The sequence below is a fragment of the Hanstruepera ponticola genome, assembly GCF_012931685.1.
Lineage (GTDB): Bacteria > Bacteroidota > Bacteroidia > Flavobacteriales > Flavobacteriaceae > Hanstruepera > Hanstruepera ponticola.
In genome coordinates, this window is the sequence record NZ_JABANC010000001.1 from 115344 (window position 1) to 230686 (window position 115343).

101 protein-coding genes, 2 tRNA genes and 1 riboswitch (2 of these 104 cut by a window edge) are annotated in these 115343 nt (G+C 33.9%); of the genes, 60 read left to right on the forward strand and 43 right to left on the reverse strand.

Translation table 11 applies throughout. The annotated features are described in order from the left end of the window. From HGK31_RS00540 to aqpZ, 8 genes are all read left to right on the forward strand, one after another. Positions 1-479: the 3' portion of a DUF2092 domain-containing protein gene (locus HGK31_RS00540; RefSeq protein WP_191858055.1), read on the forward strand. 250 nt of this gene lie to the left of the window's left edge; only the last 479 of its 729 coding nucleotides appear in the window; its start codon lies off the left edge, out of view; its stop codon occupies positions 477-479. Between the two features lie 31 nt (positions 480-510). Beyond that, on the forward strand, positions 511-1635 hold the full coding sequence (locus tag HGK31_RS00545) for a DUF6515 family protein (protein WP_191858056.1): 1125 nt from the start codon (positions 511-513) through the stop codon (positions 1633-1635). A gap of 47 nt (positions 1636-1682) precedes the next feature. Continuing rightward, positions 1683-3242, forward strand: a complete 1560-nt coding sequence (locus HGK31_RS00550; protein ID WP_191858057.1) for an arylsulfatase — start codon at positions 1683-1685, stop codon at positions 3240-3242. Positions 3243-3363: 121 nt separating this feature from the next. Continuing rightward, positions 3364-4344, forward strand: coding sequence for a helix-turn-helix domain-containing protein (locus HGK31_RS00555; RefSeq protein ID WP_191858058.1), 981 nt, complete (start codon positions 3364-3366; stop codon positions 4342-4344). A 92-nt stretch (positions 4345-4436) separates the two neighbouring features. Further along, complete coding sequence (locus HGK31_RS00560; RefSeq protein ID WP_191858059.1) at positions 4437-5960, forward strand: arylsulfatase; 1524 nt, start codon at positions 4437-4439, stop codon at positions 5958-5960. A gap of 71 nt (positions 5961-6031) precedes the next feature. Beyond that, on the forward strand, positions 6032-7066 hold the full coding sequence (locus tag HGK31_RS00565) for an HAD family hydrolase (protein ID WP_191858060.1): 1035 nt from the start codon (positions 6032-6034) through the stop codon (positions 7064-7066). A gap of 42 nt (positions 7067-7108) precedes the next feature. Beyond that, positions 7109-9559, forward strand: coding sequence for an arylsulfatase (locus HGK31_RS00570; RefSeq protein WP_191858061.1), 2451 nt, complete (start codon positions 7109-7111; stop codon positions 9557-9559). Positions 9560-9701: 142 nt separating this feature from the next. Beyond that, positions 9702-10391 carry an aquaporin Z gene (gene aqpZ, locus HGK31_RS00575; RefSeq protein WP_104734663.1) on the forward strand — a complete coding sequence of 230 codons (690 nt, stop codon included), beginning with the start codon at positions 9702-9704 and terminating at the stop codon, positions 10389-10391. 44 nt (positions 10392-10435) lie between these two features. On the opposite strand, the gene gldC is transcribed toward aqpZ, so the two are convergent. Both gldC and gldB read right to left on the reverse strand, forming a co-directional pair. Further along, positions 10436-10768, reverse strand: a complete 333-nt coding sequence (gene gldC / locus HGK31_RS00580) for a gliding motility protein GldC (protein WP_104734664.1) — start codon at positions 10766-10768, stop codon at positions 10436-10438. Then, positions 10768-11730 (reverse strand): gliding motility lipoprotein GldB, encoded by a 963-nt coding sequence (gene gldB / locus HGK31_RS00585; protein WP_191858062.1) that lies wholly within the window; start codon positions 11728-11730, stop codon positions 10768-10770. The genes gldC and gldB overlap by 1 nt, the downstream gene beginning before the upstream one ends. A gap of 86 nt (positions 11731-11816) precedes the next feature. Here gldB and nadE point away from each other — a divergent pair, with 86 nt between their 5' ends. After that, positions 11817-12605, forward strand: coding sequence for an NAD(+) synthase (gene nadE, locus HGK31_RS00590; RefSeq protein ID WP_191858063.1), 789 nt, complete (start codon positions 11817-11819; stop codon positions 12603-12605). 98 nt (positions 12606-12703) lie between these two features. Further along, positions 12704-13330 (forward strand): response regulator, encoded by a 627-nt coding sequence (locus tag HGK31_RS00595; RefSeq protein ID WP_104734667.1) that lies wholly within the window; start codon positions 12704-12706, stop codon positions 13328-13330. Here HGK31_RS00595 and dnaG read toward each other — a convergent pair. The 5 genes from dnaG to HGK31_RS00620 form a co-directional block, all read right to left on the reverse strand. Then, positions 13325-15283, reverse strand: a complete 1959-nt coding sequence (gene dnaG, locus HGK31_RS00600) for a DNA primase (RefSeq protein ID WP_191858064.1) — start codon at positions 15281-15283, stop codon at positions 13325-13327. The two genes, HGK31_RS00595 and dnaG, sit on opposite strands and share 6 nt — an antisense overlap. A 123-nt stretch (positions 15284-15406) precedes the next feature. Beyond that, positions 15407-16486 carry a coiled-coil domain-containing protein gene (locus tag HGK31_RS00605; RefSeq protein ID WP_191858065.1) on the reverse strand — a complete coding sequence of 360 codons (1080 nt, stop codon included), beginning with the start codon at positions 16484-16486 and terminating at the stop codon, positions 15407-15409. A 28-nt stretch (positions 16487-16514) separates the two neighbouring features. Further along, the gene (locus HGK31_RS00610; protein WP_191858066.1) at positions 16515-17294 is read right to left on the reverse strand and encodes a hypothetical protein; all 780 of its coding nucleotides are present in this window, start codon (positions 17292-17294) and stop codon (positions 16515-16517) included. Next, positions 17281-17856: an RNA polymerase sigma factor gene (locus HGK31_RS00615; RefSeq protein ID WP_233450934.1), complete on the reverse strand. Its 576-nt coding sequence runs from the start codon at positions 17854-17856 to the stop codon at positions 17281-17283. Before HGK31_RS00615 ends, HGK31_RS00610 begins: the two co-directional genes overlap by 14 nt. 62 nt (positions 17857-17918) lie before the next feature. Then, positions 17919-18896: a polyprenyl synthetase family protein gene (locus HGK31_RS00620; protein ID WP_104735799.1), complete on the reverse strand. Its 978-nt coding sequence runs from the start codon at positions 18894-18896 to the stop codon at positions 17919-17921. A 154-nt stretch (positions 18897-19050) separates the two neighbouring features. Here HGK31_RS00620 and HGK31_RS00625 point away from each other — a divergent pair, with 154 nt between their 5' ends. Next, a complete protein-coding gene (locus tag HGK31_RS00625) occupies positions 19051-19980 on the forward strand; it encodes a T9SS type A sorting domain-containing protein (RefSeq protein WP_191858067.1) in 930 nt (309 codons plus the stop codon). 55 nt (positions 19981-20035) lie between these two features. Here HGK31_RS00625 and rlmN read toward each other — a convergent pair whose 3' ends face one another. From rlmN to HGK31_RS00675, 10 genes are all read right to left on the reverse strand, one after another. After that, positions 20036-21076, reverse strand: a complete 1041-nt coding sequence (gene rlmN, locus HGK31_RS00630) for a 23S rRNA (adenine(2503)-C(2))-methyltransferase RlmN (protein ID WP_191858068.1) — start codon at positions 21074-21076, stop codon at positions 20036-20038. Between the two features lie 64 nt (positions 21077-21140). Beyond that, positions 21141-22190: a tRNA preQ1(34) S-adenosylmethionine ribosyltransferase-isomerase QueA gene (queA, locus tag HGK31_RS00635; RefSeq protein ID WP_104734673.1), complete on the reverse strand. Its 1050-nt coding sequence runs from the start codon at positions 22188-22190 to the stop codon at positions 21141-21143. Between the two features lie 95 nt (positions 22191-22285). Further along, positions 22286-23509, reverse strand: a complete 1224-nt coding sequence (locus tag HGK31_RS00640; RefSeq protein ID WP_191858069.1) for a 3-phosphoshikimate 1-carboxyvinyltransferase — start codon at positions 23507-23509, stop codon at positions 22286-22288. Further along, entirely contained in the window at positions 23509-23838 is a 330-nt protein-coding gene (locus HGK31_RS00645) for a nucleotide pyrophosphohydrolase (protein ID WP_191858875.1), read from the reverse strand. The genes HGK31_RS00640 and HGK31_RS00645 overlap by 1 nt, the downstream gene beginning before the upstream one ends. Beyond that, the gene (dtd, locus tag HGK31_RS00650) at positions 23838-24290 is read right to left on the reverse strand and encodes a D-aminoacyl-tRNA deacylase (RefSeq protein ID WP_191858070.1); all 453 of its coding nucleotides are present in this window, start codon (positions 24288-24290) and stop codon (positions 23838-23840) included. Before dtd ends, HGK31_RS00645 begins: the two co-directional genes overlap by 1 nt. A 2-nt stretch (positions 24291-24292) precedes the next feature. Continuing rightward, positions 24293-25243 (reverse strand): ribosome small subunit-dependent GTPase A, encoded by a 951-nt coding sequence (gene rsgA, locus HGK31_RS00655; protein WP_191858071.1) that lies wholly within the window; start codon positions 25241-25243, stop codon positions 24293-24295. A gap of 21 nt (positions 25244-25264) precedes the next feature. Next, positions 25265-26350 carry a chorismate mutase gene (locus HGK31_RS00660; RefSeq protein WP_191858072.1) on the reverse strand — a complete coding sequence of 362 codons (1086 nt, stop codon included), beginning with the start codon at positions 26348-26350 and terminating at the stop codon, positions 25265-25267. 9 nt (positions 26351-26359) lie between these two features. Next, positions 26360-27211, reverse strand: coding sequence for a prephenate dehydrogenase (locus tag HGK31_RS00665; protein ID WP_191858073.1), 852 nt, complete (start codon positions 27209-27211; stop codon positions 26360-26362). Positions 27212-27218: 7 nt separating this feature from the next. Beyond that, positions 27219-28361: a pyridoxal phosphate-dependent aminotransferase gene (locus HGK31_RS00670; protein WP_191858074.1), complete on the reverse strand. Its 1143-nt coding sequence runs from the start codon at positions 28359-28361 to the stop codon at positions 27219-27221. Next, the gene (locus HGK31_RS00675) at positions 28358-29185 is read right to left on the reverse strand and encodes a prephenate dehydratase (RefSeq protein ID WP_191858075.1); all 828 of its coding nucleotides are present in this window, start codon (positions 29183-29185) and stop codon (positions 28358-28360) included. Before HGK31_RS00675 ends, HGK31_RS00670 begins: the two co-directional genes overlap by 4 nt. Positions 29186-29450: 265 nt before the next feature. Between HGK31_RS00675 and gldA the strand changes: the two genes are divergently transcribed. Next, a complete protein-coding gene (gene gldA, locus HGK31_RS00680; RefSeq protein WP_191858076.1) occupies positions 29451-30347 on the forward strand; it encodes a gliding motility-associated ABC transporter ATP-binding subunit GldA in 897 nt (298 codons plus the stop codon). Positions 30348-30349: 2 nt separating this feature from the next. Beyond that, positions 30350-31342 carry a hypothetical protein gene (locus HGK31_RS00685; RefSeq protein WP_191858077.1) on the forward strand — a complete coding sequence of 331 codons (993 nt, stop codon included), beginning with the start codon at positions 30350-30352 and terminating at the stop codon, positions 31340-31342. Here HGK31_RS00685 and HGK31_RS00690 read toward each other — a convergent pair. The 6 genes from HGK31_RS00690 to HGK31_RS00715 all read right to left on the reverse strand — a co-directional run bounded on the left by HGK31_RS00690 (position 31329) and on the right by HGK31_RS00715 (position 39347). Then, the gene (locus HGK31_RS00690) at positions 31329-32075 is read right to left on the reverse strand and encodes a head GIN domain-containing protein (protein WP_191858078.1); all 747 of its coding nucleotides are present in this window, start codon (positions 32073-32075) and stop codon (positions 31329-31331) included. The two genes, HGK31_RS00685 and HGK31_RS00690, sit on opposite strands and share 14 nt — an antisense overlap. A 33-nt stretch (positions 32076-32108) precedes the next feature. Then, on the reverse strand, positions 32109-33200 hold the full coding sequence (locus HGK31_RS00695) for an acyloxyacyl hydrolase (RefSeq protein WP_191858079.1): 1092 nt from the start codon (positions 33198-33200) through the stop codon (positions 32109-32111). Positions 33201-33241: 41 nt separating this feature from the next. Beyond that, on the reverse strand, positions 33242-34504 hold the full coding sequence (locus tag HGK31_RS00700; protein ID WP_191858080.1) for a pyridoxal phosphate-dependent aminotransferase: 1263 nt from the start codon (positions 34502-34504) through the stop codon (positions 33242-33244). A gap of 65 nt (positions 34505-34569) precedes the next feature. Beyond that, on the reverse strand, positions 34570-35526 hold the full coding sequence (gene metF / locus HGK31_RS00705; RefSeq protein WP_104734688.1) for a methylenetetrahydrofolate reductase [NAD(P)H]: 957 nt from the start codon (positions 35524-35526) through the stop codon (positions 34570-34572). 80 nt (positions 35527-35606) lie between these two features. Further along, entirely contained in the window at positions 35607-38318 is a 2712-nt protein-coding gene (gene metH / locus HGK31_RS00710; RefSeq protein WP_191858081.1) for a methionine synthase, read from the reverse strand. Between the two features lie 27 nt (positions 38319-38345). Next, complete coding sequence (locus tag HGK31_RS00715) at positions 38346-39347, reverse strand: homocysteine S-methyltransferase family protein (protein WP_191858082.1); 1002 nt, start codon at positions 39345-39347, stop codon at positions 38346-38348. A 49-nt stretch (positions 39348-39396) separates the two neighbouring features. Beyond that, positions 39397-39502: riboswitch (SAM riboswitch) on the reverse strand. Between the two features lie 256 nt (positions 39503-39758). On the opposite strand from HGK31_RS00715, the gene metK reads away from it, so the two are divergent. Beyond that, on the forward strand, positions 39759-41012 hold the full coding sequence (metK, locus tag HGK31_RS00720; RefSeq protein ID WP_191858083.1) for a methionine adenosyltransferase: 1254 nt from the start codon (positions 39759-39761) through the stop codon (positions 41010-41012). A 131-nt stretch (positions 41013-41143) separates the two neighbouring features. After that, positions 41144-42919 (forward strand): hypothetical protein, encoded by a 1776-nt coding sequence (locus HGK31_RS00725; protein WP_191858084.1) that lies wholly within the window; start codon positions 41144-41146, stop codon positions 42917-42919. Positions 42920-42953: 34 nt separating this feature from the next. Here HGK31_RS00725 and HGK31_RS00730 read toward each other — a convergent pair whose 3' ends face one another. The 4 genes from HGK31_RS00730 to HGK31_RS00745 form a co-directional block, all read right to left on the reverse strand. Beyond that, positions 42954-45707 carry a TonB-dependent receptor gene (locus tag HGK31_RS00730; protein ID WP_191858085.1) on the reverse strand — a complete coding sequence of 918 codons (2754 nt, stop codon included), beginning with the start codon at positions 45705-45707 and terminating at the stop codon, positions 42954-42956. 36 nt (positions 45708-45743) lie between these two features. Beyond that, on the reverse strand, positions 45744-46571 hold the full coding sequence (locus HGK31_RS00735; protein ID WP_191858086.1) for a GLPGLI family protein: 828 nt from the start codon (positions 46569-46571) through the stop codon (positions 45744-45746). Positions 46572-46659: 88 nt separating this feature from the next. Then, positions 46660-47553: a GLPGLI family protein gene (locus HGK31_RS00740; RefSeq protein WP_233450936.1), complete on the reverse strand. Its 894-nt coding sequence runs from the start codon at positions 47551-47553 to the stop codon at positions 46660-46662. A gap of 103 nt (positions 47554-47656) precedes the next feature. Next, the gene (locus tag HGK31_RS00745) at positions 47657-48505 is read right to left on the reverse strand and encodes a GLPGLI family protein (protein WP_191858087.1); all 849 of its coding nucleotides are present in this window, start codon (positions 48503-48505) and stop codon (positions 47657-47659) included. 123 nt (positions 48506-48628) lie between these two features. On the opposite strand from HGK31_RS00745, the gene HGK31_RS00750 reads away from it, so the two are divergent. Genes HGK31_RS00750 through HGK31_RS00765 form a run of 4 tightly spaced genes read left to right on the forward strand, consistent with a single transcriptional unit; the run spans position 48629 to position 52218 of the window. After that, the gene (locus HGK31_RS00750; RefSeq protein ID WP_191858088.1) at positions 48629-50110 is read left to right on the forward strand and encodes a sensor histidine kinase; all 1482 of its coding nucleotides are present in this window, start codon (positions 48629-48631) and stop codon (positions 50108-50110) included. Then, positions 50103-50786, forward strand: a complete 684-nt coding sequence (locus HGK31_RS00755; RefSeq protein WP_191858089.1) for a response regulator transcription factor — start codon at positions 50103-50105, stop codon at positions 50784-50786. Before HGK31_RS00750 ends, HGK31_RS00755 begins: the two co-directional genes overlap by 8 nt. Positions 50787-50819: 33 nt before the next feature. Next, complete coding sequence (locus HGK31_RS00760) at positions 50820-51596, forward strand: hypothetical protein (RefSeq protein ID WP_191858090.1); 777 nt, start codon at positions 50820-50822, stop codon at positions 51594-51596. A 7-nt stretch (positions 51597-51603) separates the two neighbouring features. Beyond that, positions 51604-52218 carry a deoxynucleoside kinase gene (locus tag HGK31_RS00765; protein WP_104734700.1) on the forward strand — a complete coding sequence of 205 codons (615 nt, stop codon included), beginning with the start codon at positions 51604-51606 and terminating at the stop codon, positions 52216-52218. A 3-nt stretch (positions 52219-52221) separates the two neighbouring features. On the opposite strand, the gene HGK31_RS00770 is transcribed toward HGK31_RS00765, so the two are convergent. The 3 genes from HGK31_RS00770 to HGK31_RS00780 all read right to left on the reverse strand — a co-directional run bounded on the left by HGK31_RS00770 (position 52222) and on the right by HGK31_RS00780 (position 56390). After that, positions 52222-53220: an App1 family protein gene (locus tag HGK31_RS00770; RefSeq protein WP_191858091.1), complete on the reverse strand. Its 999-nt coding sequence runs from the start codon at positions 53218-53220 to the stop codon at positions 52222-52224. Positions 53221-53298: 78 nt separating this feature from the next. Beyond that, positions 53299-55743 carry a sodium-translocating pyrophosphatase gene (locus HGK31_RS00775; protein ID WP_191858092.1) on the reverse strand — a complete coding sequence of 815 codons (2445 nt, stop codon included), beginning with the start codon at positions 55741-55743 and terminating at the stop codon, positions 53299-53301. Positions 55744-55862: 119 nt separating this feature from the next. Continuing rightward, the gene (locus HGK31_RS00780) at positions 55863-56390 is read right to left on the reverse strand and encodes an inorganic diphosphatase (RefSeq protein ID WP_191858093.1); all 528 of its coding nucleotides are present in this window, start codon (positions 56388-56390) and stop codon (positions 55863-55865) included. 112 nt (positions 56391-56502) lie between these two features. On the opposite strand from HGK31_RS00780, the gene HGK31_RS00785 reads away from it, so the two are divergent. The 6 genes from HGK31_RS00785 (at position 56503) to HGK31_RS00810 (ending at position 63987) form a co-directional block, all read left to right on the forward strand. Next, positions 56503-57225: a hypothetical protein gene (locus HGK31_RS00785; RefSeq protein ID WP_191858094.1), complete on the forward strand. Its 723-nt coding sequence runs from the start codon at positions 56503-56505 to the stop codon at positions 57223-57225. Positions 57226-57300: 75 nt separating this feature from the next. After that, entirely contained in the window at positions 57301-57789 is a 489-nt protein-coding gene (locus HGK31_RS00790) for a hypothetical protein (RefSeq protein ID WP_191858095.1), read from the forward strand. Positions 57790-57920: 131 nt separating this feature from the next. After that, a complete protein-coding gene (locus tag HGK31_RS00795) occupies positions 57921-60149 on the forward strand; it encodes a M1 family metallopeptidase (RefSeq protein ID WP_191858096.1) in 2229 nt (742 codons plus the stop codon). Between the two features lie 72 nt (positions 60150-60221). After that, entirely contained in the window at positions 60222-60821 is a 600-nt protein-coding gene (locus HGK31_RS00800; protein WP_191858097.1) for a (2Fe-2S)-binding protein, read from the forward strand. Continuing rightward, on the forward strand, positions 60818-61807 hold the full coding sequence (locus tag HGK31_RS00805) for an FAD binding domain-containing protein (RefSeq protein ID WP_191858098.1): 990 nt from the start codon (positions 60818-60820) through the stop codon (positions 61805-61807). Before HGK31_RS00800 ends, HGK31_RS00805 begins: the two co-directional genes overlap by 4 nt. 2 nt (positions 61808-61809) lie before the next feature. Continuing rightward, the gene (locus HGK31_RS00810; RefSeq protein WP_191858099.1) at positions 61810-63987 is read left to right on the forward strand and encodes a xanthine dehydrogenase family protein molybdopterin-binding subunit; all 2178 of its coding nucleotides are present in this window, start codon (positions 61810-61812) and stop codon (positions 63985-63987) included. Between the two features lie 12 nt (positions 63988-63999). Here the strand turns inward: HGK31_RS00810 and HGK31_RS00815 are convergent, their stop codons facing one another. Together HGK31_RS00815 and HGK31_RS00820 are read right to left on the reverse strand one after the other, a co-directional pair. Beyond that, the gene (locus tag HGK31_RS00815; RefSeq protein WP_191858100.1) at positions 64000-66501 is read right to left on the reverse strand and encodes a DUF5686 and carboxypeptidase-like regulatory domain-containing protein; all 2502 of its coding nucleotides are present in this window, start codon (positions 66499-66501) and stop codon (positions 64000-64002) included. A 64-nt stretch (positions 66502-66565) separates the two neighbouring features. Further along, the gene (locus tag HGK31_RS00820) at positions 66566-67543 is read right to left on the reverse strand and encodes a pyruvate dehydrogenase complex E1 component subunit beta (RefSeq protein ID WP_191858101.1); all 978 of its coding nucleotides are present in this window, start codon (positions 67541-67543) and stop codon (positions 66566-66568) included. Between the two features lie 158 nt (positions 67544-67701). Between HGK31_RS00820 and HGK31_RS00825 the strand changes: the two genes are divergently transcribed. The 16 genes from HGK31_RS00825 (at position 67702) to lspA (ending at position 86607) form a co-directional block, all read left to right on the forward strand. Further along, positions 67702-68448 carry an electron transfer flavoprotein subunit beta/FixA family protein gene (locus HGK31_RS00825; RefSeq protein WP_191858102.1) on the forward strand — a complete coding sequence of 249 codons (747 nt, stop codon included), beginning with the start codon at positions 67702-67704 and terminating at the stop codon, positions 68446-68448. A 22-nt stretch (positions 68449-68470) separates the two neighbouring features. Continuing rightward, positions 68471-69430, forward strand: a complete 960-nt coding sequence (locus HGK31_RS00830; RefSeq protein ID WP_191858103.1) for an electron transfer flavoprotein subunit alpha/FixB family protein — start codon at positions 68471-68473, stop codon at positions 69428-69430. A gap of 120 nt (positions 69431-69550) precedes the next feature. Continuing rightward, positions 69551-70165: a bifunctional nuclease family protein gene (locus HGK31_RS00835; protein ID WP_104734709.1), complete on the forward strand. Its 615-nt coding sequence runs from the start codon at positions 69551-69553 to the stop codon at positions 70163-70165. A 12-nt stretch (positions 70166-70177) separates the two neighbouring features. Continuing rightward, positions 70178-71896: a NupC/NupG family nucleoside CNT transporter gene (locus tag HGK31_RS00840; protein WP_191858104.1), complete on the forward strand. Its 1719-nt coding sequence runs from the start codon at positions 70178-70180 to the stop codon at positions 71894-71896. 92 nt (positions 71897-71988) lie between these two features. Continuing rightward, positions 71989-72813, forward strand: a complete 825-nt coding sequence (locus HGK31_RS00845) for a thymidylate synthase (protein WP_191858105.1) — start codon at positions 71989-71991, stop codon at positions 72811-72813. 157 nt (positions 72814-72970) lie between these two features. Next, positions 72971-73231, forward strand: coding sequence for an energy transducer TonB (locus HGK31_RS00850; protein ID WP_191858106.1), 261 nt, complete (start codon positions 72971-72973; stop codon positions 73229-73231). A 45-nt stretch (positions 73232-73276) separates the two neighbouring features. Next, entirely contained in the window at positions 73277-74410 is a 1134-nt protein-coding gene (locus HGK31_RS00855) for an energy transducer TonB (RefSeq protein ID WP_191858107.1), read from the forward strand. 193 nt (positions 74411-74603) lie between these two features. Further along, a complete protein-coding gene (locus HGK31_RS00860) occupies positions 74604-76745 on the forward strand; it encodes a helix-turn-helix domain-containing protein (RefSeq protein WP_191858108.1) in 2142 nt (713 codons plus the stop codon). Between the two features lie 260 nt (positions 76746-77005). Beyond that, positions 77006-79720 carry a T9SS type A sorting domain-containing protein gene (locus HGK31_RS00865; protein ID WP_191858109.1) on the forward strand — a complete coding sequence of 905 codons (2715 nt, stop codon included), beginning with the start codon at positions 77006-77008 and terminating at the stop codon, positions 79718-79720. A gap of 100 nt (positions 79721-79820) precedes the next feature. Then, positions 79821-80729, forward strand: a complete 909-nt coding sequence (locus HGK31_RS00870) for a dihydrofolate reductase (RefSeq protein ID WP_191858110.1) — start codon at positions 79821-79823, stop codon at positions 80727-80729. Between the two features lie 61 nt (positions 80730-80790). Continuing rightward, positions 80791-81843 (forward strand): DUF6340 family protein, encoded by a 1053-nt coding sequence (locus HGK31_RS00875; RefSeq protein WP_191858111.1) that lies wholly within the window; start codon positions 80791-80793, stop codon positions 81841-81843. Between the two features lie 3 nt (positions 81844-81846). After that, positions 81847-82746 carry an alpha/beta fold hydrolase gene (locus HGK31_RS00880; protein ID WP_191858112.1) on the forward strand — a complete coding sequence of 300 codons (900 nt, stop codon included), beginning with the start codon at positions 81847-81849 and terminating at the stop codon, positions 82744-82746. A 138-nt stretch (positions 82747-82884) separates the two neighbouring features. Next, on the forward strand, positions 82885-83406 hold the full coding sequence (locus tag HGK31_RS00885) for a hypothetical protein (RefSeq protein ID WP_191858113.1): 522 nt from the start codon (positions 82885-82887) through the stop codon (positions 83404-83406). Positions 83407-83611: 205 nt separating this feature from the next. Continuing rightward, positions 83612-85168, forward strand: a complete 1557-nt coding sequence (locus tag HGK31_RS00890; protein WP_191858114.1) for an NAD(P)/FAD-dependent oxidoreductase — start codon at positions 83612-83614, stop codon at positions 85166-85168. Between the two features lie 45 nt (positions 85169-85213). After that, positions 85214-86107 (forward strand): ACP S-malonyltransferase, encoded by an 894-nt coding sequence (gene fabD / locus HGK31_RS00895; protein WP_104734718.1) that lies wholly within the window; start codon positions 85214-85216, stop codon positions 86105-86107. Further along, positions 86107-86607, forward strand: coding sequence for a signal peptidase II (lspA, locus tag HGK31_RS00900; RefSeq protein WP_191858115.1), 501 nt, complete (start codon positions 86107-86109; stop codon positions 86605-86607). Before fabD ends, lspA begins: the two co-directional genes overlap by 1 nt. 19 nt (positions 86608-86626) lie before the next feature. On the opposite strand, the gene HGK31_RS00905 is transcribed toward lspA, so the two are convergent. The 4 genes from HGK31_RS00905 to HGK31_RS00920 form a co-directional block, all read right to left on the reverse strand. Continuing rightward, on the reverse strand, positions 86627-86818 hold the full coding sequence (locus tag HGK31_RS00905; protein ID WP_104735800.1) for a hypothetical protein: 192 nt from the start codon (positions 86816-86818) through the stop codon (positions 86627-86629). 167 nt (positions 86819-86985) lie between these two features. Further along, on the reverse strand, positions 86986-88263 hold the full coding sequence (locus HGK31_RS00910) for a metal-dependent hydrolase family protein (protein ID WP_191858116.1): 1278 nt from the start codon (positions 88261-88263) through the stop codon (positions 86986-86988). Positions 88264-88273: 10 nt separating this feature from the next. Further along, positions 88274-89296 (reverse strand): UDP-glucose 4-epimerase GalE, encoded by a 1023-nt coding sequence (gene galE / locus HGK31_RS00915; RefSeq protein WP_191858117.1) that lies wholly within the window; start codon positions 89294-89296, stop codon positions 88274-88276. Next, complete coding sequence (locus HGK31_RS00920; RefSeq protein WP_191858118.1) at positions 89289-90446, reverse strand: DegT/DnrJ/EryC1/StrS family aminotransferase; 1158 nt, start codon at positions 90444-90446, stop codon at positions 89289-89291. The genes galE and HGK31_RS00920 overlap by 8 nt, the downstream gene beginning before the upstream one ends. An 87-nt stretch (positions 90447-90533) precedes the next feature. On the opposite strand from HGK31_RS00920, the gene HGK31_RS00925 reads away from it, so the two are divergent. The 3 genes from HGK31_RS00925 (at position 90534) to HGK31_RS00935 (ending at position 93578) form a co-directional block, all read left to right on the forward strand. Then, positions 90534-91793, forward strand: a complete 1260-nt coding sequence (locus HGK31_RS00925) for a 3-deoxy-D-manno-octulosonic acid transferase (protein ID WP_191858119.1) — start codon at positions 90534-90536, stop codon at positions 91791-91793. Between the two features lie 109 nt (positions 91794-91902). Continuing rightward, positions 91903-92235 carry a hypothetical protein gene (locus tag HGK31_RS00930; RefSeq protein ID WP_104734724.1) on the forward strand — a complete coding sequence of 111 codons (333 nt, stop codon included), beginning with the start codon at positions 91903-91905 and terminating at the stop codon, positions 92233-92235. Between the two features lie 119 nt (positions 92236-92354). Beyond that, entirely contained in the window at positions 92355-93578 is a 1224-nt protein-coding gene (locus HGK31_RS00935) for a metallophosphoesterase (RefSeq protein WP_191858120.1), read from the forward strand. A gap of 39 nt (positions 93579-93617) precedes the next feature. Here HGK31_RS00935 and HGK31_RS00940 read toward each other — a convergent pair. From HGK31_RS00940 to mutS, 3 genes are all read right to left on the reverse strand, one after another. Continuing rightward, positions 93618-93702 (reverse strand) — tRNA-Leu (locus HGK31_RS00940). A 53-nt stretch (positions 93703-93755) separates the two neighbouring features. Then, positions 93756-93827 (reverse strand) — tRNA-Gly (locus HGK31_RS00945). Positions 93828-93924: 97 nt separating this feature from the next. Then, complete coding sequence (gene mutS, locus HGK31_RS00950) at positions 93925-96540, reverse strand: DNA mismatch repair protein MutS (protein WP_191858121.1); 2616 nt, start codon at positions 96538-96540, stop codon at positions 93925-93927. 122 nt (positions 96541-96662) lie between these two features. On the opposite strand from mutS, the gene HGK31_RS00955 reads away from it, so the two are divergent. From HGK31_RS00955 to HGK31_RS00985, 7 genes are all read left to right on the forward strand, one after another. Beyond that, entirely contained in the window at positions 96663-97199 is a 537-nt protein-coding gene (locus tag HGK31_RS00955) for a TrmH family RNA methyltransferase (protein ID WP_191858122.1), read from the forward strand. Positions 97200-97296: 97 nt separating this feature from the next. Then, a complete protein-coding gene (locus tag HGK31_RS00960) occupies positions 97297-97830 on the forward strand; it encodes a DUF2975 domain-containing protein (protein WP_223115293.1) in 534 nt (177 codons plus the stop codon). A 3-nt stretch (positions 97831-97833) separates the two neighbouring features. Beyond that, positions 97834-98040: a helix-turn-helix domain-containing protein gene (locus HGK31_RS00965; RefSeq protein WP_104734729.1), complete on the forward strand. Its 207-nt coding sequence runs from the start codon at positions 97834-97836 to the stop codon at positions 98038-98040. Between the two features lie 37 nt (positions 98041-98077). Further along, positions 98078-98737: a class I SAM-dependent methyltransferase gene (locus HGK31_RS00970; protein ID WP_191858123.1), complete on the forward strand. Its 660-nt coding sequence runs from the start codon at positions 98078-98080 to the stop codon at positions 98735-98737. Between the two features lie 63 nt (positions 98738-98800). Then, positions 98801-99973 (forward strand): DmpA family aminopeptidase, encoded by a 1173-nt coding sequence (locus HGK31_RS00975; RefSeq protein ID WP_191858124.1) that lies wholly within the window; start codon positions 98801-98803, stop codon positions 99971-99973. A gap of 107 nt (positions 99974-100080) precedes the next feature. Continuing rightward, the gene (locus HGK31_RS00980; protein ID WP_191858125.1) at positions 100081-100584 is read left to right on the forward strand and encodes a hypothetical protein; all 504 of its coding nucleotides are present in this window, start codon (positions 100081-100083) and stop codon (positions 100582-100584) included. Between the two features lie 288 nt (positions 100585-100872). Then, positions 100873-101655 (forward strand): energy transducer TonB, encoded by a 783-nt coding sequence (locus HGK31_RS00985; RefSeq protein WP_191858126.1) that lies wholly within the window; start codon positions 100873-100875, stop codon positions 101653-101655. Position 101656: 1 nt separating this feature from the next. Here the strand turns inward: HGK31_RS00985 and HGK31_RS00990 are convergent, their stop codons facing one another. Both HGK31_RS00990 and folK read right to left on the reverse strand, forming a co-directional pair. After that, entirely contained in the window at positions 101657-102136 is a 480-nt protein-coding gene (locus HGK31_RS00990) for a GyrI-like domain-containing protein (RefSeq protein ID WP_191858127.1), read from the reverse strand. A gap of 105 nt (positions 102137-102241) precedes the next feature. Then, complete coding sequence (gene folK, locus HGK31_RS00995) at positions 102242-103375, reverse strand: 2-amino-4-hydroxy-6-hydroxymethyldihydropteridine diphosphokinase (protein WP_191858128.1); 1134 nt, start codon at positions 103373-103375, stop codon at positions 102242-102244. Between the two features lie 72 nt (positions 103376-103447). On the opposite strand from folK, the gene HGK31_RS01000 reads away from it, so the two are divergent. The 3 genes from HGK31_RS01000 (at position 103448) to rpsU (ending at position 107117) form a co-directional block, all read left to right on the forward strand. Then, entirely contained in the window at positions 103448-104152 is a 705-nt protein-coding gene (locus tag HGK31_RS01000; protein ID WP_191858129.1) for a queuosine precursor transporter, read from the forward strand. 85 nt (positions 104153-104237) lie between these two features. Beyond that, positions 104238-106883 (forward strand): AsmA-like C-terminal region-containing protein, encoded by a 2646-nt coding sequence (locus HGK31_RS01005; RefSeq protein ID WP_191858130.1) that lies wholly within the window; start codon positions 104238-104240, stop codon positions 106881-106883. A 39-nt stretch (positions 106884-106922) separates the two neighbouring features. Further along, positions 106923-107117: a 30S ribosomal protein S21 gene (gene rpsU / locus HGK31_RS01010; protein ID WP_104734739.1), complete on the forward strand. Its 195-nt coding sequence runs from the start codon at positions 106923-106925 to the stop codon at positions 107115-107117. Positions 107118-107174: 57 nt separating this feature from the next. On the opposite strand, the gene HGK31_RS01015 is transcribed toward rpsU, so the two are convergent. Next, a complete protein-coding gene (locus HGK31_RS01015) occupies positions 107175-107969 on the reverse strand; it encodes a DUF2797 domain-containing protein (RefSeq protein ID WP_191858131.1) in 795 nt (264 codons plus the stop codon). 43 nt (positions 107970-108012) lie between these two features. Here HGK31_RS01015 and HGK31_RS01020 point away from each other — a divergent pair, with 43 nt between their 5' ends. Next, complete coding sequence (locus HGK31_RS01020; protein WP_191858132.1) at positions 108013-109527, forward strand: GH3 auxin-responsive promoter family protein; 1515 nt, start codon at positions 108013-108015, stop codon at positions 109525-109527. Between the two features lie 226 nt (positions 109528-109753). Here HGK31_RS01020 and HGK31_RS01025 read toward each other — a convergent pair whose 3' ends face one another. Next, positions 109754-110626, reverse strand: a complete 873-nt coding sequence (locus HGK31_RS01025) for a MerR family transcriptional regulator (protein ID WP_191858133.1) — start codon at positions 110624-110626, stop codon at positions 109754-109756. Between the two features lie 151 nt (positions 110627-110777). On the opposite strand from HGK31_RS01025, the gene HGK31_RS01030 reads away from it, so the two are divergent. From HGK31_RS01030 to HGK31_RS01050, 5 genes are all read left to right on the forward strand, one after another. Further along, positions 110778-112208: a fasciclin domain-containing protein gene (locus HGK31_RS01030; protein ID WP_191858134.1), complete on the forward strand. Its 1431-nt coding sequence runs from the start codon at positions 110778-110780 to the stop codon at positions 112206-112208. Positions 112209-112340: 132 nt separating this feature from the next. Then, a complete protein-coding gene (locus HGK31_RS01035; RefSeq protein WP_191858135.1) occupies positions 112341-113810 on the forward strand; it encodes a phytoene desaturase family protein in 1470 nt (489 codons plus the stop codon). After that, positions 113807-114643: a phytoene/squalene synthase family protein gene (locus HGK31_RS01040; RefSeq protein WP_104734745.1), complete on the forward strand. Its 837-nt coding sequence runs from the start codon at positions 113807-113809 to the stop codon at positions 114641-114643. Before HGK31_RS01035 ends, HGK31_RS01040 begins: the two co-directional genes overlap by 4 nt. 27 nt (positions 114644-114670) lie before the next feature. Next, positions 114671-115126 carry a sterol desaturase family protein gene (locus HGK31_RS01045; RefSeq protein WP_191858136.1) on the forward strand — a complete coding sequence of 152 codons (456 nt, stop codon included), beginning with the start codon at positions 114671-114673 and terminating at the stop codon, positions 115124-115126. Then, on the forward strand, positions 115127-115343 hold the 5' end (the start) of the coding sequence (locus tag HGK31_RS01050; RefSeq protein ID WP_104734746.1) for a lycopene cyclase domain-containing protein. The gene runs 464 nt beyond the window's last position; the window shows 217 of its 681 coding nt (coding positions 1-217); it begins with the start codon at positions 115127-115129; the stop codon falls past the right edge of the window.

The window sequence follows — 115343 nt, forward strand, 5'->3', positions numbered from 1 at the left end:
TTGAAGGTACTAATGGGACAAAAGGTTTTTGGTATGATGGTAGTTATTTATCATTTTACAACTTTGATGAAAACAATTATGTTACACTCGAAGCTCCTGAAACTACTCTAGAAATGATTGATGAAATGCATGTTAATTATGATTTTCAATTTCCAGCAGCAGATTTTTTCTATCCCAATTTTACAGATGATATGATGGAACAATTTGATTCCATTAAGTTTTTAGGAAAAAAAACTATTGACAATGAAGAATGTTATCACATCATGGCAACGAATAGCGAATTAAATGTTCAGTTATGGATATCTAATAAGACCTATCTTCTACCAAAACACTTTGTCATGATTTATAAAAACAAATCGAATTTACAATACGAATCAACTTTTAAAAGTTGGAATCTAAATCCCGATATTCCAGATGCAGCATTTGATTTTTTACCGCCTCCAAGAGCAAGATTAATTAGTATTCTTAAAAAATCGTAACGTAGTTGTTTACCATTCAAAATTTTACATCATGACTAAAGAAAACATAAATTTCAAATACATATTAGCCACTGTTTTATTATTTATAGCACTTATATTACCATCTGAAATAATGGCTCAACGCATGGGACATGGCGCATCAAGAGGTGGTGGACGAACCATGTCAAGAGGCGGCGGACATTCTATGTCTAGACCTTCCAGCAGACCCTCTAATAATAGAGCAACAACCAATAGAAGTTCGAGCAGAAATAAAGCAACAACAAGACCATCGACCTCAAACAGAACGCCTTCAAGATCAATTAATGGAGGGCATACCAAAAACAAAAGTCGAGATTTTTCCAAAAATAAAATGCCTAACCGAAGTACCAATAGAGCCACAAATAATAAATCTACTCGAGACAGGTCTGCAACTGGTGATAGGTCTTCACGTGACAAGTCTGCACCTAAATTAGACACTCGAAATCGCAAAACCTCTAATGTTAAAGATAGAAGTGGGAATAGAGGAAATGGAAACCGAGGAAACAATATTAACAGTGGTAATAGAAGAAACATCAATATAGATAATAGTAGAACCGTAAATGTTAACAGAAGAAACACTTATGTTAGACCTAGTCCTAGACGCTATTCTAGACCGCCTTATGCTTATGGTGGCTATCGCTACTATTGTCATAGACCATATTTTTACCACCCTTTCGTACCTTTTTATTGGGGTCCTTATTATCATCCTTGGGGATATTTTGTAACCTCTTTGGCAACAACGGCAATTATTGTTAGTATAGTTAATGACAATGATGACGACGATGATGAAGAATATCACTACGAAAACGGTAATTATTATCTTAAAACTGAAGATGGTTTCGTGGCTGTTCAAGCTCCTGTTGGTGCCGAAGTACCTGATATACCTGATGAAGCGGAAAAAGTTGAAGTCAATAACACCACAAATTATTACTATGGCGGAGCTTTCTACGAACAAAACAAAGATGGTTACATTGTAGTACCTGCAACTGCTGGAACCATAGTGCCTGGCTTACCTGAAGGTGGAGAAGAAGTAAAAATAGGCGATGTAACTTATGTGCAATTTGGAGATACCTATTACCAACCCATTCAAGTTGACGGTAAGGATATGTATGAAATTGTGGAAGTAAAAAAAGAATAACTAAACCTAAAATTTAATTAAGCTATTAATTGTTAAACAAAAACTATATGAAAAAATTAAACATTATTTTATTGCTTGTATTAATTCCAATACTTGCTATTTCTCAAAACAATAAAAAACCCAATATTCTGGTAATTTGGGGAGACGATATCGGTACATGGAACATTAGTCACAATAATCGTGGGATGATGGGATACATGACCCCTAATATCGACCGAATTGCCAAAGAAGGTGTTGGATTTACTGACTATTATGCACAGCAATCTTGTACAGCAGGACGAGCAGCATTTATTAGTGGTAGTGTTCCGGTGCGTTCAGGAATGACTAAAGTTGGTATGCCTGGTGCCAAAGAAGGTTGGCAAAAAACAGATGTTACCATGGCTACTGTTTTAAAAAGTCAAGGGTATAAAACTGGACAGTTTGGAAAAAACCACCAAGGGGATTTAGATGAGCATTTACCAACCATGCATGGGTTTGATGAATTCTTTGGGAATCTGTATCATCTTAATGCAGAAGAAGAACCTGAAAATTTTGACTATCCAGGAGACATGGTTTTAAAAAATGGTCAAACATTTAAAGAAAAATTTGGTCCTCGTGGAGTTATTCATAGTTGGTCTGATGGTAAAGGCGGTCAGCGTATAGAGGATACAGGCCCATTGACTAAAAAACGTATGGAAACTATAGATGATGAAAGTGTTGCTGCTACAAAAGAATTTATTAAAAAAACTGTCGCATCTGGAGAGCCATTTTTTGTTTGGTGGAATGGAACACGTATGCATTTTAGAACACACGTTAAAAAAGATAGACGTCATCCTGGAAACGATGAGTATACAGATGGTATGATTGAACATGACATGCATGTTGGTCAACTTCTTGACTTTTTAGATGAGTTAGGAATAACTGACAACACTCTTGTGATGTATTCAACAGATAATGGCCCACATTATAACACATGGCCTGATGCAGGAACAACACCATTCCACGGTGAAAAAAATTCTAATTGGGAAGGTGCTTATCGCGTACCTGCTTTTGTAAGATGGCCAGGTCAATTCCCAGCTAATGTTACATTAAACGGTATTGTAGCCCATGAAGATTGGTTACCAACGTTTGCTGCCATTGCTGGAAATCCAAACGTAAAGGATCAATTAAAAAAAGGAACTACATTAAATGGTCGATCATATAAAAATCATATTGATGGTTACAATCAGTTAGATTATTTAACTGGAAAAGTGAAAGAATCTCCAAGAGAAGGATTTATATATGTTAATGATGGTGGTTCTATTGCTGCCTTAAGATATGGCGATTGGAAGGCTACGTTTTTAGAAAATAGAGCACGACAATTACAAATTTGGCTAGAGCCATTTGTAGAACTAAGAGCTCCTTTATTAACTAATTTGCGTCGCGACCCATTTGAAAAAGCTTATCAAGGATCTAATACGTATTACGATTGGTATATTGATCGCGCCTATATCTTAATAGCTATTCAAAGTTATGCTTTTAATTTCCTTTCTACATTTAAAGAATACCCACCTAGTCAAACCGCAGGTGACTGGAGTTTAGGCAAAGTTGAAAAACAAATTGAAGCCATGGTTACAAAAAGTCATTAAGTTATATATTTAATTATAATAAAAGGCAGACGATATCGTCTGCCTTTTTCTTTAAATTGGACTTTTAATGATAGTTTATTTTTTATTGGTTATATTTAAATACATCGATATTTAGATAACATTGAAAAAAATTGATATCACACTAAACGGATATTTACCTTCATTAATTGAAGGTCTTGAATATGATGGCATCAACACTTCTCAATATTTAAAACATCCTTTTTTAAAAAAATTAAACTTATTCGACCCCAATAGCTATATTCCGAACAAACTTTTAGAAGACATTTTAGTTAATATAAAAAAAGACTTAGGTGTTAAAAGTTTAGCCAACGATTTAAATCATCATTTTAAATCTACGAAAATGGGAAAATACAGTCAGCATATTTTCCAAAGCCCAAGCTTTCTAACGTTTCTCACAGAAGTAGTTAAATATCAAAAACACATCCGATCTAATTATGAAGCTAGACTTGATATAATGGGTCCATTTTCTAGATTTTCAGTAAAAATAATTGAAAGACCAAGTCAAGGAAAACTAATCTGTGAAGAAATTGATATTATGCGTATTCTTGACGCCTTTACTATTGTAGGCGGGTCGAGTTTTATTCCAATTGAAATTGGCGTTACAGGAAAATCTGCGTATACAATAGAGCCTATCTTACCACGAGGTAATTATAAATTAAAACTAAACCAAGATGAAAGCTGGGTATTATTTCAGACCAATTTGTTAAACAAAAGAATACCCAATGTTCTTGACAATGCGCCACTAGAAACCATTATAAAATCGCAAAATCCAGAATCTTTTAAAGTTGAAATGCTTTTGAGAAGTTTTAAATCAGGTAATATTCCTAATTTGGATGAGATAGCTTTAATGTTCGATGTTTCTAGGCGTACATTAGAACGAAATCTTTACAAGGAAATGTCGAGTTTTTCTATAATTAAGCAAAAATTCATGCAACAACGTAGCATAGAATTATTACAATCTCATTCCTTATCAATCAAAGAAATATCAGAAAGTTTAAATTATTCTAATAGTCAAAATTTCATAAGAAGCTTTAAAAAATGGACTGGTAAAACTCCCGATTCTTACAGAAACATGGTATAAAAATGGCAGTATTTGTCGTAAAATGATTATTACTAAAAGGTCATATTTTTAGTAAGTTTACAACTTTAACATTCACTAATTCAATTTTTTATATGAAAAAGTTTACAATAATTATGGCAATGCTTGCATTGCCCTTAATTTCGTTAGCCCAATCTGAAAAACCTAATATCCTCGTAATATGGGGAGATGACATTGGTTGGTCTAATACCAGTATTTACAACAGAGGTATTATGGGTTACAAAACACCTAATATAGACCAAATTGGTAAAGATGGTATTATGTTTACCGATTACTACTCACAACAATCGTGTACAGCAGGTAGAGCTGCTTTTATAACAGGTCAATCACCTTATCGTACTGGTCTAACAAAGGTTGGACTTCCAGGAGCTAAAGAAGGTTTAAGTGAAAAAGATCCAACTATAGCTGAACTACTTAAAAATCATGGTTATTCTACTGGGCAATTTGGTAAAAACCATTTAGGAGATCGTGATGAGCACTTACCAACCAATCATGGTTTTGACGAATTTTTCGGCAATTTATATCATTTAAATGCTGAAGAAGAACCTGAACATCCAGATTACCCAAAAGATCCAGAATTTAAGAAAAAATATGGCCCAAGAGGCGTAATTCATTCCTATGCTGATGGTAGAATTGAAGATACAGGACCGTTGACCAGAAAGCGTATGGAAACAGTCGATTATGAGACGAAAGATGCTGCAATAGCATTCATGAAAAAATCAGTTGATGATGGTAAACCATTTTTTACATGGTATAATTCTACTTTAACTCACGTATGGACACATTTAAATGAAGAAGATGAAGGCCAAACTGGGTTAGGAATATATGCAGATGGTATGGTAAAACTCGATAAAATTGTTGGGGAACTTACTAAAGCAGTTAAAGATTTAGGCATTGAAGAAAACACGATTATAATTTTTGGAACAGACAACGGAGCTGAAATCGTATTTTGGCCAGATGGTGGTATGACACCTTTTAGAGGTGAAAAAGCCACAACATGGGAAGGTGGATTTAGAGCGCCTTGTTTGGTAAAATGGCCTAACAAAATTAAACCTGGACAAGTAAGTAATGCTATTTTTTCTGGTGAAGATTGGTTACCTACCTTTCTAGCTGCAGCTGGAGAGCCAAATGTTAAGGAAAAATTACTTAATGGTCATTCAGCAAACGGAAGAACATTTAAAGTTCATTTAGATGGTTACAATCAATTACCATTGTTAACCGGGCAATCTGAAGATGGAGCAAGAGAAGAAATCTTTTATTTCGATGATGATGGATCTTTAAATGCTTTTAGATACAAACGATGGAAAATCCATTTCAAAATACAAGAAAATCATGGATGGAATGTTTGGCAAAAAGAATATACAACCTTAAGATTTCCAATGCTCATTGATTTATATGGTGATCCATATGAAAGAGCACCTCATGATTCAGAAGATTATAGACATTGGTCTGCAGATCGTATGTTCGCCTTGGTTCCTGCTCAAGCCTATGTTGCCCAATTTTTAGCAACATTTAAAGACTACCCTCAAAGACAGCCTGTAGGTAGTTTTAGTTTAGATCAAGTAATGGACGCTATGAATCGAGCACAAAGAAATTAACATAGAATAAGTTTTATAAAAAACCGAATGATGTCATTCGGTTTTTTTATTTTTATACAAAATATCTTTTTATGAATTCAAAAATTTTAATTGTACTGATAATTGTACTGCAGTTTACATTTGGATGCAAAAATGAAAATTCTGAAGCAACGGAAGTAGAAATTGAAGAAGCCATAACCGAATCAGACCCTCTTCCATCTTGGAATGCTGTTGATTCTAAAAAAGCCATTATCGATTATGTTGAAGATGTCACTAATCCAGAAAGTGCAAATTTTATTCCTATTGAAGACCGTATAGCTACTTTTGATAATGATGGTAACCTATGGAGTGAGCAACCAGCTTATTTCCAATTATTCTTTGCCATAGACAGAATTAAAGCTATGGCTTCAGATAATCCCGAATGGAAAGACAAACAACCTTACAAAGCTGTTTTAGAAGATGATATGAAATCATTAATGGATACAGGAATGAAAGGTATTGTTGAAATTATAATGGCTACACATGCAGGCGTTACTGTTGAGGAATTTGATTCCACTGTGAAAGATTGGGTTAAAACAGCAAAACATCCCAGCAAAAATGTTGGGTATAATGAATTAGTTTATCAACCCATGCTCGAATTGCTGGAGTATTTAAGAACTAACAACTTTAAAACATATATTGTTTCTGGTGGTGGTGTGGATTTTATGCGTGCTTTTGTTACAGAGATTTATGGAATACCTACCGAGCAAATTATTGGAAGTCGCGTAAAAACCGAATATGATTACAATAATGGAAACCCAATAATTAAACGTTTACCAGAACTGGATTTTATAGATGACAAAGAAGGAAAACCCCTAAACATTCAAAAAATTATTGGTAAAAAACCAGTATTTTCGTCTGGAAATTCTGATGGTGACCTTCAAATGCTACAATGGACTGATTCAAATAAATATAAATCATTTCAACTCTATTTACATCACACCGACGCCGATCGTGAATGGGCGTATGATCGGGAATCTCATGTTGGAAAGCTAGACAAAGGATTAGATGAAGCCATTGAAAAAGGTTGGACAGTAATTGATATGAAAAATGATTGGAAAGTAATTTATCCTTTTCAACTACAATAATTATCTTTATAACATATAATATTAATCAATTAACAACCAAAAATGGAAAAACAAAAATTTAAAAAACTAAATGCCTTCTATGTGTTAATGGCTGCATTTTGTTTGACAATAGTTGCTTCTTGTAACTCTAAACAAGAAACGACTAAAACAGAAGCCTCTAGCACGGATGATGGTTTTAAAGGAAAAATAGCTCTAGACATTAGAGATTCAGAGTCTGATTGGTCTGCATTTACACCAAAATCTGCTCCTGAAGGTGCACCAAATATTCTATTTGTTTTATACGACGATACAGGCCTAGGTGCTTGGTCTCCTTATGGAGGACGTATTAATATGCCTACTATGGACAGATTAGCAGCAAATGGTTTAACCTATACACAATGGCATACTACAGCATTATGCTCACCTACACGTTCAACTATTTTAACTGGAAGAAACCACCATTTAAATGGTATGGCATCAATCACAGAAACTGCAGATGGATTTCCAGGTTCTAATGGTCGAGTGCCAGATGATTGTGCGCCTTTTGCACAAATTTTAAGAGATAATGGTTGGAGCACCTTCTGGATTGGTAAAAACCATAATGTTCCAGAACAGGATGTTGCTCCTGGAGGTAGCAGAAGTGAGTGGCCAACTCAAATTGGTTTTGATAGATTCTACGGATTTTTAGGAGGTGAAACTAACAACTGGTATCCAGATTTAGTTATGGATAATCATTTTATTGAAGCGCCTGCAACACCTGAAGAAGGTTATCACCTTTCTAAAGATTTAGCAGATCAAGCTATTACAATGTTACGTGATAAAAATGCAACTAATCCTTCAAAACCATTCTACATGTGGTTTAATCCAGGTGCCAACCATGCACCTCATCATTCACCAGCGGAATATACAGCAAAATACAAAGGCATGTTTGATGATGGTTACGATGCTTATCGTGATTGGGTTGTTAAGCGCATGAAAGACAAGGGTATTTTACCTGAAGATACTGGAATGGCAGATTTTAACCCTATGCCTGATGATATGGCTAATCCAGCTGATTATGTTCGCCCATGGGATGAATTAAATGCAGATGAGAAGAAATTATTCTCAAGAATGGCAGAAGTTTATGCAGGATTTTCTGAATATACAGATGCTCAAGTAGGTCGTATAATTGATTATTTAGAAGAAACAGGTCAGTTAGAAAACACTATAGTTTTATATGCTGCAGATAATGGAGCTTCTGGAGAAGGAAGCCCTAATGGTTCTGTAAACGAAAATAAATTCTTTAACGGTTATCCAGATAGTCTTGAAGAAAACTTAAAATATATGGATGTTTTAGGTGGACCAGATACATACAACCACTTCCCTACTGGTTGGGCAGCAGCTTTTTCTGCACCATTTAAAATGTTTAAACGCTATTCACAATATGCAGGTGGAACCAATGATCCACTAGTCATTTCGTGGCCAAAAGGTATTAAAGCTAAAGGTGAAATTCGTCATCAATATCATCATTCAACTGATATTGTTCCAACTCTTTTAGAAGCCTGTGGTATAGAAATGCCTGAAGTTTATAATGGTGTAAAACAAACTCCTCTTTCTGGTGTGTCTATGGTTTATTCATTTGATGCAGAACCAGATGCTCAAACTGAAAAAGAAGTACAATATTACTGTATGTTAGGAACTAGAGGGATCTGGAAAGATGGTTGGAAAGCTGCTGCAGTGCATTCACCATTATCTGGAAAAAGTAATTTTGACCAAGATGTTTGGGAACTCTATCATGTTGCAGAAGACCGTTCTGAAACTAATAATTTAGCTGAAGAGTATCCAGAAAAATTACAGGAATTAATAGATGAATGGTTCAGACAAGCAGAAATTAACAAAGTATTGCCTTTAGATGACAGGAGTGCTGCTGAAATTTTAGGTACCGAAAGACCATCGCAAGAAGCAAAAAAAGACCGTTATGTTTATTACCCAAATACAGCTCCAGTACCTGAAGGTGTGGCTGTTAATATTAGAGGTAGAAACTACAAAATCCTGGCTAATGTAGAGATTACAGAAGCTAATGCCGAAGGTGTAATTTTTGCTCATGGTTCTCGATTTGGTGGGCATTCATTGTTTATAAAAGACAAAAAATTATACTATGTATATAATTTCCTTGGAATAAAACCAGAACAAGTGTTTATATCAAATACAACTTTAAAACCAGGTAAATACACTTTAGGAATGGAATTTGTTCGCGAAAAAGCAGGAGAATATGGCGAATCACTTGGAAACACAAAATTATATATTAATGAAACTGTTGTTGCCGAAGGGCCAATGCGAACACAACCAGCCAAATTTACTTTATCAGGTGATGGTTTATGTGTAGGTTATGACAGTGGAGATAATGTTAGTAATTTATATAAATCTCCTGGTGAATTTGAAGGAGGGACAATTCAAGGGGTTGGTGTAACAGTAGAAGGCACACCTTATATAGATTTAGAAGCAGAAGCTAAACGTATTATGATGAGTCAATAAACATGAAATTAAAATAATAGAAAAAGGAGCTCCTTTTAAATGAGCTCCTTTTTTTTTTGGAATTATCCTTTGATTCTGAATTTTTTGTATCTTCATTATAACTTACTAATTATCTTTGAATTACTAACTAAAATGAAAAAACATGAAAAAACTTATTGCTGAATTTATTGGCACACTTTGGCTTGTGCTTGGTGGATGTGGCAGCGCTGTATTAGCTGCTGGAATTCCTGAATTAGGAATTGGATTTGCAGGTGTTGCCGCTGCATTTGGTTTAACGGTTTTAACGGGAGCCTACGCCGTTGGACATATTTCAGGCGCTCATTTTAATCCTGCTGTTTCAATAGGGTTATGGGTTGGAGGTCGCTTTGAGGGGAAAGAGCTACCAGGCTATATTATTTCCCAAGTTCTCGGCGGACTTGCCGGAGCAGCTATTTTGTATGCTATAGCAAGTGGTATTGATACATTTAGCCTATCTGATGGTTTTGCCGCTAATGGTTACGGTGAGCATTCTCCTATGGGCTATAGCATGACTTCGGCTTTAGTTACAGAAATTGTTATGACATTTATGTTTTTAATAATAATTTTAGGTGCTACTCATAAAAATGCATCGCCTGGAATTGGTGGTATTGCAATTGGCTTAGCACTTACTTTAATTCACCTAATCAGTATTCCTGTAACAAACACATCGGTTAATCCTGCAAGAAGTACTAGTCAGGCCTTGTTTGTTGGCGATTGGGCTACAGGTCAACTATGGTTGTTTTGGGTAGCTCCTATTATTGGCGCTATTTTAGCAGGTATTGTTTATAAATATTTGGCTCCTGATAAGGATTAAAGCTTACATATCTCAAAATAAAAGGACCTGTAGAACAGGTCTTTTTATTTTTTTAATTCTAATTTTTCAGCAAAATAATCACAGAAATCCTTCATTGTAGCTGTCATTTTTTCATCTTGTGTCGCTTTATGAAATGTATCACTCATAGCCACCAATGTTTGATGAAAAAAAACTTTCATTTCATCAACTGGCATATCCTTTGTCCACAAATCTATACGCAACGTCTCTTGTGTTTTATGATCCCAAACTGATAACAACATGGCTTTTGCCTCCTCATTATTAATCCCGCCATCTTGAGCTGTCCAATTCAGTTTTTCCGGAACACGATTTTCATCTAACTCCACAGTCAATTCTATCGTCGATTTTATATTTGCCATTACTTTCTGGGTTTAAACTTAGCATTATTAAAAATTTCGGTCGCTTCTTTACTTAACATATCTTTCAATGTCACATCATTATTTTTCATATATGATTTTACAATTTGCCAACCAATGTACTGACCTATTCTTCCTGGTGATTCCTTATCAATCAATTCTAAATAAAACTTTGAAAAAGGTGCAGGATTTATAAATCGTGATGGGAGTTTGGGATCTGTACTATATAAAAGTTCTTTATCCATAAAATGATTCCATATAAAAAACTCATTTGCTTCTGCCCAATCCAGCTGCTCTTGAGTGTAGCCAATTTTTTCTGCATCAGTTTTAAAAGGAATCATGATATCTTTAAAATATAGTAGTTTTCCAAAATAAATCATTTCATCAAGCAACGTTTTTCTATTAGCTTGAAAACTATATTTTTCAGCATAAGCCTTGGCCATGTCAACAACGATTTGATCACTTTCAAAATTTTGTCGTAAATAATTCTGAATGCCTTGGTAAAACTTATGATCTTTCCCTAAATATGTGTCAATAGATATTAAAACAATAGTATCCGTAACAATTACTTTATTTCTATAATCAACAGATGATGTAGTTGTGATAACTCTCGGCGTTTCAAACTCTGGAAAATAGTATTTTAAGTGTTGGAAAAGTTGCGTGATATCATCTTTCTCTTCCGAAAAATCTTCAAAAGCCTCAATACTTTCGTTCACCAATTCTTGCTGTAATGAATCATTCATTCTATCAATCCAAAAGTTGTCATCATAATGTTTAGGAAACATAAATGGGTAAGCACCTTTTAATTGTAGTAAATCACTGGCACTGGCTTCACCAAAAGCTTTATCAAAACGTTCAACGACAAAATCAATATCAATAGCATTTATGGCTTCTTCATTTTTATTTCCTTCATTACAGGACACTAACAGTATTACCAAAATAACTATGTTTAAATACCTAATCATTTATTGAATGTTTTTTATTTTATTTACTTTAGGGATTTATTTTTGTAAAGCAAAGGTACATTACTTTGATTAAAAAATTCATTAAAATGCAAACGGAAAAAATTATTGATTATATAGTAAATTGGCTTAAAGATTATGCAACTAACGCAAAAGTCAATGGATTTGTTGTGGGAATATCTGGTGGAATTGACTCTGCCGTAACCTCAACGTTATGCGCTAAAACTGGTTTGGACGTTTTATGTATTGAAATGCCAATACATCAAGCAGCGAGCCATGTAAGTCGCGCTCAAGAACATATACAACAATTGAAAACACGTTTTGATAACGTACGTGATATAAGAGCCGATTTGACACCTGTTTTTGAAGAATTTAAAACTGAAATTTCTCTAGAAGGCATTCAAGCGACCGTAGATATGGCTTTGGCCAATGCGCGTGCACGTTTGCGAATGACAACTTTGTATTATTATGCTGGCCTACAGAAATTATTGGTGGCTGGAACAGGAAACAAAGTCGAAGATTTTGGAGTAGGCTTTTACACCAAATATGGTGATGGTGGTGTGGATTTAAGCCCAATAGCCGATTTGTTAAAATCTGAAGTTTACAAACTCGGTGATGTTTTAAAAGTACCTGATTCCATTATGAAGGCTGCACCAAGTGATGGGTTGTTTGGTGATGCAAGAAGTGATGAAGATCAAATTGGTGCTTCTTACCCTGAATTAGAATGGGCTATGAAAATGGCTGATTTAGGGCATACATCATCTGATTTTGAAGGGAGAAAAAAAGAAGTATTTGAAATTTATAAACGTTTTAATTCATCCAACAAACATAAGATGATACCCATTCCTATTTGTGAAATCCCAAAGAATTTAAAATAATTACACAAATTCATCTTGAATTTCTTATCTTTACTAAAGTGTATTTGCTAAATACTCGTTTTGCCTCAACAGTGAAAAACGTCTAAAACTCTCAAGTTATGATTAAACTGTTGGTTGCCGATAGCCACCCAATTGTAAGAAAAGGTCTAGAATTACTTTTTGTTACTTCACCACATATTCAAGTTATTGGTGGTGTAGATAATGGCGAAGCTATTTTTGACTTTTTGAAAGAACATAGAATCGATATTATTCTTTGTGAAATTGACTTACCTAAATTGAATGGTATTACAGCGTTAAGACGCTTAAAACGAGAACACCCTGAAGTAAAAACCATTATGTTTACTTCGCAACCAGAAGAAATTTATGCTATTAATACCATCAAAGCTGGTGCTGATGGATACCTCAACAAAGCCGCGAATATTATCACACTTAAAGAAGCTATTTTAAAGGTACACGAAGGAGGCACTTATTTAAGTAATGATATCGCACAACAAATGACACTTGGCAGGCGTGTGACCCGTTCAGGTTCTGTTTACAAAAAACTTTCTACCAGAGAAATTGAAGTCTTAAAGTTATTATCATCTGGGAGAAAAAATAAGGAAGTTGCCCACGAATTAAATATCAACGAAAAAACTGTGAGTACCTACAAAGCGCGATTAATGAAAAAGCTGAATGTCAATAATATTGTTGATTTAATAAGCCGTGCGAAATTATTGGAATTATAACACCCTATTCAGTTTTCTTGAAAGTAACATTTTTAAACTAGAATAATCTTTTACTTCTTCAAGAATATTCTTATTTACTACATTTTTAGACTCTAATGTTTCTTGCTTAAACTCGACTACTTTTTGTTCAATCAAGTAACAACGTAAACTTAAAATTGTTTCGCTTACCAGTTGTGATATAGAGTGATGCTTTTCCTTTGGATATATATTTTTTCGCTCCCAGTTTGCAAGTGTGTAACGCTCATCCTCCATCAAAATAGTCGTAATTTCACTTGCTATTTCAGGCTCTACTGTGTTTATGAAGTTTTCAATGGCAAAATCTGGCTTTTGATTTAATGTATCAATAATTGTATAATACAATTCTCTAAAGCGTTCATTTGAAAATTGCATTTCATCATCTTGTAAATCCAAATAGATTTTCTCAAATACTTTGGCTTCATGTTTTACTGGTTCTAAAACCAATTCATTTTTATCATTTTCCTTTAAAATCAAATCTTCAAATTCCTCCATTTCACTGCCATATAATAATAGGATTTGAATGATTTTTCGCTCCAATTCATACTGAATATCAACTTTTTTAACAGGCTGTTTGTGTTTTATAACCTCAAACGCTTTTTGATCTTGTTTATATTGTCTGTTACTTTCTTGAAACTCTTTTTTATCAATTTGAGCAAGGGTACTAAAAAGTACGTCTTCACTTATGTCCATTATTCGTGCACATTCCTGAATGTAAATTTCCTTTTTTATTCGATCAGGTATTTTGGCAATACTGTTTACAATGTCCCTTACCGTTTCAGCCTTTTTGATAGGGTCATTTTTTGAAAATTCAAACAATAATGAAGCCTTAAATTGAATAAAATCTTGAGCATGCTCATCTAAATAGACTGTAATTTCTTCTAGGCTATTGTTTTTTGCAAAACTATCAGGATCTTCACCATCTGGAAAGGTACAAACCTTTACATTCATACCTTGTTCTAATATCAAATCAATACCTCGCAATGACGCTCGCAGGCCAGCTGCATCACCATCAAACAAAACGGTTATGTTTTTGGTAAGCCTGTTTATAAGCCGAATTTGTTCTGGAGTTAATGCTGTTCCTGAAGAGGAAACAACGTTCTTAATACCTGATTGATACAGCTGAATCACGTCAGTATAACCTTCAACCAAATAGCAATTATCCTCTTTGGCTATACTTTGTTTAGCATGGTAAATACCGTATAACACTTTACTTTTGTGATAAATATCACTTTCGGGTGAATTAAGGTATTTGGCTGCTTTTTTGTCATTCGTTAAGATACGTCCTCCAAATCCTAGCACGCGCCCACTCATACTCTGAATAGGGAACATCACACGACCTTTAAATCGATCAAAACGTTTCTCTTCTTTTACAATGGTCAATCCTGTTTTTTCAAGATATTCCAACTGGTATCCTTTTTTAAGAGCATCGTCAGTAAATGCTTGCCATTCATCGAGAGAGTAACCTAAATTAAATTTTTTAATAGTTTCTTCTGTAAAACCTCGTTCTTTAAAATAACTTAATCCAATGGCTTTTCCCTGATCGGTTTTATGCAAGATGTTTTGAAAATATTTACTCGCGTATTCACTAACTAGATATAAGCTCTCACGCTCATTGGCTTGTTCTTTTTCCTCGTTGGATTGTTCAGTTTCCACTACTTCTATATTATATTTTTTTGCTAAATATTTTATAGCTTCAGGATAGGTAAAATGCTCATGTTCCATTAAAAAAGCAACCACGTTGCCACCTTTACCACTTGAAAAATCTTTCCAGATTTGCTTTACGGGCGAAACCATAAAACTTGGCGAACGTTCATCGCTAAAAGGACTTAACCCTTTGAAATTACTACCCGATTTTTTAAGCTGTACAAAATCACCAATGACTTCCTCTACTCGGGAAGTTTCAAAAACTTGGTCTATGGTGGATTTTGATATCAAGATTGGCGATAATTATGTAACCGTAAAAGTAATACAATCTTCTTGTATTTAAAATTAATAGTTCCATGAAAAAAGGCCCCAAAAATACTTGAAGCCTTTTTAACCAATTCAATATAATTAACACTAGTCCATATCAAAACGTAAACCTAATGATATGTTGTTTTGATCAATAGCTTGGTCCTTAAATATGGTTGATAAATCATATTTCGCATAAATACCTACATTTCCCCAAGAAATATAACTACTTATTCCATATACAAAGTTATTGGTGTTATAATCCTTAAACTTATCTTTCTGTTTTTGACCATCTTCATCATACTTAAGCTTTTGTAACGATTGAAGAACAAAGCCACCATACCCACCAACACCTATTTTGAATTTCTTATAGGTTGAATATCTAAAATAGTCCTCTCGTTCAATTTTTTTGGAGGGTCCAAATTCAAAATGTATGGGAATCACTAAGTTAGTCGTTCTAAATTTTGATTTTTTTAGATTTAATGGATACTCTTCCAATGTAACCACATCATCAGTTTCAGTAAAATACAAGTTATCTTTTATATCAAGCTTATTCCATTGGAATGACAAACCATACTTAATACGCATGGCGTTAGAATTTTTGAATACTCGCGTTTTCCATGCCCATCCTAACTCAACAAAACCTGAACCTCCAATTTTATATGGTGAATCGTTAAGTGATTGCCCCTCAATAATAGCATTATTAAAACCAATTGCAAATACTAAATCACTTGTTGTACGCCTGTCATACACACGTGGTTTACGCTTATGGTTAGGACCAATATAAATGCTGCCTATATCATATTCATCAGAGTCTTCATTCTTACCAATCTCAAGGACAAAACTTTCCAAATTGGCTCCCGTATCATAATTCACCTGCTCATTTCGCTCCAACAATGCTATCCGGTTATCAATAATAGCCAATCTGTTTTCAATATTAAGCGCATGCTTTTCAGCCAATTCTTTTTTAAGTTCAGTGGCTTCTTCCAAAGTAATTTCGTTATTATCCAAGCGCTCATTAATTGCCTCTACGCCTTTTTTAAGAGCCTCTTTTTCATTGCTCTCTACAAATTCTTTTTGAGATTTTAACTCTTCAATTTTGTCTTTGTTTAAATCTTCTTGCGCAGTAATTTTTTGTACTGCAAATACTAGTACGATGACTACTAGAAATCTGGTAAAATTTTGCATAACTGTTTGTTTTTTTTAATTGATGATTTTAATTATTACGGTCTGCAACCGCTGTTTTTACTTTTTTGAAATTGGTTTTTAAAGCTTCAAAAACTTTATTTTTAAATGATTGATCCAAATCGTTCTCAACATCTTGTAAAAGCGTATTGGCATCTATAGTTTTTGTATTACTTGTTGCTGTAAGTGTCGTTTGAGCTTCATTTAGAAGTTTTTCAATTTCAGAATCCAAATCTGATTGGTTTACAACTACTTTTTCAGTGCTATTTGCAACGGATTCTTGAACTAATTCAAATGTATTTCCTGTCTTTTCAATACCTATTTGTTCGTCATCAAAAGCAGTATTCAAAACATCTTGACTGTTTTGATTTTGAGCCAAATTATTGGTTTTAGCATCCGCTTTAATGCGGTTTTGTCTTTGAGCGGTGTTCTGTGAAACCTTTTTCGAATCTGATGATAATTCATTAGCAGATTCATGATTATTAGAATGATCTGGATGATCTTCTAAAACAGGAGTTTCAACCAGTTTAGTATCTAACTTTTCATTATCAAAAGGAATCTTTTCGCCATCAACTACTTGTGGTATATTTTCATCAATTATGGCTGGTGTATTGAACAACAAGCTATTCGCGACAAATAAAATACCGATAATACTGGCTGCAATGCCAACATACCAAAATAATTTATTTGATTTTTTACTTTCATGCTCATCCAGTTTCTTTGAAAGTGCATCCCATGATTTGGGATTAGGCTTTAAAGTTCGCTTTTCTAACCTATCCTTTATATGTTCTTCAAACTTAATTGGTGCCATAATTCTGACTGTTTAATTCATTAATTTGTTTTTGCAAAACTTGTCTTGCCTTAAACAATTGTGATTTTGAAGTCCCTTCTGAAATGTTTAGTATTTCTGCTATTTCAAAATGTTTATAACCTTCAATAGCATACAGAACAAAAACCATTTTATATCCTTCAGGCAAAGCATCAATTAGACTTTGAATTTCTGCAACTTCCATATTACTCTCAATATCATTAGAAAAATCTTTTGAGGTAATTATGTTCTCTTCGAGGAATTCAACTCGTTTTTGAACTCTTAAAAAAGATATGGACTCTCTAACCATTATTTTTCGTAACCAACCTTCAAAACTACCTTTGTCCTCAAATTTTTTAAGATTGGTAAATGCTTTAAAAAAGCCATTAAGCATAGCTTCTTCGGCTTGTTGCAAATCTTTTATGTAATAACGACAAACACTTAGCATTTTTGGCGCATGAACTTCATAAAGTCTATTTTGCGCATCACGATTTCCCTTTACAGCTTTACTGATAAGTTCGTTGTTATTTTTATAAAGTTGAATAACCTTCAAAATAGCTTTCATTAGACTTTCTATTTATAAAGACGCAATTATGATGCAAATGGTTGCCTGGATATGAAAAAAAATTATTTTTTACGTTCAATCACGTAATTAACCATCAACTTTAAAGATGATTTGTAAGTAGATTCTGGGTAAGTTTCAAGAATATTTAGCGCTTCAGCTTGAAAAGCCTTCATCTTATTAACGGCGTATTCCAATCCATTATTCGCTTTAACAAAAGCAATCACTTCTTTTACTCGTGTTTTATCCTTATTATGATTTTTTATGGAATTAATAAGCCAATTTTTTTCTTTTTTAGAAGCTTGATTGAGAACATGTATTAAAGGTAACGTCATTTTTTGCTCTTTAATGTCTATACCTGTTGGCTTACCAATTTTTTCTTCACCATAATCAAACAAATCATCCTTAATTTGAAATGCCATCCCAATTAACTCTCCAAACTTTCTCATCTTTTCAATATCTGAAGAATCAGGTTTTACAGAAGCAGCACCTAAACTGCAGCACGCTGCAATTAATGTCGCTGTTTTTTGACGAATAATCTCGTAGTATACGGCTTCAGTAATATCTAGTTTTCTAGCTTTCTCAATTTGCAGTAATTCACCTTCGCTCATTTCCCTAACAGCTATTGAAATAATTTTCAATAAATCGAAATCATTATTATCAATAGAAAGTAATAACCCCTTGGACAATAAATAATCACCTACCAAAACAGCTATTTTATTTTTCCACAAAGCATTGATTGAAAAAAATCCACGACGTCTGTTGCTATCGTCGACTACATCATCGTGAACCAATGTCGCTGTATGAATAAGCTCAATAACTGATGCGCCTCGATAAGTTCGTTCGCTTACTTCTCCGTTGGCAACCATTTTGGCTACTAAAAAAACGAACATAGGGCGCATTTGCTTACCCTTTCTATTTACAATGTAGTGTGTAATGCGATTTAACAGAGCCACTTTAGAAGACATTGACAATTGGAACTTTTGCTCGAAAAGTTCCATTTCATAGGCAACAGGCTGCTTTATTTGTTCTACAATTTTCAAAAATGAGATTCTAAAAAACGGATAAACAAACCTACTAAAAAAGCTAGTGATTACATAACTCTTATAAAAATAGTCCTGATTGATATGTTAAAAATTAAAATGAGCAAAAAAAAATTTGTAACTTGATACATATTTAACTCTAAACTAAACATTTATGAAAAAAATTACTTTACTGCTTATATGCTTATCTTTTAGTTTATGCATGTATTCCCAACAAACTATTTCTTTCGAAGCATCAGAAGGTTTTGCACTTGGTGATATTCACAATCAAGTTGGTTGGACTTCCACTGGTTGTGGTGATGGTTGCAATGTTGAAAACCAGGTTATCTCAAATGAGCAGGCATCAGATGGTACTTTAAGTCTAAAAATAGTTCAAGAAACTGCTTTTGCGGGACAGGCCAATCCGGTTGTTGGAGGTTTCTATGATTATGCAGCTCCAATTCCAAACACCATGGCTACTTTTTCGGCTGATTTCTACATTGACACTTTTGATTCAGCCAATACTTCTGATTATTTATTTGGGTTAACAAATTTAACTGAAGGTGCTTTTAGAACTTATATTAGATTTACTTTTGAAGGTGATATTTTTGTGCTAGTTGACGATGGCACTGGTACTGTAGATTTAATCGACACAACAGCTGATTGGACACCTCTAACTTGGTTTAACATGCGAATTGAAATTGATGGAGCCAATGTGGAATTTTATATTAATGATGTTTCAATTTACTCTGGTTTAACTGCAACAGTTGGAGATATTGAAAATGTGAGATTTGTACATGACAACTTTTTAGGATTTGCTTATATGGATAATTTTAGAACTAATGACGAGAACTTATCTGTAGATAATTTTAATAAGAATCAAATTTCTCATTTTTACAATAAGCAAAATGAAAGTTTCAATATTACAGCTTCATCAGCAATAACATCAGTTAAAATTTATGATATATTAGGAAAAAACGTTGTAAATAAAACGACTAACTCCACCTTGGATGTTACTGATTTATCAAATTTCGGAAAAGGTGTTTATCTTGCCCAAATTCAAACTGAACAAGGTATCAAAACTGTAAAATTTGTAAAAAATTAAACTTTTAACAACTTCTATATAATCAAAAAAGAGCTACAATAATGTAGCTCTTTTTTTAACTTTTATTTGCTAATTGCCCGCATGCAGCATCAATATCTTTCCCTCTAGATCGCCTGACAGTAACTGTGATATTATTGCGCTCTAATACTGAAACATAACGATCTATAGCTTCTGAATTAGCTTGCTGAAAAACACCATCGTCAATTGGGTTATACTCAATTAAATTAACCTTACTAGGCGCAAATTTGCAAAACTCCACCAAGGCTTTAATATCTTTATCCTGATCATTAATCCCTTTCCAAACCACATACTCATAGGTAATTCTGTTTTTGGTTTTGGCATACCAATATTCTAGTGCTTCCCTTAAATCTTTAAGCGGGAATGTAGCATTAAATGGCATAATTGAGGTTCTAACCTCATCAATAGCTGAATGTAAGGATACTGCTAATTTAAATTTCACCTCATCATCGGCCATTTTTTTTATCATTTTAGGCACACCCGAAGTTGAGACAACAATCCGTTTCGGAGACATTCCCAAACCTTCTGGAGATGTAATTTTATCAATAGCTTTTAAAACATTATTATAATTCATAAGCGGTTCACCCATTCCCATAAATACAATATTGCTTAAAGGCTTGTTATGATACAACCTACTTTCTTTATCAATGGCAACAACTTGATCAACAATTTCATCAGGATTCAAATTACGCATACGTTTGAGCCTAGCAGTGGCACAAAATTTACAATCTAGGCTACAACCAACTTGACTAGACACACAGGCTGTTGTTCTTTTTTTGGTAGGAATTAATACTGACTCCACAATTAAACCATCATGTAATTTAACCGCATTCTTGATAGTCCCATCACTACTCTTTTGCATGGAATCAACCTTGATATGATTGATAACAAAATTAGCTTCCAACATGGATCTAGTTTCTTTTGAGATGTTAGTCATATCCTCAAAAGAATGTGCAGACTTTTGCCAAAGCCATTCATATACCTGATTACCACGAAAAGCTTTATCACCTTCACTGACGAAGAAATCGCGAAGTTGTTCTTTTGTTAATGCACGTATGTCTTTTTTTTTGTTTTCCATTGAAGCTATAAAATAATATTAGCAACAAAAAAGCCTTGATAAACAAGGCTTTTTAATAACTGTTTTATAAAATCAGCATGGCATCACCATAACTGTAAAACTTATATTTTTCTTTTATGGCTTCATCATAAGCCTTTTTAATAAAATCGTGTCCTGCAAAAGCAGAAGCCATCATTAAAAGAGTTGATTTTGGTGTATGAAAATTAGTAATCATACAATTTGCAATACTGAACTCATAGGGTGGAAATATAAATTTGTTAGACCACCCATCAAATTCATTTAGTGTACCACTTGAGGACACTGAACTTTCAATAGCTCGCATGGCGGTTGTTCCCACTGCGCAAACACGCTTTTTATTTTTTATTGCCGTATTAATGGTATCAACGGCAGGTGTTTTAATAATAATTTCCTCACTGTCCATTTTATGTTTAGACAAATCTTCAACCTCAACTGGATTAAACGTTCCTAAACCTACATGAAGCGTAATTTCCGCAAAATTCACTCCTTTTATTTCCAAACGCTTCAATAAGTGTTTTGAGAAATGTAATCCAGCAGTTGGAGCAGCTACAGCACCTTCATTTTTAGCAAAAATAGTTTGGTATCTATCTTCATCTTCTGGCTCAACTTCCCTTTTAATATACTTTGGTAATGGTGTCTGACCAAGCTCATTTAATTTCACTCTAAAGTCCCTGTAGGAACCATCATATAAAAAACGTAAGGTACGACCTCTAGAGGTTGTATTATCAATGACTTCAGCTACTAACGACTCTTCTTCTCCAAAATACAGTTTGTTACCAATTCTAATTTTACGAGCTGGATCGACCAACACATCCCAAAGACGTTGCTCTTCATTTAACTCTCGTAGTAAAAACACCTCAATCCTTGCACCAGTTTTTTCCTTATTTCCATAAAGTCTTGCTGGGAATACTTTCGTGTTATTTAAAATCATCACATCATCTTCATCAAAATAATCAATTAAATCTTTGAAGTATTTATGTTCTATGGTTTGATCCTTTCTGTTAAGAACCATTAATCGTGCTTCATCTCTATTTTCAGATGGGTATTCGGCTAATAATTCTTCGGGAAGATCAAAATTAAAATGTGATAATTTCATTTGTTGTTATTTATTTAAAATTTATGTGTGTTTTTGTAAAGGCTGCAAATATACAATCTCAAAGTAGGGGTTGTCAAGTATTTAACCAATTATTATTAAGATACTTTTATACCAAGTGCTTTTAAATCATTCCAAAAATCTGGATATGATTTTGAAACGACCTCTGCATCCTTTATAATAATATCAGTTTTAAGACAAAGTGGCGCAAAAGCCATAGCCATTCTGTGGTCATTATAAGTATCTATTTCTACTTGATTGTTTATCTTTTTACTCGACTCTAAACGGAGTGTATTATCTGTTATCTGAACTTGCGCTCCCAATTTCTCTAATTCTATTTTTAGCGCTAGCAATCTATCAGTCTCCTTTATTTTAAGCGTATGAAGACCTTTTAAGGCGCATGCTACTCCTAAAGCGAAGCAAGTTACCACAATTGTCTGTGCGATATCAGGAGCATTCACTAAATTATATTCATATAATTCCTTTGAGGGCTCTTTAGCTTTTTTTAAAACCAGAGAATCATTATCTAAATTTGAGTTCACACCAAAATCATTATAAATAGCTTTTAAAACAGCGTCACCTTGAATACTGTTTTCTTTAAAAGATTTTATTCTAATTTCTGCACCAATAGGACTTAAAGCAATCAAACTATAAAAATAAGAAACTGAAGACCAATCGCTTTCAACCACAACGGTCTTATCCTTAATTATCTCATGATGCCGCACATGAATAATATTGTCTTTAAAAGTAGAATTGACACCCATTTCAGATAATAAACTTAAGGTCATGTTTATGTAAGGTCTAGAAGTAATATGACCCTCTAAAGTCAATTTCAATCCATTTTGAAGTTTTGGTGCTATCAGTAATAAGGCAGAAATATATTGGCTACTAACATCTGCTTTCAAAACAACTTCATTTTTTGAAAGCAGCTTTCCATTTATTTTTAACGGTGGAAATCCTTTGTGTCCTAAATAATCAATATCTGCACCCAATTTTTTTAAGGCGTCCACCAAAATGGCAATAGGTCGTTCTTTCATTCTAGCGGAACCCGTCAAGGTAACATTTCTATCGGGCTGTACAGCAAAATAAGTTGTAAGGAAACGCATAGCTGTACCTGCATGATGCACATCAACAACTTTTAAATCATTTTGGAGTGCCTTTTGCATCACTCTTGAATCATCTGAATTAGAGAGATTCTTTATTTTTAAATTTGGATAAAGCGCCTGTAGCAACAATAATCTATTGGATTCGCTTTTTGAGCCCGTGATTACAACTTGATTTGATTGCTTCGATATAGCCGATTTATGGAGTACGATATCCATTATTTTTTTAGCTTATCATTGTTGTGGTGCCTATCGTGATCACGTTTAGTTTTCTTTGCCATCTTTTTGTCAAAAGCTTCTTGCAAATCAATTCCGGTTTGGTTAGCCAAACATAACACCACAAAAACAACGTCCGCCAATTCTTCTCCTAGGTCTTTATCCCTGTCACTTTCCTTTTCACTCTGTTCACCATAACGCCTTGCAATAATACGTGCCACCTCACCTACTTCTTCAGTTAGTTGTGCCATGTTGGTAAGTTCATTAAAATAACGAACACCATGTTCTTGTATCCACTTATCAACTATTTTTTGCGCGTTTTCTATGTTCATCATTCTCTATTTTTACTGTCAATTATTATAGTCACTGGCCCATCATTCAATAATTCTACTTTCATATCAGCTCCAAACTCACCAGATTGAACCTGTTTACCTAAATCATTTTCTAATTGTTTAATAAATGTCTTATACAACGGAATGGCCACCTCTGGTTTGGCTGCTTTGATATAGCTTGGTCTATTCCCTTTTTTGGTACTAGCATGCAATGTAAACTGACTGACCACAATAATGTCACCATCAGCATCTAAAATAGATGTGTTCATAACACCTTGATTGTCAGGAAAAATACGCATATTAACGATTTTATTGGTCAACCACTTAATGTCATCAATAGTATCTTCATCAACAATACCAAGGAAGATTAAAAGCCCATTTTGAATATTGGCAATTTTCTCATTTTCAACCGTAACGCTTGCTTTTGAAACTCTTTGAATGACTACTTTCATATTTACTCGGTATCCCAATTATCAGTTCGGTAATGCTCATCATCTCCTTCAATGATTTGCACGTAGCTCTTATACCTTGAATAGGCGATTTCATCATTATCAAGTGCTTCCTTTACCGCACATTTTGGTTCATCAATATGAATACAATTATTAAACTTGCAGTCTTGTTTCAAAGCAAAAAATTCTGGAAAATAATCACCCACTTCTTCCTTATCCATATCAACTACACCAAATCCTTTTATGCCTGGTGTATCAATAATTTTAGCACCAAAACTTAAATCAAACATTTCAGCAAAAGTTGTTGTGTGCTGACCTTGCATATGCTGATTGGATATTTCTTTGGTTTTTAAATCTAATGACGGTTCAATGGCATTAACTAGCGTAGACTTCCCAACACCTGAATGACCAGCAAACATGCTTACTTTATCCTTCATTAATGCTTTTACCTTATCAATATTTTTACTCGTTTTAGCAGAAATACCTATACATTCATACCCTATTTTACGATAAACATGTGCTAGGTATTTAACCTCATCTAAAGTATCGCCAAAATACGCATCAATTTTATTAAACAATAAAATTGTTTTAACATCATAGGCTTGTGCCGTAACCAGAAATCGATCAATAAAACTGGTAAACGTTGGTGGGTTATCTATGGTTATCAATAAAAACAACTGATCAATATTAGCTGCTATTATATGGGTTTGCTTTGATAAGTTTACTGATTTTCTAACAATATAGTTCTCACGGTCATGAATAGATTCAATTACTCCAGTTACCTCATCATTCTTGGTTTCCAGTTCAAAATCTACGACATCGCCAACTGCAATAGGATTAGTGCTTTTAATATCTTTTAATCGAAATTTTCCCTTTATTCTACACTGGTATGTTGCACCTAATGCAGTTTTCACGGTGTACCAACTTCCTGTAGATTTATAAACGGTTCCAGTCATTTCTACAAAGATGCTAAATTTCTAATTATCATTAATAATCTTCTCCTGATGATTTATAGATTCTTGATGAACGGCTTTAAAGACTCGCAGAATAAATTCCTCACTCAAGTTTTTTTCTTCACCTTGTAAAATCATTTTTCCTAAAATTTCATTCCAACGTTTTGTTTGTAATACTGCCACATTATGGGCTTTTTTAAGTGTCCCAATCTCATCGGCTACATTCATACGTTTACCAAGAATTTCTATAAGTTGATGATCAATGACATCAATTTGCGTTCTTAACGTATTGATTTTATTCTTGAATTCGGTTGCCTCCCCTGTTTCTTTTCTAATTTTTAAATCGTCCATAAACTGAATAAGGGTATTTGGTGTGATTTGCTGTGCAGCATCACTCCAAGCATTATCAGGATCAAAATGTGTTTCGACCATTAAACCATCATAGTTTAAGTCTAATGCTGTTTGGCACAAATCAAAAATAATATCGCGACGACCAGCAATGTGTGAAGGATCCAATATAAGTGGTAAATCCGGAAAACGATTTTGTAAATCTATTGGTAATTGCCATTCAGGGTTATTTCTGTAACGCGTTTTTTCATAGGTAGAAAACCCTCTGTGGATAACCCCTAAGTTTTTCACATTAGCCGTATAAAATCGTTCAACAGCTCCTAACCATAGTGCTAAATCTGGATTAACTGGGTTTTTAACTAAAACGGTTTTATCTGTGCCTTTTAAGGCTTCAGCTATTTCCTGTACAATAAATGGACTTACCGTCGTTCTAGCGCCAATCCACAAAATATCAACATCATGTTGCAAGGCTAAATCGACATGGTTGGCATTAGCTACCTCGGTAGTGATAAGCATACCTGTTTCTTCTTTTGCTTTTTGCAACCATTTTAGACCTAAAGCACCAACACCTTCAAAATTTCCTGGTCGTGTTCTGGGTTTCCAAATACCAGCTCGCAGTACAGTTGCATCACTATCTTTTAATTGATGAGCAATTTTTAAAACTTGCCCTTCGGTTTCTGCACTACAAGGCCCTGCAATTACCAATGGATGTTCTAATCCAAATTTATCTAACCACGTTCGTAATTCTCTTTTATTTTCCATAGTCTTTTTTTATTCTATTCCGTTTAAAATATCCTTAATATGATTGGTATTCTTCATTTCATTGCGAATCTCTTCAAAATTATCAGCTTTAATAAAATCCTTAAAAGCAGTTAGATTTTGAATATACTCTTCCAAGGTTTCAATGACATTTGCTTTGTTTTGTTTAAATATAGGTGTCCACATTTCTGGTGAGCTTTTTGCCAATCGTACTGTTGAAGCAAAACCACTTCCAGCTAAATCGAAAATATCGCGTTCATTCTTTTCTTTTTCAATTACAGTTTTCCCTAACATAAACGAACTGATATGAGATAAATGGGATACATAAGCAATATGTTTATCATGTGCTTCGGGATTCATATATCGAATACGCATGCCCATAATTTTAAAAATAGACAATGCCCGCTCTTGTAATTTAAATGCCGTTTTTTCCACTTCACATATTATGTTGGTCTTTCCCTTAAATAGGCCTTCCAATGCCGCTTTTGGACCAGAAAATTCGGTTCCGGCAATTGGATGCGTAGCCAAAAAATTTCGACGTTTAGGATGCTGCGCTACACTGTTACATATAGCTACTTTAGTAGAACCTGATTCCATTACTAGCGTGTCATCTGAAACCCTATCCAAAACTTTTGGGAGCAATTCTACTGTGGCATCTACTGGAATGGACACAATGACAATATCGGCTTTGTCCAAGTCGTTAAAATCTGCTTTTTCGTCAATAACTCCAAGTGATATAGCTTCATCTAAATGTTTTACATTACTATCTATGCCGTAAATTATTAAATCGGGGTTAAGCTTTTTGACATCTTTCGCTATACTGCCTCCAATTAATCCAACGCCTATTATGTAAATATTCTTCATACTTCTATTAAATTCTGGCTAATGCTTCTTCTAAATCATCAGTGGTTGCACAAAGTGAAAAACGAATATAGCCTTCACCATTTGACCCAAAAATAGTTCCGGGTGCTACAAAAATGCTCTTGTCTTTTAATAATACATCTATAAATTCCTCAGCTTTAACAAATGCAGGCAATTTGGCCCAAACAAACATCCCTGAACTGTTTTTATCATATGTACAATTAAGTGCATTGGCAATTTTCCACACTATTTCTCGGCGTTGTTCATAGACATTATTTAGACTAACATACCATAATTTAGTGCATTTAAGAGCTTCTACCGCACCTTTTTGAACACCATAAAACATACCAGAATCCATGTTGCTTTTTACTTTTAAAATGGCATTAATGAATTCTGATTTCCCCAATACCATTCCTACACGCCATCCGGCCATATTAAACGTTTTGCTTAATGAATTTAACTCTAAACAAACATCTTTTGCACCTGAAACACCTAATAAACTTTTCGGTTCATTATTGAGAATAAAACTGTAAGGATTATCATTAACAATTAAAATGTTATGCCGTTTTGCAAAAGCCACCAATCTGATAAAAAAGGCTTCATTTGCTTTGGCTCCTGTTGGCATGTGCGGGTAATTAACCCACATGAGTTTAACTTTTGACAAATCTTGATTCTCCAAAGCCTCTATGTCTGGCAACCAATTATTATATTCTATCAAATCGTAATAAACTGGTTTTGCTCCAATAAGCTTAGTAACCGAAGTGTAGGTTGGGTATCCTGGATTTGGGATAAGCACTTCATCTCCTTCATTTAAAAAAGCCATAGAAATGTGCATAATACCTTCTTTACTTCCCATTAATGGTAATACTTCGGTCGATGGACTTAAATACACATCAAACACATCACGATAAAAAGCGACTATTGCTTCACGTAATTCAGGTAAACCTTGATAGCTTTGATATTTATGAGCTTGCTCACCACTTAATCCCTCAACTAAAGCTGAAATTACTTTTTGGGGTGGCATTAAATCTGGGCTACCTATACCTAAATTAATTATGGGCTTACCACTAGCTTTCAAAAAATTAACTTCTCGTAATTTTTTTGAAAAATAGTATTCCTCAACATGTTCTAGTCGTTTTGCAAATTCAATCATGGTTTTGCATTTTTATATTCTCCCAATATCTTAAATTCTTCAGTCATAATTTCCATAATGGTTTTGGCTTTTTCAAAGTTCTTATAATTATCAAAAGTGACATCTATGAAAAAAGCATACTTCCACGGTGTTTCAATTTTAGGAAGTGATTGTATTTTGGTTAAATTTAATTGACAATCACTCATTACATTCAACATAGCCGCTAAACTCCCACGTTTGTGTTCCAATTCAAACTTCAATGACGCCTTATTGATTGCTGATTGCGTAATTTCATGGTTTTCTTTTTTTACAACTACAAATCGGGTTTCATTATGTTTAATGGTTTGAATACTTTCAGAGATAATATTTAAACCATACAATTCAGAAGCTAATTGACTACCCAACGCAGCTATTTTAAAGGTTTTAGTACGTGCAATACGTTTAGCAACTTCAGCCGTATCGGCATCTTCCACTATTTTAATATGTGGATACTGTTTAAAAAATTCTTTGCATTGCAGCAACGCCATTGGGTGCGAATGCACCTCTTCTATATCTTCTATTAATTGATTAGGTAATGCCATTAAATGATGTTGAATATCCAAATAATACTCACCTACAACGTGCAAATTATTAGTATCTAATAATGCATAATTTGGTATAATTGAACCTGCAATTGAATTCTCTAATGCCATGACAACAGCATCTACATCATCACACAAGAGACTTTGGACTGTTTTATCAAAAGTCAGATACTCACGTATATTAATGTGATCACCAAAATAGTTATTGGCAACAATATGGTGAAATGAGCCTTTTACGCCTTGTATAGCAACCGATTTAATCATATAAAAAAAAAGTCCCGATTTTCATCGAGACTTATAGTTATAGTTTATATTAAAATTACACATACAACGTCTCGTTTCCTTTGCTAAAAAAGAAATAGTACCAGTTATAATATGTAAAATTTGTATTTGCGTTCATAATTGAATAGCTAAAGTAATTAATAAAATGAAAAAACAAAATCATTTTCAAAATCTTTTGAAAAGATAACGTTTTCGTTATTGGTTCGCCTAAAAAATAAATCCTATTTTTGAAAAGCAAATAGGAATTATGTCTATATCAGTAGAAAATATCAGTAAGCTTTATGGCGAGCAAAAAGCGCTTAATAATATATCGTTTAAGGTAAATAAGCCAGAAATTGTTGGCTTTTTGGGACCTAATGGAGCTGGGAAGTCAACTATGATGAAAATATTGACGACTTATATTGAACCAACTGAAGGAGAAGCCAAGGTTAATGATTTTGATATTGCTTTACAAAAACAACAGGTCCAACTGAGTGTAGGTTATCTACCAGAGCACAACCCCTTGTATTTAGAACAATATGTAAGAGAATATTTAGCATTTAATGCACAAGTTTATGGCGTAAACAAAACACGAATTGAAGAGGTTATTGAATTAACAGGATTGACTCCTGAAGCCCATAAAAAAATTGGGCAACTTTCTAAAGGTTATAGGCAACGTGTTGGGCTGGCCAATGCCCTATTGCATAATCCGGATGTTCTTATTTTAGATGAACCAACAACTGGATTGGATCCAAACCAATTGGTTGATATTAGGAATTTAATTAAGTCTATTGGTAAAGAAAAAACCGTGTTTTTATCAACCCACATTATGCAAGAAGTTGAGGCCATGTGCGACCGCGTCATCATTATTAATAAAGGTGAAATTGTTGCCAACAAAACACTTAAAGAATTACGAGACGATAAGGAACAAGTCGTTGTGGTTGAATTTGATTATCGCGTGGAAGATGCCTTTTTATTAAAACTTCCAAAAGTTAAGCAAGTGGTAAATACGCATGACTTTGTTTACGAAATCACCTTTACAACAACTGATGATATGCGTTCTCATGTTTTTGATTTTGCACATGATAATCAGTTAAAAATTCTTCAACTGAATCAAAAAAATGCTAGTTTGGAAAGTATGTTTAGGGAGTTGACAAACCAATAGCCATGAAAAACACAATTTTAATTATTGTTATTTTATTGTTTTTTGTCAATTGCAATCGTACTAATAAAACTTCTCAAAACCTTAATAGAACATATCCGAAGTATTATTTAAATGTTGATAGTGTTGAAATCATCGAAGTAAATAAGACTAATGCCTTAAGATACATTTTAAAAGATTCGCTTGAAATTGAACTGAAGCCAAAATCAATCTCCTACTTTCCAAACACTCTTGATAGCCTACAATTAATTAGTGATTCAAAAGTTTATAAAAGAATTGAGCTCAATACCGAAGAGGATATAAATTTTGAGAAGAATAGTTTTTGGACAGGCCATTTAAAAGATAACTCTCAATATTGGATTCATTATTCTGAAATTCAAAATATTGACGACCATGAAAATAAAATGCCTTATAAAGCTTGTTTTGGTTACATTAACTTTTTAGAAAGCGCTGATACATTATTATATGGAGGACACAGAGATTACTATAATTTTAAACTATTTAATAAGTTTAGATTTGCTGAAATTGGCCCATCTGTCCCTACATTATGCTTAATAAGTAAATGGAGTGAAGACTCTATCAGTATTATTCCTGTCGAATCTTATTCAGGCAATAAAAGTATAAAGCTCTATTTTTTAGAAAAATATAATACACACTATAAAACGTTTCATATTGGTAATTGGGAGCTTAAAGAAGGTGAAGTTTGTATTGAAAAAGATGGTTTTATTGGAACAAATTTAGAAATTAGTAAAGAATATTTAATTTTCTCAAATAAATCAGAAAGTTTGTCAAAAATCAAATATAATTTAGGTTTAGATTCTAAATTTTTAGAAATAACTAAATCAAGTTATTACAACCAAAATGATTTCGCAAGAATTTCTTCTATTAAAATTTTAAAGAATAACTCTGAAATATTAAAACTAAAGCTAGATTATAACGGTGGAGCTTGCTCAAAATCAGACACATTAACCTATATAAAAAAAATCAGTCAAAAATAAGCCCTCCAGTATACAACTGTTCAACCTCAACCGTTGGTGGTCTATTAACCGAAATCAAATCACCAGTGCCAACCAGTTCACCACTCAAAGATTGTTGCGGATTAACTATCATATCATTACTTCCCCTATGGTAAACATCGACCGTTTGTGCCATTAAGTTAGCACCTTCAAATCGTCCAGCACCAGAATAAAATTGAACTGTTAGATTATTGGTTTCACCGGAAATATAGAATGAAGAAATATTATTAGATACAACACGTAAATTGTTAGTATTGACTTCTAAATTAAAATCACCAATAGTAAACGATCCGGCTGCATTAAAATCTTCGGATAACAAATTTAATGTATCATAATTTAATACACCATCAGACTTTACGGTGTATTGTGAAGATGTTCTAATGGTTCTAATATTGGGAGCAGACACAAACACTTTGGTAATGCCATAATCACGAACATAATTACACGTATTGTTATCTATTAATTGTAATTCATCACCTACTACTTTTGCTTCTACATCATTCAATAAGTACTCTCCTGTTTGAATTATAACTTGATATTCTGGAGCTTCTTTAATAATTAATTCTACATCACGATTAACAAGAATTTTTTCAAAATCAGTAACGGGTATTACTTGTTGAATAATGGTACCTGCATTTTGAAAACAATCATTAGCGCTTTCTTTGCTACAGGACGCAACACTAATCATGATTAATATGTACAAAATTTTCTTCATAATAGATTCCTGCCTTCGCAGAAATGACAAAATTTATAATCTAATACCTACACCAAATTCAACGGCTTCTGCTTTAGCGCCATGAGACTTTAATGTCAAAGCACCAAACCACTTATCTCCAAAATAACGTTTTAATCCCACACGGAAATACGTTCTACCTTCAAAATCAAACGGATAATACACATAATAACCCAATTGAGTTAAAACAGACATTTTATTAATAAATAATTCATGACCTACAAACAATCCTACTCTTTTGTAATCTTCATCTCCAGATACATTTTCTTCAGGAAATGCTACTGATTGGTAATAAATCAATTCATCTAAAAATTTAGAGAAAAAAGCATCAACACCAAATTGTACTGCACTTTTATGACTCAAGCGTTTATCGGCATATGCCGAAAGAATATAAAATGGAAATTGCCCACTACCAACAACATCACTTTCGTTCACGCCACTTCTAAATACCACATTATATTTGATACGTTCGGTAAACTTTTCTTTGGTAATGGTTTTAATGTATTCAGCATCTTCTTCGTCTAAATTATAGGTCACACCAACATTAAAAGTTATGGAATTCACACTGGTGTTTGGCGCCTTAACATTGGCATTACTATAGTGAATTAAGCTCAATCCTGCCTGCAAACCAAACTTATCAAAAATGCGTTCCTTTTTATAATTCAACATCAAATAGGTACTACTTAACAAAGTAGAACCAAAGGCAATATTTTTATGGTTATCAATTTTATCATAAGGATTTGTAGTATATGCCAAACCCTGTCCAATACGAAACATCAAGTTTCGTTTAAAAAAATAGAAATTATAATGTGCGTACAACGAATAATTATTACCAAGAACCTCATTTTTTAAATTCTGATAAGCAAACGACACGCCATAATCGGGATAGCCATATCGCTGTTCCCAATCTTGATTACCAAAGGTTTTTTTATTCCAACTTAAAATAAAGCCTTCTGGGTGCCCTTTTATTAAATGTAAAATGTCATTATTATGAAGCGCAATATTGCCTTTAAAGTAATTAAGGTCAATGTAGGTGTTTGACTGCTTTTCTTGCGAAAAAGCTAATGAAATCAAACAACAAAAAAGAAATGCTAAATAATGCCTCATGAAATAGGTTGTGGCGCAAATGTATATAAATTATTAAACAGTTATTTGTTAAGTTTCAATAAGGCTGTTTCTAATAATTCAAAAATGGTATTGATGTCTTCTTTTCTGACTGTTCCAACCGACAACCTAAACCAATTGGAATCTGTTGATGTTCCAAAGGCATAGAATGGCACAATAGCTAATTTGGCTTCATTCAATAAATAACTTGTCACCTCTTGAATGGTATTCAACTTCAAACCATCTTTAGTTGACTTTCCAATTAAATCAAATTGAACTGTCAAGTACAATGCGGCTTGAGGTTCTATTGCCTTAACTGAAAATCCTTTTTTCTGAAGTTTATTAAATCCTTCATAAAAAGTCACTAAACGTTCATGCAGTTCAGATTTAATGTGTGTTAAATATGATGAAACAGGTTTTTCTTGTTTTAAATAAGATGCCGTAGCCAACTGTTCTGCTTTTGGAGACCAAGCCCCAATATGACTTAACAAAGCTTTCATTTTATTTATTACATGACTTGGTCCAAATGCCCAGCCCACACGAACACCAGTTGCAGCAAACGCTTTGGATATGCCATCAATAAAAATGGTGTAGTCACGAACTTCAGGAACTAATTCCACAGGATTATAATGCACGGTATCACCATAAGTTAGCTGCCAGTATATCTGATCATAAAGTACATATAACGGTTTCTCATTTAGTGATGCTCTTCGCTTATTTTCTTCAACAACTAGTTGTGATATTTCTGTTAATGCTTCTTTATCAAATGTCGTTCCTGTTGGGTTTAATGGCGAACAAAGTGCTATTAAATTAACCAACTGAATATGTGGTTTGATATCTTCAACAGTTGGCATAAATTTGTTTTCTGGCTTGGTCTCAATAATCACAGCCTTGTTTCTGGACAAATATGTATAGGCATCATTGTTCCAAGAAGGTACAGGATATAAAACAGTATCATCAAGATCTAAAATAGTTTGATAAACAGCGTAAATTAATGGTCGTGCTCCTCCAGATATTAAAATTTCATCTTTAGAATAATCCAACTTAAGATTTTTGGAGAGATAATCTGAAACACTAAAGCGTAAGGATTCCATGCCATTAGCCACAGGATAATTTGTTTGATTATCGTGATAAGCGTTTACAATTTCTTGCTTAAGCTCATCAGGTATCGGAAATATATTGGCATCAAAATCACCAATGGTTTGGTTATAGATAGTCTCACCTTGGGCTTTAAGTGCATTAACTTCTCCTGCAATTTTTATGATTTCTGAACCTTTTAATCCTTCAGCTAGTTTAGATGTTTTCATTACCCCGACTTTTTTTGCAAAAATACACTTTCTGAACCTATTTCTGCAATGCCTAACTTCTTTTATTAAAACACCTCTTGCGCAATGGTTTTTATATTATCACTTTTTCCCATGGAATAATAATGTAACACAGGTATGCCAGCTTTTTGAAGTTCTTTGGATTGCTGAATACACCACTCAATTCCAACTTGAGCGACTTGGCTATTGTCTTGACATTTTATTATCTCTAAAATCAACGTTTCAGGTAAATCCACATGAAAGCGATGCGGAATTAAGTTTAGTTGTTTTTTAGTGGCAATTGGTTTTAACCCAGGAATGATTGGCACTGTAATACCTTCTTTTCTGCATTTTTCAACAAACTTGAAATATTTATCGTTATCGAAAAACATTTGGGTAACAATGTATTCAGCACCTTTTTTTATTTTCTTTTTCAAAAAATGAATATCGCTATCTAAACTAGGCGCTTCTGCATGCTTTTCTGGATAGGCTGCAACACCTACGCAAAAATCGGTTTTAGAAGAATTTAAAAGATCTTCGTCTAAATAGTTCCCTTGGTTTAATTCCTGAATTTGATTTACCAAATCGCTGGCATAGGCGTGTCCCTCTTTTTCTGGTTTGAAATAGGTTTCCGTTTTAACAGCATCACCTCGTAAAGCCATCACATTTTGAATGCCTAAAAAATCTAAATCAATTAAGAAATTTTCAGTATCCTCTTTAGTGAAGCCGCCACATAAAATATGGGGAATGGCATCAACACCATATTTATTTTGAATAGCTGCACAAATACCAACCGTTCCAGGACGCTTTTTTACGACTTGCTTTTTTAATAAACCATTTTCAAGTTCTTTGTAAACATATTCTTCTCTATGATAGGTAACATCAATAAATGGCGGTTTAAATTCCATTAATGGATCTATATTATCAAAAATTGATTGTACATGTTGCCCTTTTAATGGAGGTAAAATTTCAAATGAAAACTGGGTGTTTCCGTTGGCTTGTTTGATATGTTCTGTTACTTTCATATTAATGCCTGCGAAAGCAGGTATCTTTTGTTAATTTAATATTGTCTTTTAATAGATTCCTGCCTGCGCAGGAATGACAGTTATTCTACCAAATTTGGCCTTAACCATTTTCTCGCTTCTTCATTACTAATTCCTCTTCGTTTTGCGTAATCTTTTAATTGGTCTTGAGTTATTTTTCCTAAACCAAAATATCTGGCTTCTTTATTGCCAAAATAATAACCGCTAACACTTGCGGCAGGCCACATGGCTAAATTATCGGTGAGTTCTACACCAATATTCTGTTTGACATTTAATAATTTCCAAATGGTCTTCTTTTCTAAATGATCAGGACATGCTGGATAGCCAGGTGCCGGACGAATTCCTTTATAACTCTCAGCAATCAACTCTTCATTGCTTAAATTTTCTTCGGAAGCATAACCCCAATAATTGGTTCTGACTTCTTTGTGCAAATACTCTGCAAAAGCTTCTGCCAATCGGTCTGCTAAAGCTTTTATCATTATGGCGTTATAATCATCATGGTTTTTTTCAAACTCGGCAGCCAACTCTGAAGTTCCAAAACCTGTACTCACGCAAAAACAACCTATATAATCCTGTTTACCTGTGTCTTTTGGAGCAATAAAATCGGCTAATGCATAGTTAGGCAAACCTTCACGCTTGTCTAATTGTTGGCGTAAGGTTAGAAACTTGTATTTGGTTGTTGGTGTTTGGTTAGATACTGAATCAAGTTCAGCATGACAATCTTCAATTGCCACCTCAATATCATCATCATGAATGGTGTTTGCTGGAAATAGCCCAAAAACGGCTTTAGCTGAAAGTAGTTTTTCATCAAAAATGCGTTGAAGCAATGCTTTGGCATCTTTAAATAATTCCGATGCTTGTTCTCCTACTATGTCTTCGGTTAAAATATCAGGATATTTTCCGTGCAAATCCCAACTTCTAAAAAATGGACTCCAGTCGATATATGGTTCTAGTTTTTTGATATCAAATGTATCAATAACCTGAATTCCTAAATGGTTTGGCTTTACAATTTCTACTGTGTCCCAATCAATTTTAAACTTGCGTTTGCGGGCATCTTCAATAGTACAATAGTCTTTTTGTTTACCGCGTTTTAAAAACTGCTCACGAAACTTATCATATTCATTTCTAATTTGCGCTTTATAAACTTTATTATCCCTCTGCAATAAATTACCAACGATGGTTACCGCTCTTGAAGCATCATTTACATGCACAACAGTATTTGAATAATTAGGAGCGATTTTCACCGCCGAATGCGCTCTAGATGTTGTTGCACCACCTATAAGTAATGGTACTGCGATGTTTTTCTTTTCCATTTCTTTAGACACGTAAACCATTTCATCAAGCGAAGGTGTTATTAGTCCACTCAAACCAATGATATCTACATTTTCCTTGATAGCTGTTTCAATGATTTTTTCAGGCGGAACCATCACACCTAAATCGATAATTTCATAGTTATTACAACCCAAAACAACGCTTACTATATTTTTACCAATATCGTGAACATCACCTTTTACTGTTGCCAATAACACGCGACCAGCAAATTCTTGTTTTCCGTCTTTTTCAGCCTCAATAAAAGGCTGTAAATAAGCTACTGCTTTTTTCATCACACGTGCTGATTTCACAACTTGAGGTAAGAACATTTTTCCGCTTCCAAACAAATCGCCAACCACATTCATCCCAATCATTAAATGACCTTCTATAACCTCAATAGGTTTTTCGCTTTCCTGTCTGGCCTGCTCTACATCTTCAATAATAAACGTATCGATGCCTTTTACCAAACTGTGAGTAATACGTTCTTGAAGCGATTCATTTCGCCATTCTAAAACTTTGGCTGCATCTTCTTTTTTATCACCTTTAACGGTTTCAGCAAAGTCCAAAAGTCGTTCGGTAGCATCATCACGTCTATCGAAAAGCACGTCTTCAACATGTTCTAATAAATCCTTCGGAATTTCATCATAGACCTCTAACATGGTTGGGTTTACAATCCCTATAGTCATACCATGCTGAATAGCATGATATAAAAATGCCGAGTTTATGGCCTCACGAACAACATTGTTTCCACGAAACGAAAAAGAGACATTACTGACACCACCCGAAACATTGGCATAAGGTAAATTTTCACGAATCCATTTGGTCGCGTTGAAAAAATCGAGCGCATTTAAACGATGCTCATCCATTCCTGTTGCCACTGGGAAAATATTGGGATCAAAAATGATGTCTTCTGGCGGGAAACCAACAACATCTACCAATATTTTATAAGAACGTTCACAAATTTCAATTCTTCGCTCATATGTATCGGCTTGCCCATCTTCATCAAACGCCATCACAATGACTGCTGCTCCATAACGTTTTACCAATTTTGCCTGACGAATAAATTCGGCTTCGCCTTCTTTAAGGCTAATAGAGTTCACTACCGATTTCCCTTGTACAACTTGCAAACCAGCTTCAATGATTTCCCATTTAGAGCTATCTATCATAATTGGTAATCGTGCAATATCAGGTTCTGATGCAATAAGGTTTAAGAAAGTAACCATGGCTTGTTTTCCATCAAGCATGCCTTCGTCCATGTTCACATCAATAATTTGCGCACCACCTTCTACTTGATCGCGTGCAACATCTAATGCTTCTTCAAATTTCTCTTCTTTTATCAACCGTAAGAACTTACGCGAACCCGTAACATTGGTACGTTCACCAACATTAATAAAATTACTTTCTGGCGTAACAATTAAAGGCTCAAGCCCTGATAGTTTTAAGTATCTAGTTTTTTTATCCATACACATATTATAGATTTAGATTCCTGCCTACGCAGGAATGACAGTCTTTCTTGGTTTATATTTAGCTGCCACTTCTGCAATGGCTTTGATGTGTTCTGGTGTAGTGCCGCAGCAACCACCAATAATGTTTACCAAACCATCTTTTAAATAATTTTCGATAAGTTGTTGCATTTGCTTTGGACTTTGGTCATATTCACCAAATGCATTGGGCAATCCAGCATTAGGATGTGCTGATGTGAAAAATTCTGTTTCATGTGACAAGCGCTGTAAATAGGGTTGCAATAAATCAGCTCCTAAAGCACAATTGAAACCAACGCTTAATAATGGTATGTGGGAAATTGAGGTCAAAAATGCTTCAACCGTTTGCCCAGATAGTGTTCGTCCTGATGCATCTGTAATGGTTCCTGATACCATAATTGGCGCTTGAATATTTCGCTCTTCTTGCACCTCATCTATGGCGAATAAAGCTGCTTTGGCATTTAAGGTGTCGAAAATAGTTTCAACCAATAGAATATCAGCGCCTCCATCCAACAAGGCTTCGGTTTGTTGTTTGTAAGCTATTCGAAGTTCTTCAAACGTTACAGCGCGATATTCGGGTCTGTTAACATCTGGCGACAAACTTGCTGTACGGTTTGTTGGCCCAATACTTCCAGCTACAAAACGCGGTTTTTCAGGATTGGCTTTTGTGAATTCATTAGCTACTTGTTTGGCTATTTTTGCCGATTCAAAATTAAGCTCATACACCAAATCCTCCATATTATAATCAGCCATTCCAATAGTTGTCCCTGAAAAGGTGTTGGTCTCAACTATATCAGCTCCAGCCTCAAAATACTTACGGTGTACTTCGGCTATAGCATGCGGTTGCGTGATTGAGAGTAAATCGTTGTTACCTTTTAATGGTGACGGGTAATTTTTGAAACGCTCACCACGATAATCCTCTTCTGAAAAATTATAGCGTTGTAACATAGTTCCCATGGCGCCATCAAGAACTAGTATTCTATTTTGTAATGTTTTGAAAATATCAGACATTTTATAGTATTTAAAATGCCATCATGAAAAGAGAGAGTAAATCATTCTCGAGTCATCTTTCCCAAATTACTTGGGTAGAATTTAGCACCTTCTTTAAAAATAAAGGGTTGCTAAGGCTTCAACGGGTCTATTCCCTCTGCCTTTCGTGATAACAAATCAGTAAAATTTTGAACTTCTTGAAAACAAATATTGCAACACAAAAAGATAAAATCCAAATTAATTACTAAAAAATTTGAAAACAATTTGTGTTCTATTTTATTTTTTTACATTTGCCAAACAAATATTACAGAGGAAAAATTTGTCTGATTGCAACCTCAATAAAAAATGCTAAAGCAGTTTCAATTACTACTCTAGCAGTCTGCAATTTCATATTTTTTCCTTAATTTCAACCAAATTAAAAATTTAGGATTTATGCCATATTTATTTACTTCAGAAAGTGTTTCTGAAGGACACCCAGACAAGGTAGCAGACCAAATAAGTGATGCCTTAATTGATCATTTTTTAGCATTTGATAAAGATTCAAAAGTAGCCTGCGAAACACTTGTAACAACTGGTCAAGTGGTATTGGCTGGAGAAGTCAAGTCTGACACCTATTTAGACGTTCAAAAAATTGCTAGAGATACGATTAATAAAATTGGTTATACCAGAAGCGAGTATATGTTTGATGGTAATTCTTGTGGCGTGTTTTCTGCTATTCATGAGCAATCGGAAGACATTAATCGTGGTGTAGATAGAGCCAGTAAAGAGGAACAAGGTGCAGGCGACCAAGGCATGATGTTTGGTTATGCCACACGTGAAACGGACAACTACATGCCGTTGGCTTTAGATTTGGCTCATAGAATATTAATTGAATTGGCCGAACTACGACGCGAAAATAAAGATATCACCTATTTACGTCCGGACTCAAAAAGTCAGGTTACTATTGAATATAGTGATGATAATATCCCGCAACGTATTGATGCTATTGTCGTTTCAACGCAACATGATGACTTTGATAATGATGAAGCCATGCTTGCAAAAATCAGAAAAGATATTGTAGAAATTTTAATTCCTCGCGTAGTTGCAAAACTACCAGAGCATTTACAAGTTTTATTCAACAGCGATATTAAATATCATATTAACCCAACAGGAAAATTTGTAATTGGAGGACCTCATGGTGACACAGGCTTAACTGGTCGTAAAATTATTGTAGATACTTATGGTGGCAAAGGTGCTCATGGAGGTGGTGCTTTTTCTGGAAAAGACCCAAGTAAGGTAGATAGAAGTGCCGCTTACGCCACGAGACACATTGCTAAAAACTTGGTTGCAGCTGGTGTTTGTGATGAAGTATTGGTGCAAGTTAGTTATGCTATTGGTGTGGTAGAGCCTATGGGAATTTTTATTGACACATATGGTACCTGCCCTTTTAATATGACTGATGGCGAAATTGCACAAAAGGTATCTGAAATATTTGATATGAGACCATCTGCTATTGAAGACCGCTTAAAACTACGCCAGCCTATGTATAGCGAAACAGCTGCTTATGGCCATATGGGACGCAAACCCGAAACCGTATCTAAAACATTTTCTCAACCTAATGGCGAGGATGTCACGTTAGATGTGGAATTATTCACTTGGGAAAAGCTGGACTATGTCGATAAAGTCAAACAAGCCTTTGATTTATAAACGTTTTAACAACTGAACTAAAAGCCTCGTAACGAATTTACGAGGCTTTTTTTTGAAATTTATGTCAGAATTCACGCAACCTTTTTACAGTTTCTGCATCTATTAATAAAACGCTATAACCAATCAGCTTTATGAAATTTCTTAAAACTATATCTCTTTCCCTTTTATTTATTGTAATTTATTCTTGTCAACGAGATGACAGTCCTTCAGAATTAAATTCCAATCAAAACAATAATCGTGACCCATTTATAGAAAATTATGGGAATCAAATAACCAGAACTTTTATGGGTAGAGTATCATATTCATTAAACCAGCCTTTAAAAGACGTTCTTGTTAAAATTGGAGACCAGTTTACATTTACTGATGAAAACGGAATTTATATTATTGAAAATGCCAATGTATATGAACGGTTTGCATATATCACTGCTGAAAAAGAAGGTTTTTTTCATAGTTCAAGAACAGTAATTCCTACTATTGGCATTAATAATGTTGACATCAGATGTCAATCAATATTACTAATCGGTGTTACCACTAGCGGCGTTCAAGAAACTTTTGAAAACACTAACCATGGTACTAAAATCACATTACTTGGAGAGTATATTAATGAAAATGGTTCAGAATACACGGGTAATGTAAAAGTTTATATGACAAGAATGAATTATGATTTTGAAAACTTAAATTTTGGTACACATTATGCTTCAAACCAAGATAACGAAGAACGATTACTCAAGCTTTTTGAAGTTTTTAGAATTGAGTTACAAGGAGAAAATGGTGAACGTTTAAATATAGCTGAAGGTTTTGATGCCGAATTTGAAATTACTGTTAATCAAAATAATCTAGAAGATGCTCCATCATTGATTCCATTATGGTATTTTGATGAAACTGCTGGTTATTGGAAAGAAGAAGGTCAGGCCTCATTGGTTGATGGCAAATATATTACTACACTTAATAAATCAGCCATTTGGAGTTGCAGTGTCCCTTTAGAAACCGCAAGTCTATGTATAAATGTTATTGACCAAGATGGTGAACCTCTTGAGAATTACACAGTGAGTGTATCATCCAACAATTACGACCTCAAGAATGAGCTTACAAATATGGAAGGACAAGCTTGCCAAATGATTCCAATAAACGAAACATTGACCGTCAATATTCACAGTTTCAATTACTGCGATAATTATTATACACATAACGAGAGCATTGGGTCTTTCAATTTAGATTCTGAAATTACAATTGTTGTCCCTTCAGATTCTGAAATAATTAAAGAAACTGTTAGTGGTAATTTTTATTCCTGTAATGGAAATCCAGTAACCGATGGCTATGTTTTATTGAAACATGGTAATAATAATGATGTTTATTTTTTAAGGGAGGTCACAAATGGAACATTTGAATACAACATTACAAGATGTACTTACTATTCAAATTTTAACATATTAGGTTATAGTAATGATGAATTAGAATCGACTGAATTAAACAGCTACAATTACACAACTCCAGAAACTGTTATCCCAGATACTTATTCCTGTTTTCAACCTGAAGAATATATAATTTATCAAGTTGATAATCATCCAGAGATTAGACATGACAGGTATATTAGATCTGGACTTGAAGGTCATAATATTTATCATTTATTGAATTTAGGAAATGGAGCAGAATTGACAATTGGCTCAACACTAGATAGTCTTGAAGGCGTGCATACTACTAATGATGGTTCTACTTTTTTTATTCATTTTGATAACAATGGAGACAGCATGGGAGGATCAACTGAATACTATTTTGAAATTAACATAACTAACGTTGCCTATAACATTGGAGAATTTACTGATGGAACGTTTTCAGGTTACTATATTGATGGCGCCGGAATAAATCATACCGTAAGTGGAGAGATTCATGCTATCAGAGATTACTAATAAAAAAGCCTCGTAAATATGAGGCTTTTTAGTCTTATAAATTATATATCACCCTAAAGGTTAAAAACCGTGGTTGTATAAAATATTCATTGGTACTGACGCTCAAACCACCAGCATTTACCTGCGTTTGTGATTGGGTGTTTAACAAGTTGGTTGCCTTTAGTTCAAATTCCCATTTAGCATCGGCATCTTTTCGGTAAGCTAACGAAGCATCCCAAAAATCAAAACTGTTAGATCCACCAACTTCACGACTTACGTTGGTATAGGCATATTCTGAGCGCAGTGTAAATGATTTCCAAATGAGTGCATCAAACTCAATAGTTGGTGCACTGGTATAAGCTTTAGTTCGGCTAGATCCTTGGTCTATATCCTGAATGCCATAGCGGTAACCCACTTCAAAATTTGGGGCTTCTTTAAAATTGGTACGTAGTTCTGCACGATACGTTTGATTATAGTTCTCATTCACCGATCTTATTAACTCATTTGGATTTTGACTAGTGGCAATAAATTGATTAAACTTACTGTAGTTAAAGTTTGCATTCACGGAAGCCCTGAACTTACCAAAACTACGCTGAAAGCGGCCAAAGGCTGTAAATGTTTCGTCAGAAAAATTAGAATTAAACGGATCGGACACTCTAATTACACTACCTTCTTGGAAACGCGATACGGTACGGATATTATCAATGTTTTTGGTATAATTTACCCTGGCAAACACATTGGTGTAATTAAACATATTAAAACTGAAATAGTTTAAACTTAAATTGTGCGCCAATGAACTTTCTAATTCCTGATTACCAGTAAAAAACGAATCATAGCTATTTAATACCAATCCTTCAGCCAATTGGTTGACATCTGTAAACTGGGTTTGCATACGGTAATCAAAAACTATTTGCTCACTCTTTTTAAGCTGAATTCTCGCGTTAAAATCCGGTAAAACCCTAAAGAAATTATCAGTATAATTGAAGCCAAATTGGTCATTTTTCATAGAATAAGCATGAGCAGATAGACCAGGTGTAAACGTAAAAATACCTGCTTTCAATCGGTAATGAACACCTAAGTATAAATCGGTAAATGTATAATTGGTATCATTAAGCGGATTATAGTCTGCTGGATTATTATTAAAAATAGAACCATCATCTAATGTCTGAAAAATTTCTGAATTGAACTTTTGGTTACTGTAAATGGTTCCTAAAGTAAAGTTGATATTACTTTTGGCATTCAGTACATTCCAATAATCTAATTTAGCATCCAACTGATTGGATTTTACACGCTTATTCTGTGATAAATCATAAGCAAACTGCCCTCTGTCCATACCCAACTCTTCTGCTGTATCGTCATACGGATCATTAGGATCATCACCATTGTTAAATGGGTCATTCGCTAGAATAGCATTGTAAAACGGATCTTCGTCTTTTATAACATGCGTGGCTTCAAAAGCAAAGATATTAGTCTCATTTAGTGTATAGTAATAGTTTAAACTTTGATTGATGCTAAACGGATTGGTTTCTTCGTACTCACTGATATCGCCAACAACCGTAGAAAATACATTTTGCTCTTGAGTCTCTTGAGACATACGCCCTAGAATCTCATAATCTAATTGATTATTGGCATTTGGCTTGTAAGTGGCATTCAATTTTAGCATGCCTAAATCACTACGTTGTGTTGTTTGGCTTTCGGTACGTTCATCTGGAATACCTCTATTGGCATCTGTATAAACTCTATCATTATTTTCTTGAAGTAAAATTTTATTCCCTGTATAAATACCAAACCCACCAATATCCAGTTTGTCAGTTGGTGAATAGCTAAAATTCGCTGCACCAAAACGTGCATTAATTTGTTTAGCATTATTATTTTGTAAAGCCAAGAAACCTAAACCATTATCACCTAGGTTAATATTGGTTCCACTACTTTGGCTGGGTTGTCTAAATCCACCTGAAAAATTAAAATAATCTCTTCGCGAAAAAGCTAATTCCCCAATATTATTAATATCTCCAATAACATTCACACTGTATTTAGGACTGTAATAAAACAATTTTGGTTGTGCTAAATACAAGCCATTATCATCTGAAAATCCTCCTCCAGCTGTTACTGTTCCAAACCAGAAACTCTCTTTTCCTTCTTTCAACTTTATGTTTAAAGCTATATTATCCTGATTATTTTGCACACCACTTAATTGGCCTACTTCAGCATAGTTCTTAAGTACCTGAACCTTATCTACAGCATTTGCAGGAATATTTTTGGTTGCCAATTTGGAATCGCCATCAAAGAAATCTTTTCCTTCAACCATAACCTTTGAGACAACCTTCCCTTCTACTTCTATTTGACCATCATCATTAATCTCTACTCCTGGTAGGTTTTTAAGAACATCTTCCAATTTTCTTTCTGTACCTGTATTAAATGAATCTGCATTATAGACTAAAGTATCTCCCTTAATGGTTACAGGCATTTCATAAATCAATTCTACCTCATCTAAACTGTTGTCATTGGCTAACGTAAAATCTTTTGTGATGTCTGCTTCTTTAGTAGAAATGGCTTCATCAGTCGTTTTCATGCCAATATAACTTACCTGTATGTTATAATTAGTGTTCTTTTCAAGAGACAATTTATAACGCCCTTGATCATTGGTTATACCATAAGAATCTAATTTATTGGTTGTTTGATTGATGGCAATAACATTGGCTAATTCCAGAGGATTACCAATACTGTCTTTTACAACACCTTCAATTTTAACTTGGGAAAAAGTTAAACAGGTTACAATTAGTGCTGCAAGGGTTAAGGTATTTTTCATTTAGTTGTTTTGATTGATTTTATACATTATTATGGGCTAACGACCCCTTCGACCGCTATACATATTTCGCATTTCGGCCATTTTGGTTTTTATGATTTCTTGATATTCTGATTTTGTTACTTGTTTTCCTTTTTCTGGCGGAGTAATCTTTGTTTTGTCTTTTGGATTGAGTACAATTTTGGAACATAACATAGTAGTATTATCGGCACTTACCTCTAAAATCAATCCAGGTAGTCCCCAATATTCAGAAGGACCATGACTAACAGGTATTTGAGGCGTGTACCAAGCTTCAACTTGAGTCATTTTAATTTCTGTAGTATCTTTAGATTCTTCATTACTGCGCAATTTCCCCCAAGAAAAATCAAACCATGTTAAAGAATCTGATGGCACCAAGGCTACAGCTTTCATACACATATACTCTCCAATTTTTTTTGACTCACTAGTCATATTCCATTCAAATTTTAATAACTTATCACTTACAAGAAACTTTTTTCCGTAAAATTCCTGTTCTTGTAGAAGCGTGTTATTTTTTACATTTTTATATTTATCACCAGGTGCAAAATTCTTGCCCCAAGAATCTGTAGCTCCAGAAATGGCATCAAGTTTCTCTTCTTCAACAAACAGAGATTCTTCAACATTAAACTTTAAAATGTACGTTTTTTCTAATCTATTTTTTAAACGATCTTGGATTTGTTTTTTTTGTGCTTCACTCATTGTTGCTCCCCAAGTGCCAAGCTCTAATCCTGATTTAGCAAAGTATTCAGCTTGTCCTTGAAATTCTTGTGCAGCAACCTTTACAGTTGTCATTATTAGCAAAATGAGACATATTTGCTTTGGGATTGGAAAAAAAAGGTTGGTTTTCATAATAAGTATTAATTTGTGTTGTCTAACAAATATAGGTTTTTTGTTAGACAAATAACCTTTTTTATGAATAAATTGCTATTTGCAAATATTATCTGCCGCGACCTCCACCTCTTCGACCTCCATACATTTCCCGCATTTCTTCCATTTTATTTTTTACAATTTCGTTGTATTCTTTTCTTGTGACTTCTTTACCTTTTGATGGCTTTTTTATCTCATCCTTTTCTTCTGGGTTCAGTACAATTTTTGTACACAGCATGGTTGTTCTATCAGCATTAATTTCCAAAATTAATCCAGGCAACCCTGAATATTCTCCTGGACCATTGTTTACTGGTATTTGTGGTGTGTACCAAGCTGTAACAATAATTTCTTTAGGAACTTCAATCTCATCCATAGGGTTTTTATTTTCTGCATCAGCCGATTCCGTAGAATCCTTTTTCTTTTCCGCATCATCCTTATCTCTGTTCCTTCTTCTCATACTACTCCAATCAAACTCGTCCACTTTTTTTACAGCAGTTGCTTTAAAACAGGTGTATTGACCAATCTGTTTGGTTTCAGTGCCCATTTCCCATTGTAAATCTGGTAAAGAATCTTTTATTAAAAATTGCTTTCCAAAAAAATCCTGTTCTTGTAAAAGTTCCTGCTCTTTTACATTTTTATACTGCGCGCCACCTGTAAAACTACTCATCATTCCAAATCCGCGGCCGCCACCAGCGCCTGGAGCCTCTAGTTTTTCATCTTCTTTATAAATAGATTCTGATTGTGTGAAGGTCAGAATGTATTGCTTTTCCAAAAAGCTCTTCATACGTTCCATGATTTGCTTTTTTTGTTGTTCACTCATTTGACCTCTTCCCCAATTATCCAAATCCATAGTTGTTTTGGTTTGATAATAGGCTTTACCTTGAAAGTCTTGTTGTGCAATTGAAATAAATGGAATTACCATTAAAAGGTAAATGGCAATCATTTTTTTTGGAAATAGTCTCATTGATAGTAGTCTTAATTATTACTTAAAGATACCTAATAATTACCATAAGACTTATAAACCCATAAAATGTTTAATGCATAACTGTTAAAATTATCACAAAAAATTAACCGCCTATTCTGATTTCTACATTTTCACCTCGCCTATCCTCATTCCAATTCGACTTCATGCGCTCATGCATTTCCTTTACTTTTTTGTCCATAATAGCATCATATTCTTCTTGATTAATCTCTTTACCTTTTTTAGGCTCCTCAATATCTAGTTGCTTCTCTGGATTAAAAATAATTTTACTACATATCATGGTCGTGGTTCCATCATTAACTTCTAAAATCAAACCAGGTAAGCCATGATAATTTGCAGGCCCATTGCTTATAGGAATTTGAGGTGTATACCAGGCTGTTACAGTCACTTTTTTCATTTCTGGTTCTTCACCAACTTCAGCATCCAGATCTCTATCACCATTAATACTAATTCCGCTTTGAACAACTTCAACTTCACGTATTTTGGTTGCTTTTAAACATTCATATTCTCCAATAAATTTCTTTTCATTAGTCAGCTCCCAGTCATGCTCCTCAAGTTTGTCTTTAATTAAGAATAACTTACTAAATGACTCATTTTGATTGGTGTAACGATTTTCTTTTAAATTTTTATAGAGCAAATCTGCACCTCCAGTATTAATGACCATTAATTCAACACCCGCTGGTTGTGGTGCCTCTAATTCTTCATCTTCTTTATACGTTGAAGCTTCTCTATTAAAACTTAATATATAAGTTTTTTGAAATTGCTTTTTCAACATATCCATCATTAGTTGATGTTGTTCTGAATTAACTTGTGTACTATCTAACTGAATATCTATCTTTCTAGATGTTTTGTAGATAGCTTTGCCTTGAAATTCTTGTGCCATGATAATAGTTGTCACAAATGTAAAAGCAAGTAAAATAACTATTCGTTTCATAATTTGATGTTTAATGATTTTTACTTTACAAATATGCTTCACGCAAATCCTTTTTTAAGTTAACCAGTGTTAACGTGTGTTAACCGATTAGTTATAATAAATTTTAACATATACATTTGAAACATGAATGACGTTCGCTATAAATGGATTCTCAATACAATAGTAGTGGTGATTTTATGTACTATTGCTATTCAAGTGTATTGGAATTATAAAAACTACTTGAATAGTAAACAGCAGCTTATTAACGATGTCCAAGTGAGTCTTGACAACGCTGTTGACAATTACTATGCGAAAATGGCAGAACACAACACCCTTGCTTTTGCTTTTAGTTTAGACGATTCAACAAGTATTCATGATCACAATCAAAAAATAGACAGTATCATTGAAAAATTTGATTTTTCATCAAAAAACGATTCTATAAAAATCGAAATATTTGACGATGTTTCAATTTTAAATGATTCTAAATCCATTCAAAAGAAAACTTTAAAAAAATGGCAACCTATTAAACTTGAAATGGGAGTCAATGACCATTTATCAATAGATTCCTTGACCACGGACTCTTTTAAACTATTGACTTCCAAAGTCATTTATTCAATGACAAATGATAGCTTAAAAATTGACCGATTAGATTCACTAGTACAATTAGAACTTTTAAGAAAAAATCTTAATATTGATTACGGATTATTGTTTAAATCTCCATTCAATAATCTTGAATCAAAAAAATTCAAATCCCTAAAAAACCCAAATTTAAGAACAGCTTCAAAATCAGCTTATCTACCAAAGTCCAGCGAGTTAGAAATACATTTTGCAAATACGACTATCCTTATTTTAAAACGAATTATGCTGGGGATTTTTATATCGCTGTTATTAATTTTGGCAGTGATAGGGTGTTTGTTTTATTTATTAAAAATAATCAAGCATCAAAAACAATTAGCTGAAGTAAAAAATGACCTTATTAGCAATATCACTCATGAATTTAAAACACCTATAGCAACCATAAGTGTGGCCATTGAAAGCATTAAAAACTTTAACACACTTAAAGACCAAGCAAAGACCAAAAGCTATCTCGATATGTCATCCAATCAATTAGATAAACTGACTATTATGGTAGAGAAGCTGTTGGAAACAGCTACATTAGATAGTGAGAACCTAGACTTGAATAAAGAAAGTTGTAATATAACAGAGCTTTTAGAAAATCTTGTTACTAAATATCAAATGCAATCAGATGACAAGACCATCACCTTAATAAAACCGGAACAGACTATTCATGCTAAAGTGGATGTTTTTCATTTTGAAAATGCAATAAGCAACGTTATTGATAATGCCGTAAAGTATGGCGGAAGAAATATTTCTGTAGAACTCATTCAAACAGCAATCTCTTTTTCAATTATCATTTCTGACGATGGTAATGGATTAGACAAACATTTAAAAGATCAAATATTTGATAAATTTTATCGTGTTCCTAAAGGGAATACGCATGACATTAAAGGTTTTGGAATTGGATTATATTATACCAAGAAAATAATTGAAAAGCATAATGGCGTTATAACTGTTGCTATTGAATTGAATAAAACACTATTTAAAATGACTTTGCCTAATGCATAAAAAAACAACTATTTTATTGGCCGAAGATGAACCTGCTCTGGGACTGATAATCAAGGAAAGTCTAGAAACACGGCATTTTCATGTTTTACTATCTGAAAATGGCGAGAGAGCTTTTCAGGTATATCAGGAACATCAACCAGAATTATTGGTTTTAGATGTCATGATGCCGAGAAAAGATGGTTTCACACTTGCTAAAGAAATCAGAGCCATTGATGACACTATTCCTATTATTTTTTTAACTGCAAAATCACAAACTCAAGATGTTGTTGAAGGTTTTACAATTGGTGGTAATGATTATCTAAAAAAACCTTTTAGTATGGAGGAATTAATTGTGCGAATAAATAATCTTCTAAAAAGAAAAGAAATTCAAAACACTACTGAAATCATATCATTGGGGCAATTTACATTCAATTTTCCCAAGCAGCTTCTTCAATTTAATTCTGAAGAACCAATGCAACTAACCCATAGAGAAGCGCATTTGCTTTTTCATTTAATAAAAAACAAAAATCAAGTCTTGGACCGCTCATTAATCTTAAACAAACTTTGGGGAAATGATGATTTTTTTAGTGCGAGAAGTATGGATGTGTTTATATCCAAACTTCGAAAAAAACTTCACCAAGATGAATCCATTCAAATTCTAAACGTTCGTGGTTTTGGATACAAATTAATCTGCTGATTTTTGGATTGATTTTTGTACTTTTCAAGTCTAATGAAATGGCTTAACTATATTCTTGTTTTTTTTTCTTTTACGGTCTATTCGCAAGACAGTATTATTCCAGTTATAAAACAGCAACGAAAACTAGATGTTTCAAAAATTATTGGTATTGACAATTTTGGCACCGAGTATTATGTAACAAATAATATTCTTTACAAGAAAACTCCAGAAGCCACCATTAATTATAGCAATGTACAATTGGGTAACATCACAACGGTGAATACTTACAATCCTTTAAAAATTGTTTTATTCTATCAGGACTTTAACACCGTTATCATTTTAGACAATAGATTGGCTGAAGTATTTAAAATTGATTTTAACACAACACAAACTTACAGAAATGTTAGTCATGTCTCTATTGGTAATGATAATACCATTTGGATTTTCAATAGAGATATTCAACAATTAGAACTTTACGATTACAAGCTTAAACAAGTGCGCGCCACGACACTCCCTGTCACTTCTGAAGTATTGGATTTAAAAAGTAATTATAACTACTGTTGGTTACTAACTGAAAACTTTGTCTATAAGTACAATTACTTTAGCAGTCTGCTTTATAAAATAAAAAATGAAGGCTACCAGAAATTAGCTGAAACAAATGATAATATTCTTTTACAAAGAGAAAATGAGCTGCTTTATTTAGATGACAAAACACAAAAAATCCTACCACTAAATTTACCGGAATTGTTAATAAAACAGTTTTTAGTAACCACCGAAACCTTGTATATTTACGATTCCAAAATTCTACATGAATTCCAACTAAAAAATTAATTGATATATGCACGTTGCAGTAGCCGGAAATATAGGCGCAGGAAAAACTACGCTCACAAAATTATTAGCTAAACATTATAAATGGGAACCTCAATTAGAAGATGTAGTTGACAATCCCTATTTAGATGATTTTTACAATCAAATGGAACGCTGGAGTTTTAATTTACAGGTGTATTTTTTAAATAGCCGTTTTCGTCAGGTTGCTCAAATACGTGAAAGTGGCAAAGATATTATTCAGGATAGAACCATTTATGAGGATGCTCATATTTTTGCACCAAACCTTCATGCGATGGGTTTAATGACTAATCGTGATTTTGAAAATTACCGCTCACTTTTTGATTTAATGGAATCCTTTGTGCAAGGACCTGATTTACTGATATATTTAAGAAGCTCTATTCCAAATTTGGTAAATCAAATTCATAAACGCGGACGCGATTATGAAAACTCTATTAGCATTGATTATTTAAGCAGATTAAATGAGCGCTATGAAGCTTGGATTCACGGTTACGATAAAGGAAAATTATTGATTATTGATGTGGACAACATGGACTTTGTCTCTAACCCAGAAGATTTAGGGACAATTATTAACAAGATTGAAGCTGAAATACACGGCTTATTTTAATCATTATCTTATAAAACCGTGTTCTCTTGCATGCGCAACAGCTTGTTCGCTAGAATCTACCAACAATACAGGAGTTGTTTTGTAAGATTCAAACAGCCCTCTAATACGAAGCATTTTTTCTTCATGCTTAACGCTTCTCAAATAAATAGCTTTTACTCGGTTTGGATATGATTGGGCAATCTCCATATAAATATCAGCATCATGTTCGCCACTATCGCCAATTAGGATGAAATTTAAATCCGGATAGGTTTTAAGGATATGCATTATTTCCAATTGCTTTTGTGGTTTTTCATCAGTCGTATTTCTTTTGAAAACGGTCGACATACTTCTCAATAAAATAGGCCCTTTTGGAAAATTATGCTTCTTTAAAAAGTACTCCAAATATCTGTACATGTTCCAGGGGCTATGACTTACATAAAAAATTGGATTGGCATTTTTGCCTGATTTCCCTCTGTGAAGTAAATGATAAAATTCAGCAGCTCCTTTAAGAGGCTCTCGCCTAAATGCTCCTTTAAAAATAGTGTTGTAAAGAACACGCCATTTTAGTTTAGAAACCACACCTGTGTGTAAAATGGTATCATCAATATCACTGATTACTCCAAATTCTGATGTTTCAGAAGGAATTAACATTTCAGCAGGAAAACGATTTTCATTCTGAATAACTCGTTGTATGTTGACATCTTTGTAAGAAGCCACTATTGGAAGCCAACCTTCGCTATTACACAATAACTGTAAATTGGTTAAATTTTCTTCTACTCTAAAATAACCATGCTCATCAGTAGTCGTAGAAATCACCTTATCATTTGGCAGCCTTAAGTTGATAGCCACATGCTTAACTTCGTCACTTTCAAAACGCTTAAAAGAATTGATAAACAAATTAAACCACCCCTTTGCTTCAAGGTTTATTGATTCGTCTTCGAGTGCTCTACCGCGCAGATAAAAATGGTTTTGCGTGCCATAACTCTGAAAAGTAATTATTTGAAATGGATCTTTTTTAATCATTTTCTCAAAATTAATGTGTAATAAATAAAAAACCACGCTAATTAGCGTGGTTTTTCAATTCAAATATTATCGCAATATCTATTCTTTAATAACTTCTTCCTCAATGGTCATGTCCGTTATTTTTTCTTTAAATTGAGTTGAAGAAGCTTTTAATTCTTCAATCTTTTCCTGTACTTCATTACGAGTACCAGTTATAATGCGCTCATCAATAATAGGTTTGTCATTTTCAAAAGTAGTTGTTTGCACTATAGCTTTCACAATGTCATCACCCACAATTTGCATATCTACAAACACTTTTTTTACAACTTCTTCTTTAACAACCTCATCATTTAAGGCGACCCCTTCCTCAATAGCATGCCCTCCTAAAATAGGTGCAATTACTAAACCAATTAAGCAAGTTAATTTAATTAATATATTCATTGATGGACCAGATGTATCTTTGAACGGATCTCCAACAGTGTCACCAGTTACAGCCGCCTTATGAGCGTCTGATCCTTTATATGTCATTTCACCATTAATTTCAACACCAGCTTCAAAAGACTTTTTAGCATTATCCCATGCACCTCCTGCATTGTTTTGGAAAATTGCCCATAACACACCAGAAACTGTAACACCAGCCATATAACCACCTAACATTTCCGCAATAGCAACATGACTCATTCCAAATAACATGGGCACAAAGGCAATTACTAATGGGAATCCAATAGTTAATAAACCTGGTAACATCATTTCTTTCAAAGATGCTTGTGTAGAAATCGCCACACATTTATCATATTCTGGCTTACCAGTTCCTTCCATAATTCCTGGAATATCTCTAAACTGACGACGTACTTCTTCTACCATTTCCATCGCAGCTTTACCTACAGCATTCATTGCTAAAGCAGAAAATACTACTGGTACCATACCACCAACAAATAACATGGCTAATACTGGTGCTTTAAAAATGTTAATACCATCTATACCAGTAAACGTTACATAAGCAGCAAATAATGCTAAGGATGTTAATGCTGCAGAAGCAATAGCAAATCCTTTACCAGTTGCAGCAGTTGTATTACCAACTGAATCTAAAATATCTGTACGTTCTCTTACGATTGGTTCTTGTTCGCTCATTTCGGCAATACCACCTGCATTATCAGAAATTGGTCCAAAAGCATCAATAGCTAACTGCATTGCAGTTGTAGCCATCATTGCAGAAGCTGCTAATGCTACACCATAAAATCCAGCAAATGCATAAGATGCCCAAATAGCTCCAGCAAATAATAATACTGAAGGGAATGTAGAAATCATACCTGTTGCTAAACCAGCAATAATGTTAGTTCCAGCTCCAGTAGATGATTGTTGTACAATATTTAATATTGGCTTTTTACCTAATCCCGTGTAGTATTCAGTAACTGAAGAAATAACTGCTCCAACAAATAAACCAACTAAAGTGGCATAAAATACACGCATTGAAGAAATCTCTTGCAAACCTTCTCCAAAGAAATTCATCTTCATAGTTTCAGGAAGCATATACATACATAATCCGAAACAAGATAATGCAACTAAAGCAATAGATGTCCAGTTACCAATGTTTAAAGCACCCATTACTTGAGCTTCTTTTGCATCGTTAGATTTAATTTTAACTAGCATCGTACCTATTATAGAGATAATGATTCCTGCACCTGCAATTGCCATTGGTAATAAGATTGGTCCAATACCTCCAAAGGCTTCACCAATGTTACCACCCATATCTTTAATTACATAGTTACCAAGAACCATTGCTGCTAATACTGTTGCAACATAAGATCCAAATAAATCAGCTCCCATACCTGCAACATCACCAACATTATCTCCCACGTTATCTGCAATAGTAGCAGGATTACGAGGATCATCTTCTGGAATTCCAGCCTCTACTTTTCCAACTAAATCAGCTCCAACATCAGCTGCTTTTGTGTAGATTCCTCCACCTACTCTTGCAAATAATGCAATAGATTCTGCTCCTAAAGAAAAGCCAGCTAAAGTTTCTAATACAATTGTCATATCCATTGTATTAGTCCAAGCCCCATCCATAAATACATGGAAAAAAATAATAAAGAAAACTGTTAAACCTAAAACGGCTAAACCTGCAACACCAAGTCCCATTACAGTTCCACCTCCAAAAGATATATTTAATGCTTTTGGTAAGCTGGTACGTGCAGCTTGCGTAGTTCTAACATTCGTTTTTGTGGCAATTTTCATCCCGATGTTTCCAGCAAAAGCAGAAAATATAGCTCCAAAAACAAAAGCTATTACAATTAGCCAATGCGTTGTTGGTACAATAAAAGACACAACAGCTAATAATGCTGCAACAATTACAACAAAAACTGTTAATAATTTATATTCTGCATTTAAAAATGCTAGGGCTCCTTCGTAGATATGATCTGAAATTTCTTTCATCTTTCCATCTCCAGCATCTTGTTTCATTACCCAAGATTTCTTTACAAGCATGTAAATTAATCCTAAAAGTGCCAAAGCTATTGGCATGTAAATCATCATTGATTCCATATTATTTAGTTTATATTTTTAATAATTAGCTGGGCAAAAGTAGTGAAATCGATTTTAATAGAAAAACCCTACTAAACAATACATTTAGTAGGGTTTTAAATTTATTATTTTACCTTAAACTATATAGTGAAATTACCTTTGGCTTTGTGTTCGCTAATTTCATAGCGTTCTACACATTTGTTGAATATATCATAGGCTTCTTGGGCATTTCCCCAACCACCTACATCTACTTTCTTTTTTTCTAAATCTTTATAGACTTGAAAAAAATGGGTAATTTCTTTTTTTCTATGCGGATTTAAATCTTCAATGTCATTATAACTGTTCCAAATAGGGTCACTAACTGGTACACAAACCAATTTTTCATCTGGTCCTTTTTCATCTGCCATATGAAAAACACCAATAGGCTTTACCTCCATAACGCACATAGGAAACGTAGGTTCTGTACCCATTACCAAAACATCTAAAGGATCGCCATCTAATGCTAAAGTTTCTGGAATAAATCCATAATCACCTGGATACATCATAGATGAAAACAACATACGATCAAATCGTATTTTATTTAATTCAAAATCGTATTCATATTTATTACGACTACCTTTTGGTATTTCAATCAGTACATCAAACGTAGTTTTACCCTTATTTGTCATTGTTAATTTTTTAGGACTGCAAAGGTACGGAAGTGTTTGCGTTTGGGCAATAATTAAATTGAAGTTTGTGTTTTTTTGATTAAATTCGAATAATTCATTTTTTTCAACCTAGATGAAAAACTTTTCCCTGTATTTTTTTATTGCTTTTGCGTTATTGAATTGCTCCTCTTCAAAAATAGACAAGAAGCTTTTAGGAAATTGGTATTATGTTTCTGGAAATCAAATAATTTCTGTATTTCAATTTCACAAAGACTCTTTGGTTATAAATGAACGAATCGGAAAAACGACACTTAAATGGTTTTCAAAAAACCAAAGGATTAACTCTGCCTATTTAAAGGAAAATGGGCCGCAATATGACTACTATTTGAATCCAAATAATGATACCTTATTTTTGAGACTACTAGGAAAAGTTAATTTAGAAGACATTACCTTAATAAGAGCCAAAAATAATTACGATTTATTTAAAAAAATAATTGGTTTAAATATTGAACTACCTGAAAGTGATATCAATTTAAATCCCATAAGCATTTCAGATCACAATTTTAATGTTTATGCAGGTTATAAGGATAATAATTTAATAGTTAAAACAGATTCAAACCCTAATTTGGATAAAATTATTGAAGAGGTCGGAAGATTTAGAAAAAATTCTCGTGATGAAGCAAAAAGATTTTTAAAATTCAACTTAATTGCAGATAAGAACATTCCTGCATCTCAAATGGATTCAATAATAAGCATTCTAGAAGAAACATCAATAAGCAAGGTTTATAGAACATACCAAAATAAAAACACAACTAACAAAGGTGGTTTATATTGGTTTTGTAAGCAGATAAAATAAAGTTTACTGTTTTTTTGGTTAAATTAGTTGAAAAAACAAACATGATTTAACTCACGTAGTTTAGATATACAAATAATGAAAGTACCTTCCAAAAAAGTTGAATTGTCTTCTACTTTCTCACCATCTGAAATAATGAAAATTCTTAAAAAAAATGTTCAGAAGAAAAGAAGCGTTAACGATTTTGCTAGTTCAACTCCCGTTTATAAGTATTTCGAAGGTGAGTTTTCATGGGGAAAATTCAAAATAAAAAGAGCCGTTAAACATGGCAACGCATTTATCCCTGAAATAATTGGAGAATTAAAAAAAAGTGATTCAGGCACTAAAATTCTTCTAGAATTCAAAATGAACAAATTGACTTTTGCCCTTTTTATTATTTGGTTTGCTATAAGTTTGTTTTATTTTTTATTGATACTTTTTACTAACGACATAAACTCATTACCATTAGTTGACCTTCTTTTATCTGTTGGATTTATTGGGTTTGGATTTATAATTATTTGTATAATATATCCTATAGAGTTAAAAAAAGACTTAATCCAGTTGAAAAAGATATCAAATATAGTTTAAGGGAAATTAACTCACCTATCTTAATTATTGTTATCTCGTCATTAACCTCATAAACTGTTAAAATAAAAATCCTCATGCCTATTTTTTATATCTTGTTGTTCCAATCAAAAAAAACAAACAAACCACACAGCATGAGGTATTTCATTTTCTTACTCGTTTTTAGTTTTAGTTTTTCTACCATACAATCGCAAACCCAACCTTGGCAAGGTAAGTTTGAGCCCATTGATAATATGATAGCACCTCCAAACAGTTATCGCACAGCTAGTGGTGCACCAGGAAAAGCCTATTGGCAACAACGTGCCGATTACAAAATAAAAGCGACGCTTGACGAAAAAAACAATACACTTACAGGTGAAGAAACTATTACATACCACAACAATTCACCCGATGACTTGAGTTATTTATGGATTCAGTTAGAACAGAATGTCAATAAAAAGGGCAATCCTGATTTTGGTGATGCTTTTGGTGGTGTTCGTGATAATATGACTACCAGACAAATGCAAAGCTTAACGCGTGCTATTGATTTTCCTGCTGGTTATACTATAAAATACATAAAAGACAGTTCAGGTAAAGACATGCAAGCCTTGGTAAATAATACCATGATGAAGGTCATGCTAAACGCACCCTTAAAATCTGGTGAATCTATGAGTCTTTCTTTAGCATGGTCCTACCCAATTACTGATAGAAGTATGTTCTTACTGTCTCGTGAAGGCTATGAATATTTCCCAGAAGATAACAACACAGTGTACTTAATTGCACACTGGTTCCCGAGAATGGCCGTTTACAATGACACTGAAGGATGGCAAAATCAACAATTTCAGAGATTAGGTGAATTTGCTTTAGAATTTGGTGATTATGATGTTGAAATTTCTGTTCCTGAAGATCATATTGTAGCTTCAACAGGACGACTTCAAAATAGTGAATCGGTTTTAACCAAAACACAAAGACAGCGTTTGGAACAAGCGGAAAAAACATTTGACAAACCCGTGATGATTGTTACTGTAGATGAAGCTAAAGCCAATGAAAAATCAAAAGCTTCTAAACTAAAAACTTGGAAATACACGGCTAAAAATGTTCGTGATTTTGCTTTTGCTTCGTCTCGTAAATTCATTTGGGATGCTCAAGCAGTTCAGTTAGAGACTAATAAGGTTATGGCTATGTCATTTTACCCAAAAGAAGGCTTGCCTGTTTGGAAAGATGAGTCAACAAAAGCGGTAAAAGCTGCATTAGAAGTGTATTCCGAAGCTACTTTTGAATATCCATATCCTGTAGCTATTTCGGTTAACACCTCGAACATTGGTATGGAATTCCCAATGATTAGCTTCAATGGTGGACGCCCTGATAAAAATGGGAACATTAGCGATCGTGCTAAACAAGGTATGATAGGCACCATTATTCACGAAGTTGGTCACAACTGGTTTCCCATGATAGTTAGTTCTGATGAGCGTAAGTGGATGTGGATGGACGAAGGACTGAACACCTTTTTACACCAACGAACTGTTGCCGAACGCTATCCAGAATTTCATAGTACCGAACCAAAAGATATTGTTCCGTTTATGCAAGGTGATAAGAATATTTTACGCCCAATTATGACAACTTCAGATAGTGAGCTACTTACTCAATTTGGTGCTAATTTTTATCAAAAACCAACCGTAGGATTACAAATGCTTCGTAACTCTATTATTGGTAAAGAACTGTTCGATCAGGCTTTTAAAGAATACGCCAATCGATGGAAATATAAGCACCCTAATCCAGGTGATTTATTTAGAACATTAGAAGATGCTACTGCTACAGATTTAGACTGGTTTTTCAGAGGATGGTTTTTTACAACGGATAATGTTGATATGGAGTTAACTGATGTGAAATGGTATAAGGTTTATGAAGAAGATATGAATATTGAAGACCAACAGAAAAAAGTGAAAATTGCTGCAACAGGTGAAGGCACAGAACAAAAAGCAAAAGATTTTTCCAGTGGACCAGATATGATTAAACTATCAGAAACACCAGACCAAGCTTATGGCGGATTTCTATCTCGTTTAGATGAAGATGAATTACGTAAACAAGTTTCAGGAAAAAATATTTACGAAGTAACTATCAAGAATGTAGGTGGATTAGTCATGCCTGTAAAGATTGAATGGGTTTATAAGGATGGTTCAAAAGAAACAGATGTACTACCAGCCGATATTTGGAGAAGAAACGAATATCAGGTTTCTAAAACATTTCTAAAGGACAAGGAAGTTGAAAAAGTGAATTTAGATCCAAACTTTGAATTTGCTGACACCAATATGGAAAATAATAGTTTCCCAAAAGTTGAGGAAACATCTCAATTTGATGAGTTTAAGAGCAAGAAATCAGATTAATTAGTTCTCAAATTGATTTAAAGATTAGTCTAAAGATTTTTCGTAACTTTAAAAAATTCATGTCATTTTTTAATGAGTCACTCTAAAAACGAAAATACTTTCAGCAGACGTTTTTTTATTAAAACCTCATCTGCTTTTACGGCTCTTGCACTTGTTCCGCATTCTATTAAAGCATTTTATAATGACATTAAGGAAACTTACTTTACTAAAAAAGTTGTACTTCCTATTTACCTAAAAATTAATGGTAAAGATTATAATTTGAACGCGGATAGTAGAACAACACTCTTGGATTTGTTACGAGAAAATCTAAATTTAACCGGAACCAAAAAAGGCTGTGATCATGGTCAATGTGGTGCTTGTACGGTTCACATTAATGGGCAACGTGCATTAAGTTGCTTATCATTAGCAGCCATGATGCAAGGAAAGGAAATAACAACGATTGAAGGTTTAGCCAATGGTGATAACCTTCATCCTATGCAAGAAGCCTTTTTAGAGCATGATGGCTACCAATGTGGCTATTGTACCCCTGGACAGATTATGTCAGCCGTGGCTTGTGTTAATGAAGGCCACACTAAATCTATTGAAGAAATTAAAGAGTACATGAGCGGTAACATTTGTAGATGTGGTGCTTATAACGGTATAACCAATGCCATAAAAAGTGTTGCCAAATGAAACCATTTGAATTTCATAGGGCTATAAATTCTGATGATGTATTTAAACATATCAGCACAACCAGTAAGTACATAGCAGGAGGCACCAATCTATTGGACTTAATGAAAAAACACATTCATGAACCTAATACTATTATTGATTTAAATTCAGCACTATCCAACACTATAGAACAAAAAAATGATGGTATCTTTTTAGGAGCCATGACAACCAATACAAAAGTTACCGAAAATACTATTGTAAATAAGAACTTTCCGTTAGTCTCTAAAGCTATTTTAGCTGGTGCTTCACCACAAATACGCAATATGGCTACTACGTCAGGTAATCTCTTGCAAAGGACAAGATGCCCTTATTTCTATGATACAAATATACCTTGCAATAAACGAAAATCCAACAGTGGTTGTGGCGCTTTAAATGGTCATCAACGCATGGCGGGAATTGTAGGCACATCTCAAAACTGTGTAGCTGTGCACCCATCAGATTTTTGTGTGGCATTAGCGGCACTTGATGCAGAAGTGTTTATCACAAAAACAGATAGCACAACTGAAAAAATACCTTTTAAAGATTTTCACAGGCTACCAGAAAACAATCCTGAAAAGGATAATAATCTTTCTGACAACGCCATAATAACAGGTGTTTTTATTCCCAACAACAATTTTGGCAACACTGTATCGTATGTGAAAATTAGAGAACGTGATTCTTATGCTTTTGCATTGGTTTCGGTTGCAGCTGCCCTTGAAATAAAAGATGATAAAATTAAAAAGGTGCGTCTGGCTTCAGGTGGTGTAGCTCATAAACCTTGGCGTTGGTTTGAAGCTGAAAAATTTCTAAAAAACAAAAAGGCTTCACGTGACAATTTTATTAAAGCTGCAGAGCTAATTGTATCAAAAACAAAACCATTACCAAACAACACATTTAAAGTTACTCTTTTAAAAGGTGCTGTTGAAACGGCTTTGATGCAATGTTTAACCAATACATCCAACGGCTAATTATGTTTGAAATATTAAAAAATAAGGGACGTATTGAAGGTATCGCTAAAGTAACAGGCAAAGCAAAATATTCAGCAGAATACGCATTACCAAATTTAGCGCATGGTGTTATAGTGGGAAGCACCATTCCTAGTGGCTTTATAACAAATATAAACATTGAAGAAGCTAAACAAGTTCCTGGTGTTATAGACGTTTTATCCTATTGGAACAAGCCGGAAGTATCAACGTTTGACAACCCAGAAAAGTCCAAAAAAATTCCTGCTTTTCATAAATATTTTCACACAACCAAAATTAATTACAGCGACCAACCTGTAGCATTGGTATTAGCTGATACTTTAGAAGATGCCTCCTATGCTGCTACACTCCTAAAAATTGATTATAAAACTGAAGATTTTAATGTGAATTTCCATGAATCTCTAAAGGATTTAGAATTAAAACCATTTAAAGCTGAAAGAGGGAATTTAGAAGCTTGGCAAAATGCGGATTATATTTCAGAAAATGAATATACTATCGCCATGGAAGTTCACAATCCTATGGAAATGCATGCTACCATTGCACATTGGACAGCAGAAAATAAACTTTCATTATATGATAAAAGTCAAGGTGTTAATGGCGTACAATGGAATCTAGGAAGATTTTTTGATTTACCAGAGGAGAATATAACTGTTAACAGCGAGTTTGTTGGTGGCGGATTCGGTTCTGGATTAATGACTTGGTTTAATACGGTTGCTGCTAGTTTAGGTGCTAAACTTATTGAGCGTCCAGTAAAAGTTGGTTTAACAAGACCACAAATGTTTACCATGGTTGGCTATAGACCTACCTCTTGGCAAAAAGTAAAAATTGGTGCCAATAAAGACGAAAAACTTTTAGGTGTGTTACACCACGCAGCACACAATCAATCAAAATACAATGTATATTCAAGAGATTTAAGTGGTATTACAAGTAAAGTATATGCGTTTGAAAATGTAAAACGATTTACAGGCTACAGTCCTCTTAATTTACCCATTCCAACTTGGATGCGTGGCCCAGGAGACTCCTCGGGAACATTTGCTGTAGAATCTGCCATTGATGAACTTTGTTATAAAATGAATGCAGATCCTGTTGATATTAGACTTAACAATATAGCACCTTATTCCATGGACTCTGGAAAACCATGGTCAACTCATTATTTAAATGAATGTTTAGAGCGTGGCGCTAAAGAAATAGGCTGGGATGACCGACCTAATCAGCCCAAACAACTTAAAGATGGAGATTGGTACACGGGCTACGGTGTTGGCGTAGGACTTTGGAACGCTAGTCGAAGAAATGCTGGAGCGTCTATTGAAATGAAACGAGATGGGAATATAATTGTTAGAACGGCTATGACTGATATTGGTACAGGAACGGGTCAAGCAATAGTAAATATGACTCATGAATTTCTTGGAATTCCTAGAGAAAAAATTTCTATTGAACTAGGCAATTCTATTCACCCAAAGTCTGTTACACAAGGTGGTAGTTGGGGCTTATCTTCCTTAAGTGGTGCTGTGGATGCTGCATCTACTGCATTAAAACGAAAATTAGCAGATTATGCTTGGGGTAAATCTGAAGTTACGAAGCTCGATGCTGTAATTTTATCTGATTCAGGTGTTGCTTTTATAAATGATCAAAAAAAATCTGTTTCATATCAGGACATTTTTCAAAAATACAATCTTAATGAAATATATGTAGAGGAGTATTCAAACGCAGGCGGTGAAGAAGAAAAATATGCGTTCTGTTCCTCTGCTGCTCATTTTTATAAAGTAAAAGTAAATGTTGTAACTGGTAAAGTTAAAATGGATCGCATGGTTATTGTGGTTGATGGTGGAAAAATTATTAACCCACAGGCAGCTGCTAATCAAATTATTGGTGCTGCGGTTGGTGGTGTAGGTATGGCCATGCGAGAAAAGCAAGAAGTAGATTTAGCTTCTGGACGTTTAATAGGTAGTGACTTCGCAGGTTATCATGTTACTGTTAATGCAGATGTTCCAATAATTGAGGTATCTTTTATTAATAAACCTGATTACAATAGAAATCCAGCTGGAGCAAAAGGTTTAGGCGAAGTTGGACTCCTCGGGTCAGCACCAGCGATCACCAATGCTATTTATAATGCAATTGGAAAACGTTTTACCAATTTACCTGTTACACCTGATATGATTGTATAGATTCACAATACATTAAAATACAAACCCAAAACTTCCTGTAATTCCAAAATCTCGAGCTCCAGGATTATCCAAGTAATTACCTCTAAAATTAAAGTCAATTCTAAAAACCTTGAAAATATTGCCAATACCAAAACTGTATTCGTAATATATTTCATCAGTTGGAGCTACCAACGGAATATTAGAAGGTGCACTTAAAGCTATATTTTCATCAGAAATTTGTCCCCAAACGCCTCTTATTCCAATTATTTCACGCCAATTTAGTTTACGCAGTAATGGTATTCTTGAAAATAACCTCCCGTTAAAATTGTGTTCTAAATGAAGAGACGCATAAGTGTCAGTTACAAATTCATAAAAATTTAATTGAGAAAAGGATTTATAAATCGAGAAATAGGATTGGTTACCAGGAACTACACTTAATAATCCCAAAGGCACTTCTCCAAATGTTTTACCTACCTCAATAGTAGAATACAATCTTCCAAATCCTCCTAAAATCCATGGTTGTATATATGAAAATTGCCATTTTGTATAGGTGAAATCACTTTTAAACAAATCATCCCTACCAACACTTAATTGTGCAAAGATTGAAGCATAGGTATCATTAGCATTACGCCGTTCTACTCCGTAACCAGACATTTTTCTGCCAGGAAAATAAGAAACTGCTAACGTACTTTCAAATTGTTTTACTTCAGATGAAATTCCAGTTGGCGACTCTGGGTCAATATAATCTAAACTGAATGTTGGTGATGCCGATGAAAGCGTTCTATAATCGCCACCTACACGGAACATCACATTCTTAATAGGCTCTATTTCAATAGCTAAAGCTGTTAAATTTATATTTGAAAGTTTATCATTTGGTGCTGTAGTAAAAACAGCATTAGATGCTAAACTACGCCCTAAAACGTCGGTTGAAGTGGTTAAACTAGCTCCAATTTGTTCTATATCACGTCTATGTCCTGCCGAAATGATGAGACGATTTCGTTTATTCAACAACCATTTAGCCGAAAAACCATATTTAAACTTGTCATCATTAAAACCATATGCAATAAATCCTTGTAAGCGCCATAAGTCGTTTGGCCCAAAGTAAGTCCTTCCTCCCGTTCTTAACCTAATGCCTTCAACATCATTATATCCAACAGTTGAAAAAATGGGTCCATAATCCAAATTCCAGGCATCAAATTCAATATATCCTGAAGCCAATATACTACCAACATTATAGAGGCGCTTGAATTTTTTGACTGTTTTTAGGGTATCTAGCATTTTATAAACCCCTTTCTCATCCTTACTCAAGGCTTCCATGCGATTAGCTTCCCAAAAGGCATCTTCGCGATTGTAGGCGTCTTTATCGTAGTCAAAAACTTCTTCTTTATAAAACTTTTCATCTTTGACCTCATCAAAAACATAGTTGTCATAAAGCGTCGTACGCTTTCCATAAACACCTCGAGACTTTTCCTTTTTATTAAACGTAAAATCGGACATAAAATAATCACGCTTTATCAAAAAAACCGAGTCATTAACAACATCAAACTCCTGTTCAATATAAATTTCCTTAACCCAGTTAATATTAGCACTTTTGGAGGCTTGTAAATTGATTTCCTTTATGGCATAAGTAGTATCATTCACCCAAAAATCACCTTTAAATGTCAGTTCATTCTTTCGCCTTGGATAATAAATGATGTTATAACACCATTTATCGCCAATGAAAGCACTATCTGCCAACACATAATTATAGGTGTTAATACCTGTTTTAGACAAAGGGCTAACAAAACTTTTATCAAAGAATTTTAGATAATTCTCATACACATCATATTGTGAATACAAGTCTTTAATGAAGTCTATGATAGCTTGGTTGTTACTAAAACCTGAATTTTTATTTCCCTTAAGCACTAGTTTTTCTTTATCCAAAATATTGTCTCCGTAAACCTTTGCTGCTTCTTCATTTATAAAAATGGGTAAATAGGTTTTTCCTGTTACTTTTGAAGTGTCTACCTGTTCAAAAACAAACTCCATACCCTTGAACAGGTTACTTTTTATAAGTGAACTATCAATAGTATTCAAATCGAATTCTACCTTTTCATATCTATCATAAGCATATTGATTAAATTGCCTAAGACCATTCTGACGTTTTCGTTCCCATATTTTCTGTAATATGGCTATTGCTGGATTTTCTTCAGCTTTTTTGGATTGTTTTCCTGAAACAATGACTACTTCATTTAAAGCTGAAGCTTCTTCTTCAATAACGAAACTTAAATCGTAATTAACTCTTTTAGTCAGTGGGAATTCAATGGTTTTATATCCTACAAATGATACGATAAGTGTATCCCAAGTTTCATCAGATTCTAAATAAAATCGTCCATTTTCATTGGTGATAGTTCCTTCTGAAGAGTTTTTAAAAATAATGTTGGCATATGCTACTGGCTCATTGCCTTCATCAATAACATGCCCACTAACTTTAGTTTGGGCAAAAACAGATGAGCATCCGATAAAGAGCAATGTAATAAGTAGATTAAACTTCATAATTATAAAAAAACTTCATCAACAATGTTGCCAATGAAGTTTATTTAACGTAAAAAACGCCATTTTATTTATACATAACCTTTTTGACTGCCTTTATAACATCGTTACTGTTTGGCAACCATTCTTCCAATAATACAGGAGAATATGGAGCAGGTGTATCTGCCGTATTTATCTTTACAATGGGCGCATCTAAATAATCAAAAGCTTTTGATTGCACCTGATAAGTAATTTCAGTAGCAACATTACCAAATGGCCAAGCTTCCTCAAGAATTACCAATCTATTAGTCTTTTTTACTGAATTTAGAATAGCATCATGATCCATTGGTCTTACCGTTCTTAAATCAATAATTTCACATGAAATACCTTCTTTTTCAAGTTCTTCAGCAGCTTTATAAGCTTCCTTTATAATTTTACCAAATGACACGATTGTAACATCAGTTCCTTCTCGTTTGATATCAGCTACACCAATAGGAATAACATATTCGCCTTCAGGAACTTCACCTTTATCACCATACATTTGCTCACTTTCCATAAAAATGACCGGATCATCATCACGAATAGCTGATTTTAATAAACCTTTTGCATCATAAGGATTAGACGGTACTATTACTTTTAAACCAGGCGTATTAGCAAACCAACTTTCAAAAGCTTGCGAATGTGTTGCTGCCAATTGACCTGCTGAAGCAGTAGGTCCTCTAAAAACAATTGGGCATTTGAACTGGCCACCTGACATCTGTCTTATTTTAGCAGCGTTATTAATTATTTGGTCTATTCCAACCAAGGCAAAATTAAACGTCATAAACTCGACGATTGGTCTGCATCCTGTCATTGTAGATCCTACGCCAATTCCTGCAAAACCTAATTCGGCAATAGGCGTATCAATTACGCGTTTGGGTCCAAATTCATCCAACATACCTTTACTAGCTTTGTATGCACCATTGTATTCAGCCACTTCCTCACCCATTAAATAAATGCTGTCATCTGCACGCATTTCTTCACTCATGGCTTCACAAACAGCTTCCCTAAATTGAATTGTCTTCATGTAATTACTTATTATGATGAGCAAAAATAGGAATAAATGAAAAACTTTACTTAATTGTTGTGATTAAAAATTTACTATGCGCGCATAGTAAAAATTCAGAATAAAATAAGTAACTTCGTAACCTCAAAAAATTATACGTTTTATTAAAAAATATCGATATGAAAATATTAGTATGTATTAGTCATGTTCCTGATACGACTTCCAAAATTAATTTTACAGAGAACGACACTAAATTTGACACTAACGGTGTTCAGTTTGTGATAAATCCTAACGATGAATTTGGACTAACCAGAGCCATGTGGTTTAAAGAAAAACAACAGGCAAATGTTACCGTTGTAAATGTTGGAGGTCCTGAAACTGAACCTACCCTTCGAAAAGCTTTAGCTATTGGAGCAGATAGCGCTATACGTGTTAACACAGCTGCAAAAGATGGTTTTCAAGTTGCAAAGGAACTAGCCAAAGTTGTTCAAGATGGTGGTTATGATTTAGTGATTGCTGGTCGTGAGTCAATCGATTATAATGGTGGTATGGTTCCAGGTATGTTAGCTGGTTTAACAAACGCTAACTTTGTAAATAATTGTATAAGCCTTGAAGTAGACGGTAACAATGCCAAAGCAATAAGAGAAATTGATGGTGGTAAAGAAACTGTCTCTACTGCTTTACCATTAGTTATTGGCGGACAAAAAGGTTTAGTAGAAGAAAGTGATTTGCGTATTCCAAACATGCGAGGTATCATGATGGCACGCCAAAAACCATTACAAGTTGTTGAGCCCGTTGATGCTCAAGCAGAAACTGATTCGGTAAAATTTGAAAAACCAGCTCCAAAAGGTGCAGTAAAGTTAGTTGATGCTGATAATGTTCAAGAACTTGTGGACTTACTACACAACGAAGCCAAAGTAATTTAATTAACGTTCAAAAAAGAAAAAAATGTCAGTTTTAGTTTATACAGAATCAGAAAGCGGGAAATTTAAAAAAACCGCATTAGAAGTGGCCTCATATGCCAAAGCAGTGGCCGACAAAATGGGAACATCTGTTACAGCAATTACTTTTAATGCTGATGACACTAGTGTTCTTGGAAATCATGGAGTTGATAAGGTTTTAAAAGTGACTAATTCACAATTAGAGTCTTTTAATGCCAATGCGTATGCAAGCGCTATTGCGCAAGCAGTAAGAAATGAAAATGCCAAAGTGGTTATTATAAGCTCAAGTGCAGACAGTAAATATCTGGCACCACTTTTAGCCGTTGATTTAGAAGCAGGATATGCTTCAAACGTGGTTGAAGCACCTTCAAACACGGCGCCTTTTACAGTTAAAAGAACAGCCTTTACCAATAAGGCATTTAACATGACAACTATAAATACAGATGTGAAATTAGTAGGTGTTTCAAAAAATGCTTTCAGAGTTGTGGATAACGCTGTTTCGGCAACAGCTGAAGATTTTTCACCAAGTATTCCAGAATTAGGTGTTTCTGTTGAATCTGTAGATAAGGTAACAGGCAAAGTAACTATTGCAGATGCTGAAATAGTTGTATCAGGTGGTCGCGGATTAAAAGGCCCAGAAAACTGGGGAATGATAGAAGAGCTTGCCGATGTTTTAGGCGCAGCTACTGCCTGTTCTAAACCAGTGAGTGATTTAGGCTGGAGACCACATAGTGAACACGTTGGGCAAACTGGAAAACCCGTAGCTTCAAACCTATACATTGCAGTTGGTATTTCAGGTGCCATTCAACATTTGGCGGGAATTAATGCTTCAAAAGTAAAAGTAGTTATCAATACAGATCCTGAAGCACCTTTCTTTAAAGCTGCAGATTACGGGATAGTTGGTGACGCTTTTGAAGTAGTTCCAAAGCTAATAGAGAATTTAAAAACGTTTAAGGCACAACAATAAATATATTTTTTTTAAATTGTATTTATAAAGGGCTGTTTAAATTAGTTTAAAGTACCAAAAACTGTGTGTAACGGTTTGGTAAAGTCCTAATTTAAACAGTTCTTTGCTTTTTAATAGCCTATGAGTTTAGTACGACTGAAAATAAAAGGTATTTCCTATAGCCAAACACAAAATGGTGCTTATGCCTTAATATTGAATGAAGTAGATAGTGACCGTAAATTACCTATAGTTATTGGAGCTTTTGAAGCCCAATCTATAGCCATTGCCCTTGAAAAGGAAATCAGGCCACCTAGACCACTAACCCACGATCTTTTTAAAAATTTTGCCGATCGTTTTGACATCGTCGTAAAACAAGTGATTATCCACAAATTGGTTGATGGTGTTTTCTATTCTAGTATCATTTGTGAGCGGGATAAAATTGAAGAAATCATTGATGCACGAACTAGTGATGCCATTGCGTTAGCTCTGCGTTTTCAGGCACCTATTTTTACGTATAAAAATATCCTTGACAAAGCAGGTATTTATCTCAAAATAAATCCGGAAACCGAAGACGAATCAGAAGAGGACAGCGTGCTAGTTGATGATTTAATCGCTGAAGAGCTTGAAACAGGATCAGTTCAGGAAAGCTATAAAAGCAAGTCTTTAGAAGAATTACATAATTTACTTGATGAAGCTGTAGCCAACGAAGATTACGAGAAAGCAGCAAAAATAAGAGACGAAATTTCAAAACGCTAAACAGCATTTAAAATGAAACAATTTTTATTAGCTATTACGGCTATTTTTTTTGGACTAACCACAATAAGTGCTCAAAGTATTGAAAAAAAATGGCAGTTTCAGGCTATAGAAAATGATACGGTTTCAAATCTTTTTGAATTATCAGAGTCAGATATTTTTGTTTTAGATAAAGGTAATTTTGAATATAATATTCAATCTCGAAATTTACAAGCTTTAGGAGATTACATGCACCAAAATAATCTTTTGGTATTTTACTACAATCAACCAAATGATACTATAAGAAGGTATAAAATATCTGAACTCACTGATTCCACTTTGGTTTTTAGTGAAAACAATACGCGTTATCGTTTTAAATCTCTACCAGAGTCACAAACAGCTGAAACAGTAATAGTTCCTTCAAGCACAAAAGATACTATTATACCTAGTCAAGGATTTTCAATGAATAGTCTTTGGCGAGGTGTTTTAGGGATGATTTCCTTGATTTTTATTGCTTTTTTATTCAGTAGTAATCGTCGTGCAGTGAACTGGAAAACAGTTGGTATTGGATTAGCGTTTCAACTCGTGATTGCTGTAGGTGTACTCAAAGTTCCTATCATTCAAAAAATATTTGAAACCATAGGGAAGCTTTTCATAAAAGTACTTGATTTCACTAGAGCTGGTAGTCAGTTTTTATTTGAAGGATTAGTGGTTGATATGGATACCTTTGGATTTATTTTCGCCTTTCAAGTACTACCAACCATATTATTCTTTTCAGCTTTAACATCTGTCTTATTCTATTTAGGTATCATTCAACGTGTGGTTAAGGCTTTTGGATGGTTGCTTTCTAAACTACTCAAAATTTCAGGTGCCGAAAGTTTAAGTGTTGCTGGAAACATCTTTTTAGGACAAACTGAAGCACCATTATTAATAAAAGCCTATTTAGAAAAAATGACTAAATCTGAAATGCTTTTAGTCATGATTGGTGGCATGGCAACAGTAGCTGGTGCCGTTTTAGCTGCGTACATTGGATTTTTAGGAGGAGATGATCCTGCTTTACGTTTAGTTTATGCAAAACACCTTTTGGCAGCTTCAGTCATGGCTGCACCAGGCGCCATTGTCATTTCAAAAATATTATACCCACAAACTGAAAAAATAAATACTGATGTTTCAGTAGAATCCGAAAAAATTGGGTCTAACTTTTTAGATGCCATTGCAAATGGTACCACTGAAGGTTTACGTTTAGCTGTTAATGTTGGCGCAATGTTATTGGTTTTTGTAGCCTTTATTGCTATGCTAAATTATGGATTCTTAAAAATAGGTAGTTTCTCTGGTCTTAACACGTGGATTGCTGCTAATACACCTTATCCAAATTTATCTTTAGAACTTATTTTGGGTTATATTTTTGCACCTCTTATGTGGCTTATTGGTGTAGCTAAAGAAGATATGATGATGATGGGACAATTGTTAGGCATCAAATTGGCTGCTAGTGAATTTGTTGGCTACATTCAATTAGCCGATTTAAAAAATGTGGCGAATGCAACCCATTTAAATTACAACAAATCGATTATTATGGCAACCTATATGCTATGTGGGTTTGCAAACTTTGCCTCTATTGGTATTCAAATTGGAGGTATCGGTTCTTTGGCTCCAGGGCAACGTAAAACATTATCTGAATTCGGAATAAAAGCACTAATTGGTGGAACCATAGCGTCATTAATTTCAGCTACAATAGCTGGAATGATAATTGGGTAAATTAGTTAATAACTTTTAATATAATTTTAGGGTTGAATCGCTTTGATTTGACCCTTTTTTCTATTTTTATTTTTCATAAAATTAAATTGAAGATGAAGCAATATCACGACCTTGTTAAGCATGTTTTAGAAAATGGTAATGAAAAGGCAGACCGCACAGGTACTGGAACAAAAAGTGTTTTTGGTTATCAAATGCGTTTTGATTTAAGTGAGGGATTCCCAATGGTAACTACCAAGAAATTACATCTAAAGTCGATAGTTTACGAACTACTTTGGTTTTTAAAAGGTGATACTAATATCAACTACTTAACAGAAAATGGTGTGCGTATTTGGAATGAATGGGCTGATGAAAATGGTGATTTAGGTCCTGTTTACGGTCATCAATGGCGCAACTGGAATAGTGATGATATTGATCAGATAAAAGATATTATTGAAACTTTAAAAACGAATCCTGATAGTCGTCGTATGTTGGTTTCGGCTTGGAACCCTTCGGTTCTTCCAGATACTTCAAAATCTTTTTCAGAAAATGTTGCCAATGGTAAAGCTGCATTACCACCTTGTCACGCTTTTTTTCAGTTTTATGTAGCTAATGGCAAATTATCATGTCAATTATACCAACGTAGTGCCGATATCTTTTTAGGTGTACCTTTTAACATTGCATCTTATGCCCTATTTACCATGATGATGGCGCAAGTTTGCGGTTATGAAGCTGGTGAATTTATCCACACGTTTGGTGATGCGCATATTTACAGTAATCATTACGAGCAATTAGAATTACAACTATCACGCGATATCAGACCGCTTCCAAAAATGATTTTAAATCCGGAAGTAAAAAATATTTTCGATTTTAATTTCGAAGATTTTACATTAGTTGACTATAATCCGCATCCACATATTAAAGGGGTTGTTGCTGTTTAGGATTATGACATGTAAAACCCTTACGTTTTTATTTTTTGTTTTATGTAAATCCTTATTTTCTCAAGAAATTTACAGTGATAAGCAATTTCCTGTATACAGAAGTTGTAATGAAACATTAAGTTATAATGCCCAAAAAGAGTGCACCACTCAAAAAATCATGGATTATATAAAAGTAAGTATCAATTATGAGCTTGCTGATAAATTATTCCCTCTTGATAAATCTACACAGTTTCATGTAAGTTTTACTATTAACAAAAAAGGAAAACTTGAAAACATTACCGCTAAAGCCCATAAACGTGAAATGGCAGCAGAAGCTATTCATGTTTTGAAACGCATGCCTAAACTTAAAAAGCCTGGTTATTTAAATGGCAAACCAATTGATACGGAAATGAGCTTTTTAATAACTATTCATTTTTAAACAATAATTATTTATACCATAAATTGTAAGACCAAAATTAATTACATGAAAAAGTTACTCTTACCAGTTCTATTTATTACCTCTTTCTTTAGTTTTTGTCAGAATCATTTAGTAGCTGAAAAACCTTTATTCAATGGAGTTTCTCAAGATTTTCCTGAAAAATATAAGCTTCAAGATTTAAAATTTAAAACTCAAGATTTTATTTCAAAAAACCTTGACCAAGCATTTATAAAAAAATTTTTACCAGTTGGAGATACTATTGAATTCAACATCCAGTACACTATAAACAAGGAAGGTCTTGTTAATCCAGAAGACATTTTTGTAAACACAGAAGTTGATTTTTTTAATTTAAAAATAAAATCTGTTTTAGTCAAACTTCCAAAATTTAAACCAGCAACAAGTATAGGTCCAAGTAAGAATATTAATTACACAATAAATTTTACACCAGAATTTTATGTCAATCAGCTACATAAATTAGTGCCAGTATACAGATATGACTTCCCAAATATTTCATTAGATATTTATGATGATGAAACAGAATTATTTGAATTAGCAAAAAGTTTGGGCTATGATGTTAAATCTAAAAATAAAATTACTAATGTTGTTCATTTTGAAACGGATGAAAATTTAAACGTAAAAAACATTCGCGTTTTTACAGAAAACAAACTTTTTTCAAAAAAAATATCTCCCTTTTTAACCAATTTAAATGAAAATGACAAAACACTTCATAGTCAGTTAAAGAAAAACACTAATTATGTGGTGTTTATTCATCTGTTTCTACGTTATAAAGAAGTTGAAATTGCTGAATTTCCAGTATTCCCCAAATGCGAAAAATATTCAAAAAATGACAAACGGAGTAAATGTTTTGAATCAAAATTAAGTTCATTCATTTATAAAAAATTTGATGACAGGGTATTAAGTAACATCCATTCATCTGGAGTTTTTCAAATAAGAGTGTTTTTTAAAATTGATACTACAGGTAGCATTAGCGAAGTAAAAGTTATAGCGCCTCACCCAAAACTTACCGACGAAACTAAACGAATCATGAATCTTTTACCTAAAATGATTAAACCTGGATATGATAAAGATGGCATTCCAATAAATGTTCCATTTTACATACCTATAAAGTTTGAAATTCAAAAAAATTCAACTCCAAAATTCAATCCATATAAAAATTAATTTAAACTATTAGTTTTAATAAATTAGGAATATCCAACTTAAAAATAAAACTTCGATTCATATTCTGAAAAAGAATTATTAAAAATATACAGCTACGTATTAAAGGTTTTGTCGCTGTTTTAGCATTGATTGCATTTTATTTATCGCAATATTTTGTTTATCTTGATTTTTCAATCAACCATCTTATTCGCAAATGTTTACAGATCAAATTCATGCAATTGTTCAAGATAACATTTCGAACGAAAAGTTTGGTGTAAGCGAACTCGCTTCTGCTTTAGGTTTAAGTAATTCTCAAACCCTTCGCAAAGTAAAAGCGGCCACAGGTAAATCTGTTAACCAATATATTAGAGAGCTTCGATTAGAAGAAGCTGCCAATTTAATTAAAACTACTGACGATACCATTGCCGAAATCTCATTTAAAGTAGGCTTCGGAAGTCCTTCCTATTTCAACAAAGCCTTTAGTAAGTATTTTAATGTCGCTCCAGGTGAATATAAAACACAACCCAATACTATTCTTTTTGAAGCTGAACAAACGGAAGATATAATTTCAACAGAGTCTACGTCTAACAACTATAAAAATTTAATACTATCAATCGCAGCAGCAATCCTTATTGTTGTTATTGGCTATGTCCTTATTAATCATTTAAATTCAAAAGATTATTCATTAACAAACTCTATTGCAGTATTACCTTTTAAAGATTTAAGCCCAGAAGACAACCAATGGTTTTGCGATGGCGTTTCAGATAATATTTTGCATTCTTTAGCACAAATGAATGATTTAACAGTCACTTCGTTTACCTCATCTTCTACATTTAGAGATTCAGATAAACAAATTCCTGAAATCGCAAAGGAGTTAGACGTGTCTTATATTTTAGAAGGCAGCGTTACCTTATATAACAATAAAGTTAAGATTATAGCCCAACTTATTGATGCTAATGACAATCACGTCTGGTCTAAAGAGTATAATGAAAATTTTGAGAATATTATTTCTGTGCAAAATAATGTTGCTCAAGAAGTGATGAAACAACTGAAATTTACTTTAAGCCCAAAAGAGGAAAAAATTTTAGAACATTATCCAACCAAAAACATGGAAGCTTATAGCCTACATTTAAAAGGACGTTCAGAAGATGAAGATATTCAAGTAAGAGATTTAGAGTTAAACATTAAAATGAATAAAAAAGCTGTTGCTTTAGATTCTAGTTTTTCTCAAGCTTATGCAGAAATTGCTAAATCTTATTTCCAATTATCGTATTATCGTCCAGATTCTGTTAATGTTTTTGATTGTAGGAATAAGTCTTCATACTATCTTAATAAAACACTTGAGTTGGATAGCGATAATGCTATAGCTTGGACAATTAAAAGTTTACTATCATTTCATGTAGATTGGAAGCAAGCCAAAGTGTATATTGATAAAGCTGTTACATTAAATCCCAATGAACCATTTGCATTAGACACAAGAGGTACTTATTATACATATGGACCAAATCGAGATTTAAAAAAAGCTTTAAAAGATTACAGGCGTGCCTTTAAATTAAATCCACTGTCCAGCATGGTTGCAATTCGTTTTTATACTAGCCTCCTTTCAAATGGTCATGTAAAAGAAGCTGCTGAATTATTAGAGAATATAAAATTTCTATACTATGAAGAACTCGTTTACCTTCTTAATAGAAAACTTACAGTAGCCAAAAATAAAAGCTATACTACTTTATTAGCTGAAAGCAAATCTAGAATTGAAGCGCATCCTGACAAGCCATTATATTACCTTATGTTAGCTGATGAATATGAAGGTATATGGCAAGATGATGAAAAATGTTTAGAGAATATGAAGAAAGCATATGAGTTAGATTCCAATTATATTATAGGATATTTAAATTTATTAATAAAAACAGAAAGGTATGAGGAAGCGAGTGTATTAATGAATTCTGATACATTCCAATCTAAATTTGAAAAAAAAATACGCTTAAATATGTTATGGTGGTATTATTACCGTCAAAAAAAATACACCAAAGCACTCGAGGTATTGGAAGACAGCTTATACGCAAATGAATATCTAAAACACACCTACACTTTTGCTCAAATGGGCAACCGAAAAAAGGTGGATAGCATGAACAAAAGATATCCTTGGGGTCGAACGGTATTATTTTGGCACGAAAATAAGGCCACTATTCATGCTGCACTAAAGGACAGAGACTCTATGTATTTTTATTTAGAAAATGTGTATGGTGATCAATCTATTCAGAATGTTAGTTGTCGCATCGAGTTTGATCCTTATAGACATGAAGAGCGCTTTAAAGCCTTTTTGCGCAAAAATTATTTACCTGTTCCTGGAGAATAGGTTGCTTTTGTTTTAACTACTCTAAACAATTTGTCTTTAAAAATGGAATAAGACTTCTTTAAGTCTTGAAATGACTTCATTTTTAACATAACCCTAATCCTATATTGACTTCTAAAAGGTCATAATGCTTAAAAATTTCATTGTTGTGCTGAATATAAACAAGAGAATGCTTGTTTTTTACAAGAAAAAAATTGGTAATAGCTGTACTTTGATAATAGAAAAAAGACAAAACGTCTCTTTAGCTATTAAAACCAATTATCATGAAAAAAAGATTACTATTAAGTGCTTTGATTCTAATCTTATTGTTTATTATCAATCCATTTGAACCTCAACATGAACCCTCAAACAAAATTGAACGCCAAGTTTTTGCTCCAACACAAAAAGGTGAAAAGAAAACTATGACCGAACGTGCAGCGTTTAGCCAAGCTCGACTCATGCACGAATACTATAGACAAGTAAATCCAATAACAGGTCAGATTTCCAAAAGTGATAAAAATCTTGAATTTGAACAAGCTAGAAATGCCACCCTAAATAACACAGATTATTTAGCAAGAAACTTAGAATCGAACTACATCAGCAGAGGACCAACTAATTTAGGTGGAAGAACGCGTAGTTTGGTAATTGACAGAAGTGACCCTTCAGACAACACCATGTTAGCAGGAGCCGTAAGTGGAGGTGTGTTTAGAACTACTAATGGTGGTGCGAGCTGGGAGAAAGTATCTCCAAATGACGAAATTCATAGTGTCACAACCATAGTACAGGATCCAAGAACTGGGTTTGAAAATGTGTGGTTCTATGGAACAGGTGAAAGCCGAGGTAATTCTGCAACTTTATCTGGCGTAGGCTTTAGAGGTCAAGGTATTTGGAAATCTATTGATGGTGGGATTTCGTGGATACAAATGTCATCTACAGCATCTCCTCAAGAAGTGTTTGATTCACCTTTTGATTACATAACGCGATTAGCAGTACATCCAATATCTGGCGATCTCTACGTTGCGATGCTTGATGAAATTGCAAGATTTGATGGTGCTAATTGGAATACAGAAATTGCAAACCCAATTCCTTTAGCTAATTGGCCAGCCATCCCAGATATCGTTATAACAACTAACGGTAGGGTTTATGCTGCATTACCAGGACAAAGCGACACAAGTGTAGCTGGTATATGGACATCTCCTAATGGTATAGGTAATTGGACACGAATTAACGATAGCTTTTTTACACCTGCTGGAAGGATAGTGTTAGCTTTAGCTCCATCCAACCAAAACAAATTGTACACCTTATATGAGAATGGAAATATTGGAAATTGTGGTCTTACACCAGTACAAGAAGCAGATTTATGGCTTTGGGACCAGAGTAGTCAAATCTATACAGATTACACCAATGTGTTACCAGCAAACGGTGAGTGCCTCTTAATTCAAGGTGGTTATAATTTATGTGTGAGTGTAAAGCCAGATGATGAAAACTTTGTAACAATTGGTGGGACAAGTGCTTATAAAAAAGAAGATATAACAGCCAATAGTTCTCGCTTTCAAAAAATTGGTGGTTATGGTAATTCAGATTTTGGATTCTATAATGAAGGAACTGGTGTAGTGCACCATCCAGATATTCAATATTTAACGTTTAGTACAACAAATCCAAACAAACTATTTTCAGCCACTGATGGAGGTGTACACAGAACAGATGATATTTCAGCAAATCCAGTAGGTTGGCAGAATTTAAATAACAATTATCAAACTTATCAGTTTTATCATGTAGGTATTGATCCTTTGAATGATTCGGATATGATTATTGGTGGTGCACAAGATAATGGGACCAATGTTGGTGGTACTGGCTTTGGTTTGCCAGATTTAACAACTCAATTACATGTCGCTGGAGGTGATGGTGTATCAGCTGTGCTTTCAAGAGATCAAGGCTGTTTTGGATTTGTCGGATATCAATTGGGACCAATTATACGAGGAACTTGTGATCTTTCATCTTCCGCAGAATTAACTCCACAAGGTTCAAGTAGTCAATTTGTTACCTATTTTTATTTAGATCCAGATAATAATAATGCCTTGTATTATGCAGGGTTAAATACCTTATATAAAACAACCGATGCCTCTAATGTTACACCATTCAATTGGGTAAATATGAGTGATACTTCAACAGCCTTTGGGCATACCGATAATTTCCAGACCTTTTCAGCTTCAAAAGGTACTTACGATTCATCTTCTAGCTACCTTTTAATGGGAGGAGACTCTGGTCATATTTACAGATTAGATGATCCTTGGAATAGTACAACCATTGCCGATGCTATAGATATTTCACCTTCTGATGCTACAATAGTATTTCCTTCTGTAGTTACAGGATTGGCTGTTCACCCTACAAATAATGATGTAGTGCTAGCCACCTATGCCAACTATGGGACAAATAGTATATTTATTACCACAAATGCTACGAGTAGCAGTCCTACTTGGACCTTAGTAGAACGTAACTTATCAGCACATTCTATTCGTTCGGCAGCAATCACAGAATTAGATGGTGAAACGCTATATTTTGTAGGAACAGCAAGAGGTCTTTACAGTTCTAGTGATCCAACAACTGAAGACTGGGTACGAGAAGCGCCTGACCAAATTGGCTATGCACTTGTAAGTTCCTTGTCATACAGACATTCAGACAACCATTTATTAATTGGAACGCATGGAAATGGCATGTATGAGGCGACATTATCGCCTTCTTTAAGCATTAATGAATTTGATGATATATCCGATAACATTTCTATTCATCCTAATCCTGTTGAATCCAATTTGAATATAAAGCTTCAAGAAAACACTAATTATCTATCATATAAAATAATTAATTTAATTGGCCAACAAATAACAAATTCTAGTCTTTATGAACCAGTTATTGATGTTTCCTACTTAAAGGCCGGTATCTATATTATTGAGATTTATGGAAATAATAAAAAAGGAATAAAACGATTTATAAAGAAGTGAGTATTAATTTTATCAAAAAAGTGCTTTCATTTTATAGAAAGCACTTTTTTTGTTTGTTTAATAGCTATCTCATTAGTAGCTTGCATTATATCTCATTATTATGTTCGGAAAGAAAAAAAGCAATAATCCAGAAATAGACAAAGAACAATTAGAACTCATAAAACATGCCCAAAAGCGCATCAAACAAAAAAAGCGTTTGTATGCGCATTTTGTGGTATTCCTCATTGGCGCTGTTTTTTTAATAGTCGCCAACCTTGTTTTAAACATTGGTAAAGACGTCACATTTTTTGGAATTAACTGGTTTGTTTTTGCCATTTTAGCTTGGTTATTTCTATTTATTTATCACCTTTTCAATGTATTTGTGACTTCCAAATTGTTAAGTAAAAAGTGGGAAGAAAAACAACTCAATAGTTTAGTTACCAAACAAAAAGAACGAATTGCCGAAATCCAAAAACAAATTGATAAAGATTACCCGCTTCCTAAAGTTTCAAAAACACCAACAAAGGCATTAAAAAATTCCGAAATAACACTTATAGTTGCGGCTGGTGAGGATAACGCCATAGGTAAAGACAATGATTTGATTTGGCATTTGAGTGACGACCTTAAACGTTTTAAAAGTTTAACAAATGGTCATCATATTATTATGGGACGCAAAACTTTTGAAAGCTTTCCGAAACCTCTTCCAAATAGAACGCATATTGTTATTACCAGGCAAGACAAATATCAAGTTCCTGATGGTGTTATTGTCGTCAATAATTTAGAAGATGCTTTTGATGCCGCTAGAAATGACAAACAACCCTTTGTAATTGGTGGTGGGGAAATCTATAAACAAGCCATGCCATTTGCTGATAAAATTGAATTAACTCGTGTGCATGAAAGCTTTGAAAATGCGGACACCTTTTTCCCTGAAATTGATGAAACGGTTTGGAAAGAAACCCAGAAAACTTTCCATGATAAAGACGAAAAACACCAATACCCGTTTTCGTTTATTACCTATTTACGCAGTTAAAAAAGTGTAATTCATTACAATTTAGTACATTAGCTTTATTAGAATCCCAAATCTAAACATTATGAAACGATTTCGTTTTAACATTCTGATTATAGCAACTACTGCTGCTATGCTCCTATTTTCATGCCAATCCATGAATAATTTAACCATGAGCGTTACAGAGCCAGCACCTGTTTATGTGCCTTCTTCCTTGCAAAATATTGGTCTACTTAATCGAAGTTTAGCATCTAAAAAAAACAAACCATTAGACGATATTGACCAAATTCTATCTATTGAAGGGAAAAATCTGGATAAAGAAGGTGCAGAATATACCATTCAAAGCATAAAAGACACGTTTGAAAAAGACAGTCAATATAATACTGTTGAAATTATAACTACTGAAAAAATCGAGAATCCCGGTTTAGGTATTTTTCCAAGTGCTTTACCTTGGGAAACTGTTGATATGCTTTGTAAAGAAAATCAACTAGATGCTATTGTTACTTTATCTTTTTACGATACTGATGCTAAAGTATCCTATAAAACGAGAACCGTTGAACAGCTGAACGCGTTTGGTATTAAAATACCCATGATTGAGCACGAAGCTACTATTTCGACGCATATTAAAGCTGGATTTAGAATTTATGACAATATCAATAAGGTGATTCGTGATGAGATTACTCTAGATCGTTGGATTACGTCGGTTGGTAAAGGTATTAATCCCACTAAAGCCATTGAGGCTATAGTTGGACGAAAAGAATCCCTATTGCAAGCCAGTACCGTAATTGGTCAGGATTATGTATATAGAACCTATCCGTTTAAAATTCGTGTTACCAGACAATATTACGTGAAAGGCACCAACAACTTTGAAATTGGAAAGCGACGTGCGCAAACAGGCGATTGGGATGGCGCTGCGGAACTGTGGGAGCAGGAACTTAATAACCCAAAAGGAAAAATTGCTGGTCGTGCTTGTTACAACATGGCTATTATTAATGAAATTAATGGCGATTTGGAAACTGCTATGTCTTGGGCTTCCAAAGCCTATACCGATTATGAAGATAAAAATGCCTTACGCTATTTAAATATCCTTAAAAACAGACAAAACAAGAACAATTTACTTCATCAGCAATCACAATAAACAATGATAAGATGGCTTTGCATATTGTGTATTGCTTTTATTTCCAAACTGGGAATTTCTCAATCGGCCATTGACATTCCTATTGAAAACGGCAATATCCATGTTACTACCTATGGCGTTGGCAAACCCATCCTAATCATAAATGGCGGTCCAGGTATGAATAGTGAAGGCTTTGCCTTTTTAGCCCAAGAACTTGGTAAAACGCATCTAGCGATTCTATACGACCAACGCGGCACAGGGCAATCTACTATTTCTAGAGTCAATTCTGAAACCATGACTATGGACTTAATGGTTTCAGATATTGAAGCTATTCGAAAGTATTTTGGCTTTAAAGACTGGATGGTTTTGGGTCACTCGTTTGGTGGTATGCTGGCTTCATATTATCTCAAAAAACATCCCGAACGCCTATCAGGTTTAATTCTTTCTGGCTCGGGAGGTTTTAATTTAAGTATCACCAGAAATTTGAATTTACTATCGCGACTATCTGAAAACGAACGCGATTCGTTAGACTATTGGAATAGACAAATTAGCCATGGTGATACCAGTTACCAGGCACGCTATAATCGTGGGAAATATTTAGCACCAGCTTATGTATATGATAAAAAACATGCTCCTGTAATTGCCGAACGCCTAACACAAGGTAACCGCACAATAAACAGCTTAATTTGGCAGAACATACGCGCCATTAATTTTGATTGCAGTGAAGCCTACAAAAATTTTGAGAAACCTGTTTTAATTATTCAAGGGAAGCAAGATGTTATGGGAGACAACATCGCAAAAGAAGCTTATAACTTATTACCGAATTCTACATTGATTTTTATGGATAACTGTGCGCATTATGGCTGGCTCGAACAACCCATAACCTATTTTAGTTCTATTAATCAATTTTTAGCCACACTATAAATTGACTTTGCAAAATTTTTAAGCTAACTTCGTTCCTGTCTGCCGACAGGCAGATATCTACTGATATAAACAACTTGTATTGAGCTTGTCGAAATATTAAAACAGTCCATATCAGAACATTGGTGGAAATACCCAAAAATGACAAGAAAAATTGATTTTATAATAATGTCGTTACTATTAATACTTCTTTTATCGAGCTGTGTTAGTAGGAATCAATATGGAATAGTCAGGCCGAACAAAATAAGATTCTCGAATAAAAAATGTTTTGATGAAAAGGTTTTTGAGAAAGTAGATACGAGTGCAATTTATCTTATTGAATATAAATGGCCAAAAAAAAACGATAAACGTTATAGTGGATATAAATTTTATTCTGACAATAAAGTGGCTTTCTTCATAAACGTCAATATTGACAGCATAAATGCACTAAACCCCAAAAAAGCACAAATGGGATTTTACTCAACATGTTCGGGAAAAAATAATATTCAAATAGCATATTATCACGTTCAATCTGGAATTTTTAAATCTAAAAAAGAATTTGAAATAATTAATGACACTCTCGTTGTAACAAATTTGAAAAGTCCTCAAGCTTCCTACAGCGTAAAAAAATATTATAAGCAGAACTTAAAACCGAATGAATTAATCTATAAACCCGATTGGTAAATGAAAAGTTCTACCACTATCACCGTATAAAAAAATTGCTAGTTTTAGCTAAACCAAAGTTAGTTGCTCATTTGCTTGCTCGCTTCTGATTTTCCTACGGAAAATCCTCGCACACAAACACGCAACTTTCCTTATACATAAACGTTAAACGAAACTTCAAAAAACAATTCAGCATACATCACGCATTTTTCCCTAATTTCGCCACATGATAAAAGAGCTTCAGTTGCGTGTGACTCTCAAAGAAGAAACTATTCCTGATATTCTTCTCAAGAAGTCTGCAGAATCGTTAAGTCTGCCTCACCATGACATTTCTGGCATTAAGGTGTTACGCAAATCTATTGATGCACGTAAACCTAAAATTATATTCAATTATAAAGTTGCTGTTTATATAAAGGAACCTGTTCCTGAAAAGTCTGAATATCAATTTCACTATAAAGATGTAACTAAAGCCAAGCCTATTCACATTATTGGTTTTGGTCCAGCTGGCATGTATGCTGCTTTACGTTGTATCGAGCTTGGTTTTAAACCCATAGTTTTAGAACGCGGTAAAAATGTACGTGACAGACGTCGCGATTTAAAAGCGATTAACCAAGACCATTTTGTAAACGAAGATTCTAATTATTGCTTTGGCGAAGGCGGAGCTGGCACCTATAGCGATGGTAAATTGTACACACGAAGTTTAAAACGTGGTGATGTGCGTCGTATTTTTGAAAATCTGGTGTATCATGGTGCTACCGATCAAATTCTTGTGGATGCTCATCCACATATTGGTACAAACAAACTCCCCAAAGTGGTTCAGAATATTAGAGAAACTATTTTAAAATATGGTGGTGAAGTTCATTTTGAAACACGCGTTGTAGATTTTGTAATCAAGAACAATGAAATTAAAAGCATCCAGTTACAAAATGGCGAAGAACTTACAGCCAACCGTGTTATTTTAGCTACTGGACATTCAGCTAGAGATATTTTTTATCTCTTACACAACAAGAAAATAGCATTAGAAGCCAAATCGTTTGCCATGGGAGTTCGTGTAGAACATCCACAACATATTATCGATTCTATTCAATATCATTGCCAAGGATTACGCGATGAATTGCTTCCAGCCGCTTCTTATAGTTTGGTGCAACAAGTTAATGATAGAGGTGTCTATTCGTTTTGCATGTGTCCAGGCGGTTTTATTGTACCTGCCGCTACTGCTAATGGCGAAGTAGTCGTGAATGGTATGTCGCCTTCAAAACGAAATAATCTGTTTGCCAATTCAGGAATTGTTGTCGAAATTAATGTGGAAAAAGATTTACCCAAATATGAATCATTTGGTGTGCTGAAAGGTTTAGAATATCAAAAAGATTTAGAACGATTAGCATTTACTTCAGGCGGACGAACACAAACAGCTCCTGCACAACGCCTAACCGATTTTGTTGAAGGTCGCTTATCAGCAGATTTAAATCCATGCTCCTATCAACCTGGTTTAAAAAGTGCGCCTTTACACTCCTTACTTCCTAAATTAATAGGTAGCAGATTACGTAAAGGTTTTCAAGCTTTTGGTGAAAAAATGCATGGTTATTATACCGATCAGGCTAATGTTGTAGGTGTAGAATCTAGAACCTCCTCTCCTGTTAGTATTCCAAGAAATGAAAATTTAGAGCACATTCAAATTAAAGGCTTATACCCTTGTGGCGAAGGTGGCGGTTATGCTGGTGGTATTGTTTCTGCTGCTATGGATGGCGAGCGTTGTGCCGAAGCTGCCATTAAAGGCTTATAAGTTTAATATTATTGCTATTTTTGCAGCAATAAAAATTAGAAACACATGAACGCATATATATTTCCAGGTCAAGGGGCTCAATTTTCAGGAATGGGTTTAGACCTTTATGAAAACTCACCATTAGCACAAGAATTGTTTGAAAAAGCCAACGATATATTAGGTTTCAACATTACCGATATTATGTTTGAAGGTTCGGCTGAAGACTTAAAAGAAACTAAAGTTACCCAACCTGCTATCTTTTTACACTCCGTTATTTTAGCCAAAACATTAGGAGACAGCTTTAAGCCAGATATGGTAGCTGGACACTCGTTAGGTGAATTCTCGGCATTGGTAGCCAATGGTGCTTTGACATTTGAAGATGGTTTAAAATTAGTATCACAACGTGCTATGGCCATGCAGAAAGCCTGTGAATTACAACCAAGTACTATGGCAGCTGTTTTAGGTTTGGATGATGATGTGGTTGAAAAAATATGTGCTACAACAGAAGGAGTTGTTGTTGCAGCAAATTATAACTGTCCTGGACAATTAGTGATTTCAGGAGAAGTTGATGCTATTAATTTAGCTTGTGAATCGTTAAAAGCTGAAGGCGCACGTCGTGCTTTAGTCCTGCCTGTTGGTGGCGCATTTCACTCACCACTTATGGAGCCAGCTCGAGAAGAATTGGCAGCCGCAATAGAAAATACAACATTTAGTAAGCCAAATTGCCCAATATATCAAAATGTTACTGCAAGCGCAATAACAGATGAAACAGAAATTAAAGCCAATTTAATTTCTCAATTAACGGCTCCGGTAAAATGGACACAATCCGTGCAACAAATGATTGTAGATGGCGCAACTTTATTTACTGAAGTTGGTCCAGGTAATGTATTGCAAGGTTTGGTTAAGAAAATTAATCGTGAGGCTCAAACGGCTTCTGCTACATTTGAAAAAGAAGCTTAATGAAATTATCTCGTACAGCTTTTATAATGGTATTGATTGTTTTCAATATAGCCATAGATCAAATTTCTAAAGTTATTGTTAGAGCGCAAGTAATTCCTGGAAGTGAATCAGAAATTTTAGGTGATTACTTGACGCTTCATAATGTTGAAAATACTGGTGCCTTTTTAGGCATGGGTAGTGATTTCAATCCTACATTACGATTAATACTTCTGTTAATTCTACCCATTAGCGTTTTAGGGTATGTTCTTTATTATATCATAAAAAATAAAACATTAGACAGATTATCTTTGATAGGGTTTTGCTGTATTATTGGTGGAGGTATTGCCAATGTTTACGATAGAATTATGTATGGTTCTGTAACCGATTTCTTGCATATTGATTTAGGAGGTGTGTTTAGAACAGGAATTTTTAATGTAGCCGATATGTCGGTTATGCTCGGTATGGGACTGTTACTTTACAGTAATTTTAAAACCAATAAAAAAGAAAAAGCCTCAAATTAATTTGAGGCTTTTTTATGTTTTATCTTGCTAATTCACAAGATTCACAATCTTTTATCTCACCATAATAGGTTTCTCGATACTTATGTACTGTTTTAAAAGGAATACTTAAAAATTGCTTTTTAATGTAGGTCACTTTTGTTCGTAATTCACCCATTTTTGGAGTAAATCTTTTTTCAATTTGCGTGGCGCGTTTTACTGTAATCAATTTCATAATATCATTTATCATTTGATACAAAGTAACAAAGGATATAACGCTTATCCAAAAAATCACTATTAAACCTTTGTTAATCAAATAATTAATATAAATATGTTAATGATATCGCCATATGATTAAGAGATTCGTAATGATTTTTACGAATTATTAACAGTCTTAAAATGCTATTTTTTATAAATTTTACCTGATTTCATAACAAAAACAACATTTTCGGTTGTTTTGATATTTTCAACAGGGTTTTCATTTGTAGCAATAATATCGGCAAAATAACCCGCTTTTAACTGACCGATTTCATGTTCCATATTCAATATTTTGGCATTGGTAATAGTAGCACTTTGAAGTGCTTTTATTTCTGGCATACCAGCTTCAACCATATATGCAAATTCTTTAGCATTTTCGCCATGCAAGAAAACACCAGCATCCGTACCAAATGCAATACCAACACCTTTTTTGTATGCTTTGCTAAATGTATTCTGAATTTTTGGACCAATATCTAACGCTTTACCAACAACAACATCTGGATAATAACCCGGTATTTTAGCCTTTTCAGTAACTGATTTTCCTGCTGTAATAGTAGGCACTAAATACGCATCATGTTCTATCATAAGCGCCATAGTTTCTTCGCTCATAAGTGTTCCATGTTCAATAGTTTTTACGCCACCCAAAACTGCACGTTGCATTCCTTCATCACCATGCGCATGAGCCGCTACATGGAAACCGTAATCTTTAGCTGTTTCACAAATAGCTTTAATCTCTTCAATTGTAAATTGTGGGTTTTGCCCACTTTTGGCCACACTCAACACGCCTCCAGTTGCTGTGATTTTTATTAAATCAGCGCCATTTTTATAGCGTTGACGAACTGCTTTTTTAGCATCTTCAACGCCATTAACCACACCTTCTTTTGGACCAGGATCTCCTTTTAATTCATCTTTTACACCATTAGTCGGGTCGGCATGACCACCTGTGGTTGCCAATGCTTTTTCTGCGGTAAAAATCCGTGGACCTATCACCTTTCCATCATCAATCGCATTACGTAACGAAACATTGATACCACTTCCACCTAAATCCCTAACAGTTGTAAAACCAGCTATAAGCGTTCGTTTTGCAAAATCTAACGTATTGTAGGCAATATCTGCATCATTTAAAGTGAACCCTTGAATATAACGCTTTGGATTTGTTTCGCCTTCTAAATGCACATGCATATCAATGAATCCAGGCATAACAGTTTTATCTTTTAGGTCAACAACCATATCGTCTGATGCAGTAGGTTGGACATAACCATCATTAATCGATAAAATTTTATCACCTGAAATGATAATGGTTTTTGTTTCTAAAACTTCCCCGTTTTTAGTGTCAAGAAGTTTTCCGCAATGTAAATAGGTATTCTGCCCTATTACCGTGGTTGTCAGTAAAAGGGTTAAAAAATAAATGAACTTTTTCATTATGATAGTTTTATAAATTTCTAATCTGTTTTTCCCATAACCAGGCAGACTTCATGGCATCATCTAAAGTAGATTGCGCTTTCCAACCTAGCACATTATTTGCTTTGGCTGTATTGGCATAAGCTTGGATTACATCACCTTCACGTCTAGGTGCTATTTTATAGTTTAGAGCTAATCTAGAAACGCGCTCAAAAGACTGTATAACTTCTAAAACCGAACTACCAACGCCTGTTCCCACATTAAACGTTTCGTAATTGGCTTCATTCTTATCTGATAGTAATCGTTGTAAGGCAACTACATGTGCTTTTGCCAAATCGACTACATGAATATAATCACGAATACAAGTACCATCTGCTGTAGGATAATCATCTCCAAAAACAGAAAGACAATCACGTAAGCCAGCAGCTGTTTGCGTAATAAAAGGTACTAGATTTTGAGGCACGCCAATTGGTAATTCACCTATTTTGGCCGTTGGATGGGCTCCAATAGGGTTAAAATAACGCAATGAAATGGCTTTTAGATTAGGCACTACTTTGCAGGTATCTTGAATGATTTCCTCTCCTATTTGCTTGGTATTTCCATAGGGAGATTCGGCGGATTTTACGGGAGCATTTTCAGTAATGGGCATCACATCGGCCTGACCATAAACCGTACATGAAGAACTAAATATGAAATTAGACGCTGGCAAAACACTTAATTCTTGCAGTACATAAACCAGTGTGTTTAGATTATTTTCATAATACTTCAATGGATTTTGTACAGATTCGCCAACAGCTTTGCTTGCCGCAAAGTGAATAACACCCTTAATATCTTGATGATTTTTAAAGAAACCTTGAACTTTTTGTTTATCCTTTAAATCCAGTATCTCAAAAACAGGAGATTTCCCCGTAATTGAGGTAATACCGCTTAAAACATCTATTGAAGAATTCGATAGATCATCAATTACAACAACTTCAAAACCTTCATTTTGTAATTCAACAACGGTATGGGAGCCAATAAAACCTAATCCACCCGTAACAAGTATTTTATCCATCAATAAATTCTAAAACTTTAGTCGTAATAAAGGCAATTTGTTCATCATCTAATTCAGTATGCATAGGTAATGAAATGACCTCTTTTACCAATTGATTAGTAACCGTGAAATCGGCTTCATTGTAACGATCATCTTGATAGGCTTTTTGCTTATGCAATGGTATTGGATAATATACACCACATGGAATATCATTGGCATTTAAATACTTCACCAAACCATCGCGATCAACACCATTCAATTTTAAAGTGTACTGATGAAATACATGACAATCACAAGTATCACAATTACCTGAACAGCCATTACTTTTTCTAAATGGTATTTCAATTTTTGAATGATTTTTAAACGCAGCGTCATATTTTGAAGCGGCTGCTTGCCGTGCTTTGTTATACGCATCCAAATGAGGTAGCTTCGCATCCAAAACCGCTGCTTGAATGGAATCTAAGCGTGAATTCACACCAACCACATCGTGATGGTACCGTTCATACATCCCATGATTTACAATACCTCTAATAACATGGGCCAATTCATCATCATTGGTAAAAATAGCACCACCATCTCCATAACATCCTAAATTTTTTGAAGGAAAAAACGATGTCGAAGCAACATGGCCAATAGTTCCCGTCTTGGCTTTGTTACCGTTACTATACGTATAATCTGAACCTATACCTTGTGCATTATCCTCAATAACATATAAATTATGCTCTTGGGCTATATTCATGATTGCTTCCATGTCTGCAGCTTGACCAAATAAGTGCACAGGTACAATGGCTTTTGTTTTTGGTGTAATCGCTTTTTTTATGGCTTCGACACTAATATTGAAATCGTCTGGGTTTACATCAACCAAAACTGGAGTTAATTGCAGTAAGGCAATAACCTCAACAGTGGCCGCAAAAGTAAAATCAGCTGTGATAACTTCGTCACCTGGTTTTAAATCTAAACCCATCATGGCTATTTGAAGCGCATCAGTACCATTGGCACAAGGAATGACATGTTTAACACCTAAATAGTTTTCAAGATTTTTTTGAAACTCATGAACCTTTGGTCCATTGATAAATGCTGTAGTTTCTATAACTTCCTGAATGGCAGGATTAACAACATCTTTTATACCGGAATATTGACCTTTGAGGTCAACCATTTGAATTTTTCTCATACGTTACGAAATTACGAAATTCACGGTTGCCAACCAATGAAAGATAGTTGATAAATATCAATTTTATAAAGAAAATATTTTAAAGAAATGTATTTTAGCAACAAAGTACAGAATTTGAATATCATTTATAACATTGCTATTGGTTTAACAGAACGTCTATTGAAGTTCATTGCTTTATTCAATCAAAAAATTAAATTTGGAGTCGAAGGTCGTTCACAAACTTTTTCAACTTTAAGAAATACGATCCAAGCCACTGACAAGTGTATTTGGTTTCACTGTGCCTCATTAGGTGAATACGAACAAGGTCTTCCCGTTTTTAAAGAAATAAAAAAACTTTATAAAAGCCATAAAATCATTCTGACGTTTTTTTCACCTTCAGGTTATGAAATTCGTAAAAACACAGAAATAGCTGATGCTGTCTTGTACTTGCCAATTGACACTAAACAAAATGCTAAACGTTTTGTGAATCACATAAATCCAGAACTTACTGTTTTTGTGAAGTATGATATTTGGCCTAACTATTTAAATGAACTAAAAAAAATAAAGGGGAGAGCCATTTTAATTTCAGCACTTTTCAGAAAAAATCAATCTTATTTTAAATGGTATGGACGTTTTATGCGTGACACCTTATTTGCCTTTGAACATATTTTCACGCAAGATGACAAATCAAAGAAATTATTGGAGACTATAGGTTATCACAATACATCTGTTTCTGGGGACACCAGATTTGATCGTGTTTATAGTCAGCTTGAACAAAACAATAGCTTGGATTTCGTTTCAGAATTTAAAGCTGAAAATCTCTGTTTTGTTGCAGGTAGCACTTGGCCAGAAGATGAGGATATACTTGTAGATCATATAAATACTTCAACTGATAAAACCAAGTTCATTATTGCGCCTCACAATATAAAATCAGCTCAAATTCAAAAACTAAAGCAAAGCATTAAGAAGAAAGCCATCCTGTTTTCAGAAAAAGAAGGAGCTTTACTGCACGATTTTCAAGTATTAATTGTTGACACCATTGGCTTGCTTTCTAAAATATACTTTTATGCTGATATAGCTTATGTTGGTGGCGCAATTGGTACAACTGGTTTGCATAACATTTTGGAACCTGCTGTTTTTGGCGTACCCATTATAATTGGTTATAATCATAAAAAATTTCCAGAAGCCACTCGAATGATAAAAAATGCTGGTGTTTTAGAAATAAAAGATGTGGAAGGATTTCAATTGATTATGAGCAAATTATACGAAGACAAGACGTTTTTAAGCGCGCTTGGCGAAAAAAATTCAGATTTTATAAAAAAAAATACAGGAGCCGTAGTCCAAATCATGGACTACCTACGTATATAGTCCTGAAAGTGTCGTTGATAACAATGTTAAAAAATGTTAATTATTTTATTTAACATTCAAAATTAGTTGTTAAATTCGCACTATTAATTAACACTAAAACTTTAAACTAATGAAAAAATTATTATTAAGTGTTGCTTTCTTATTGGCATTGAGTATTTCTTTAACATCTTGTAGAGATGAGAAAAAAGCTGATTCAGCTGAAGACGCTATAGAAAATGCTGCTGATGCTACTGAAGACGCTATGGAAGACGCTGCTGACGACGCAGAAGGTGCTATGGAAGAAGCAGGAGAAGCAATTGACAATGCTGCTGAAGATGTAGAAGACGCTGTAAATAATGCAGTTGATGAAACTGGTGAAGCTCTTGATGATGCAGCTGACGCTGTTGAAGGTGCTGCCAATGATGTTAAAGACAAAGTTGAAGACGCAACTGATGACAATTAATTAGTTTACCAACTAATTATAAAAAAGTGCTCACCAAATGAGCACTTTTTTTATGCATAAAGGTTATGTTTTCACAAAATACTTAATAAGTTATAGATATTTTATAATTTGTTTAGACCATGAGAAGTTATCCTCTTCGCACTATTTTACTCCTATGCCTGGCAATTTTCATAGTAGATTGCATAGCTTTTTATTGGCTACAACCTATTACAAGTTTATTATCTAGTTCTGTTTTAAGTTATATCATCAATATTTTATTTTGGTTTTTCTCTATTGGACTTATAACAGCTATTATTATCTTAAAAGTTAAACTAGATGGCATTCAACCTAGAAGAAAACAATTGTTAATATCCTCACTTTATGGTTTAACAATATCCTCTTTTATCCCTAAAATTATATTTGTAATCATTATTTCTGTTTTCTTTTTTGGAAACCATATGATTTCAAACAAGGAGTCTTTACTAATTATACCACTTATAGGTCTTTTTTCTGGATTCTTGCCTTTTTTTGTTATTGCCTATGGAATTTTCAAGGCAGCTTACCGCTTTAAAATCCATCACCTAGAATTGCCATTTGATAATCTTCCAGCGGCTTTTAATGGTTTAAAAATTGTTCAAATTTCTGATTTACATTTAGGAAGTTTTAATCATCGTTTCAAAATATTAAAACGTGCATTTAAACTAATTAATGAGCTAAATCCTGACATCATATGCTTTACTGGTGATTTGGTAAACAACTATGCCTGGGAATTACGTGGCTGGAGTAGAGTATTTAGAATATTGCAAGCAAAAATAGGCATGTATGCTGTTTTGGGAAATCATGATTATGGTGACTATAGCAAATGGCAATCAGAAGAAGAAAAAGAGAAAAATTTCAATCGGATAAAAAGTTTTTTAACAGAAAATGGTTTTAATCTATTACTCAACGAATCAAATTTGATTAAGATAGACCAAGACAAAATAGCCATTGTAGGTGTTGAAAATTGGGGGAACCCACCATTTAAGCAATATGGCGACTTGAACAAAGCCTTAAAACATGTTGAGAATAAAGACTTTAAAATCTTACTTTCTCATGACCCATCACATTGGAGTCAAGAGGTTATAACCCAAACAAACATAGCATTAACCCTTTCAGGGCACACACATGGGATGCAAGCAGGCATTCAATTAAAAAAGAAACAATGGAGTCCTATTAAATACAAGTACAAACATTGGGCTGGCTTGTATGAGTATGACAAGCAATTTCTGTATGTAAATCGTGGTTTGGGCTGGATGGGTTTTCCTGGCAGATTAGGTATGCGACCTGAAATAACCTGTATTACTCTTAAAAGTGATGAAGGTTAAAAAAATAAAAGCCTCTATCAAAAAAGATAAAGGCTTTTGTACTGAAGGCGGGACTTGAACCCGCACGGCCATAATGGCCATTGGATTTTAAGTCCAACGTGTCTACCAATTCCACCACTTCAGCTTAGTTCGACATGCTCAGCACATCGCTTGGTATATTTTCAAGAAAGTTTTCAGAGCGAAAGACGGGATTTGAACCCGCGACCCTCACCTTGGCAAGGTGATGCTCTACCCCTGAGCTACTTTCGCAGTTTTTTAATGAACATACAACCTCTCGATTGCGGATGCAAATTTAAAATATTTCTAGGAATTGCAAAGCCTTTTTAAAAAAATAATACAATTTATTTTAGGCGTGTTTTTTCTTAACCAACATGCGTTTTATTTCATTGAGTTTCATTAAAGCCTCAACTGGTGTTAGTGTATCAATATCAATATGTAAGATTTCTTCCTTGATATTTTCTAGTAAGGGATCATCTAAATTAAAGAAGCTTAATTGTAAGTCATCATCTTTCAACGCTTTTACTTTATCGGTTAATTCCTCACTAGAATGCGATTTTTCCAACTTCTTTAATATTTTATTGGCCCGATTAATAACCTGTTGTGGCATTCCAGCCATTTTAGCCACATGAATACCAAAACTATGCTCACTGCCACCTTGGACCAGTTTACGTAAAAAGAGTACGTTATCTTTTAATTCTTTTACCGAAACATTATAGTTTTTAATACGCTCAAATGTTTCTGTCATTTCGTTGAGCTCGTGATAATGCGTAGCAAACAAGGTTTTAGCTTTTGCAGGATGCTCATGCAAATATTCACTGATTGCCCATGCAATAGAGATTCCATCATAAGTACTTGTACCACGACCTATTTCATCAAGCAAAACTAAACTGCGTTTTGAAATATTATTTAATATGGAAGCGGTTTCATTCATTTCAACCATAAATGTCGATTCGCCCATAGATATATTATCGCTTGCTCCTACTCTCGTAAATATTTTATCAACTAAACCAATTCTAGCCGATTTAGCTGGCACGAAACTTCCGGTTTGTGCCAATAACACGATTAATGCCGTTTGACGAAGAATTGCAGATTTACCAGACATATTGGGTCCAGTAATCATTATCATTTGCTGCTTCTCTCTATCTAGATAGACATCATTCGCGATGTAGGCCTCACTAGGTGGTAATTGTTTTTCAATAACAGGATGACGCCCATCTTTAATATCTAAATCAAATGAATCGTCAATATTAGGATACACGTAATTATTATCGGTTGCTAATTGGGCAAAACCGCATAAACAATCTAATTGCCCAATTAATAGAGCATTTTGTTGTACTGGTTTTATATACTGGGTCATCCAAAGAATGAGTTCTGCAAACAACTGTTGCTCTATAGCCAAAATGCGCTCTTCTGCTCCCAGTATTTTGGCTTCATACTCTTTTAACTCTTCCGTAATATAGCGTTCAGCATTCACTAAAGTTTGCTTGCGAATCCATTCTTCTGGCACCTTGTCCTTATGCGTATTACGTACTTCAATGTAGTAACCAAACACATTATTAGATGCTATTTTAAGCGATGTAATTCCTGTACGTTTAGTTTCGCGTTCTAGCATTTGATCTAAATACGCTTTTCCAGTACTAGACAAGCCGCGTAACTCATCTAATTCAGATGAAAAACCTTTAGCAATAGTATCGCCTTTTAGCACATTAACCGGCGCATCTTCGTTTAAAGTTTCCTTAATTTTTTCGCGAAGCACATCACAGCTTTGAAGGGTATCGCCAATAATTTTTAAGGCTTCATTATCACTATTAGAGGCCAAAGCTTTAATGGGTACAATAGCTTCTAGAGAATTCTTAAGCTGTATAACTTCTCTTGGGCTGACTTTACTCGTGGCAATTTTGGAAATCAAGCGTTCTAAATCCCCAATGTGTTTGATATGGTTTTGAATCTTTTGATGAATGGATTTATGTTTACTCAAAAAATCAACTACCTCATGACGCTGTTTGATTTTTGTAATATCTTTTAACGGCAAAGCTAACCAACGCTTTAATAAACGCCCACCCATTGGCGAAATCGTTTTATCAATAACATTTAATAAGGTTACTGCATTATTATTGGTAGAATGGTACAATTCTAAATTTCGAATGGTGAATTTATCCATCCACACATAATCAACTTCGGCTATACGACTTATTGAGGTTATATGCTGCAATTTATTGTGTTGCGTTTCACCTAAATAATGCAAAATGGCACCAGATGCTATAATGCCTTCATATAAATCTTCAATGCCAAAGCCTTTTAAAGTTTTAGTCTTAAAATGTTTAATAAGTGTTTCGTTGGCATAATCGGTTTGAAAAACCCAATCTTCCAAATAAAAGGTGTGAAAATCCTGACCAAAAACCTCATTAAAATGCATGCGTTTTTGTTTAGACACTAATACTTCGCTCGGATTAAAATTCTGAAGTAACTTATCAATATATTCAGCATTGCCTTGAGCAGTCAAAAATTCGCCAGTTGAAATATCTAAAAATGAAATTCCAATAAAAGTTTTAGCAAAATAAACCGAACACAAAAAATTATTAGATTTTGAATTGAGAACCTCATCATTCAATGCCACACCTGGCGTCACTAATTCAGTAACACCACGTTTTACTATAGTTTTAGTTTGCTTAGGATCTTCCAATTGATCACAAATAGCCACGCGCTCACCAGCTTTTACCAATTTAGGCAAATAGGTATTTAAGGAATGATGCGGAAATCCAGCCAACTCCGTTTCGCTCTCACTTCCTGCACCACGTTTGGTTAAAATAATATCTAGAATTTTAGCGGCACGCACGGCATCTTGACCAAAAGTTTCATAAAAATCGCCAACACGAAACAACAATAAAGCATCAGGATATTTAGCTTTAATGGCGTTATATTGTTTCATTAACGGTGTTTCCTTCTTTCCTTTTTTAGCCAATGTTCAACTGATTTTTATATATTACTTTTGCATAAAATGTAGGATTGCTAAAGTACTTATTAATTTAAGTTTTTTAAAGCCTGAAACTTATAAGTTATCTACAATTATCACAAGAAATTAACATGCGTAAATTAAAAAATAGCGAACTGGACCGATTGAGTGTTGACGAATTTAAAAACACGGATAAAACACCAATTATTATTGTTTTAGACAACATTCGAAGTTTAAACAATATTGGATCAGTATTTAGAACAAGTGATGCCTTTTTAATAGAAAAAATATACCTCTGTGGTATAACCGCCAAACCACCGCACAAAGATATTCATAAAACAGCTTTAGGCAGCACAGATACGGTTGACTGGGAATATGTAGAAAACACTATGGATTTAGTTAAGCAATTACAAGAGGAAGGTATTCACGTAGCATCAATTGAACAAGCTGATAATGCCACCATGCTAAATAATTTCAACCCAGAACCTAATAAAACATACGCATTGGTATTTGGTAACGAAGTCAAAGGCGTGCAACAAGACGTTGTTTCTGTCAGCGATGTTGTTTTAGAAATTCCACAATACGGCACCAAACATTCGTTGAATATTTCTGTAAGTTGTGGTGTTGTGATTTGGGATATTTTCAGTAAAATCCAAACCCTAACATAAAGCCCTCTGAATTCGATTGATTAAATTTTAATATATTTTTATTGTTTATCAATAAATATTTATCGTTATTTGTCCTGTTATTTTAAATTGAGTTATTATGAAAACAAATAATTTCGTATTCAACTTCTTAAAAATTGTTGCTTGGATCATTTTTGTAGGTTTATGCATTGAGGCAGGAGGCCTTATTGTAAACTTTATTTTTAGTCTTTTCAAACCTGAATTTGTGCAAAATCTGTATCAAAAGTTAGATTTAAGCCAAATGTATGACCGTAGTAAGTGGGCTTATTTTAGCATGTATAGTTTTATCTTAATCATATCCATTCTTAAGGCTATTTTATTTTATCAAGTCATTGTGTTGGTAACCAAAATTGACCTGTCAAAACCATTTAATCATTTTGTCTCTAAGAAGATTTCACTAATTAGTTACTACACCTTTTCAATTGGGTTGTTGAGTTATATTGGGCTTCAGACTGCTAAAAACTTACAACACAAAGGGTATGATACCGAAATTCTAAATACGTTTTGGGCAGATAGCCAAGCCTTTATCTTGATGGCAGCTATAATTTATATTATTGCTGTTATTTTCAAAAAAGGCATAGACCTTCAAACTGAAAACGAACTAACCATTTAAGTTATGCCCATAATTGTAAATTTAGACGTCATGATGGCGAAGCGAAAAATGTCTTTAAACGAACTCTCTGAACGTGTTGGTGTAACGCTCTCAAACCTTTCTATACTTAAAACAGGTAAAGCCAAAGCCGTTCGTTTTAGTACTTTAGAAGCGATTTGCAAAACCTTGGATTGCCAACCTGGTGATATTTTGGAATTTGAAAACGATTAACAGCTAATGGATTCCTGCCTACGCAGAAATGACAATTATGAGTAAGAAGTACAAACAACCCTGGCCAACCAAAGCCGTTATGGAACAAATCTATGACCAGCATCTTTGGGGTGGGCACGATTTTGATTTTTATTCTGGTGAAGGTTCTCACAAACCTGAAATTATAAAACCTTATCTAGAAAAAGTCATATCATTTTTAAAATCATATCAAAACACATTAGAGGTTTGCGACTTGGGTTGTGGCGATTTTAATATAGGAAAACAGCTCACACCTTACACCAAAAAATATATAGCCATTGATATTGTTGATAACCTCATTGAAAGAAATAAAAAGCTTTATCATGAAGAACATTTAGAATTTCATTGTTTAGATATTTCAAAAGATAAACTCCCTCCCGTAGACTGTGTAATACTCCGTCAAGTTTTGCAACACTTATCTAATTCAGAAATACAGCATATAATTCAAAAAATAGTCGATTATAAATACATCATTATTACGGAGCATATACCATCAGGTAAATTCACTTCTAACAAAGACATTATTTCTGGCCAAGGCATTCGGCTTAAACACAATAGTGGTGTTGACCTTATAAAACCTCCCTTTCATTTAAAAGTTAAGAATCAAACCGTTTTACACGAGCATATTTTGCCTAATGAAAACGGCTGTATAAAAACTATTCTCTATACAACGTTTTAAATTACTTTGGTTTTAAATACATAAAAAGCCTAACTTCGTTAGCGTAGAATTAAAACCAAAATCATGAAAACCAACCTTTTTATTTTAGTATTCGTACTCGCTTGTTTTTTTAGTTTCGGACAAACACGAGCTAGAGATTTAGGCATTCCGTTTAAAGGTGAAACCGGAGAATTTAATGCCATAACAGATGTAAAAGGTGTAGAAGTTGGCTATAGCACCATAATTTCTGGTGAAGGTGAAAACATTGTTGGCAAAGGTCCTGTTAGAACTGGTGTGACTGCCATTTTCCCAAGAGGCAAAGCCAAAAAATTTAGTCCTGTTTATGCCAATTGGTACAGCTTAAATGGTAATGGCGAAATGACTGGAACCACTTGGATTACCGAATCTGGTTTTTTAGAAACACCTATTATGATTACCAATACCAATAGCGTTGGCGTAGTTCGTGATGCTGTATTAAAATATTATGTTGACAACGATTGGTATAAAGGCGAAGATTGGTGGTACACCTATCCTGTTGTTGCAGAGACCTACGATGGTTTTTTAAATGATATTTATGGCTTTCATGTAAAAGAAGACCATGTACTGGAAGCTATAGAGGATGCCAAAACTGGGCAAATAGCTGAAGGTAATGTTGGTGGCGGAACTGGTATGATGTGTTTGGGTTACAAAGGCGGCACAGGAACATCATCACGCGTTATAAAAGTTGGACCAAAAGAATATACCATTGGTGTTTTGGTACAATCTAACTTTGGTGCGAAAAGAAATCTCACCATTGCAGGTGTGCCAGTAGGTGTTGAATTAAAAGACACTTTAAATTATGTGTATAAAGCACCACCAAAATCTAGACGACAAGAAGGTGATGGCTCCATAATTATTGTTTTAGCGACAGATATTCCACTGTTACCGCACCAATTAAAACGTGTAGCACAACGCATTCCATTAGGTGTTGGATTGGTTGGTGGACGCGGCAGTAATGGCTCTGGAGATATTTTTATAGCTTTTTCAACTGCCAATGAAGAAGCCTTTAATCGTGACGATTTTGCAAGGGTTGAAACCTACCCTAACGACCAATTATTTCCTGTATTTGATGCAACCGTTAATGTTGTTGAAGAAGCCATAATTAATGCCATGATAGCAGCCGAAACTATGGAAGGCATTAACAACAACAAGGCTTATGGCATACCTCATGACCTTTTAATTGAAACTTTAAAAAAATATAACCGTATTAAAGAATAGACACCTAATTTAACTTGATTCTAACCGTTAAAAAAGCTAACTTCGTTTACAGTAGATATGAATCATTAAAACGGATTCATATCAAAACGTTGTATGCAAGCTAAAAAATGACGAAAAACCTATCGAACATATTATTTGGACTATTTAGTTTTTTGACAGGAGTTCTAATTGCTTGGTTTACCGTTGGACAGGTTCGTCAAGTGATAAGAAATTTTTATCAATGGACGACAGGAAATGCTTTTCAATTCCACGGAAAACACATAATAATTAACCTCGATCCAATTTACTATTTGACCTTCGGTTTAGCTGTTCTGACTCTTTGGTATTGTTTGAAAGGACTGACTTTAAATAGGGCTATTATTTGGACGGGAATTTCGACCATTTTAATTATTGCAACTGCGGTTGTTTACACTTGGATTGACGGAAACTTAAGAGTGATTTCTTGCACAATGTGTGATGATGGAATTGTAAGTCTCCATTGGAATGACTTGAATTACAACCTTGTTTCGGAATTGAGCTTATTAATCGGATTGACACCATTAATTATCAGGACAATTAGAAAAAGAAAAAAAAGCCAGCACACAACAAAACCTATACGCAATGCGGGCTGAAGGAATAACCGAAAGTTTAGAGCTTCTATTCCGCCAAAGCTCCGCTTTGACGTTTTTGTTGAATAAATTGAAAAACACAAAACGCAGCTTTGGCTACCGTTTGTGCAAGGTGGACAAGTAAGAACTTCTAGAACCGCACTGCGCATAGCCAAACCGTAAACGAAACTACAATTTCTTAAACTCCCATTTCATTAGCATTCACAAACATTTGACACTTTTTTGACAGTTTTTATACCGCAATAAGGAAGTCTTACCGCTACATTTGACTAAACGTAAAAAACAAAACCCATGAAAAAGCGTCTAATTATTTTTAGTCTAATTGCAGTAACCGTTAGTTTAGCTGCCTACAGTTTTATAAATCGAGATTCTAAAGTTTTAGTCAAAACAACAGAAGTTAAAAAAGACTTACCAAATACGCCAGTTAGTTTTGCAGACAAAAAACCATTAGAGTTTTTCTTTTATGTTGGATCACGTTTTGAGAGCATTAAAAAAAGTAAGATTGAAAACGCAACATCAATCTACGATTTCATTTCGGCTGAAGACAAAAACCAAATTAAAAAACTACTTGCTACAGAGCTTATTTTAGTTATAAACGATAAGCGAACCCATATGCGTGAATATGGTACAGAAGAAATCCTCACAAGCGAACAATTAAAACTATTACAATCTATAGGTTACTCAAAACATTTTGTAATGAAAGCGCTTTATCAGAATTATGACTCTGAGCATCACGATTTTAATCCGCATTATACCGTAGTTCCTGAAACGCAAGCATCGTATGAAGCAGGAAACAAGGCTCTATTAAAATACCTAAAGGAAAACAAATCTAAAGACTCACGTTTTATTGATGAAAAGAAATTACAAGCGGTTAAAGTGTCCTTCACCATTACAAAGGACGGCATCATGGAAAACGTGAATCTAGACAGAACCACGGGATATCCACAATTAGATTTAGAATTAAAGGAACTCATTAAGAATGCACCTGGAAATTGGATTCCAGCAAAAAATCAAGACGGCAATCCGGTTGACCAAGAGTTAGTCATGTCATTTGGATTGGCGGATATGTGCTAATTCACTTTACTGGTACCCAAACTTCCTCATTAGCGTTTGAATCCATAGGATTATAGCCTTCAGGTAATTTTTCAAAATGCGGTCTGTTGTCTAATTCAAATTCTGAATTTGGGAACCAGTCTCCATGCAGGTGTTGCCAAAATTGCGGAAAGCCTTGAGCAGAACCTTGATACTTAAAAACCAAATAATTTCCAGCTGGAATAGTGAACAATTCCATGCCTTCAGGAACACTAGAAGCATCAGAAACCGCAACACCTACCCACTTTTCAAATGTAATTGATGGGTAGAATGCTTTAAAATCAAAATGATTATAATTTTGAAGTGAAAACGAATGAGTCCCTACACGATTTTGAATGTCATGACGTCTCGGCATAAATAAGCGTGCTAACTTTCCTGTTTCCGCATTTATATTTTGAAATGACATTTGGGCTTTCATGCCAATCATTAAAACGTCTTCAGACTTCACCAATTTATAGTTCATTATACTACTTGCTATAGATTCCCGCCTACGCAGAAATGACAGTTAAATAATTTTGTCATGTTGAGCTTGTCGAAACATCTCAAAAAGATTTGCGAATTACTTCACTTATGATTTATTACAAATCTCATTTAAAATCCACAGATAATCTTCACGATTCTTTACAAAATCCCTATCCGAAATATCAATAGTTTTCACATTCAATTCGGTTTGATTCTTTAAGAATTCCAGATACCCAGAATTTATTTTATCTAAATAATCGTTTTCAATATTTTGTTCGTAATCGCGACCACGCTTTTTTATGTTTTCTTGCAAGCGCTCTGTGTTTTGATATAAATACACATACAATTCAGGCTTGGCAATATCTTTATACATTAAATAGAACAAACGTCTGTAGAGTTTAAATTCATCTTCTGGCAAGGTGATTTTTGAGAATATAAGCGATTTATAAATATCGTAATCACTAACAATAAAATCCTTAAACAAATCCAGTTGAGATAAATCGTCACTAATTTGCTGATATCTATCAGCCAGAAAACTCATTTCTAACGTAAAGGCATAGCGTTTTGCATCTTCATAAAACTTGGGTAAAAACGGATTATCTGCAAAACGTTCCAATATGAGTTTCGCATTGAAATCGTTTGAAATTTTTGTAGCTAAACTCGTCTTGCCTGCTCCAATATTCCCTTCAATAGCTATGTAATTGTATTGTGATAAATTAAATTTCTTACTCGGATTTTTTAACCAAATATTTATTGGTTCAAGTGTGCTTTTATCTTCGCATTTTTCTAATAATTCTGAAATGGTTTGATTTAAAGTTGGATGTACTTGTTTTGGTCCAATTTCAAATAAGGGTTGTAAAACAAATCTCCGGTTAGGCATTTGTGGGTGAGGCACCATTAACGCTTTGGTATGAATAATATCATTGTTAAAAAGCAGAATATCTAAATCAATAATGCGTGACTCGTAGCCGCCAGATTTTAAGCGCTCACGACCCATTTTGGTTTCTATTTCCAATAAATTTTCTAATACCTCTTGAGCAGACTTCTCTGTTGAAGCCACCAAACAGGTGTTTAGAAAATCAGGACCTTCAAAACCTAATGCAGGTGTATTATAAACCTTGGCTATAAGTTGTACGTGGCCTACTTTCTTAAAAATAGCATCAACAGCTTCTTGAAGATTTTTTAACCTATCCCCTTGATTACTCCCTAATGATATATAAACGGTATTTTGTTGACTCATAGCGCAGGCCAAAATAACTAAAAGAAAATTTAATAGTTTATATTTACAAAGCCTATTTATTCACAATTTTCAATGACCGTAAAAGATAAACTTCTCGCACATCGTATCTACCTCCTATTAGCCGCTTTATTTATTACCTCATTGGTTGTTTCAAATTTAATATTTCAGAAGTTTTTTTATTGGTATCCATTAGAAGTAGAGGTGTTTGATACTAAATTATTTGAAATATCAGTTGGAATATTACCTTATCCTATCACCTTTTTAATAACAGACTTAATTAGTGAGATTTACGGAAAAAAAGCAGCTAACCAAGTTGTAATTACAGGAATATTTGCCTCTATTTTCTCTATGGCAATTATTTATACAGCCAATGCAGTTCCTGCTACTTCCTGGTCTCCAGTGTCCGATAAACTTTTTACAACTGTTTTTGGAAGCACTGCCATAGCCGTTATGGCTAGTATGTTGGCTTATTTGTTTGCGCAATTTGTGGATATTCAAATTTATCATTTTTGGAAAAACCTGACTAAAGGGAAACATTTGTGGTTACGCAATAACTTTTCTACGTTCTTCTCGCAATTTGTTGATACTTGCACCATTTTATTGCTACTTTGCTCATTTCAAATTATAGCTTGGGACAAATTTCTCGGTTTATTAGTGGCAGGATTTCTTTTTAAAGTCCTTATTGCGGTTTTGGACACACCTTTTTTGTATTTGAGCACATATCTGTTTCGAAAAAGATTTAATTTGAAAATCAACGAAGAGATTAGTCTTATTTAGTATTAAAGTTTTATTAAACTTCTGACATTCAAAGTCTAATCAATCTCAACAAACGTATATACCTACAAACCGATTACTATCACTTATGAAAAAAGCATTTAAAATTATTGGAATAACAATACTCATCATTTTAGCAATTTTATTGGCAATCCCTTTTGTGTTTCAATCACAAATAGAAAAAATAGTCCAACGCTATGCCGACGAAAATCTAAATGCCAAAGTATCTTTTAGTTCAGTTAACTTAAGCTTCATTCGAAGTTTTCCAAATGCACAAGTTGATATCAATGATTTGGTTATTACAAATTTTAAACCTTTTGAAGGAGAAACATTAGCAACATCGAAATCCATTTCACTTGCCATGCCAATAAAAGAAGTTTTCAAAAGCTCAAGTGATCAACCTCTTACTATCAACTCGATTAATTTAGACGAAACACTTCTGACTCTTAAAACCAATACACTTGGTGATGTAAATTATGATATTTTAAAGGAATCTGAAACTAAAAACAATGATAGTTCTGATGCACAAGGTTTTACATTTGATGTCAAGGACTACAGTATAAACAATAGTGCCATAACTTATATAGACGAATCATCGAACACCTCTTTTTTTATAACCGAATTAAACCACAATGGAAAAGGAACTTTTTCAGGCGAGCTTTCTGAACTGGATACAAAAACTGAAGGAAAAATCAGTTTAAACATAGATAGCACTAATTATTTAGATAATAATAAGCTAAAACTAGATGCCTTAATTGATTTAGATTTAAACAAAAATAAATACACCTTTAAAGAAAACAAAGGTCTCATTAATCAATTACCAATTACATTTAATGGGTTTGTTCAACAAATTGAAAACGGTCAATTAATTGATATTACGTTTGAAAATCCAGGTTCGACGTTTAAAGATTTCCTAGCTGTTATTCCCAAAACCTATAGTAAAGATTTAGAAAATGTGGAAACAACAGGTGATTTTAAATTAAATGGTATGGTAAAGGGCGAGATTACAGATAACTCAATTCCTAATTTAGATATAAAAATCAACTCCAACAACGCTTCGTTTAAATATCCAGATTTAGCAAAACGTGTAGAGAATATCAATATTGATGTAGCTATCAAAAACACAACTGGTAATACCGATGAAACCTACGTAGACATAAATGCTTTAAATTTTAAAATTGACCAAGATGTCTTTAAAGCATCAGGTACACTTAAAAATATTACAGATAATATGCTGGTTAATCTTGATATTGACGGTGTTTTAAACTTATCAAATCTGAAACAAGCCTATCCAATAAATTTGGATCAAGACTTAAGCGGTATTCTTAAAACAAAACTTAATACAGCCTTTGATATGGAGGCTATTGAAACAAATGCCTACAGCAGAATAAAAAACTCAGGAACGGCTTCAATTACTGGTTTTACTTACTCTTCAGAAGACATGGTAAACCCTATTCAAATTTCTAATGCCGATATGACCTTTAAACCAGGCACCGTTTCATTAAACAGTTTTAATGCCAAGACCGGAAGTAGTGATTTGGCCGCAACGGGTTCGATTAATAATTTGTTAGGATATTTATTAAGTGATAAAAAGCTTCAAGGTAATTTTAATGTTAGTTCCCAACAGTTTTTAATCAGTGATTTTATGGAAGCTGATGATAAAGCCAAAGAAAAAAACAAGACAACGGCAGATAGTGAATCATTGAAAATACCAGATTTTCTTGATTGTACTATAAATACCAATGCTAAAACTGTTGTTTATGATAACCTCAGTTTAAAGAATGTTGTTGGTAAATTGGTCATTAAAGATCAACAAGCAACTTTAAGCAATATGACTTCAGATATATTTGACGGTAAAATGTCTATATCTGGCGATGTTTCAACACAGGGTACAAAACCATCATTTAATATTAATTTGGGAGCTGATGGATTTGATATTGCACAATCATTTACGGATCTTGATTTATTAAAAAATCTTGCACCTATTGCAAAAATTTTAGATGGTACATTGAACACCACCATCAACTTAAAAGGAGATTTAAATGAATCCTTCTCTCCAGATTTGCAAACTGTTTCAGGTGACGCTTTTGCTGAAGTTTTAACTCGGGAATTAAATGCTGAAAACAGTAAATTATTGACGGCATTGGAATCTAACCTCAACTTTATTGATTTTAACCAATTAGATTTAAAAGATTTAAAGACCAATTTAACGTTTGATAATGGTAAGGTTAATATTAAACCATTTTATATAAAATACAAAGATATTGACATTGGTATTGCAGGAAGTCATGGTTTTGATAAATCACTGGATTACAATTTGGTTTTCAACGTACCTGCTAAATATTTAGGAAGTGATGTAAACCGCTTAATAGGTAAAATAAACGATCCAGAAGTCAACAAAATAAGCATACCTATTTCGGCCAATATTGCAGGCTCTTTTACGAACCCTAAAGTTAGTACCGATTTAACTTCCGGTGTTTCCAAACTCATGAAACAACTCGTTGAGATTCAAAAGCAAAAACTTTTAAGTCAAGGAGAAAATACCATAAAAGATATTTTAAGCGATGTCATGACTGGTAATTCTGGAAATTCCAATACACCAAAAGACTCTACTGTTATAAAAACAGACACCACAAAAACAAATACACCCAATACAGAACAAACCATAAAAAACATACTTGGTGGTTTACTAAATAAGAATAAACAAAAGAAAGATACTGTTAATTTAAAATAATAATAGTAACTTTGTTGTCCTTAAAATTTAAAACGAATTATGTTAAGAATAGAAATTAAAGAAGGTGAAAATATAGAACGTGCATTAAAACGTTACAAGCGTAAGCATAGAAATGTTAAGGTTATGCAGAATTTAAGAGAAAAGCAATTTTTCACTAAGCCTTCAGTTAAACGAAGAAGAGAAATACAAAAAGCAGCTTATATTCAAGGTTTAAGAGACGCTGAAGACATATAGGCATTTGCTTAAAATATATATAAAACACGCTTTTAATAAAAAAGCGTGTTTTTTTATTTAGACTACCTTAATATTTACAACGAGACCTTCGTTAGAGCGAATATTAAAAACGCTTTGATCCTCAAAAATTAAGTACTGCCCTTTAATGCCCACTAATTTTCCGTTATAAATCTTTGCCTTTTCCAGATTTAAACTTTTTGGTTTTTCTGGATATTTTTCAACCGGAAAATTCAAATTAGTTTCCGTGTTGTTGGCAATGTAGTAATCAGAAGCTTCTTCAGGAATATAATCCTTTAAACGCTCACGCCATTCAACCAGATTCTCATCTTGAATGTCATTTTTCAGCATAGTTCGCCAATTGGTTTTATCACTTACATGATCCTTTAAAGCTACTTCTGTAATACCTGCTAGATAGCGATTAGGAACCTCAACAATTTCTATAGCTTCATGAGCCCCTTGGTCGATCCAACGTGTAGGCACTTGACTCTTTCTGGTAACACCCACTTTTACATTACTACTATTTGCCAGATATACAATATGTGGTTGCAGTTGCACTTTCTTTTCGTATTCTAAATCACGATCCTCCTTATCTAAATGCGCTGTACTTAATTCTGGACGCATAATCCAATCGGCAGCTTGAGGAATATCAAAAAAACAACTTTTACAAAAACCCTGTCGGTAAATTGGCTTATTTAAACCACAATTTAAACATTGATAACCAACAAATTCAATTTCAATGGTTTTATTCAATAATTGATTTATATTAATAAAATCGTTTTCAAACACCAAATAGTACTGAATGGGTTCCAAAAATTCAGTTTCCATTTTTGTCAAAACACCTTGGTAGGTCATAAAAAAAAGTATTATTTTTAGTTTTTTTAAAGATAATGCAAATATGCCAATTCCTATAGTAAATTCTATTGCTTCGTGGTTTTTAAAAAAACGATTTCATCAAATTGATTTGTTTTTAAAATACCCTAACGAAGTTCAAACCGAATTACTAAACAATCTACTATTAAAGGCAAAAGACGCTGAAATTGGGAAAAAATATGATTTTGAATCGATAACAAATTATGAGACGTTTTCAAACAGAATTCCCATTTCAACCTATGAAGATTATCACGAACTAATTGAACGTTCTCGACAAGGTGAAAACAATATTTTCTGGCCACAACCCATAAAGTGGTTTGCGAAATCCAGTGGCACGACTAATGCAAAAAGCAAATTCATTCCTGTGAGCCAAGACTCTCTTGAAGATTGTCATTATGCAGCGAGTAAGGACTTACTTTGTATGTATTTAAACAATAATGAAAACTCACAATTATTTACAGGAAAAAGTCTGCGATTAGGAGGCAGCAAGGAACTTTATAAAGAAAATGGAACCGTTTTTGGAGATCTTTCAGCTATACTTATAGACAACATGCCTTTCTGGGCCGAGTTTAGCAGCACACCGAGTAGCAAGGTATCTCTAATGAGTAACTGGGAAGAAAAAATGCAAGCTATAGTTGATGAAACCATTCAGGAGAATGTTACAAGTTTGGCAGGTGTTCCTTCTTGGATGCTGGTGTTATTAAATAATGTTTTAGAAAAAACCGGTAAGGATAATCTTTTTGATATTTGGCCAAATTTAGAAGTTTACTTTCATGGAGGTGTTAGTTTTCTACCCTATGTGGATCAATACAAAAAAATATTGCCAAAAAAAGATTTTAGGTATTACGAAATTTATAACGCTTCTGAAGGCTTTTTTGCTATACAAGACCAGAATAAATCTAGCGAATTACTACTCATGTTAGATTATGGTATTTTTTATGAATTTATACCAATGGATACGTATGGAACAAAAAATGAGAAAGTTATTCCTTTGAGCGAAGTTGAAACCAATAAAAACTATGCAGTAATAATTACGACAAATGCTGGATTATGGCGCTATAAAATTGGTGATACAGTTAGATTTACATCAACCAATCCCTATCGCATTAAAGTTTCTGGACGCACAAAACATCATATCAATGCCTTTGGGGAAGAACTCATTATTGAAAATGCCGAAGACGCCTTGAAAAAAGTTTGCAAAAAAACCAAAGCCGAGATTGTAGATTATACAGCAGCACCTATTTTTATGAATGGCAACGAAAAAGGTGCACACGAGTGGCTTATTGAATTTAAAACACCACCTAAAGATATCAATTATTTCAATGAATTATTTGACAATGCATTAAAAGCGTTAAACTCGGATTATGAAGCCAAACGCTACAATAATATGACACTAAACAAACCAACTATTCATATAGCTAGAAATCAACTTTTTTATGATTGGTTAAAACAACATAATAAATTAGGTGGCCAACATAAAGTGCCAAGACTTTCCAACACAAGAGATTATTTAGATGACCTTCTTAAGCTTAATTGCTAATGCTTTTAAACGAAGATATTTGTTTTCAAAAAACACTTAACGAGATTAAATGTTAGTTGGTCTAAAAATCTTTTCAGTCATTTTTTTCTTACAGAAAATAGTATAGTTTTACAGAGCTATTAATCTTAAACAAGATAATTTATCATAATGTTGAATTATTAATTAACATCCATACAACCTAATAAAAAAGCCACTCAAATGAGTGGCTTTTTTTTCAACTAACTCGTTAATTTTCCTTTTTCAAAAACTCTATAAAATCTTCTGGTCGTGATAAATAAGTCACACGATTATCTTCAATAATTTCTTCTAAATTCTCAGGATTACCTGAAACGCACAGCGGAATATCAGAATAAGAACACAAATCATCTACTTTAGGTAGTACCGTTTTATGTATAGGCGTCACAAACATGGTAAGCATCGCATCAGGATTTACATCTTGAATGACTTGCTTTAAATTTATGACAGGTACATTTTGACCTAAATAATAGACTTTCCAACCCATTTCTCTAGCAATGTAATATGCCAAGAGCAAACCCAATTCATGATGTTCGTACTCCGTTAAAAACATCACAATTGATTTAGCATTTTCTTTGGGATAAGACAATTGATCAATGGATGAAAAAAAACGCTTCTTAATCAAGCTTGAAATAAAATGTTCTTGAGCTGGCATAACTTTATCAACACCCCAAAGTACTCCAACCTGATTTAGAAATGGATAAATGATTTCTACAGTTGTCACTAGCAGACCTCTTTTTACAATCTGCTCCTTGACAACTTTATCAAAAGCCATCTCATCCATGTCTAACATAGAAGCAATAAGTGCATTTATTTCAACTTCATGATTTTCGTCAGTTATTTGGCTCGTAACCGCATCGTGAATTTCGGTTTCAGACATTTTATCAATTTTAGATATTCTAAAACCATTCTTTGTCAATAAACTAATATTCAATAGTTTTTTTAATTGACTATCTGAATAATATCTGATGTTCGTATCTGTTCGCTCTGGATCAATAATACTATAACGGGTTTCCCATTTTCTCAAAGTATGAGCATTAATACCAGTTAAAGTGACTATTTGTGCCATTGTATATTTACTCATGTCTAATAATTTACAATGCAAAGTTATACAAAATAATTCACTTTTCAAGAAATCATAAAGAAATTTTTGTCCAATTTTTTTTTATTTTAATTTGACAATAACAAATTTATTTATATATTTGTCCAATCTTAAACATAAAACAATAGACAAAATGAAAACAACGAAATTATTATTGCTATTTGTAAGTATTGCTTTTTTAAGTTTATCTTGCAGTAGTGACGACGACAATTCGACTCCGTCGAACCCAAGCCCTCAACAAAAGAATATTGTTGAAATTGCTTTGGAAACCCCAGAACTTTCAACTCTTGTAGCTGCCCTTACAAGAGCAGATGGCAATTTAGTTGCTGTTTTAAATGGTGATGGACCATTCACGGTATTGGCTCCAACTAATGCTGCATTCACAGCTTTTTTAAATCAAAACGGATTTGCATCTCTTGATGATGTTCCAACGGATGTACTATCACAAGTGCTTTTAAACCATGTTATTATGGCTGATGTTACTTCTAGTGATTTAACAGCTATGGGAGCAGGATATGCTTCTGGTAGTGCGACAAGTAGTGTTGGCTTACCAATAAGTATCTTTTTTGATACTTCTAATGGCGTAAGGTTTAATAACGCAGGTACAGTAACAACAGCAGACATCAATGCCTCCAATGGAACCATACACATTATTAATGGTGTACTAGGTTTACCAGATATTGTAGATCATGCTATTAACAATCCATCATTTACTAGTTTGGTGACAGCTTTAGGAGCTGCTGACGGTGATTTAGTGTCCGATTTAAGATTAGATGGTCCATACACAGTTTTAGCACCAGATAATGATGCTTTTGAAACGTTTCTTGATGGTACTCCCATAGGAAGTGTGGATACTGCAGTTTTAAGAGAAATTTTATTAAATCATGTTTTAGGTGGCGCTATCGATTCAGAATTTTTAATTGATGCTGGAGCAGGTTACACCATGACTTCGGCTACAGGAGCTGGTGGAAATGCCATGAGTTTATATTACAATACTAGCAGTGGTGTCATGTTTAATGGAATCTCAACTGTTTCTGAAGCAGATGTTGTTGGAACTAATGGAATTATCCATGCTGTTGACGCTGTTATTGGCTTACCAACAGTTGTGACATTTGCAGCCGCAGATCCTAACTTTTCTACGCTTGTTTCGGCATTAACTGACTTAACTCCAGGAACTGATTTTGCTGAAATTTTATCTAGAACTACAGGTAGCAATGCAGATGGCATTAATCCAGATTATACGGTTTTCGCGCCTACCAATGGTGCTTTTGAGGCACTAATTGAAGATTTAGGAGGCGTACCTGATGAGGCAACATTAACAACTGTATTATTGTATCATGTAGCTAGCGAAGCTAATGTGACTTCTGGTGATTTAATGGTAGGCGCCAACCCAGTAACGTCTCTCCAAGGAGGTGTATTTACTTTAAACGTACCTGGCACAGGCGATAATATTGCTGATATTACAGACGGTTCTGGCGCCACAGATATCGGTGTGATTGCAGTTGATGTGCAAGCATCTAATGGTGTCATTCACGTTCTTAACAAAGTAATGTTACCAAACTAAAAGATTTTACTAATAGATATAGACAATTTAAAACGGACTAATTTCAGTTGTTTTAAGTTAGTTAGATAGTGAGCCGGTAGCTAATTTTGGTTACCGGTTTGCTTAATTAAAATTTATTGTAAATTTAAAAGAATGAACTCAAGTAAAATTATTGTTATTGGCTCTGGATTTTCGTCCTTATCTGCTGCATGTTATTTAGCAAAGCAAGGCCATCAAGTTACCGTTCTTGAAAAGAATAAAACCGTTGGCGGACGTGCCAGACAATTCAAAAAAGATGGGTTTGTTTTTGATATAGGACCGACATTTTACTGGATGCCAGACGTTTTTGAACGTTTCTTTAATGATTTTGATAAATCGACATCAGATTATTACAAGCTAGAGAAACTCAATCCGGCTTATCAAATTTATTTTGGTAAAAATGACTCCATAAGTATTTCTGACAACCTTGATGACATAAAAAAAACATTTGAAGCTATTGAATCTGGTAGTGGCAACAAACTTCAAAAATTTATTGATAAAGCACATGCTAATTATAATATCGCAATAAAAGATTTGGTTTATAAGCCTGGCGAGAACTTACTTGAAATCATCAATGGCAAAACATTTCTAAAACTGCATGAGTTTATACTAACCATTAAAAATCAGGTATCTGGTTATGTTAAAAATGAAAAGTTGCGAAAAATACTAGAATTCCCAGTACTATTCCTTGGAGCTAAACCGAGTAACACGCCTTCATTTTACAACTTCATGAATTATGCTGACTTTAAACTTGGAACATGGCATCCCAAAGGCGGCATGTATGAAGTAGTTAAAGCCATGACAACGTTAGCTAAAAGTCTTGGTGTAAACATCATAACAGATAGTGAAGTAACCAATATTGAACTATATAATAAAAAAGTAACAGGAGTAAATACTAATAACGGTTTACTGAAATGCGATATTCTTTTGAGTGGTGCAGATTATCATCATACCGAATCTCTATTACCTGAAAATTACAGGCAATATTCTGAGACCTACTGGGACAAAAAGACCTTTGCGCCTTCAGCATTACTCTTTTACGTTGGTTTTAATAAAAAACTAAAAAACGTTTCACATCATACCTTATTTTTTGATACTGACTTTGAGGAGCATGCCAAAACTATTTATGACACAAAAAAATGGGCTGAAAAACCACTATTTTATGCAAGCTTCCCAAGTATAACTGATGACTCTAGTGCTCCACAAAATAAGGAATCTGGTATATTCTTAATCCCTATTGCTCCAGATATTGAGGATACAAATAACATTAGAGAACATTACTTTTCTCAACTCATACAACGTGTTGAAAAAATTACTGGAGAATCCTTAAAAGAGCATATTCTTTTTAAAGAATCCTACTGCGTAAATAACTTTAAAGAAGACTATCATTCTTATAAAGGCAACGCTTATGGTTTGGCAAACACCCTATTACAAACACATGTTTTAAGGCCGAAACTCAAAAGCAAAAAAATTAATAACCTATATTTCTGTGGACAACTTACTGTACCAGGACCAGGTGTACCACCATCACTTATTTCAGGCAAAATAGTGAGTGATTTAATAAAAAAATATCATCAAAAATGAAAGCATTATTTGACACATCTAGTTTAAAGTGCAGTAAGGTTGTAACCAACGCCTACAGCACATCATTTTCATTAGGAATTAAACTATTTGCCCCTTCAATCAGACCTGCTATTTATGCCATCTATGGCTTTGTACGTTATGCCGATGAAATTGTTGATTCATTTGAACATTACAATCAAAAAGAACTGTTTAATGATTTTATGGTAGATTATCACAAAGCTTTGGAGCGTAAAATAAGTTTGAATCCTATTATAAATTCATTTCAAGAAGTGGTTCATAAATACCATTTGCAAACCTATGCTGAAGACTTTTTAAAACGTATGGAATCTGATTTGTATATTACAGAATATGACACGAAAGAAGCTTATGAAAATTACATTTATGGTTCGGCAGATGTTGTTGGTCTCATGTGTTTGCGCGTTTTTGTAAACAATGATGAAAACAAGTTTAATGAATTAAAATTATCTGCCAAGCATTTAGGATCAGCCTTTCAAAAAATAAACTTTTTACGTGACTTTAAGGACGATACTGAAAAACTGGGACGTTCGTATTTTCCAAATTTATCGCATAATAACCTAGACAACATAACTAAACAAGAAATCATTGAAGATATTGAGGTAGATTTACTAGAAGCCTACAACGGTATTATACAATTACCAATGGAAAGTAAATTAGGTGTTTACATAGCATATAGGTATTATTTGAAATTACTTAAAAAACTAAAAAAAGCTGACTCAAAAAAAATATTAAATGAGCGTATACGAATTTCTAATGGCATTAAATTGTTTATTCTAACCAAATCTTACATTCGTTATAAATTTCATGCTTTTTAATGTTTAATTAAATTCTTAACTTACAATATGAAGATTATACTATATATCATAATAACAGTTGCTACATTTTCAATTATGGAACTCATCACTTGGTTGACTCATAAGTATGTGATGCATGGATTTTTATGGTATTTACATGAAGACCATCATCAACCCAAATACCCTCACGTTTTTGAAAAGAATGATGCTTTTTTTGTCATTTTTGCCATACCTAGTATTTTATTATTCTATTTCGGTCTTGTTCCTGAACTCAATTTTTTATTCTTTATTGGATTGGGTATATTTTTCTATGGCGTAACTTATTTTTTAATTCATGATGTTCTCATTCATCAACGTTTTAAATGGTTTAAAAACACAAAAAATAAATTCTTATTAGGATTACGTAAAGCCCACAAAGTACATCACAAACATTTGGATAAAGAAGATGGTGAATGTTTTGGAATGTTGTATGTGCCTAAAAAATTTCACGATCAGTACAAATAAATGGAATCATACACCTACTTGTTAGTTAATCTGGCATGTGTGAGCATCCCTTTAATTGCCAGTTTCTATCCTAAACATGCATTTTATAAAAAGTGGTTTGCTTTTATAAAAGCTAGTTTAATAGTTGCTATTATATTCTTAATCTGGGATTATTGGTTTACTAAAATTGGCGTTTGGGGTTTTAATGAATATTACTTAACGGGAATCTACTTATTAA

Coding starts and splice junctions, on each gene's coding strand:
- HGK31_RS00545 (WP_191858056.1), top strand. CDS start 511: ATGACTAAAGAAAACATAAATTTCAAATACATATTAGCCACTGTTTTA.
- HGK31_RS00550 (WP_191858057.1), top strand. CDS start 1,683: ATGAAAAAATTAAACATTATTTTATTGCTTGTATTAATTCCAATACTT.
- HGK31_RS00560 (WP_191858059.1), top strand. CDS start 4,437: ATGAAAAAGTTTACAATAATTATGGCAATGCTTGCATTGCCCTTAATT.
- HGK31_RS00565 (WP_191858060.1), top strand. CDS start 6,032: ATGAATTCAAAAATTTTAATTGTACTGATAATTGTACTGCAGTTTACA.
- HGK31_RS00570 (WP_191858061.1), top strand. CDS start 7,109: ATGGAAAAACAAAAATTTAAAAAACTAAATGCCTTCTATGTGTTAATG.
- aqpZ (WP_104734663.1), top strand. CDS start 9,702: ATGAAAAAACTTATTGCTGAATTTATTGGCACACTTTGGCTTGTGCTT.
- gldC (WP_104734664.1), bottom strand. CDS start 10,768: ATGGCAAATATAAAATCGACGATAGAATTGACTGTGGAGTTAGATGAA.
- gldB (WP_191858062.1), bottom strand. CDS start 11,730: ATGATTAGGTATTTAAACATAGTTATTTTGGTAATACTGTTAGTGTCC.
- nadE (WP_191858063.1), top strand. CDS start 11,817: ATGCAAACGGAAAAAATTATTGATTATATAGTAAATTGGCTTAAAGAT.
- HGK31_RS00595 (WP_104734667.1), top strand. CDS start 12,704: ATGATTAAACTGTTGGTTGCCGATAGCCACCCAATTGTAAGAAAAGGT.
- HGK31_RS00605 (WP_191858065.1), bottom strand. CDS start 16,486: ATGCAAAATTTTACCAGATTTCTAGTAGTCATCGTACTAGTATTTGCA.
- HGK31_RS00610 (WP_191858066.1), bottom strand. CDS start 17,294: ATGGCACCAATTAAGTTTGAAGAACATATAAAGGATAGGTTAGAAAAG.
- HGK31_RS00615 (WP_233450934.1), bottom strand. CDS start 17,856: ATGAAAGCTATTTTGAAGGTTATTCAACTTTATAAAAATAACAACGAA.
- HGK31_RS00625 (WP_191858067.1), top strand. CDS start 19,051: ATGAAAAAAATTACTTTACTGCTTATATGCTTATCTTTTAGTTTATGC.
- rlmN (WP_191858068.1), bottom strand. CDS start 21,076: ATGGAAAACAAAAAAAAAGACATACGTGCATTAACAAAAGAACAACTT.
- queA (WP_104734673.1), bottom strand. CDS start 22,190: ATGAAATTATCACATTTTAATTTTGATCTTCCCGAAGAATTATTAGCC.
- HGK31_RS00640 (WP_191858069.1), bottom strand. CDS start 23,509: ATGGATATCGTACTCCATAAATCGGCTATATCGAAGCAATCAAATCAA.
- HGK31_RS00645 (WP_191858875.1), bottom strand. CDS start 23,838: ATGAACATAGAAAACGCGCAAAAAATAGTTGATAAGTGGATACAAGAA.
- dtd (WP_191858070.1), bottom strand. CDS start 24,290: ATGAAAGTAGTCATTCAAAGAGTTTCAAAAGCAAGCGTTACGGTTGAA.
- rsgA (WP_191858071.1), bottom strand. CDS start 25,243: ATGACTGGAACCGTTTATAAATCTACAGGAAGTTGGTACACCGTGAAA.
- HGK31_RS00660 (WP_191858072.1), bottom strand. CDS start 26,350: ATGGAAAATAAAAGAGAATTACGAACGTGGTTAGATAAATTTGGATTA.
- HGK31_RS00665 (WP_191858073.1), bottom strand. CDS start 27,211: ATGAAGAATATTTACATAATAGGCGTTGGATTAATTGGAGGCAGTATA.
- HGK31_RS00670 (WP_191858074.1), bottom strand. CDS start 28,361: ATGATTGAATTTGCAAAACGACTAGAACATGTTGAGGAATACTATTTT.
- HGK31_RS00675 (WP_191858075.1), bottom strand. CDS start 29,185: ATGATTAAATCGGTTGCTATACAAGGCGTAAAAGGCTCATTTCACCAT.
- gldA (WP_191858076.1), top strand. CDS start 29,451: ATGTCTATATCAGTAGAAAATATCAGTAAGCTTTATGGCGAGCAAAAA.
- HGK31_RS00685 (WP_191858077.1), top strand. CDS start 30,350: ATGAAAAACACAATTTTAATTATTGTTATTTTATTGTTTTTTGTCAAT.
- HGK31_RS00690 (WP_191858078.1), bottom strand. CDS start 32,075: ATGAAGAAAATTTTGTACATATTAATCATGATTAGTGTTGCGTCCTGT.
- HGK31_RS00695 (WP_191858079.1), bottom strand. CDS start 33,200: ATGAGGCATTATTTAGCATTTCTTTTTTGTTGTTTGATTTCATTAGCT.
- HGK31_RS00700 (WP_191858080.1), bottom strand. CDS start 34,504: ATGAAAACATCTAAACTAGCTGAAGGATTAAAAGGTTCAGAAATCATA.
- metF (WP_104734688.1), bottom strand. CDS start 35,526: ATGAAAGTAACAGAACATATCAAACAAGCCAACGGAAACACCCAGTTT.
- metH (WP_191858081.1), bottom strand. CDS start 38,318: ATGGATAAAAAAACTAGATACTTAAAACTATCAGGGCTTGAGCCTTTA.
- HGK31_RS00715 (WP_191858082.1), bottom strand. CDS start 39,347: ATGTCTGATATTTTCAAAACATTACAAAATAGAATACTAGTTCTTGAT.
- metK (WP_191858083.1), top strand. CDS start 39,759: ATGCCATATTTATTTACTTCAGAAAGTGTTTCTGAAGGACACCCAGAC.
- HGK31_RS00725 (WP_191858084.1), top strand. CDS start 41,144: ATGAAATTTCTTAAAACTATATCTCTTTCCCTTTTATTTATTGTAATT.
- HGK31_RS00730 (WP_191858085.1), bottom strand. CDS start 45,707: ATGAAAAATACCTTAACCCTTGCAGCACTAATTGTAACCTGTTTAACT.
- HGK31_RS00735 (WP_191858086.1), bottom strand. CDS start 46,571: ATGAAAACCAACCTTTTTTTTCCAATCCCAAAGCAAATATGTCTCATT.
- HGK31_RS00740 (WP_233450936.1), bottom strand. CDS start 47,553: ATGAGACTATTTCCAAAAAAAATGATTGCCATTTACCTTTTAATGGTA.
- HGK31_RS00745 (WP_191858087.1), bottom strand. CDS start 48,505: ATGAAACGAATAGTTATTTTACTTGCTTTTACATTTGTGACAACTATT.
- HGK31_RS00750 (WP_191858088.1), top strand. CDS start 48,629: ATGAATGACGTTCGCTATAAATGGATTCTCAATACAATAGTAGTGGTG.
- HGK31_RS00755 (WP_191858089.1), top strand. CDS start 50,103: ATGCATAAAAAAACAACTATTTTATTGGCCGAAGATGAACCTGCTCTG.
- HGK31_RS00760 (WP_191858090.1), top strand. CDS start 50,820: ATGAAATGGCTTAACTATATTCTTGTTTTTTTTTCTTTTACGGTCTAT.
- HGK31_RS00765 (WP_104734700.1), top strand. CDS start 51,604: ATGCACGTTGCAGTAGCCGGAAATATAGGCGCAGGAAAAACTACGCTC.
- HGK31_RS00770 (WP_191858091.1), bottom strand. CDS start 53,220: ATGATTAAAAAAGATCCATTTCAAATAATTACTTTTCAGAGTTATGGC.
- HGK31_RS00775 (WP_191858092.1), bottom strand. CDS start 55,743: ATGGAATCAATGATGATTTACATGCCAATAGCTTTGGCACTTTTAGGA.
- HGK31_RS00780 (WP_191858093.1), bottom strand. CDS start 56,390: ATGACAAATAAGGGTAAAACTACGTTTGATGTACTGATTGAAATACCA.
- HGK31_RS00785 (WP_191858094.1), top strand. CDS start 56,503: ATGAAAAACTTTTCCCTGTATTTTTTTATTGCTTTTGCGTTATTGAAT.
- HGK31_RS00790 (WP_191858095.1), top strand. CDS start 57,301: ATGAAAGTACCTTCCAAAAAAGTTGAATTGTCTTCTACTTTCTCACCA.
- HGK31_RS00795 (WP_191858096.1), top strand. CDS start 57,921: ATGAGGTATTTCATTTTCTTACTCGTTTTTAGTTTTAGTTTTTCTACC.
- HGK31_RS00800 (WP_191858097.1), top strand. CDS start 60,222: ATGAGTCACTCTAAAAACGAAAATACTTTCAGCAGACGTTTTTTTATT.
- HGK31_RS00805 (WP_191858098.1), top strand. CDS start 60,818: ATGAAACCATTTGAATTTCATAGGGCTATAAATTCTGATGATGTATTT.
- HGK31_RS00810 (WP_191858099.1), top strand. CDS start 61,810: ATGTTTGAAATATTAAAAAATAAGGGACGTATTGAAGGTATCGCTAAA.
- HGK31_RS00815 (WP_191858100.1), bottom strand. CDS start 66,501: ATGAAGTTTAATCTACTTATTACATTGCTCTTTATCGGATGCTCATCT.
- HGK31_RS00820 (WP_191858101.1), bottom strand. CDS start 67,543: ATGAAGACAATTCAATTTAGGGAAGCTGTTTGTGAAGCCATGAGTGAA.
- HGK31_RS00825 (WP_191858102.1), top strand. CDS start 67,702: ATGAAAATATTAGTATGTATTAGTCATGTTCCTGATACGACTTCCAAA.
- HGK31_RS00830 (WP_191858103.1), top strand. CDS start 68,471: ATGTCAGTTTTAGTTTATACAGAATCAGAAAGCGGGAAATTTAAAAAA.
- HGK31_RS00835 (WP_104734709.1), top strand. CDS start 69,551: ATGAGTTTAGTACGACTGAAAATAAAAGGTATTTCCTATAGCCAAACA.
- HGK31_RS00840 (WP_191858104.1), top strand. CDS start 70,178: ATGAAACAATTTTTATTAGCTATTACGGCTATTTTTTTTGGACTAACC.
- HGK31_RS00845 (WP_191858105.1), top strand. CDS start 71,989: ATGAAGCAATATCACGACCTTGTTAAGCATGTTTTAGAAAATGGTAAT.
- HGK31_RS00850 (WP_191858106.1), top strand. CDS start 72,971: ATGGATTATATAAAAGTAAGTATCAATTATGAGCTTGCTGATAAATTA.
- HGK31_RS00855 (WP_191858107.1), top strand. CDS start 73,277: ATGAAAAAGTTACTCTTACCAGTTCTATTTATTACCTCTTTCTTTAGT.
- HGK31_RS00860 (WP_191858108.1), top strand. CDS start 74,604: ATGTTTACAGATCAAATTCATGCAATTGTTCAAGATAACATTTCGAAC.
- HGK31_RS00865 (WP_191858109.1), top strand. CDS start 77,006: ATGAAAAAAAGATTACTATTAAGTGCTTTGATTCTAATCTTATTGTTT.
- HGK31_RS00870 (WP_191858110.1), top strand. CDS start 79,821: ATGTTCGGAAAGAAAAAAAGCAATAATCCAGAAATAGACAAAGAACAA.
- HGK31_RS00875 (WP_191858111.1), top strand. CDS start 80,791: ATGAAACGATTTCGTTTTAACATTCTGATTATAGCAACTACTGCTGCT.
- HGK31_RS00880 (WP_191858112.1), top strand. CDS start 81,847: ATGATAAGATGGCTTTGCATATTGTGTATTGCTTTTATTTCCAAACTG.
- HGK31_RS00885 (WP_191858113.1), top strand. CDS start 82,885: ATGACAAGAAAAATTGATTTTATAATAATGTCGTTACTATTAATACTT.
- HGK31_RS00890 (WP_191858114.1), top strand. CDS start 83,612: ATGATAAAAGAGCTTCAGTTGCGTGTGACTCTCAAAGAAGAAACTATT.
- fabD (WP_104734718.1), top strand. CDS start 85,214: ATGAACGCATATATATTTCCAGGTCAAGGGGCTCAATTTTCAGGAATG.
- lspA (WP_191858115.1), top strand. CDS start 86,107: ATGAAATTATCTCGTACAGCTTTTATAATGGTATTGATTGTTTTCAAT.
- HGK31_RS00905 (WP_104735800.1), bottom strand. CDS start 86,818: ATGAAATTGATTACAGTAAAACGCGCCACGCAAATTGAAAAAAGATTT.
- HGK31_RS00910 (WP_191858116.1), bottom strand. CDS start 88,263: ATGAAAAAGTTCATTTATTTTTTAACCCTTTTACTGACAACCACGGTA.
- galE (WP_191858117.1), bottom strand. CDS start 89,296: ATGGATAAAATACTTGTTACGGGTGGATTAGGTTTTATTGGCTCCCAT.
- HGK31_RS00920 (WP_191858118.1), bottom strand. CDS start 90,446: ATGAGAAAAATTCAAATGGTTGACCTCAAAGGTCAATATTCCGGTATA.
- HGK31_RS00925 (WP_191858119.1), top strand. CDS start 90,534: ATGTATTTTAGCAACAAAGTACAGAATTTGAATATCATTTATAACATT.
- HGK31_RS00930 (WP_104734724.1), top strand. CDS start 91,903: ATGAAAAAATTATTATTAAGTGTTGCTTTCTTATTGGCATTGAGTATT.
- HGK31_RS00935 (WP_191858120.1), top strand. CDS start 92,355: ATGAGAAGTTATCCTCTTCGCACTATTTTACTCCTATGCCTGGCAATT.
- HGK31_RS00955 (WP_191858122.1), top strand. CDS start 96,663: ATGCGTAAATTAAAAAATAGCGAACTGGACCGATTGAGTGTTGACGAA.
- HGK31_RS00960 (WP_223115293.1), top strand. CDS start 97,297: ATGAAAACAAATAATTTCGTATTCAACTTCTTAAAAATTGTTGCTTGG.
- HGK31_RS00965 (WP_104734729.1), top strand. CDS start 97,834: ATGCCCATAATTGTAAATTTAGACGTCATGATGGCGAAGCGAAAAATG.
- HGK31_RS00970 (WP_191858123.1), top strand. CDS start 98,078: ATGAGTAAGAAGTACAAACAACCCTGGCCAACCAAAGCCGTTATGGAA.
- HGK31_RS00975 (WP_191858124.1), top strand. CDS start 98,801: ATGAAAACCAACCTTTTTATTTTAGTATTCGTACTCGCTTGTTTTTTT.
- HGK31_RS00980 (WP_191858125.1), top strand. CDS start 100,081: ATGACGAAAAACCTATCGAACATATTATTTGGACTATTTAGTTTTTTG.
- HGK31_RS00985 (WP_191858126.1), top strand. CDS start 100,873: ATGAAAAAGCGTCTAATTATTTTTAGTCTAATTGCAGTAACCGTTAGT.
- HGK31_RS00990 (WP_191858127.1), bottom strand. CDS start 102,136: ATGAACTATAAATTGGTGAAGTCTGAAGACGTTTTAATGATTGGCATG.
- folK (WP_191858128.1), bottom strand. CDS start 103,375: ATGAGTCAACAAAATACCGTTTATATATCATTAGGGAGTAATCAAGGG.
- HGK31_RS01000 (WP_191858129.1), top strand. CDS start 103,448: ATGACCGTAAAAGATAAACTTCTCGCACATCGTATCTACCTCCTATTA.
- HGK31_RS01005 (WP_191858130.1), top strand. CDS start 104,238: ATGAAAAAAGCATTTAAAATTATTGGAATAACAATACTCATCATTTTA.
- rpsU (WP_104734739.1), top strand. CDS start 106,923: ATGTTAAGAATAGAAATTAAAGAAGGTGAAAATATAGAACGTGCATTA.
- HGK31_RS01015 (WP_191858131.1), bottom strand. CDS start 107,969: ATGACCTACCAAGGTGTTTTGACAAAAATGGAAACTGAATTTTTGGAA.
- HGK31_RS01020 (WP_191858132.1), top strand. CDS start 108,013: ATGCCAATTCCTATAGTAAATTCTATTGCTTCGTGGTTTTTAAAAAAA.
- HGK31_RS01025 (WP_191858133.1), bottom strand. CDS start 110,626: ATGAGTAAATATACAATGGCACAAATAGTCACTTTAACTGGTATTAAT.
- HGK31_RS01030 (WP_191858134.1), top strand. CDS start 110,778: ATGAAAACAACGAAATTATTATTGCTATTTGTAAGTATTGCTTTTTTA.
- HGK31_RS01035 (WP_191858135.1), top strand. CDS start 112,341: ATGAACTCAAGTAAAATTATTGTTATTGGCTCTGGATTTTCGTCCTTA.
- HGK31_RS01040 (WP_104734745.1), top strand. CDS start 113,807: ATGAAAGCATTATTTGACACATCTAGTTTAAAGTGCAGTAAGGTTGTA.
- HGK31_RS01045 (WP_191858136.1), top strand. CDS start 114,671: ATGAAGATTATACTATATATCATAATAACAGTTGCTACATTTTCAATT.